At 45.1% G+C, this 110069-nt stretch carries 126 protein-coding genes and 3 tRNA genes (2 of these 129 only partly in view); 88 read left to right on the top strand and 41 right to left on the bottom strand.

The window, feature by feature from the left end; all coding sequences use genetic code 11:
• The 4 genes in view from NF865_RS01605 to NF865_RS01590 are tightly spaced (at most 37 nt apart) and all read left to right on the top strand, a layout consistent with a single transcriptional unit that may run on beyond the window.
• Window positions 1-828 carry the 3' portion of an ArsA family ATPase gene (locus NF865_RS01605; protein WP_253304883.1) on the top strand. The gene continues 165 nt to the left of window position 1, outside the view, so the window shows 828 of its 993 coding nt (coding positions 166-993); the start codon falls outside the window, past its left edge; its stop codon occupies window positions 826-828.
• Window positions 818-1108, top strand: a complete 291-nt coding sequence (locus NF865_RS01600) for an iron-sulfur cluster assembly protein (protein WP_253304882.1) — start codon at window positions 818-820, stop codon at window positions 1106-1108. Before NF865_RS01605 ends, NF865_RS01600 begins: the two co-directional genes overlap by 11 nt.
• A gap of 2 nt (window positions 1109-1110) precedes the next feature.
• Window positions 1111-1767 (top strand): hypothetical protein, encoded by a 657-nt coding sequence (locus NF865_RS01595; RefSeq protein ID WP_253304881.1) that lies wholly within the window; start codon window positions 1111-1113, stop codon window positions 1765-1767.
• 37 nt (window positions 1768-1804) lie between these two features.
• Window positions 1805-2737 (top strand): NOL1/NOP2/sun family putative RNA methylase, encoded by a 933-nt coding sequence (locus NF865_RS01590; protein ID WP_253304880.1) that lies wholly within the window; start codon window positions 1805-1807, stop codon window positions 2735-2737.
• A 3-nt stretch (window positions 2738-2740) separates the two neighbouring features.
• On the opposite strand, the gene NF865_RS01585 is transcribed toward NF865_RS01590, so the two are convergent.
• Together NF865_RS01585 and NF865_RS01580 are read right to left on the bottom strand one after the other, a co-directional pair.
• Entirely contained in the window at window positions 2741-3733 is a 993-nt protein-coding gene (locus NF865_RS01585) for a hypothetical protein (RefSeq protein ID WP_253304879.1), read from the bottom strand.
• Entirely contained in the window at window positions 3733-4323 is a 591-nt protein-coding gene (locus NF865_RS01580) for a metallophosphoesterase family protein (RefSeq protein WP_253304878.1), read from the bottom strand. Before NF865_RS01580 ends, NF865_RS01585 begins: the two co-directional genes overlap by 1 nt.
• A 67-nt stretch (window positions 4324-4390) precedes the next feature.
• Here NF865_RS01580 and NF865_RS01575 point away from each other — a divergent pair, with 67 nt between their 5' ends.
• The 4 genes from NF865_RS01575 (at window position 4391) to speB (ending at window position 7618) form a co-directional block, all read left to right on the top strand.
• Window positions 4391-5479 carry a saccharopine dehydrogenase family protein gene (locus NF865_RS01575; RefSeq protein ID WP_253304877.1) on the top strand — a complete coding sequence of 363 codons (1089 nt, stop codon included), beginning with the start codon at window positions 4391-4393 and terminating at the stop codon, window positions 5477-5479.
• The gene (locus tag NF865_RS01570; RefSeq protein ID WP_253304876.1) at window positions 5457-6119 is read left to right on the top strand and encodes a 16S rRNA methyltransferase; all 663 of its coding nucleotides are present in this window, start codon (window positions 5457-5459) and stop codon (window positions 6117-6119) included. The genes NF865_RS01575 and NF865_RS01570 overlap by 23 nt, the downstream gene beginning before the upstream one ends.
• Window positions 6120-6189: 70 nt before the next feature.
• Window positions 6190-6606: a translation initiation factor IF-5A gene (locus tag NF865_RS01565; RefSeq protein WP_253304875.1), complete on the top strand. Its 417-nt coding sequence runs from the start codon at window positions 6190-6192 to the stop codon at window positions 6604-6606.
• A 154-nt stretch (window positions 6607-6760) separates the two neighbouring features.
• Window positions 6761-7618: an agmatinase gene (speB, locus tag NF865_RS01560; protein WP_253304874.1), complete on the top strand. Its 858-nt coding sequence runs from the start codon at window positions 6761-6763 to the stop codon at window positions 7616-7618.
• Here speB and NF865_RS01555 read toward each other — a convergent pair whose 3' ends face one another.
• The 5 genes from NF865_RS01555 to mpgS all read right to left on the bottom strand — a co-directional run bounded on the left by NF865_RS01555 (window position 7619) and on the right by mpgS (window position 14087).
• The gene (locus tag NF865_RS01555) at window positions 7619-9337 is read right to left on the bottom strand and encodes a chloride channel protein (protein WP_253304873.1); all 1719 of its coding nucleotides are present in this window, start codon (window positions 9335-9337) and stop codon (window positions 7619-7621) included. It abuts the gene before it with no gap.
• A gap of 70 nt (window positions 9338-9407) precedes the next feature.
• On the bottom strand, window positions 9408-10781 hold the full coding sequence (gene glmM, locus NF865_RS01550; RefSeq protein ID WP_253304872.1) for a phosphoglucosamine mutase: 1374 nt from the start codon (window positions 10779-10781) through the stop codon (window positions 9408-9410).
• Window positions 10782-10795: 14 nt separating this feature from the next.
• Window positions 10796-12178 carry a mannose-1-phosphate guanylyltransferase/mannose-6-phosphate isomerase gene (locus NF865_RS01545; RefSeq protein ID WP_253304871.1) on the bottom strand — a complete coding sequence of 461 codons (1383 nt, stop codon included), beginning with the start codon at window positions 12176-12178 and terminating at the stop codon, window positions 10796-10798.
• Window positions 12178-12906, bottom strand: a complete 729-nt coding sequence (gene mpgP, locus NF865_RS01540) for a mannosyl-3-phosphoglycerate phosphatase (RefSeq protein ID WP_253304870.1) — start codon at window positions 12904-12906, stop codon at window positions 12178-12180. The genes NF865_RS01545 and mpgP overlap by 1 nt, the downstream gene beginning before the upstream one ends.
• Window positions 12903-14087, bottom strand: coding sequence for a mannosyl-3-phosphoglycerate synthase (gene mpgS, locus NF865_RS01535; RefSeq protein ID WP_253304869.1), 1185 nt, complete (start codon window positions 14085-14087; stop codon window positions 12903-12905). The genes mpgP and mpgS overlap by 4 nt, the downstream gene beginning before the upstream one ends.
• Before the next feature lie 288 nt (window positions 14088-14375).
• On the opposite strand from mpgS, the gene NF865_RS01530 reads away from it, so the two are divergent.
• Window positions 14376-15140, top strand: a complete 765-nt coding sequence (locus NF865_RS01530; RefSeq protein ID WP_253304868.1) for a DUF169 domain-containing protein — start codon at window positions 14376-14378, stop codon at window positions 15138-15140.
• Window positions 15141-15350: 210 nt separating this feature from the next.
• Here NF865_RS01530 and NF865_RS01525 read toward each other — a convergent pair whose 3' ends face one another.
• A complete protein-coding gene (locus NF865_RS01525; RefSeq protein WP_436317662.1) occupies window positions 15351-16754 on the bottom strand; it encodes an ADP-specific glucokinase in 1404 nt (467 codons plus the stop codon).
• A gap of 90 nt (window positions 16755-16844) precedes the next feature.
• Between NF865_RS01525 and NF865_RS01520 the strand changes: the two genes are divergently transcribed.
• Window positions 16845-17708: an MBL fold metallo-hydrolase gene (locus tag NF865_RS01520; RefSeq protein WP_253304867.1), complete on the top strand. Its 864-nt coding sequence runs from the start codon at window positions 16845-16847 to the stop codon at window positions 17706-17708.
• Window positions 17709-17723: 15 nt separating this feature from the next.
• Here the strand turns inward: NF865_RS01520 and gcvH are convergent, their stop codons facing one another.
• The gene (gene gcvH, locus NF865_RS01515; protein WP_253305703.1) at window positions 17724-18128 is read right to left on the bottom strand and encodes a glycine cleavage system protein GcvH; all 405 of its coding nucleotides are present in this window, start codon (window positions 18126-18128) and stop codon (window positions 17724-17726) included.
• 346 nt (window positions 18129-18474) lie between these two features.
• On the opposite strand from gcvH, the gene leuS reads away from it, so the two are divergent.
• Window positions 18475-21363 (top strand): leucine--tRNA ligase, encoded by a 2889-nt coding sequence (gene leuS / locus NF865_RS01510; protein ID WP_253304866.1) that lies wholly within the window; start codon window positions 18475-18477, stop codon window positions 21361-21363.
• Here leuS and NF865_RS01505 read toward each other — a convergent pair.
• The 3 genes from NF865_RS01505 to NF865_RS01495 all read right to left on the bottom strand — a co-directional run bounded on the left by NF865_RS01505 (window position 21351) and on the right by NF865_RS01495 (window position 24807).
• Entirely contained in the window at window positions 21351-22907 is a 1557-nt protein-coding gene (locus NF865_RS01505) for a hypothetical protein (protein ID WP_253304865.1), read from the bottom strand. The genes leuS and NF865_RS01505 overlap by 13 nt on opposite strands.
• 81 nt (window positions 22908-22988) lie before the next feature.
• Window positions 22989-23537 carry a hypothetical protein gene (locus tag NF865_RS01500; RefSeq protein ID WP_253304864.1) on the bottom strand — a complete coding sequence of 183 codons (549 nt, stop codon included), beginning with the start codon at window positions 23535-23537 and terminating at the stop codon, window positions 22989-22991.
• Between the two features lie 4 nt (window positions 23538-23541).
• Complete coding sequence (locus NF865_RS01495; protein ID WP_253304863.1) at window positions 23542-24807, bottom strand: hypothetical protein; 1266 nt, start codon at window positions 24805-24807, stop codon at window positions 23542-23544.
• 291 nt (window positions 24808-25098) lie between these two features.
• On the opposite strand from NF865_RS01495, the gene NF865_RS01490 reads away from it, so the two are divergent.
• Window positions 25099-26352: an ATP-binding protein gene (locus NF865_RS01490; protein WP_253304862.1), complete on the top strand. Its 1254-nt coding sequence runs from the start codon at window positions 25099-25101 to the stop codon at window positions 26350-26352.
• A 48-nt stretch (window positions 26353-26400) separates the two neighbouring features.
• On the opposite strand, the gene NF865_RS01485 is transcribed toward NF865_RS01490, so the two are convergent.
• The 7 genes from NF865_RS01485 to NF865_RS01455 form a co-directional block, all read right to left on the bottom strand.
• Window positions 26401-26955, bottom strand: coding sequence for a DUF998 domain-containing protein (locus NF865_RS01485; RefSeq protein WP_253304861.1), 555 nt, complete (start codon window positions 26953-26955; stop codon window positions 26401-26403).
• A gap of 73 nt (window positions 26956-27028) precedes the next feature.
• A complete protein-coding gene (gene cdr, locus NF865_RS01480) occupies window positions 27029-28357 on the bottom strand; it encodes a CoA-disulfide reductase (protein ID WP_253305702.1) in 1329 nt (442 codons plus the stop codon).
• Window positions 28358-28403: 46 nt separating this feature from the next.
• Complete coding sequence (locus NF865_RS01475) at window positions 28404-29471, bottom strand: DUF1464 family protein (protein WP_253304860.1); 1068 nt, start codon at window positions 29469-29471, stop codon at window positions 28404-28406.
• A gap of 41 nt (window positions 29472-29512) precedes the next feature.
• A complete protein-coding gene (locus NF865_RS01470) occupies window positions 29513-30670 on the bottom strand; it encodes a 60S ribosomal export protein NMD3 (protein ID WP_253304859.1) in 1158 nt (385 codons plus the stop codon).
• An 82-nt stretch (window positions 30671-30752) separates the two neighbouring features.
• On the bottom strand, window positions 30753-31052 hold the full coding sequence (locus NF865_RS01465; protein ID WP_253305701.1) for a DUF424 domain-containing protein: 300 nt from the start codon (window positions 31050-31052) through the stop codon (window positions 30753-30755).
• Window positions 31053-31112: 60 nt separating this feature from the next.
• Window positions 31113-35342 (bottom strand): S8 family peptidase, encoded by a 4230-nt coding sequence (locus NF865_RS01460; RefSeq protein ID WP_253304858.1) that lies wholly within the window; start codon window positions 35340-35342, stop codon window positions 31113-31115.
• A gap of 244 nt (window positions 35343-35586) precedes the next feature.
• Window positions 35587-36729, bottom strand: coding sequence for a M20 metallopeptidase family protein (locus NF865_RS01455; protein WP_253304857.1), 1143 nt, complete (start codon window positions 36727-36729; stop codon window positions 35587-35589).
• Window positions 36730-36944: 215 nt separating this feature from the next.
• Between NF865_RS01455 and NF865_RS01450 the strand changes: the two genes are divergently transcribed.
• The 10 genes from NF865_RS01450 (at window position 36945) to lipS2 (ending at window position 49444) form a co-directional block, all read left to right on the top strand.
• On the top strand, window positions 36945-37610 hold the full coding sequence (locus tag NF865_RS01450; protein WP_253304856.1) for a phospholipase D-like domain-containing protein: 666 nt from the start codon (window positions 36945-36947) through the stop codon (window positions 37608-37610).
• The gene (locus NF865_RS01445; RefSeq protein WP_253304855.1) at window positions 37607-38599 is read left to right on the top strand and encodes an oligosaccharide repeat unit polymerase family protein; all 993 of its coding nucleotides are present in this window, start codon (window positions 37607-37609) and stop codon (window positions 38597-38599) included. Before NF865_RS01450 ends, NF865_RS01445 begins: the two co-directional genes overlap by 4 nt.
• Window positions 38589-39686 carry an oligosaccharide repeat unit polymerase family protein gene (locus NF865_RS01440; protein WP_253304854.1) on the top strand — a complete coding sequence of 366 codons (1098 nt, stop codon included), beginning with the start codon at window positions 38589-38591 and terminating at the stop codon, window positions 39684-39686. Before NF865_RS01445 ends, NF865_RS01440 begins: the two co-directional genes overlap by 11 nt.
• A gap of 344 nt (window positions 39687-40030) precedes the next feature.
• Complete coding sequence (ppsA, locus tag NF865_RS01435) at window positions 40031-42400, top strand: phosphoenolpyruvate synthase (RefSeq protein ID WP_253304853.1); 2370 nt, start codon at window positions 40031-40033, stop codon at window positions 42398-42400.
• A gap of 199 nt (window positions 42401-42599) precedes the next feature.
• The gene (locus NF865_RS01430; protein WP_253304852.1) at window positions 42600-43970 is read left to right on the top strand and encodes an MATE family efflux transporter; all 1371 of its coding nucleotides are present in this window, start codon (window positions 42600-42602) and stop codon (window positions 43968-43970) included.
• A gap of 34 nt (window positions 43971-44004) precedes the next feature.
• A complete protein-coding gene (locus NF865_RS01425; RefSeq protein ID WP_253304851.1) occupies window positions 44005-45372 on the top strand; it encodes an MATE family efflux transporter in 1368 nt (455 codons plus the stop codon).
• A gap of 54 nt (window positions 45373-45426) precedes the next feature.
• Window positions 45427-46341, top strand: coding sequence for a phosphate signaling complex PhoU family protein (locus NF865_RS01420; RefSeq protein ID WP_253304850.1), 915 nt, complete (start codon window positions 45427-45429; stop codon window positions 46339-46341).
• Between the two features lie 58 nt (window positions 46342-46399).
• Window positions 46400-47317 carry an isoaspartyl peptidase/L-asparaginase family protein gene (locus NF865_RS01415; RefSeq protein WP_253305700.1) on the top strand — a complete coding sequence of 306 codons (918 nt, stop codon included), beginning with the start codon at window positions 46400-46402 and terminating at the stop codon, window positions 47315-47317.
• Window positions 47318-47327: 10 nt separating this feature from the next.
• Window positions 47328-48497: an MFS transporter gene (locus NF865_RS01410; protein WP_253304849.1), complete on the top strand. Its 1170-nt coding sequence runs from the start codon at window positions 47328-47330 to the stop codon at window positions 48495-48497.
• Complete coding sequence (lipS2, locus tag NF865_RS01405; RefSeq protein ID WP_253304848.1) at window positions 48494-49444, top strand: LipS2 family lipoyl synthase; 951 nt, start codon at window positions 48494-48496, stop codon at window positions 49442-49444. The genes NF865_RS01410 and lipS2 overlap by 4 nt, the downstream gene beginning before the upstream one ends.
• Before the next feature lie 92 nt (window positions 49445-49536).
• On the opposite strand, the gene NF865_RS01400 is transcribed toward lipS2, so the two are convergent.
• A complete protein-coding gene (locus NF865_RS01400) occupies window positions 49537-49917 on the bottom strand; it encodes a hypothetical protein (RefSeq protein ID WP_253304847.1) in 381 nt (126 codons plus the stop codon).
• Between the two features lie 3 nt (window positions 49918-49920).
• Window positions 49921-50844 (bottom strand): serine/threonine-protein kinase RIO2, encoded by a 924-nt coding sequence (locus NF865_RS01395; RefSeq protein WP_253305699.1) that lies wholly within the window; start codon window positions 50842-50844, stop codon window positions 49921-49923.
• Window positions 50845-50947: 103 nt separating this feature from the next.
• Between NF865_RS01395 and NF865_RS01390 the strand changes: the two genes are divergently transcribed.
• The gene (locus tag NF865_RS01390; protein ID WP_253304846.1) at window positions 50948-52066 is read left to right on the top strand and encodes an MFS transporter; all 1119 of its coding nucleotides are present in this window, start codon (window positions 50948-50950) and stop codon (window positions 52064-52066) included.
• Here the strand turns inward: NF865_RS01390 and NF865_RS01385 are convergent.
• From NF865_RS01385 to NF865_RS01295, 19 genes are read right to left on the bottom strand one after another with little or no spacing between them, the layout of a single operon-like run.
• Entirely contained in the window at window positions 52063-52566 is a 504-nt protein-coding gene (locus NF865_RS01385; protein ID WP_253304845.1) for a 4Fe-4S dicluster domain-containing protein, read from the bottom strand. The genes NF865_RS01390 and NF865_RS01385 overlap by 4 nt on opposite strands.
• Entirely contained in the window at window positions 52563-53618 is a 1056-nt protein-coding gene (locus tag NF865_RS01380) for an FAD-dependent oxidoreductase (RefSeq protein WP_253304844.1), read from the bottom strand. The genes NF865_RS01385 and NF865_RS01380 overlap by 4 nt, the downstream gene beginning before the upstream one ends.
• Complete coding sequence (locus tag NF865_RS01375; RefSeq protein WP_253304843.1) at window positions 53615-53968, bottom strand: hypothetical protein; 354 nt, start codon at window positions 53966-53968, stop codon at window positions 53615-53617. The genes NF865_RS01380 and NF865_RS01375 overlap by 4 nt, the downstream gene beginning before the upstream one ends.
• Before the next feature lies 1 nt (window position 53969).
• Entirely contained in the window at window positions 53970-55511 is a 1542-nt protein-coding gene (locus tag NF865_RS01370; RefSeq protein WP_253304842.1) for a proton-conducting transporter transmembrane domain-containing protein, read from the bottom strand.
• A 5-nt stretch (window positions 55512-55516) separates the two neighbouring features.
• Window positions 55517-56002 carry a Na+/H+ antiporter subunit E gene (locus NF865_RS01365; RefSeq protein WP_253304841.1) on the bottom strand — a complete coding sequence of 162 codons (486 nt, stop codon included), beginning with the start codon at window positions 56000-56002 and terminating at the stop codon, window positions 55517-55519.
• The gene (locus NF865_RS01360) at window positions 55999-56376 is read right to left on the bottom strand and encodes a sodium:proton antiporter (protein ID WP_253304840.1); all 378 of its coding nucleotides are present in this window, start codon (window positions 56374-56376) and stop codon (window positions 55999-56001) included. The genes NF865_RS01365 and NF865_RS01360 overlap by 4 nt, the downstream gene beginning before the upstream one ends.
• Window positions 56373-57095: an MnhB domain-containing protein gene (locus NF865_RS01355; RefSeq protein WP_253304839.1), complete on the bottom strand. Its 723-nt coding sequence runs from the start codon at window positions 57093-57095 to the stop codon at window positions 56373-56375. The genes NF865_RS01360 and NF865_RS01355 overlap by 4 nt, the downstream gene beginning before the upstream one ends.
• 1 nt (window position 57096) lies before the next feature.
• The gene (locus tag NF865_RS01350; RefSeq protein ID WP_050003566.1) at window positions 57097-57339 is read right to left on the bottom strand and encodes a Na(+)/H(+) antiporter subunit B; all 243 of its coding nucleotides are present in this window, start codon (window positions 57337-57339) and stop codon (window positions 57097-57099) included.
• Window positions 57332-57664, bottom strand: a complete 333-nt coding sequence (gene mnhG, locus NF865_RS01345; RefSeq protein WP_253304838.1) for a monovalent cation/H(+) antiporter subunit G — start codon at window positions 57662-57664, stop codon at window positions 57332-57334. Before mnhG ends, NF865_RS01350 begins: the two co-directional genes overlap by 8 nt.
• Window positions 57661-57930, bottom strand: a complete 270-nt coding sequence (locus NF865_RS01340; RefSeq protein ID WP_253304837.1) for a monovalent cation/H+ antiporter complex subunit F — start codon at window positions 57928-57930, stop codon at window positions 57661-57663. Before NF865_RS01340 ends, mnhG begins: the two co-directional genes overlap by 4 nt.
• On the bottom strand, window positions 57927-58178 hold the full coding sequence (locus NF865_RS01335) for a hypothetical protein (protein ID WP_253304836.1): 252 nt from the start codon (window positions 58176-58178) through the stop codon (window positions 57927-57929). The genes NF865_RS01340 and NF865_RS01335 overlap by 4 nt, the downstream gene beginning before the upstream one ends.
• The gene (locus tag NF865_RS01330) at window positions 58129-58899 is read right to left on the bottom strand and encodes an NADH-quinone oxidoreductase subunit B family protein (RefSeq protein ID WP_253304835.1); all 771 of its coding nucleotides are present in this window, start codon (window positions 58897-58899) and stop codon (window positions 58129-58131) included. The genes NF865_RS01335 and NF865_RS01330 overlap by 50 nt, the downstream gene beginning before the upstream one ends.
• Window positions 58896-59393, bottom strand: a complete 498-nt coding sequence (locus tag NF865_RS01325) for a 4Fe-4S dicluster domain-containing protein (RefSeq protein WP_253304834.1) — start codon at window positions 59391-59393, stop codon at window positions 58896-58898. Before NF865_RS01325 ends, NF865_RS01330 begins: the two co-directional genes overlap by 4 nt.
• Window positions 59384-61024: a hydrogenase large subunit gene (locus NF865_RS01320; protein ID WP_253304833.1), complete on the bottom strand. Its 1641-nt coding sequence runs from the start codon at window positions 61022-61024 to the stop codon at window positions 59384-59386. Before NF865_RS01320 ends, NF865_RS01325 begins: the two co-directional genes overlap by 10 nt.
• A 4-nt stretch (window positions 61025-61028) precedes the next feature.
• The gene (locus tag NF865_RS01315) at window positions 61029-61901 is read right to left on the bottom strand and encodes a respiratory chain complex I subunit 1 family protein (protein WP_253304832.1); all 873 of its coding nucleotides are present in this window, start codon (window positions 61899-61901) and stop codon (window positions 61029-61031) included.
• Between the two features lies 1 nt (window position 61902).
• Window positions 61903-63714, bottom strand: coding sequence for a proton-conducting transporter transmembrane domain-containing protein (locus tag NF865_RS01310; RefSeq protein WP_253304831.1), 1812 nt, complete (start codon window positions 63712-63714; stop codon window positions 61903-61905).
• Entirely contained in the window at window positions 63715-65139 is a 1425-nt protein-coding gene (locus tag NF865_RS01305; RefSeq protein WP_253304830.1) for a hydrogenase 4 subunit D, read from the bottom strand.
• A complete protein-coding gene (locus tag NF865_RS01300) occupies window positions 65136-65633 on the bottom strand; it encodes a 4Fe-4S dicluster domain-containing protein (RefSeq protein WP_253304829.1) in 498 nt (165 codons plus the stop codon). The genes NF865_RS01305 and NF865_RS01300 overlap by 4 nt, the downstream gene beginning before the upstream one ends.
• A gap of 1 nt (window position 65634) precedes the next feature.
• Complete coding sequence (locus NF865_RS01295; RefSeq protein ID WP_253304828.1) at window positions 65635-67548, bottom strand: molybdopterin oxidoreductase family protein; 1914 nt, start codon at window positions 67546-67548, stop codon at window positions 65635-65637.
• 236 nt (window positions 67549-67784) lie between these two features.
• Here NF865_RS01295 and hydB point away from each other — a divergent pair, with 236 nt between their 5' ends.
• The 58 genes from hydB (at window position 67785) to NF865_RS01005 (ending at window position 101039) form a co-directional block, all read left to right on the top strand.
• Window positions 67785-68888: an NADPH-dependent hydrogenase/sulfhydrogenase 1 subunit beta gene (gene hydB, locus NF865_RS01290; protein WP_253304827.1), complete on the top strand. Its 1104-nt coding sequence runs from the start codon at window positions 67785-67787 to the stop codon at window positions 68886-68888.
• The gene (hydG, locus tag NF865_RS01285; RefSeq protein WP_253304826.1) at window positions 68885-69775 is read left to right on the top strand and encodes an NADPH-dependent hydrogenase/sulfhydrogenase 1 subunit gamma; all 891 of its coding nucleotides are present in this window, start codon (window positions 68885-68887) and stop codon (window positions 69773-69775) included. The genes hydB and hydG overlap by 4 nt, the downstream gene beginning before the upstream one ends.
• 11 nt (window positions 69776-69786) lie before the next feature.
• Complete coding sequence (gene hydD, locus NF865_RS01280; RefSeq protein WP_253304825.1) at window positions 69787-70575, top strand: NADPH-dependent hydrogenase/sulfhydrogenase 1 subunit delta; 789 nt, start codon at window positions 69787-69789, stop codon at window positions 70573-70575.
• Entirely contained in the window at window positions 70575-71855 is a 1281-nt protein-coding gene (gene hydA / locus NF865_RS01275) for an NADPH-dependent hydrogenase/sulfhydrogenase 1 subunit alpha (RefSeq protein WP_253304824.1), read from the top strand. The genes hydD and hydA overlap by 1 nt, the downstream gene beginning before the upstream one ends.
• Before the next feature lie 41 nt (window positions 71856-71896).
• Complete coding sequence (locus NF865_RS01270; RefSeq protein ID WP_253304823.1) at window positions 71897-72343, top strand: hydrogenase maturation protease; 447 nt, start codon at window positions 71897-71899, stop codon at window positions 72341-72343.
• Window positions 72344-72465: 122 nt separating this feature from the next.
• On the top strand, window positions 72466-73242 hold the full coding sequence (locus NF865_RS01265; protein ID WP_253304822.1) for a putative RNA uridine N3 methyltransferase: 777 nt from the start codon (window positions 72466-72468) through the stop codon (window positions 73240-73242).
• Window position 73243: 1 nt separating this feature from the next.
• Window positions 73244-74329: a 50S ribosomal protein L3 gene (locus NF865_RS01260; protein WP_253304821.1), complete on the top strand. Its 1086-nt coding sequence runs from the start codon at window positions 73244-73246 to the stop codon at window positions 74327-74329.
• Between the two features lie 11 nt (window positions 74330-74340).
• Window positions 74341-75108: a 50S ribosomal protein L4 gene (rpl4p, locus tag NF865_RS01255; protein ID WP_253304820.1), complete on the top strand. Its 768-nt coding sequence runs from the start codon at window positions 74341-74343 to the stop codon at window positions 75106-75108.
• A 6-nt stretch (window positions 75109-75114) separates the two neighbouring features.
• Window positions 75115-75375 carry a 50S ribosomal protein L23 gene (locus NF865_RS01250; RefSeq protein WP_252743204.1) on the top strand — a complete coding sequence of 87 codons (261 nt, stop codon included), beginning with the start codon at window positions 75115-75117 and terminating at the stop codon, window positions 75373-75375.
• An 11-nt stretch (window positions 75376-75386) separates the two neighbouring features.
• Complete coding sequence (locus NF865_RS01245; protein ID WP_253304819.1) at window positions 75387-76106, top strand: 50S ribosomal protein L2; 720 nt, start codon at window positions 75387-75389, stop codon at window positions 76104-76106.
• Window positions 76107-76116: 10 nt separating this feature from the next.
• Complete coding sequence (locus NF865_RS01240; protein ID WP_253304818.1) at window positions 76117-76515, top strand: 30S ribosomal protein S19; 399 nt, start codon at window positions 76117-76119, stop codon at window positions 76513-76515.
• A gap of 5 nt (window positions 76516-76520) precedes the next feature.
• Window positions 76521-76991, top strand: a complete 471-nt coding sequence (gene rplV / locus NF865_RS01235) for a 50S ribosomal protein L22 (protein WP_253304817.1) — start codon at window positions 76521-76523, stop codon at window positions 76989-76991.
• A gap of 4 nt (window positions 76992-76995) precedes the next feature.
• Window positions 76996-77619: a 30S ribosomal protein S3 gene (locus NF865_RS01230; protein WP_253304816.1), complete on the top strand. Its 624-nt coding sequence runs from the start codon at window positions 76996-76998 to the stop codon at window positions 77617-77619.
• Window positions 77616-77816, top strand: coding sequence for a 50S ribosomal protein L29 (gene rpmC, locus NF865_RS01225; RefSeq protein WP_253304815.1), 201 nt, complete (start codon window positions 77616-77618; stop codon window positions 77814-77816). Before NF865_RS01230 ends, rpmC begins: the two co-directional genes overlap by 4 nt.
• Window positions 77817-77852: 36 nt before the next feature.
• A complete protein-coding gene (yciH, locus tag NF865_RS01220) occupies window positions 77853-78119 on the top strand; it encodes a stress response translation initiation inhibitor YciH (protein WP_253305698.1) in 267 nt (88 codons plus the stop codon).
• On the top strand, window positions 78005-78373 hold the full coding sequence (locus tag NF865_RS01215; RefSeq protein ID WP_253304814.1) for a ribonuclease P protein component 1: 369 nt from the start codon (window positions 78005-78007) through the stop codon (window positions 78371-78373). The genes yciH and NF865_RS01215 overlap by 115 nt, the downstream gene beginning before the upstream one ends.
• A gap of 5 nt (window positions 78374-78378) precedes the next feature.
• The gene (locus NF865_RS01210) at window positions 78379-78714 is read left to right on the top strand and encodes a 30S ribosomal protein S17 (protein WP_253304813.1); all 336 of its coding nucleotides are present in this window, start codon (window positions 78379-78381) and stop codon (window positions 78712-78714) included.
• Window positions 78715-78719: 5 nt separating this feature from the next.
• Window positions 78720-79145, top strand: a complete 426-nt coding sequence (locus NF865_RS01205) for a 50S ribosomal protein L14 (RefSeq protein WP_253304812.1) — start codon at window positions 78720-78722, stop codon at window positions 79143-79145.
• 10 nt (window positions 79146-79155) lie between these two features.
• Complete coding sequence (gene rplX / locus NF865_RS01200) at window positions 79156-79518, top strand: 50S ribosomal protein L24 (RefSeq protein WP_253304811.1); 363 nt, start codon at window positions 79156-79158, stop codon at window positions 79516-79518.
• Between the two features lie 2 nt (window positions 79519-79520).
• On the top strand, window positions 79521-80267 hold the full coding sequence (locus NF865_RS01195; RefSeq protein ID WP_253304810.1) for a 30S ribosomal protein S4e: 747 nt from the start codon (window positions 79521-79523) through the stop codon (window positions 80265-80267).
• Between the two features lie 11 nt (window positions 80268-80278).
• Entirely contained in the window at window positions 80279-80830 is a 552-nt protein-coding gene (locus NF865_RS01190) for a 50S ribosomal protein L5 (protein WP_253304809.1), read from the top strand.
• 2 nt (window positions 80831-80832) lie between these two features.
• Entirely contained in the window at window positions 80833-81003 is a 171-nt protein-coding gene (locus NF865_RS01185; RefSeq protein ID WP_004068318.1) for a 30S ribosomal protein S14, read from the top strand.
• An 11-nt stretch (window positions 81004-81014) separates the two neighbouring features.
• Window positions 81015-81407: a 30S ribosomal protein S8 gene (locus tag NF865_RS01180; RefSeq protein ID WP_004068317.1), complete on the top strand. Its 393-nt coding sequence runs from the start codon at window positions 81015-81017 to the stop codon at window positions 81405-81407.
• A gap of 10 nt (window positions 81408-81417) precedes the next feature.
• Entirely contained in the window at window positions 81418-81972 is a 555-nt protein-coding gene (locus NF865_RS01175) for a 50S ribosomal protein L6 (RefSeq protein ID WP_253304808.1), read from the top strand.
• Between the two features lie 10 nt (window positions 81973-81982).
• The gene (locus NF865_RS01170) at window positions 81983-82363 is read left to right on the top strand and encodes a 50S ribosomal protein L32e (protein WP_253304807.1); all 381 of its coding nucleotides are present in this window, start codon (window positions 81983-81985) and stop codon (window positions 82361-82363) included.
• 5 nt (window positions 82364-82368) lie between these two features.
• Complete coding sequence (locus NF865_RS01165; protein ID WP_253304806.1) at window positions 82369-82815, top strand: 50S ribosomal protein L19e; 447 nt, start codon at window positions 82369-82371, stop codon at window positions 82813-82815.
• 5 nt (window positions 82816-82820) lie between these two features.
• Window positions 82821-83426, top strand: a complete 606-nt coding sequence (locus tag NF865_RS01160) for a 50S ribosomal protein L18 (RefSeq protein ID WP_253304805.1) — start codon at window positions 82821-82823, stop codon at window positions 83424-83426.
• Window positions 83423-84130, top strand: coding sequence for a 30S ribosomal protein S5 (gene rpsE / locus NF865_RS01155; protein WP_253304804.1), 708 nt, complete (start codon window positions 83423-83425; stop codon window positions 84128-84130). Before NF865_RS01160 ends, rpsE begins: the two co-directional genes overlap by 4 nt.
• Before the next feature lie 11 nt (window positions 84131-84141).
• On the top strand, window positions 84142-84606 hold the full coding sequence (locus tag NF865_RS01150; RefSeq protein WP_253304803.1) for a 50S ribosomal protein L30: 465 nt from the start codon (window positions 84142-84144) through the stop codon (window positions 84604-84606).
• Between the two features lie 10 nt (window positions 84607-84616).
• Window positions 84617-85060: an uL15m family ribosomal protein gene (locus NF865_RS01145; RefSeq protein WP_253304802.1), complete on the top strand. Its 444-nt coding sequence runs from the start codon at window positions 84617-84619 to the stop codon at window positions 85058-85060.
• A gap of 38 nt (window positions 85061-85098) precedes the next feature.
• Window positions 85099-86484, top strand: a complete 1386-nt coding sequence (gene secY / locus NF865_RS01140; RefSeq protein ID WP_253304801.1) for a preprotein translocase subunit SecY — start codon at window positions 85099-85101, stop codon at window positions 86482-86484.
• Window positions 86485-86577: 93 nt separating this feature from the next.
• Entirely contained in the window at window positions 86578-87168 is a 591-nt protein-coding gene (locus NF865_RS01135; RefSeq protein ID WP_253304800.1) for an adenylate kinase, read from the top strand.
• Window positions 87161-87688, top strand: a complete 528-nt coding sequence (locus NF865_RS01130; RefSeq protein ID WP_253304799.1) for a DUF106 domain-containing protein — start codon at window positions 87161-87163, stop codon at window positions 87686-87688. The genes NF865_RS01135 and NF865_RS01130 overlap by 8 nt, the downstream gene beginning before the upstream one ends.
• Before the next feature lie 46 nt (window positions 87689-87734).
• A complete protein-coding gene (locus tag NF865_RS01125) occupies window positions 87735-88001 on the top strand; it encodes a 50S ribosomal protein L34e (protein ID WP_253304798.1) in 267 nt (88 codons plus the stop codon).
• A gap of 22 nt (window positions 88002-88023) precedes the next feature.
• Window positions 88024-88581, top strand: coding sequence for a (d)CMP kinase (cmk, locus tag NF865_RS01120; RefSeq protein ID WP_253304797.1), 558 nt, complete (start codon window positions 88024-88026; stop codon window positions 88579-88581).
• A gap of 20 nt (window positions 88582-88601) precedes the next feature.
• A complete protein-coding gene (locus tag NF865_RS01115; RefSeq protein WP_175058925.1) occupies window positions 88602-88853 on the top strand; it encodes a 50S ribosomal protein L14e in 252 nt (83 codons plus the stop codon).
• 186 nt (window positions 88854-89039) lie between these two features.
• Window positions 89040-90050: an RNA-guided pseudouridylation complex pseudouridine synthase subunit Cbf5 gene (locus NF865_RS01110; RefSeq protein WP_253304796.1), complete on the top strand. Its 1011-nt coding sequence runs from the start codon at window positions 89040-89042 to the stop codon at window positions 90048-90050.
• A 263-nt stretch (window positions 90051-90313) separates the two neighbouring features.
• Window positions 90314-90901: a class I SAM-dependent methyltransferase gene (locus tag NF865_RS01105; protein ID WP_253304795.1), complete on the top strand. Its 588-nt coding sequence runs from the start codon at window positions 90314-90316 to the stop codon at window positions 90899-90901.
• Window positions 90887-90973 (top strand) — tRNA-Ser (locus NF865_RS01100). The genes NF865_RS01105 and NF865_RS01100 overlap by 15 nt, the downstream gene beginning before the upstream one ends.
• Window positions 90974-91014: 41 nt before the next feature.
• Window positions 91015-91461, top strand: coding sequence for a 30S ribosomal protein S13 (locus NF865_RS01095; protein ID WP_253304794.1), 447 nt, complete (start codon window positions 91015-91017; stop codon window positions 91459-91461).
• A gap of 10 nt (window positions 91462-91471) precedes the next feature.
• Window positions 91472-92014: a 30S ribosomal protein S4 gene (locus tag NF865_RS01090; protein WP_253304793.1), complete on the top strand. Its 543-nt coding sequence runs from the start codon at window positions 91472-91474 to the stop codon at window positions 92012-92014.
• A complete protein-coding gene (locus tag NF865_RS01085; RefSeq protein WP_058945933.1) occupies window positions 92011-92421 on the top strand; it encodes a 30S ribosomal protein S11 in 411 nt (136 codons plus the stop codon). The genes NF865_RS01090 and NF865_RS01085 overlap by 4 nt, the downstream gene beginning before the upstream one ends.
• Window positions 92422-92445: 24 nt before the next feature.
• A complete protein-coding gene (locus NF865_RS01080) occupies window positions 92446-93231 on the top strand; it encodes a DNA-directed RNA polymerase subunit D (protein ID WP_253304792.1) in 786 nt (261 codons plus the stop codon).
• 1 nt (window position 93232) lies between these two features.
• Window positions 93233-93320, top strand: a tRNA-Leu gene (locus NF865_RS01075).
• A gap of 49 nt (window positions 93321-93369) precedes the next feature.
• Window positions 93370-93732, top strand: a complete 363-nt coding sequence (locus NF865_RS01070) for a 50S ribosomal protein L18e (RefSeq protein ID WP_253304791.1) — start codon at window positions 93370-93372, stop codon at window positions 93730-93732.
• A 6-nt stretch (window positions 93733-93738) separates the two neighbouring features.
• A complete protein-coding gene (gene rplM, locus NF865_RS01065) occupies window positions 93739-94167 on the top strand; it encodes a 50S ribosomal protein L13 (protein WP_253304790.1) in 429 nt (142 codons plus the stop codon).
• A gap of 10 nt (window positions 94168-94177) precedes the next feature.
• Entirely contained in the window at window positions 94178-94585 is a 408-nt protein-coding gene (locus NF865_RS01060; protein WP_004068747.1) for a 30S ribosomal protein S9, read from the top strand.
• Between the two features lie 48 nt (window positions 94586-94633).
• Window positions 94634-94831 carry a DNA-directed RNA polymerase subunit N gene (locus tag NF865_RS01055; protein ID WP_055282415.1) on the top strand — a complete coding sequence of 66 codons (198 nt, stop codon included), beginning with the start codon at window positions 94634-94636 and terminating at the stop codon, window positions 94829-94831.
• Window positions 94832-94851: 20 nt separating this feature from the next.
• Window positions 94852-94929, top strand: a tRNA-Pro gene (locus NF865_RS01050).
• A gap of 21 nt (window positions 94930-94950) precedes the next feature.
• Entirely contained in the window at window positions 94951-95124 is a 174-nt protein-coding gene (locus NF865_RS01045; RefSeq protein ID WP_253304789.1) for a DNA-directed RNA polymerase subunit K, read from the top strand.
• A 6-nt stretch (window positions 95125-95130) separates the two neighbouring features.
• Entirely contained in the window at window positions 95131-96156 is a 1026-nt protein-coding gene (locus tag NF865_RS01040) for a hypothetical protein (RefSeq protein ID WP_253304788.1), read from the top strand.
• Window positions 96157-96163: 7 nt separating this feature from the next.
• Complete coding sequence (rpsB, locus tag NF865_RS01035; protein ID WP_253304787.1) at window positions 96164-96769, top strand: 30S ribosomal protein S2; 606 nt, start codon at window positions 96164-96166, stop codon at window positions 96767-96769.
• Between the two features lie 79 nt (window positions 96770-96848).
• Complete coding sequence (locus NF865_RS01030; protein WP_253304786.1) at window positions 96849-97457, top strand: nitroreductase family protein; 609 nt, start codon at window positions 96849-96851, stop codon at window positions 97455-97457.
• Window positions 97458-97472: 15 nt separating this feature from the next.
• Window positions 97473-98621, top strand: a complete 1149-nt coding sequence (gene thiI, locus NF865_RS01025; RefSeq protein WP_253305697.1) for a tRNA uracil 4-sulfurtransferase ThiI — start codon at window positions 97473-97475, stop codon at window positions 98619-98621.
• The gene (locus NF865_RS01020; protein ID WP_253304785.1) at window positions 98618-99148 is read left to right on the top strand and encodes a DUF998 domain-containing protein; all 531 of its coding nucleotides are present in this window, start codon (window positions 98618-98620) and stop codon (window positions 99146-99148) included. The genes thiI and NF865_RS01020 overlap by 4 nt, the downstream gene beginning before the upstream one ends.
• Window positions 99145-99738 carry an adenine nucleotide alpha hydrolase family protein gene (locus NF865_RS01015; RefSeq protein WP_253304784.1) on the top strand — a complete coding sequence of 198 codons (594 nt, stop codon included), beginning with the start codon at window positions 99145-99147 and terminating at the stop codon, window positions 99736-99738. The genes NF865_RS01020 and NF865_RS01015 overlap by 4 nt, the downstream gene beginning before the upstream one ends.
• A gap of 165 nt (window positions 99739-99903) precedes the next feature.
• Window positions 99904-100725, top strand: coding sequence for a cysteine synthase family protein (locus NF865_RS01010; protein ID WP_253304783.1), 822 nt, complete (start codon window positions 99904-99906; stop codon window positions 100723-100725).
• Window positions 100722-101039, top strand: a complete 318-nt coding sequence (locus tag NF865_RS01005) for a hypothetical protein (protein WP_253304782.1) — start codon at window positions 100722-100724, stop codon at window positions 101037-101039. The genes NF865_RS01010 and NF865_RS01005 overlap by 4 nt, the downstream gene beginning before the upstream one ends.
• On the opposite strand, the gene NF865_RS01000 is transcribed toward NF865_RS01005, so the two are convergent.
• Window positions 101023-101961 (bottom strand): carbohydrate kinase family protein, encoded by a 939-nt coding sequence (locus NF865_RS01000; protein ID WP_253304781.1) that lies wholly within the window; start codon window positions 101959-101961, stop codon window positions 101023-101025. The two genes, NF865_RS01005 and NF865_RS01000, sit on opposite strands and share 17 nt — an antisense overlap.
• A gap of 232 nt (window positions 101962-102193) precedes the next feature.
• On the opposite strand from NF865_RS01000, the gene NF865_RS00995 reads away from it, so the two are divergent.
• The 7 genes from NF865_RS00995 to NF865_RS00965 all read left to right on the top strand — a co-directional run.
• Window positions 102194-103471, top strand: coding sequence for an ABC transporter substrate-binding protein (locus NF865_RS00995; protein ID WP_253304780.1), 1278 nt, complete (start codon window positions 102194-102196; stop codon window positions 103469-103471).
• 12 nt (window positions 103472-103483) lie between these two features.
• Window positions 103484-104365, top strand: a complete 882-nt coding sequence (locus NF865_RS00990) for a carbohydrate ABC transporter permease (RefSeq protein ID WP_253304779.1) — start codon at window positions 103484-103486, stop codon at window positions 104363-104365.
• Between the two features lie 2 nt (window positions 104366-104367).
• Window positions 104368-105213 carry a carbohydrate ABC transporter permease gene (locus NF865_RS00985; protein ID WP_253305696.1) on the top strand — a complete coding sequence of 282 codons (846 nt, stop codon included), beginning with the start codon at window positions 104368-104370 and terminating at the stop codon, window positions 105211-105213.
• A gap of 14 nt (window positions 105214-105227) precedes the next feature.
• A complete protein-coding gene (gene treT, locus NF865_RS00980; protein ID WP_253304778.1) occupies window positions 105228-106466 on the top strand; it encodes a trehalose synthase in 1239 nt (412 codons plus the stop codon).
• Window positions 106467-106498: 32 nt separating this feature from the next.
• Window positions 106499-107515, top strand: coding sequence for an HTH-type sugar-sensing transcriptional regulator TrmB (trmB, locus tag NF865_RS00975; RefSeq protein ID WP_253304777.1), 1017 nt, complete (start codon window positions 106499-106501; stop codon window positions 107513-107515).
• A gap of 5 nt (window positions 107516-107520) precedes the next feature.
• Window positions 107521-108639: an ABC transporter ATP-binding protein gene (locus tag NF865_RS00970; RefSeq protein WP_253304776.1), complete on the top strand. Its 1119-nt coding sequence runs from the start codon at window positions 107521-107523 to the stop codon at window positions 108637-108639.
• Between the two features lie 63 nt (window positions 108640-108702).
• Window positions 108703-110069 carry the 5' portion of an L-fucose/L-arabinose isomerase family protein gene (locus tag NF865_RS00965; RefSeq protein ID WP_253304775.1) on the top strand. It continues 118 nt past the right edge of the window, so only the first 1367 of its 1485 coding nucleotides appear in the window; its start codon is at window positions 108703-108705; its stop codon lies off the right edge, out of view.

Genomic DNA, 110069 nt, shown 5'->3' with positions numbered 1-110069 from the left:
GTGTTTGAAGTTAAGCTAAGTGATAAGCCGAAACAGATAGCCAAGAACCTCTATGCAATGGAACTTGATATGGAAAAGCTCATTAAAGCTTATTTGAAGCATCTTGAGGAAAATCTAAAACATATGTACCGATACTTGACGGTGATAAACCTCGAGAAGTACTTTGAAGTGCTCAGCTTTTCTCCAGGTATAGAGGAATACGCCACCCTTGAGGCAATCAGGGATATACTGCAAAGGGGAGATGAATGGGACGTCATAGTCTTTGATACTCCTCCCACCGGTCTGACATTAAGGGTACTAGCCCTTCCTGAAATTGCCCTTATTTGGACGGAGAAGCTTATAGAAATAAGAAAAAAGATTTTAGAAAAGAGACAGGCAATTGAAAATATACAGGGAGAGAGGAAATTTGTAATCGAGGGTGAAGAGTACAAGCTCCCCAGTAAGGAAGAAGAGGATCCCGTAATGAGGGAACTCAAGCAGTATAAAACTGAAATTGCTTTTGTCCGAGAAGTAATTACAAATCCAAACAAGACCAGCGTTATAGCGGTTATGAACCCGGAAATGTTGCCACTGTATGAGACTGAGAGAGCATACGAGACTCTAAGAAAGTTCAAAATTCCCTTTAATCTGGTGGTTGTCAACAAAGTTATCGAACTTGAGGAGGAAGTTCCAAGCATAAGAGTAAAAATGGAAGCTCAAAGGAAAGTGCTTGAAGAGATAGGGAAAAAATTCAAGGGGATAGAGATTGTCAAAGTACCCATGTTTGAAGAAGAGCCAAGAGGATTAAAATGGCTTGAGAAAGTTGGGGGCTTAATAGTTGGAGATTGAGGAAATTTACGAGGAGCTAAAAAAGGTTAAAGAGCCTATAAGCGGAGAAGATATCGTCAGTCTGGGAATTGTAAGTCTGGTTAGAAAAGAAGACAACAAAGTAATAATTTTCCTTGGATTGGCGAGAAGGACGCCGAGACGTCCATTTGAAATGGCAGTTAATTGGATAATTCATGTCAGAATAGTTAAAGATATAGTAAAGGTTTTAGAAGGAAAAGTTAACTTCGAGATAATTGATGACATGACATTCCAAAGATATTATCCAAGAGAGGAGGTTTAATCATGAAGGTCACACCAGAATTGTTGCTCTTGATAATGGTTTTGGGCGCCATCGCTACTTTGCAATTTTACAAAGGAAGGAAGCTTAATCTAACCATAATGGACTACTACCTTAGAACTATAGAGAAGGTTGTAAAACCCAAGGACAAGGACTACGTATGGATAGGAGGGTACGTTGGCTTTAGGGCATTCTATAAGGTGAACGAAAGCAACATTGACAAGTTCGAATACACGTTAACCCTTTTACCAAGGCAGAGTGTTCTTTATTTCCCTATCTCAAAGTTGATAAACAGGCATGACAAAATATACTTTGTTGTGAAGCCTTATGCAAGGATCAAACGTGAGGTGCATCTAATACAAAAAGGCTATTATCGCCTTAAGCCAAAAATCGAAGATGAGGAGCTCTTGCAAAGGGAAATAATAGAGGTAAACGGCAAACAGTACGAAGCCTTTTTCGAGAAGAAGCGCGACGTTGAAATGCTGAAGGAATTCCTACAGGGATTCTCAAAAATCGAAAACGTCAAGCACATATCACTAACTCCAAAGACGAACGTGCTCTATGTTTTTATGAAGCCGGAGGTAGAGACAATAGAGCAGGATGTAAAGCACATAGTACGTTTTGTTAATGAGAAGATAAAAGAGAACCCCTTTGAAAGGTAGGGAAAACATAATAAATCCCTCCTTTAAATTTCTCCTCATGATGGAGAGACTTTTTAGCCTTGGATATTCAAAACAGTTCGCGGAGAGATATTTTGAGCTGTGGGGGGAGAGGGCTTTAAAGATAGCTGAGGCTATGGAGAGGCCTTTACCTAGGTGTTTTAGGGTTAATACCCTCCGCATTGAGATTCCAAAGCTTACTAAACTTCTGAACAAAAAGGGTTTTCAGTTTAAACGCGTTCCTTGGGCAAGAGAGGGCTTTTGTCTGACGAGAGAACCATTTTCTATAACCTCTACTCCGGAGTACCTCGGTGGTTTGCTGTATATTCAAGAAGCGTCATCAATGTATCCTCCTATAGCATTGGATCCAAAGCCGGGAGAAATTGTAGCGGATATGGCGGCAGCTCCCGGGGGAAAAACTTCTCACCTTGCCCAGCTTATGGAAAATAAGGGGATTATATATGCATTCGACGTTGGGGAGGAAAGGCTTAAGGAAACAAGATTGAACTTATCTCGACTTGGAGTCACGAACACAATCCTCTTCCATAAAAGCTCCCTTTACATGGGGGAACTGGGAATTAAGTTTGACAAAATCCTCCTTGATGCTCCCTGCACGGGTTCTGGAACTATTCACAAAAATCCAGAAAGAAAGGCAAACAGAACATTGGAAGACATAAAGTTCTGTCAAAACCTCCAGAAGGAGATGATAAAAGTTGCTCTAGAAAATCTCAAGGAAGGAGGAATTTTGGTCTATTCGACATGCTCTTTAGAGCCTGAGGAGAACGAGTTTGTTATTCAGTGGGTTTTGGATAACTTTGATGTGGAGCTGCTTCCTCTTAAGTATGGTGAACCCGCTTTAACGAAGCCTTTCGGAATCGAGCTTAGTGAGGAGATCAGCAAGGCGAGGAGGTTTTATCCAGATAAACACAAAACAAGCGGATTTTTTGTTGCGAAGATACGACGGAAATCTTAGACGTTACTCTGAGGGCTCTGCTCCGCCTAAGAGCTTTGCTTCAATCTTCTGCAGCCGTTTTTTCGTTTCCTCACTCAGCAGACTTTCCAGCTCTTCTCTCGCCGCTTTTGCGAGTTCAAATTTAGAAGAATACTCTTTGGCCACTTCTACCCACGGAATTTTTTTGTTTTCAACAAACACATCTATATCCGCAAACCTTTGGTAGCCTTTGTACTCTAATCCTTTGAGAAGGAATTTTATTCTAAGGGGATCTTCCCACGTTATCAGTTTTATTTTGTAGACCCTGATTCTCATAAACGGTCTTGGGTAATCCCAATCCCATCCTTCGCTTACAACGTACCCGAGGTCGAGATCTTCAAGCACGAGAAGTACTCTTTCTATATTTTCATCATATCTCTTTTCTGTGTCGTAGATCCTTATGGTAATCTCTTTCCATCCTTCGGGAAGCAGTTTGAAGAGCAGAATAGGCAAGTCAATCCTAAGAGCTCTGTAAACGTCTATGAAATTCTTTCTAATCAAAAACACTTCTTTTATATCCTTTATACTTAGGGGTTCACTTAACTTCTTGTCTGTCACCAAAAGAAGGGTGTCCCGCTCTTCTCCTTCGTTAATCCCTCTGGCAAAACTTGTCTCAACTCCTCCATAGCGTTCAGGTATTATTTCAGATGTTTTTTGTGCCTCTTTTGGAACCCTTAGGAGGATTATTTGGGGTCCGAGATTAGCCCTATCAAAAGGACATTTTGCATTTAAAAGCTCCTTTAAAACACTGTCGCTCCGCATTCTGACCAAAAAAGCGCCTCTTTTTAAGTTCAACACGGTTTTCCAGTCTTCTGATGGAGTTACAAAGATTATAGTGTCCAGCTCTCCGCTTTGGTTCCAGGCTTCATCAACTGAGAGCTCTTTTATGCCAAAAAGATTTTTCAAAAAGTTTTCACCATTTTCAACGTCTGATGTCCTTAAAAACAACATTGAAGGGCCAAAACGCATTAGCCTCATCACAATCCCCTCATAAGTTTGTATCCCCTTTCGAAATTTGTCCCATCGGGATATCTGACCTTGATAACCTTTTTACTTCCTAAAAGAATGAAGTTCACATTCAAAAGCCCGTTTAGTCCTCGCGGCAGGGTTCTGAAGCTATGCCCATGGAGAATAAAATCAACGTCTTTAGGGGGATTTAGTTGAATTGGATCATGTGCTAAGGCAAGCTTTAGGTTGTTTATCCTAATGATTTTCCCAGGTTCTACTATTCGGGATTTTCTGACAAGTTTTTTGAGTACCTCTTCGCTATCTTCATTTCCCGGGACAATATAAACCTCGGCTCCGGAGTTCTCAAGAATATCCAAAAGCTCTCTTACCTTCTTTGCGTATCGTTCTTTTAATTCGGGTCTTCTCTCAAGTTTTATGTTGTCCACGAGGTCTCCGGTATGGATGATATAATCTGGCCTGCTTTTCTCTATCAGGTTCAGGATAAACGGGTATATATTGTCTGGAGTGTCACTTATGTGCATTATCTTGGCTTCCCCGCTTTCCAGCAATTCCTTTGGGAGGCTTCTTTTTCTTAAAAAGCTCGGTAAGTCTAGTCTCATCACAATAATTCCGGAGCAATCTTTTATATATGTTTGGCTTTACTCTTATGTAGCAAGGTGAAAAGATATGAAAGTCTTGGTATTGGGAGCCGGTAACGTTGGAAGGGCTATCGTATATGACCTGAGCAAGGACTTTGAAGTGTGGGCAGGAGATATAGACCGAAACCGATTGGAAGAAGTAAAAGCTTATGCGCATCCAATAAAGATAGATGCTTCGGACTTTGGTTCCTTGGTAGAGACGATAAAAGGCTTTGATCTTGTTGTAGGCGCTCTCCCGGGGAGGTTCGGATTCAAAACTCTAAAAGCCGCTATAGAAGCTGGCGTGGACATTGTGGATGTTTCTTTTATGCCCGAGAATCCACTATCGCTTAGAGAGGAGGCTGAAAAAGCAAATATAACGGCCATAGTTGATGCGGGTTTTGCTCCGGGGCTTAGCAATATTTTCCTTGGGAAAATATACCAAGAGTTGAGGCCTCTCGAAGAGGGGATAATTCGTGTAGGCGGGCTTCCAAAGATTCCAAAACCACCTCTTTACTACAAAATAACCTGGTCTCCATATGACCTGATCGAGGAATACACAAGAAAGGCCAGAATTGTGGAGGATGGCGAAGTTAAGGAAGTAGACCCACTTGAAAAAATATGGAAAGTAAGGATCAAAGATTTCGAATTTGAAGAGTTCATAAGCGACGGGCTGAGGACTCTCATAGAGACAATAAACGCAAATCGACTTGAAGAAAGAACCCTCAGGTGGCCGGGACATCTGGAGAAAATGAAAGTTCTGAAGGAACTGGGATTCTTCGAAAAAGATAACGTTGAGTTCACGCTTAAAGTAATCTCTCCGCTAATGAGCTATGAGAGTGAGGACTTCTCAATAATGGAAGTCTACGGCAGAGGGCTCAAGAACGGAAAAGAAGTTGAGACAAGGTGCTTCCTATATGATGAAGCAAAGGGTGGCTTTACTTCTATGGCAAGGGTAACTGGATTTACAGCGGCTATAGTTTCTAGAATCGTCTTGGAAGGTGAATGTGCCTATGGAGTACTTCCCCCAGAAATCTTGGGAATGAGGGAAGACACGTATTCAAAGATAATTAAAGAATTGAAAAATAGGGATATCCAAGTGGAGGTGGTGGAAAATGCTCCATCTAATAATAGCTGACAGTGAGCTTGAGCTTGTTCCAGAAAAAATAAGAGACCATCCTTCAGTTGTCAACTATGCAAAAAGGAGAGGAAAGAAGCCTGATGAAGTGCTCCTTGATTCCACTTACCACCATTCGGCCCTTAGGTTGTTGGAGGATGGAGAAAGAAGGGGCAGGCCAGATATAGTCCATCTGTGCCTCCTAAACGCCCTTGAAAGCATACTAAACAAAGAAGGAAAGCTTAGAGTCTACGTGCATACAAGAAACAATGAGATCATTTATATTAAACCCGAAACCCGGCTTCCTCGAAACTACAATCGCTTCGTAGGGCTAATGGAGAGTCTATTCAAAAAGAAAGCCGTTCCTGAAGATCTTGAACTTCTGAAAATGGAGGAAGGAACACTCTCAGAGCTCCTTGAGGAGATAGGCCCAGATGGAGTTTTCATAATGCATGAAAATGGAACCCCAGTAACCCCGAAAAAGTTCGGAGAAAGGTTGGTTGGTTATAACTCTCCAGCGGTTATTGTTGGCGGATTTCCCCATGGAGACTTTTTGAGCGTGGTGGAAGGAGAGAAAATCAGCATTTACAAGGAGCCTTTGATGGCGTGGACTATTGTCAACGAAGTTTTGGTAAACTATGAGGCGAGTTTACTTTGGTAGAATGCTCTTCAAAAATTTTTTAAATGCTTAAAATAAACCACATCAAGAACGTTTATAGGAGGTAATGAAAATGGGAGATAAGACCAGAGTTCAGGTTAGTAAGCTCAAGCCCGGAAGATACATCATTATTGATGACGAACCATGCAGAATAGTCAACATTACAGTTTCATCCCCCGGAAAGCACGGTTCAGCAAAGGCAAGAATTGAGGCTGTTGGGATATTTGACGGTAAGGTCAGGAGCATCGTGAAGCCAACAAGCGCTGAAGTTGAGGTTCCCATTATCGATAAAAGGACAGGCCAGATTATCGCCCTTACACCAGACACGGTCCAGCTCATGGACATGGAGACCTATGAACTCTATGATGTTCCAATAGAAACGGGCGTTGAGGGTGAAATCAAGGACAAGCTCAAAGAGGGCATTAACGTTGAATACTGGGAAACCCTCGGAAGAATAAAGATAATGAAAATCAAGGGAGAAGGCGAGTGACTCCCTTCTTTAAAATTTTTACTTTAACCTTGGTGTTTGTAACTATTGCTTGTAATCTTTCTACGATCTAATGAGCGGATTGCCGTTTCTCTTTAGCCTTCAATTTTGCAAAGCTTTTTAACCCCTGTCCTAAACCTTCTCCGGGTGAAGGGCGATGGAACTCCTCTACACCTATGAGACGCTAAAACTTGAGTTCCCGATGAGCGATATTGATAAAGCTGATTTCGTGATCCTTGGCATACCTTTTGATGGAACGACATCTTACAAGCCCGGAACGAGGTTTGGGCCTACCCTAATAAGACAGGCCACGCTCAACTTGGAAAGCTACATCTTAGACTATGATGTTGACATTGCGGATGTTAAAATAGCTGATGTTGGAGATTTAGCGATAGTTGCAGGCAATCCACTTGAAACCATAAAGAGGGGCATAGAAACTGTAGAAGAAATCAAGAAAATTAACCCCTCTGCAATCCCTGTGGTATTAGGCGGTGAGCATTCGATGACTTTTGCCCCGGTGAAGGCACTAACGCCGAAAAGCTATGTTGTCTTTGATGCCCACCTTGATTTAAGAGAGAGCTACGAAGACAATCCTTGGAACCATGCGTGCGTTGCCAGAAGGATATCAGAACTTGGTATAAAGGTGGCCGAGTTTGGAATAAGAAGCGGCACGAAAGAAGAAGTAGAATATGCGAAAAATGCTGGTATTCCATGGGTTCATGCAAGGGATTACACCGTTGAGAAGCTCAAAAAAATCGTGAAAGAGCTTCCAGAGCCCGTGTATGTCTCAATTGACATAGATGTCTTTGATCTCTCGATGGTTCCATCAACGGGAACTCCTGAGGCCGGTGGGCTGAGGTTTTGGGAAGTTATAGAGGCACTGGAATGGTTGGTTGAGAACAAGAAAATCGTTGGTTTCGATATAATGGAAGTTGCAGGTACAGAACTTGGAGATATTACAGCCCTAACCGCTGCGAAACTTCTCTTTTACCTGATTGGGATGCTCTCAAAATGATTATTCTTCTATGTACATTTCTCTTATTGCCCGATAGTAGGCTTTATAGATGTCTCTCTTTGTTATAACGCCAATAAGCTTTTTGTTTTCGGGACTTTCAACAATTGGAAGAAGATTCTGGTTGTATTTCATAAGCTTTTCAAAGGCATCGTGGGCGGTTTCGTTTAGATATCCAACACCGTATTCTCCATGCAGAAATCTCTCTATTGGTAGGGTCTTTATTCTTTGGGAAAGATTTAGGATATCTTTTACACCAACGACACCAAGAACTTCCATATTTTCATCAACAACTGGAAAGCAATCGTGTCCGGTCTTTGCAACGAGCTCTTCGACATCTCTTAAAGTATTCCATTTATAGACAAAGACGGGTTTTGCAGTCATAATCTCTCTAACCGGGATTGTCTCCAAAACTATGGGACGCCCGGTTTTTATACGAATTCTTCTCCGCTCGAGCTTTAGAGTATAGATCGAAGAACCCTTGAGAATAAACCGAGCTGTCAAAAAGCTCGTGGTTGCGGAAGTTATAACTCCTGGAAGGAGAGCGTACCCTCTAGTGAGCTCTGCCACCATAAGTATCTGATTTATTGGGGCCTGGGTTAATCCGCTGAAGAATGCAGCCATTCCGGCTAGAGCATAAACCGCTGGATTAATTCCGAGGGCAGGAAAGAGAATTTCTAAAGTCTTCCCGTATGCAGCCCCAAGTAGGGCTCCGATATAAAGACTTGGAGCAAAGATGCCACCGCTGTGGCCAGAGGATATCATTAGGGACGTCGCAATCATTTTTCCAATCCCCAAAAGAATAAGAACTGCAAGCGGAAGCAACCCTGCAATAGCAAGTTCCATCCCCTCATAACCGACTCCGAGGATTCCATATTGGGGAAAGAACATTCCGATAAAACCAACGCTCAATCCTCCAATAAAAAGCTTTGTCCATAACGGTGCTTTAATGTTTTCGAATCTATCTGTGAGCCAGAATAGAAACTTTGCCCAGTAAGCACTTAGAACCCCAAACAATACCCCCATAACGAACAGGAAGAAAAGCTCGATGTGTTCGTGGGCAATTTGGAGAGGAACATTGACCTCAAACGCCTCTCCCAAAAGTAGCAACGTTACAGTATTACCTATCACAGCAGAGAGAAATATCGGAACAAGGTTTATGGAAAATATCCCCATATAGACAACTTCAAGGGCAAACATTGCTCCAGCGAAGGGGGTATTAAAAGTTCCCGCAATTCCCGCGGCCAGACCGCAGGTGGTTAAGAGTTTTTTCATTTCGGAGGGGAGTTTGAAAGCTTGGGTTAAGGCTGAGGCTAGTGAAGCTCCAATGAAGCCTATAGGGCCTTCTCTACCAACGCTTCCACCGCTTCCAATGGTAATTGAAGTTGCTAGTGCCTTAAAAACTGCTAATACTCCTTTTATTTCTCCTCTTTTGAATACAACTCCCTCTATAACCTCGGGTATGCCGTTTCCTTTTAATTCCGGATATTTTTTGATTATCGGTGCGATTGCGAGACTACCTATTGCTGGAAGTAAGATGTACCCGAGGTTGTATCCGTGGTAGTAGAAGGAGATATGAGGGAGTAAAACATCAAAAAACAGCAGTCTTGTGAAACATATTAGTTTTCTAAAGATAACGGCTCCCAATCCACCAACTATTCCCGTAATTATGGAGAGAACCAGAATAGTTGCCCACTTCTTTGTATATTCTTCTCTTCTCATCGGTTTAGGGTAATTTGAAAAGTATTTAAAGATTAAAGAAACCAAAAGTGGTAATATTAAAGTTAAAAAGCTAGAGCTTCAGAGCTTTCTCCAGCAGCTCCAAACCTAAGTTGAGATACTCCTTTGCCTTTTCTTCACTTCTTGCCTCTGCAAAGATTCTTATTATCGGCTCGGTTCCGCTTGCCCTTACTAGCACCCATCCATCTTCGAGAAGAATCTTTGTACCATCGGTTGTGTCAATTTTCAAGCCTTCTTTCTCCGCAATCTCGGCAACTTTTGCAACTATCGCTTTTCTGTCTCCTCCTATGTGTCTCTTGGTTTTTACTTGGTAAAACTTTGGAAGCTCGTCTATTAGCTCACTGAACTTCTTGCCTCTTTTTGCAAAAATCTCGACTATCTTTGCGGCTGTCATAGCGCCATCTCTGCCCAAAACGTGGTCTGGGAAGATAACTCCTCCGTTTTCTTCTCCTCCTATAAGTCCGTTGTGTTCAAGCAATGCCCTTGAGACTATAAGGTCTCCAACTTTCGTCTTCAGAACTTTTCCTCCGTACATCTTGGCAAGCTCGTCTATTACGTGGGAAGTAGCTACTGTCGTTACAACTAGGCCGCCTTTGTTCTCCTCTAACATAGCTTTTACAACTAGGGCGAAGGTCTTGTCTCCCTGTATGAAGTTTCCATTCTCATCTATAAAAACAGCGCGATCGGCGTCGCCATCTTGGGCAATTCCAAAGTCTGCTCCAAGGGCTTTCACGATCTTCATAAATCCTTGAAGGTTCTCCTCGTTCGGCTCGGGGTTTCTTGCGGGGAAGTGGCCATCTGGATGGGCGTTTACACTGACAACTTTGCAGCCAAGCTCCCTCAAGAGATACGGAAGCACCAGAGAACCCGCACCGTTTGAAGTATCCACGACAACGAAGGGCTTTCTCTTTCTTATTGCTTCAACATCCACCCTGGCCTTTATTGTGTCTATGTAGGGCCTTATTATGTCTCTCTCCACTAACTGGCCTATTTCATCCCATCTGGCTCTTTGAAAGTCTTCTTTAAGGAACAGCTCTTCTACAATGGCTTCTCTTTCTTTCTTAAGACCTAGACCATTTGGCTCAAGAAGCTTTATTCCGTTGTATTCTGGTGGATTGTGACTTGCAGTTATTACGGCCCCTCCATCGACCTTGAAATATTTACACGCAAACTGGATCGCTGGAGTTGGAGATATCCCGACATCTATAACGTTAATTCCAACGCTTAAGAGGCCGCTTATCAGTGCGTTTTTGAGCATCTCACCGCTGACTCTTGTGTCTCTTCCAACGACAACCCAGAGCTCTTTGTCTGGTTGCTCTCTTTTTAAGAGTGTTCCAAATGCCATTCCCATTTTGAGTGCAAATTCGGGGGTTATCTGTTCATTTGCGATTCCTCTAACGCCGAATGTTCCGAATATCTTGCCCATTTTACCCCCTCCCATTAATCTCTTCCAAAGTCATCTTGAAATCTTTCGATGTCGTCTTCACCGAGGTACTCACCGATTTGAGTCTCTATAACTTCAAGAACAACTTTTCCGGGGTTCTCAAGCCTGTGGATGACCCCTGCGGGAATAAAAGTGCTCTCTCCCGGCCTTAGCAAGAGTTCTTTGTCTCCGATTTTGACTTTTGCAGTCCCCTTGACAACAACCCAGTGCTCCGAACGATGGTAATGCCTCTGGAGGGATAGCCTTTTACCGGGCAAGACTGTTAAGCGCTTTATTTTGTATCTTTCTCCCTCTTCAAGAACCGTATAAGATCCCCAAGGTCTGTATGCAGTTCTATGCACTATAGCTCTTTCGTCTCCTTTTTCTACTAACTTTTTGTAGGCCTCTTTGACTTTTTGAGTTTCGCCTTTTTTAGCCACCAGTAGGGCATCCCCAGTGTCTATTATCACGAGGTCTTCTACCCCTACTGTTGCTGTTAATCTCTCTGTTATTACCAAGTTATTCCTTGAATCAACGTTTATGTAATCTCCTTTGAATCCGCTTATTCTGGTGGCGTTTCCATTTTCATCTTTTTCAAAGGCTTCATATATTGCATCAAAACTTCCTAAGTCGTTCCAGTAGGTGTTTAAAGGCACTACGGCTGCTTTGTCAGTTTTCTCCATTACTCCATAATCAACAGAAATTTCTGGCACTTTTTCGTAAGCTTCTTCTATGCTCTTTGCCTCTTTAAAGGCGTTATACACTTCGGGAGCGACATTTTTCACTTCCTCAATAAACAGTGAACTATCAAAGAGAAACATCCCGCTGTTCCAGTAGTAACCTTCTTCCACATAACGCTTTGCGGTCTCGTAATCCGGTTTTTCTTTGAATTCCTCAACTTTGTATCCGCCTTCGAGTTTTTCTCCAGGTTTTATGTAGCCATATCCAGTGTGGGGTCTTGTGGGTTTGATACCAAAGGTCACGAAATACTTATCCGCAAGTTTCTCGGCGTTTTTAAAGGCTCTTATGTAGTCATCATTAACCCTTATCAAGTGGTCTGAGGGGAGAACAGCTACTTTTGACCTCCCATAACTCTCTTCTATGACTTTCACTCCCCAGAAAATAGCAGGCAAAGTGTTTTTTCCAACGGGCTCAGGCAGTATGTTCTCCTCTGGAACTTCTATACCAAGTTCATTTAGATCGTCTAAAACTCTAAACTTGTACTCCTTGTTTGTAACGATGAATATCTCTTTGGGCTTTGAAAATTTTAATGCTCTTTCAACGGTCTTTTGGAAAAGAGATGTGCTGTCAAAGATCCTTATAAACTGCTTTGGCATTAACTCTCTACTTAATGGCCACAATCTCGTGCCCTTCCCCCCAGCGAGAATAATCGTCTTCATTATATCACCCCCATAAGTTCTTTTATTGTCTTTATATTCTTAGCCCTTTTGCATGGAAGATTTATGGCAAAGGGATGATCGACAACTTCAAGCATCGGGATATCATTCTCTCCGTCTCCTACGGCGTAACTCTCCACTTTTTCGATCTTTGAATACAGGTCTATTAACATTTTTGCGGCTTTTCCTTTGTCAGTGTTTCCGGTAACAGTGTAAAATCTACTGCCCTTCGTGATCTTGAGATTTCTCTGCTCTATGTACTTTTGGAATCCATTTCTTTCCCATTTGAAGATTGTTTCTGAGTACTCTCTCTTCATAGCAAGTTCTGCAAGCTCTTTTGGGAGGCCCGTAAATTCGATAATTTCTTCAGTGGTAGAATTTCCGTAGTATTTCAGCCCAAACTGTGTCCCTATTTCATCCAGAACTTTTCTTATGATTTCGTACTTTGTGCCCAGCTCGATAACATAGTAATCTCTCTCTTCTCTGCTGTATGGAAAATCAAAGTTGAAATAGCCCTTTGGAATGTAAATTGCACTCCCATTTTCGACTATAAAGGGATCTGCAACGTTAAGAGCTCTTCGGTAATACTCCTGCTCCACCCTTGTCTTTGAGGAGTTAAAGATTATCTTGAAGCCTTTCTCTTTCAGGAAGCTTACGATATCCTTTGCGGGCTCTGGGGAGTAATCATCCCCGATTAGAGTTTTGTCTAAATCTAGGAAGATTACCTTCATAGATCGAACCTCAAGAGAGTCTCTTGGTTCGACTCAAGTGTATTCATCCACTTGTTAATGTCTATGTTCTTTATTGGTCTCATTACCATTGGTTTTGGCGGCTCTTCGTTTTCTTTCATAATCCCGTGCATTTTTAGGTCTTCCAAAATCCTTCTCTTTAGCCTTTCTGATGCAAGCTTCGAGTGATATATTGTGGTTAGAGACAGCAGTACCATCTCCTTTACGTGTTCCTGCCCTTTGTCCTCGTGGAAATGTGGATTTAGCGTTTCTATCTGGAAGATTTCTATTCCTTGGTCAAAAACTTCTTGGAACTCTTCTACGTTTTCCCAGGTGCCAAACCGTTCGAGGAGGTACACTATCTCATAAGGCTCTATTGAATAACCCGTTGAAAACGGCAGAATTTCTGCAAGTTTCATTGTCATCGCGTGCTCTCCTGCATTGCCAGTTACCATTATCGTGGTTTCAAATGCAGTCTTTTCGCTTATCAGCTGGTTTAGATAGTGGTTTGTTATCTCACTTACTCTTCCCCATTTTCTGAAATAAAGTGTTCCTCTGCTGATTTTAGGTTTGTGTCTCCAGTGAAGCCTCACCATTGTGTATTCGCTTTCGCTCATCAAAAAGCCGGCGGCATAATCCTTGACGTACTCGTTAACGGCTCCGGGTATGTAGTTGTCCGCATCCACGAATCCAACGTATTTTGCGCCTATCGCTTTTGCAAGCATTATTCCTACAAGCATGCCCTCTCCTTTTCCGCTTCTCACAAGCCCGTTTTCGTCTAAAATATCAGTATAGCCAACTTCTTTAAACGCCTCTGCCAGCCCAGGGTCCTTCTGGTGAACCATAATAACCTTTGAGTGCGTCAGATTGCAGAAGTGTTTTACCAAATCTACCTCTTGCCTAAACCTATTGGGTCCCTTTCTTTTACTGTTGGAGACGATTATAATTGGCGACTTGTGCGGAATTGCTTTAAGAACTCCATCAACCAAATGCAGCTTTTCGTTTTTCATTGGTACAATTACTGCCATTTCTCCAATTGTTTTGTAAATGTCTTCCCTTGGAATGTTTTGAACGGTAAACATGGGAACATCTTCAGTTTCAGTGTCCAGTTTAATGACCTTTTGCAGTTCATAAATTTTCACGGCTCCAAAGATTTCCTTATAAACTGGGGCCTCCAAAAGCATGTTTTCACCTCCTAAGTGAATTGAAACAAGCAGAATAATAGAAATATCCCCCGAATACTTTTCGTTTTTTCCATATATAAGTTTTATCGTAAATGCTGATTGTTAAAATACATTTGATGTCTTTCCAAAATAATAAGTTTGTAAAAAGGGTTTAAATTCTCAGCTTTAACTCCTACCACTGTTGTTCTAAATAACTGCATAAAATGTGCCTTATTTGTACCTTGACAGTTTCTGTATTAAGCAAATTTTTTATACACTTAACCTGTTATATACCTATTGGTGGTGCCAATGGCCAGTATGAAAACCTTACACGAAAAAGTTTGTGAGATTATAAAGCCAAAAGGAGCTCCCGTAGGGATAAAAATGCTAAAAGACCAGGATCTTGAAGAACTGCGCATAAGAAAACTTGAAAAGAACCTAGCATTATGCCAGCTCCTCAAGTATGTTGCACTCTATAAAAAAGCGAGAATAGTTTCACTTGAGAATATTGACGCTTGCGTTGTAGGGAGCTACGTTCTCGGTTTTGGCATGCCCCCAGAGGACTTAAAAGAGAGATGGATTAAGGGATGGAAGTACAACGAAGAGCTCTTCAATGCCCTTGTTGCTCAGGTTCACGCTCTTCCCCAGGGAGAGTACAAAGCGGCACTCTTTGCTCCATTAGAAGCTTTTGACAAGTATAACTTAACCCCTGATGCTGTAATACTGCTCGTAAACTCAACACAAGCATATCTTCTCTCTGTAGGATACTTTGACGCGACTGGGAAGAAGATCCATTCTGACTTCAATGGCCATGCTGCATGTGAAATTGTTGCCACAGTTATTCAAGGAAAATCTCCATGGCTTACAATACCTTGTGGAGGAGCTAGAGGTCTTGCGGGCTCTCAAGACGATGAACTCTGGATGGGAATGACTCCAGAAGAACTTAAAACTGCCGTTGATCGCTTAGAATCTGTTGGATTAGAATACCCACCCGCAATTTACCAAAGTGCCCTCGCAGATCTAGTCCAAGATCATCCACTAACATATCTAATTGCAAGGACAGTAAAGAAGTGATTATCAATTCTCTTCTCTCTTCAATTCTCTTATTTTCATTATTCCAAACTTTCACATGCAAATAACTAGCCTAAACTGTTTGGTTGATTTCTGGGATTCCTACCTTGCCTGTAGCTGGGACCTTACAAGTTTTCTTTTCGGAAATGTTGTTAGTGACTTAATTCCGACGCCTTACTGCTTATTCTGGTGGTTAAAAAAGTAAAAAGAAGGCTACTTCTTTCTCATTCCAAACTCACTCACAAAGGCTGAGCTTGAGATGGTGTCCCCTATTCCTACTGTGCTCTTAGGAGATGCTACAATCTTTGTTGGCACGAAGGTTAGCTGTCTGTCAGTCATATCGATAATACCGTTCTCAAACTCCGTGAACTCCTTCTCAAGTTCTTCCTCAAGGATCATTGCCCTTTCATTTGTTGGAACACTTAATGCATCTCTGATCTGCTCTATTCTTTCGAGATTTCCTCTCATGGCTTTGGTAGCTGCTGCGAGGGATGCGAAGAGTAATGCGTCTCTTACTTCCTCTCCCATGTACTGGGTTAGGGCGAGGTAGTATCCATAAGTGTGGAAGTGAATTCTCTCAATTCCTGTTTCGTCCATTAAGATGTTCATTGCATCTATGACTGAGAAAACGTGTCCTTCCAGAACTTCTTTTGCGAGTTCCTCATCTCCTATTATCTCTATTATTGAGGCGAGCTCAACTTCATTAAGACCAACGCTTGTGAACTTGGGTAAAAGCTCTATGAGTGCCTCTCTAACCCTTCTGTTGGCTGTGTAAGCGAATTCAAAGTGAGTCTTCACATTGTAGCGGTTAAGGATGTTCAGGTGATTCTCAACCCTGTCGAGAACATCTCTGTATGTCATTCCATCTGGGTAATGCTCCTTTAGAACCTGCAACCCGCTTATTATTGCCAGCTCGACTTTTTTGGCTATTTCCTCAAAGCCTTCTCTGAATTCTTTCCTCATGTAGACCCTTGCATTGTAGTCATCAGCGTTGGCAATGAACCTGTTTTCTCTTGGTGCTTGAATATCAAAAACTTGGAAACCTTTGGGGAATTCATATATGTAATGGATTAGCTCCTCTTCATCGGCAACAGCCTCTTTAGGATGGACAAGCTTTAGTTCGTCCCCTTCGAAGACAGGAACGTAAATCGGCCCATCTGCAAATAATTCTGCTTGGAGTTTTGGATTTTGAGGGATATGAACAATCGTCGGAATCCCATACACTCCCCCAAGAAGATTTGCCATTATTCCCGCTTGTCCTCCTATCCTAAGCTCGTCCCATTCCCACTCTCTCAAGTATTTTCTCACTTCCTCGCTCTCCACGAACCACTCCATTGCCTTACCAAGTTTTATGCTCCTTAATATCCCACCAAAAAGGTCCTCAAGAGATGAAATCTTTTCGGAGGGGTTTTCAATAACTTTAAAAACTTTATCTTTTCCTATCTCCTCTATCCTCTTTTCTAAATCGTCCTTGTCTAAGTACTTTATGGCGTCAATGTTGGTGTTGTATCCCAGAAGAACACCTTCAATATTTGGGATCGCGTTTAGGGCATTTTCAAGGGCGTTTACATACAGCCTCTTCCAGAGCCTTATCCTCTCTTTGAGGCTTTCCTTCATGGCTTATCACCTCCACTGTTAGTTATGCATTCAAAATTAATAAACGTTAGCCACGATAAACTTCAAAAATCCTCTCGTAAATTATTGATGATGATAATCAAAGGAATTGGATTAGATTCGTCATCAAAAGTTGCTTTTCAAAGCCATGCTCACACTGATCATTTTGTTACTGGAGACTTCATAGTATCCACAAAGCCCACGAAGTTCCTCAGTCATCTTAAAAAGGGCGGATTTTATAAGACCTACCGCTTTGGAGAGAGCTTTTATATAGGTGACTACAAGGCAAAGCTCTATCCAGCCGGTCACATGCTGGGTTCTGCTCAAATCTACATTAAATTTGATGAGTTTTCACTCCTTTACACAGGAGATGTAAAGCTTTTCAAGCTCAGAACGGCCGAAAAGAGCAAATTCAGAAAAGCGGATGTTCTGATTATTGAGGCCACTTATGGTCTTCCAATGTATAATTTTCCGACTCCAAAAGAGGCAGAAAAGAAGCTCATAGCCTTTGTGGAAGATGCCTTAGACAGGAGAAAAATCCCAGTACTCTACGCAAATCAAATGGGGAAGGCTCAAGAACTGCTCAAGATCCTTGATGTCCATGGATACTCTGCGAGGGTTTCAAGCGATGTAAGAAAAGTTGCCAAAATTTATGAAAAGTTCGGGGTTAAATTTAACAACATATCAAAGGACGGTGAAGTAGTTATCAGAGGTTTTAAGACTCAAAAGCCCCTTAACGGTGCTCATCCCTCTGAGCTATTCGTTTCTGGATTTGGAAATCTAAAGCTCAGTAACCATGCAGACTTCTGGGAGCTTGTAAGGATAATCGAGAAAGTTAAGCCCGAGAAAATCTATACGCGCTATGGCCATGCTAGAGAATTCGCGAGGATTTTAAGAGGCTTGGGATATGGTGCAAGACCCATAGAAGATGTCTTGATTTCAGGAAAATTAATTTAAAAAGAGGAAACCAGATCAGAGTGATTTCAAGTATTCAGCATAAGCGTTTACGTCCATAAGCTCCTTTAACTCCTCTTCGAGATTGCTTGGCTTTATTTTGGCAATCCATGCTCCATATGGATCTTCGTTTATCTTTTCTGGAGCATCTTCAAGCTCCTCGTTAACCTCAATTACCTCTCCGCTAACAGGCGCATAGACTTCGCTTACGGCTTTTACGCTTTCTAATTCACAGAGAACGTCGCCCTTTGTTACTTTTTTTCCGACCTCTGGAAGCTCCACATAGGCAAGATCGCCAAGCTCTTTTTGGGCATAGTCGGTTATTCCCACTAAAACTGTACCATCCTCCAACACTTGGGCCCATTCGTGGTCCTTTGTGTAGTACAGCCCTTCTTTAATTTTGTATTCTCCGACCTCAATCATAACAATCACCATAGCGTTTTACGGTTGAGAAACATTTAAAGTTTTTCCTGACTCTGACTTCCTCACCGTTTACAATGGTGAGGCTTTCAGTTCACAATGATGGTAATTACATGATTTTGAATTCTGACCTTGGGCTGGATATCTTTATTATCCATATCCAAAAGATTTAAATATCCCAATGTCAAGATAAAGGGCGATGCTTATGAGGGGGGATCGAGTTCTCCACAGCTTGGCATTCCTTGTATTGTGATCAATTTAGTTTTCTCCCTAGCTCTGAATCCAAACTGTTTTCCTGGGTGCGAACTCTTTTAAGAAGTGTCTTTAACAACTTCAAGGAGGTTAGCCCATGGTAGATTTCAAAGCGATTGAAGAAAAATGGCAGAGTAAATGGAGGGAAGAGAAAATATTTGAGCCCCAAATAGATGAACAGAAGCCCAAATTCTACATAACAGTTGCGTTTCCATACTTATCGGGGCATTTGCACGTTGGGCACGCCAGAACCTACACGATACCAGATGTTATTGCAAGGTTCAAGAGAATGCAGGGTTACAACGTTTTGTTCCCAATGGCTTGGCACATAACGGGGTCTCCAATTGTGGGAATAGCAGAAAGGATAAAGCAGAGAGATCCTCAGACAATTTACGTTTACAGAGACGTCTATAAAGTTCCGGAGGATATTCTATGGACATTTGAAGATCCAGTAAACATAGTAAAGTACTTTATGAAAGCCGCAAAGGAAACCTTTATCAGAGCCGGTTTTAGTGTTGATTGGAGCAGAGAATTCCATACTACTAGTCTCTTCCCGCCATTCAGCAAGTTTGTTGAGTGGCAGTTCTGGAAGTTAAAGGAAAAGGGATTGATTGTCAAGGGAACTCACTATGTTAGGTGGGATCCCGTCGTTGGAACTCCTTTGGGAGACCACGACTTAATTGAGGGAGAAGACGTCCAGATACTGGAGTACATTTTGATAAAGTTCATTCTCGAAGAGAATGGTGATATCTACTACCTGCCAGCGGCAACTCTAAGACCTGAAACCGTCTATGGCGTAACGAACATGTGGTTGAACCCAGAAGCTACTTATGTGAAAGCCAAGGTTAAAAGTGGAGACAAGGAGGAGAAGTGGATAATAAGCAAGGAAGCAGCCTATAAGCTGAGCTTCCAAGACAAGGAGATTGAAATTCTGGAAGAGTTCAAGGGAGAAAAGCTAATTGGAAAGTGGGTTAGGAATCCTGTAACGGGAGACGATATAATCATTCTGCCTGCCGAGTTCGTTGATCCAGACAACGCTACTGGAGTTGTAATGAGCGTTCCCGCCCATGCGCCCTTCGATCACATTGCCTTGGAAGACATAAAGAAGGACACCGAAATCTTGCTGAAGTACGACATTGATCCAAGAATCGTTGAGGAAATAAGCTACATCTCCCTTATTGAGCTGGAAGGCTATGGAGAGTTCCCAGCAGTTGAAGAAAGCGAGAAGCTTGGTGTAAAGAGTCAAAAAGATGTAGAAAAGCTTGAACAGGCTACAAAAAACATCTACAAAGCTGAGTACCACAAAGGTGTTTTCAAAATTGAGCCATACAAAGGAAAGCCGGTCAGCGAGGTAAAAGAACTGGTAGCCAAGGAAATGCTAGAAAAAGGAATAGCAGATAAGATGTATGAATTCTCAGACAAAAACGTAATTTCAAGGTTTGGAAACAGGGCCGTGATAAAAATAATCCACGATCAGTGGTTCATCGATTATGGAAATCCAGAATGGAAAGCAAAGGCGAGAGAGGCTTTGGCAAACATGAAAATCTTGCCAGAATCAAGGAGAGCACAGTTTGAGGCCGTAATTGAGTGGCTTGACAAGAAGGCATGTGCGAGAAAAGTAGGTCTTGGGACTCCACTGCCGTGGGATCCTGAGTGGGTTATTGAGAGCCTGAGCGACTCGACCATCTACATGGCCTACTACACCATAAGCAGGCACATCAATAAGCTAAGAGAAGAGGGCAAACTTGATCCGGAGAAGCTGACGCCTGAGTTCTTCGACTACATCTTCCTTGAGGACTTCAACGAAGAAAAAGAGAAAGAACTAAGCGAAAAGACAGGAATCCCCGCTGAAGTTGTCCATGAAATGAAAGAGGAGTTCGAGTATTGGTATCCACTCGACTGGAGATGCTCTGCCAAAGACCTCATACCAAACCACTTAACGTTCTTCATATTCAACCACGTGGCGATATTCAGAAGGGAGCACTGGCCAAAGGGCATAGCGGTTAACGGCTTTGGAACTCTCGAAGGACAGAAAATGAGCAAGAGCAAAGGAAACGTCCTCAACTTCATAGACGCAATAGAAGAGAACGGAGCCGATGTAGTCAGGCTTTACATCATGAGCCTTGCCGAGCACGACAGCGACTTTGATTGGAAGAGAAGTGAGGTTGGAAAGCTGAGAAAACAAATCGAGAGATTTTACGAGCTGATAACAGAGTTCGCCCAGTACGAAGAAAAAGACGTTGAGCTAATGGACATCGATAAGTGGCTGCTCCACAGAGTCAACAAAGCCATAAAAGGTGCTACCGAGGCTTTGGAAGAATTTAGAACTAGAACAGCAGTCCAATGGGCCTTCTACAGCATATTAAACGACCTGAGATGGTACATGAGGAGGACAGAGGGAAGGGACGATGAAGCAAAGCGCTCAACACTAAGGAAGCTGGCCAATATATGGGTTAAGCTGATGGCACCGTTCACACCGCACATATGTGAAGAGCTATGGGAGAAGCTTGGAGGAGAGGGCTTCGTAAGCTTAGCTAAGTGGCCAGAGCCCGTTGAAGAGTGGTGGAACGAAACGATAGAGCTTGAGGAGGAGTACATCAAGACACTCATCGAGGACATAAAAGAGATCGTCAGCGTTGCAAAGCTTGAGAACGCAAAGAGGGCTTACATTTACACTGCAGAGGACTGGAAGTGGAAAGTTGCCCAAGTGGTTGCAGAGAAGAAGGACTTCAAGGCTGCAATGAGCGAAGTTATGAAGGATCCCGAGGTGAGGAAGCGCGGCAAGGAAGTTTCAAAGCTAATTCAGAAGCTCGTCAAGGAGAGGGCTTTTGACCTCAAGCGCATTGATGAGGAGAAAGCCCTAAGACAGGCAAAGGACTTCATAGAACGCGAAACCGGCCTTGAGATTATTATAAACCCTGAAGAAGACAAAGGCGGAAAGAAGAAACAAGCAATGCCAATGAAGCCTGCGGTTTATATTGAGTGAGCTTTTGTTTTACTTTTTCTGCCGTAAATCCTTACTATTTTTTCGAAAATGTTTCTCACGATTCTTAAGTGATGCACAAATCCGAGATACTCAATTGTTGAACCGTACGGAGGGAAATCAACTAAGATTGGTCTGTGCACAGCTTCGTTTAGTTTTCCATACTCATTTTTGGCAAGGGATGCATTGAGTATAAATTTAGATTTTTTCTTTTCATTTGAGGACAGATTAGGTGAATTATTAGACGATAGTTTGCTTAAGAGTTGGACGTCAGTTATGACATCTGAAAATACTCTTTGGCTATTAATAACCCAGTCAATTAGATCCACTAGCGCAGAATCTCGCAATTTAATTCTTCTGAGATTTTGTATATCTTCACGAATTCCCCCATTTTTGTACCTATTTGCAAGATGTTCTAACCGACTAATTTCTTTATATTCCAACTCCGGCATAGTGCAACCATTGAAAATTTTTAAGTGTGGAATGCCAACATTATCAACTGCTAATGACTGAATCCAACGAGAATTAAAATTATCAAGATACTCTTCGAGTTCCCAGATAGACTGTTCAAAGTTGTGTTCTATAATTTCACGTCGTTTCTCAAAGTCATCCGGATAGAGGGGAGGTAACACCTCTTTTGAAAGTGAACTTAAAAAATCTATAAGTAAAACATTCCCAAGGTCTATCAGCAGATGTCTCAGTGCAAAATATCCACTGAGAAAGTGACCCCCATATTCTAAAATTCTAATTTCATTCAACGTCTCGTGCATGTCATTCAAAATTGCACTTATTTCTGGTTGGAGGAACAAGTCATAGACAGTAGTTTCGTTGACTATACTAAATATATTAGCCAACTTAGTTACAAGCTTTTTCAATTTCTCGACTTCCATAATAATGCTAATACCATTTTCACTTAATAACCTGAATATATTGGGCTGTACTGCCGTAGTGTCTCCAAGAGGATATTCGACACTCATATCCCCTGCCATTTTGTAAATAGCCATTGGATTATCATTACCAGATTCCAAGCACGAGATAAAACTCAATATTTTCTTAGGCCAAATCTGCTTGTAATAACGATTTGCGTTGAGTTTAATAAAGGGCCTCTTATCCCACGATCTAAAATGTATTGACCAAGTTATCCCCAATTTTTCTAAATACGTTGTGTATTGATATATAGTATTTAGTGGATGATCTGTCTTTTTTTCATTTTTGATATGTTGCACTATCCAGTTTAATTTTCTTCGTGAGTTTTCTTTATCATCTGCACTCTCAAGATTATTAAGTTGAAGTTTATCTTCTTCAGAGAACCATTGAGATGCAATAAAATTACAATATCTGTGAAGTTCATTGTATATAATCCATGCAACTCTAGGAAAATCTGTGTAGACATTCCGAGTCCCAAATCTGACAAGGGCTCTGGGAGGATTACGTAGAGTTAGAGAATTTAAAACGAAATATTTATGGGGCGTCCTAACTGATTGAAGCCAAGGTATAGTCTTCTTTTGAATAATCTCTCCAAGACTTTTGTCAACCATGATGACCACAATGTAAGCTTAATCTTAAATTAGTTTTAACCCTTCTCCGTATAAAACCTTTTCTTTAAAAGGTCTTTTCTCTCCCTATTTTTACGTTCCGTTTTTCGTCTGAAGCAACCTCTGGCATTCTTCGTTCATATCGCTCAATCCCTGGACGACGTTTTCATATGTTGGGGGGTAAACATGAGTGAAGTTTATTATTGCATCGAGGCCTTTGGCTGCAAGAAGGACGTCCTTATGAGTTGCGTTCTCGCTTTGGACTTTGTAGTAGACTATTTCAAGAAGCTCTACACATTTTCCGCCGGAGGGATAAAGGCTGTCGTCTTCATACCCCAACCGAGCACCCAAGTGATCAGCATCTCTTTCCAGCCTGAAAAGTGAATATTTCGTGTTGTTAAGCTCAATGAGCAGGGCAAGTTTGAATTCAGGGTCAGTAAGGTTGCTCATAAGGGTCTTTGTGAGTTTTGCGTGATGCCTTACCTCGAAAATTTCGTGTATAAGCAGGGAATCCACGAGACTCTCAGTCACACCTCTTTTTTCTTCCTGCAAACGCTCGTTTTCACGTGAAACTGACCAAAGCTGGGTAATCAAAAGAAAAATAATGAAAAGATACACAGCATCTCTTGCTCCAAACCTCATAGTATCACCAGTGTGTTACGTATATTGGTATATCGGTGTTTATAGTAGTTATCTTTGTGCTGTAAACATATTCCCAGTAAACTGGAACCTTATAAAATGCATAAATTGGCTCCGTACCGCCGTCACCTTCTTGATACTCTATTATTATGCCCTCAACGCTCATTCTGTTCCCTGCATCATGCAATTCGACTTTGTCAAATATAAACCTGAATGAGTTAGACTCTTCTCCAGGGTATATTTCGAACGTCAAAGGAAGAGGTGCTTCAGAATCTGGGATAATTGACAAAGGATTGGGGATGCCCATGTACCAAGTCAATAAGTCGAATCCCCACTTTAGCAAACTAGAGTAACTTGACTGAGGCACATATATCTTATCATCGATCCGATATATCCTGTCATGCACTGCAGAAGTCCATGGCGCGGTAATACCAATTTCTATTGGGTCATTGTAACTCCCGAGTGTAAGCGGAGTCCCCATGCTAACAAGTGCAAAGGAAGTTCCTCTGTCAATGTATTTCCCTTCATCTACAATTTCGATTCCCACTTTGTAGTCACCATAATATTCCATGTTAGTGGGTCCTTCAAATACACACCTCACCTGAATATACCACTGCTCCTCATAGGGTTCTAGCCACTGATATGTAACGAGAATGAATTCGTCATCACTGCGAATCACACTGTTAGTGCCACCTAACACGGTAACTTCAGAATCTCTTGGTTTCAAGACTTTGATTTTGGGAGGGACAACAAGAGGCAACCAGTAGTTTTTGTCGATATTTGCAGTAGGCAAGTTCATTGAGTTAAGTGTTTTTACAAGTTTCATGTTAGTGGTTTTTAATACATATGCTCCACCATTCGAATCTTTAAGGAAAAGTTCTATTGTACCATTTTTGTATACGTTCCCCTGCAAGGCAAAGAGAGTATCTTTTTCAGAGTTATTAAAAAGGATGACATAGCCGTCAAAATATTTTGACTTTAGTATTGAGACATTCTTTCTGGCAAAAATTTTATTTTTTCCATTAAATATCAAAATGTCCATCTTGTGAAGATCTAATTTAAACGTTCCTACCACGTTTTTTGTTATCTTCTTGGGAGTCTTTGTCACGATAGTGGGATCAGGGTCGTAAAATCCCTTAAGGGTTCCAAAAGAGAGACTTGTATCGTTTATAGGGGATTTTATTGCACTTGCACTCCCAGCAGTCACTCCGACCATCAGCAGTCCCAGCAGGACTGCGAAGAGGGGTTTCCACTTCAGGGGAGTTACCTCCATTAGGTTTTTGCAGTATTGAATATGCAATCAATATTTATAAGTTTTTCCTTTTACTCTTAGTAAATATTCTCTCTTTATTTTTATTTTTGAGTATAAATTTATTCCAATGTGAGTTCTCCTCTTAGAACCATCCAAAAGAAACCTGAGTAGAAGAGTCGCGTGGGAGCGTAATCGACCGAAAGTACGTTGAAACTAATGTAGGCAAAGAACAGAAAGACTTTATTCTTTTAAGCATGAAGGGCAAGAATTTCAGATAGTAACATTTATATGTCACTAACCATAATTAGCATAATGGTGATTAGCATAATGAAGATTATTGAACGTCGCGAACTTAGGGATGTTCTGGATGCAAAATGGTTGTTGGTGTATGGGAGAAGAAAAACCGGAAAGACATTCTACATTAGAGAGAGGGCAAAGTATTCCCACTACTTTATCGTAACGAGCGGCAGGGAAATATTTGAAGTAAGGAGAGGCGAAATATATTCATTCTCGGAGTTCATGAAAGTATTTCCACTTCTTCTGAAGCAGGGAAAAATTGTCATCGATGAGTTTCACAGGCTTGGTGAGCCCTTTTTCTCAGTCCTTCAGGGATTGTCAGGGATTGGTGAGCTCATCCTTATAACTTCAACAAGACACTATTTCAAAAGGTTTATCGGGAGCAACAGCCCATTGCTATGTCTTTTCTATCTAAGGGAGCTAGGTTTGGTTGACCCCCGAGATGCTATTAATTTTGTTCATGAGTTGGGTTATAGCGGAAAAACCCTGATAGAGCTCGCCGTTCTCCTTCAAGAACCCTGGTTAGCTCCAGCCATTGAAAGTCTTGGCGAGAGAGTTTTTTCAACCTTTGGAGCGACTTTGAAGGGGAACGTTCCCAGCTTAATTGGTGAAATCTTCACAGAAGAAGAGAGGGAATTAACAATGAGGTATTCCGCAATACTTGAGGCTGTTGCAGATGGAAAGTCAAGCTCGGGAGAAATAGCTAATGAGCTTTATTCAAGAGGGCTCGTAGAAAAGGAAACCCACAGTGCAGTTGCCCCTTACCTTGAGACACTTGTCAACATGGGGATCCTTGAGAGAATTCCACTCTTCGGGAAGAGGAAGAAGATATTCAAGTACAGACATTTGTCCCCTGTGGTGGATTTCGCATATTATTTGAATGCCAAATATGGTTTCTTTGAAACCGAGGTTCCAGACGAAGTTGTGGAAAGAATCCTTAGGGAGAGAATGCCGCATTACGTTGAGAGATTCTTTGAAAGATTGCTGGCAAAACACTACTCTCTCCAGCCCGTCAGGATTGAGATGCCTGATTTAGAAGTAGATGTGGCATTACTAAGAAATAAAAAACTGTACCTAGTTGCGGAAGTTAAATGGAAAGGGAGGATTAAAGAGAGGGACATCAGAAAGGCTGAAGAGAAATTTGAAGATCTTAATGCCAAGAAAAAGCTCCTTATAGTTCCGGACAAGAAAGTATTGCCGAGAGCTCCAGAAAATGCCGAAGTTCTTGACTGCAGGGATGTTACAAAGCTTTGCAAAGCTCAACCTTAGTTACACCTTGTCCAACAACTAAAATTGGAAAAGAGAAGAAAGCATTTCTCATCCTTCTTTACCTTGAAATCTCCTTACTGCATCGAGGTAAAACGGGATCGTTGCAAATATTGAAATGAGTTCTGGAATTGCTGCCCCCTTCGGGACATCGTAGGTGAAATGAAGAACCCACACAACCACTGCAATCCCCAAGGCGGGAAGTGGGAGGTAGCTTTTGAAACATATTCCATAGGCAATTAGGAACACTGCAAGAGACAGGAAGAACGCCACGGAAACTGCAAAATGAAGTCTCCCGTAAACTTCATCAAAGACTGCTACCAGAATTAGGGTAAATCCAACTAGGAATCCCACCACGGAAAAAGCTTTGTTTGCCCTATACATGCACAAGGCTGAGAGATATACAATAAGGGCTCCTCCAAGGCTCAAGCCAAAGTTAAATATCGGTGCAACTGGGCTTTTTGTGGCATGCCCAAGGTCGCTTAGGGCGTTGTTTGTGATGCTGAACCAATCTGAGAGAAGTATTGCTATGGCGATTGAGATTAACGGTACAGCTATTGAGAGATACGCCAAAGACCGGCAGGGCGTTTTATTTATCCCCTTCATGGTTTTTAGTTTGTCGCTCAACTTATATAAGGCTTTTTCAAGAGAAGTTAAAAATTAGAGAAAAATGTAATGTCTAAAACTTCAAAACCCTTGCTAGGACAATTAGTGGATCCCATACTGGTGCAAATGGCGGAGCATAAGCTAAGTCTGCAAGGAACAAGTCCTTGGTCGTAAAACCTGCCTGCAGAGCAACTGCAAATGCGTCTATTCTTGGAAGTATCTCTGCTCCCGCCGCTTGCAGACCCAGAAGTCTTCCTGTTTCTTTATCTGCCACAGCTTTAAGCCATATCTTCTTTGCTCCTGGATAGTAGTGGGGCTTTGTCCTTGCTTCTATGAAGGCCGTTTTGACGTCGTAGCTCTCTTTTAGTGCTTCTCCTTCTGTTAATCCCGTTTTTCCAATCTCCAGATCCATGAATTTAGTGATAGATGTTCCAAGAACACCCGGAAAGCTTATTTCAACTCCGGCTATGTTGCTTCCCGCCACATATCCCATTTTGTTGCCCGGTGGAGCTAACGGTATCCATACCCTTTTACCCGTTATGAGGTGTTTTGTCTCCGCAACGTCCCCAGCCGCATAGACGTTCTCAACACTTGTCTGCATTCTGTCGTTCGTCCATATTGCTCCGGTCTCTCCAATCTTGACTCCTAGCTGTTCTGCAAGCTCGGTGTTTGGCTTGATTCCTGTAGCTATTATTACCAAATCGGCTTTGTATTCTCCTCCATCGGTGATTACTTTCTCCACTTTGTCCTTTCCTTCTATCCTTAGTGTAGATTCATTTAGGCGGAGGTTGAGGTGTTCTCTGAGTTTTGTTTCTACTATGTTGGTGATTTCTTTGTCAAAGGTTTTCCTCAAAACGCGCTCGCTCCTTCCAATGAGTGTTATGTTCCTCCCTTGAACCACAAAAGCTTCGGCCATCTCAAGTGCTATATAGCCCGTTCCAATAACCACAACGTCCCTTACATCGTTCTTTTCCATGTACTCCCTTATTGCAACTGCATCTGGCGGCAAATCTGCTGTGAAAACTCCCTTCAAGTCAATGCCCTCTATATTCGGAATTTGAGGAGAAGCTCCGTTTGCGAAAACTAAGTAGTCCCACTCATAGGTGTGCTCTCCATCCTTTTCCCTTACTCTCACGCTGCCCTGTTCAACTTCTATGACCTCTGCGTTCAGGTGTAAATCAATCCCTCTCTTTTTGATGAAAAATTCCGGTGGATAATGCATGAGCTTCTCCTTTGGAGAAATCCCTTCAACGACATATGGCACTCCACACGGGGCATGGCTAACCCACTCAGTCGCTTCAAACACTTTAACGTCCCATTCGGGCTTCAGCTTCTTTACCCTTGACGCGGCACTCATTCCAGCCGCTCCGCCACCTATGACCACTACTTTTTTCATAAGCATCACCAAAGAAAGGTTGTAAACTTAAGGTTAAAAAGTTAATGAAAAGTCAAACATTCAAAGGAAGCTTCACGTAATCAAGAACGCTTCCATAGCTCTTCTTTATCTCAACGTGCTCAACAAGCTCCTTGAATTCTCCTCCAGCCAAGCCATCGCCAATTATTGCGCTTCCTTGGGCAGCTTCTTTTGCCTTTCCTTCCAGCTCTCTAAGCTTGACCACTGGAAGGTCGAATTTATCCTCGAAGAGGTCTTTAACGTCTTTTCTAAGCTCTTCGATGCGTATAAGCCTACCCGAGAGTATTATCTCTTTGGCATCTCCCACAACGGCAAGTTCACTCGCAATGGCTTTGAGGAAGCCGTCTTTCATAGCTTCCCAGGCTTTTGCAAAAGGCTCCTCATCCAAACGCTTTGCAAACTCTTCCGGTGGCAGTATTTCTCCAGCCGCTATTACGGAAGCTCCTCCCCAGAAGAGGTGCTGTTTTTTGACGTTCCCCATTAGGTAAGCAACTTCCCCATCTAGCGCTCCGCTGTTAACGTAACCTACTCCGGGAAATATTGTGCCCCCGATCCCGTCTACTATCTTTCCGTTCTTGACTGCTCCAGCGTAGTTGTATCCAAAGCCAACCTCCAGCAGGACAAAAGAAACTTCGTCGTATTCTATTCCAAGTCTCTTAGCCTGATCGTAGATGCCAAGAACCGTTATGGCCATTTTATCTGCGGTTCCCATGTCAATTTTGTTGTACTTTCTCCACTCGGGAACCGTGGGGAGGTGAATAACACCGGGGATGAACCATACATTCATGTTCTTTTCGGCCATCTCGTCTATCATTTTTTGAAGTCCAATGAGAACAGGGATTTCTTTCATTTCTTCTTCTCTGACAAGCGTCATCTCAAAGCGGTCTCTCTCAGTAAGCTCTTTTATGTGCTTGAGAGGAACACCGTATCCTGAGGGACCAATGATAATGTCTGCGTTGAAGTCTTCTATTGCCTTGACGATTTTGCTCGGCTCTTCTGCAACTACCTCGCTCGGGAAGCTGAGGTCAAGCTTTATCTTTCCATTTTCAAGGCCGATAACATCAAAACTCCTTGTACCCGGATCGACGCCTATAACTCTCATTTTATCACCAAAAGAAAAGAGGTAAGAGGTTTAAAAAATGCTCACTTTTTCTCTTCAATGTAATATCTCCCCTTGACCTTAATGAGCTTGTAAATCTCTCCCTCTTTTATTTCAAACCTCGGTTTTTCGAGTTCAAATGTCTCGTAGCTTTTCATGTCCATGAACTGGACTTCCCTTGGAGTTGAGCTCGTTGCCATTGCCTCAAGTCTTTCGTGCTCTATTGTGTCTATCTCATCCCGTTTTGCACTCTTCCAGTCTTTGTGCTCGTTCTCATGTGTTGATAGGTTCTTTAAGAGCAGACCCTTCCCATTGACCTCCTCAACCCGGTACACGTTGCCTTTTTTGTCGCCGACTATGTCTCCTTTTCTGAACTTTGGAATTCTAATCCTAACACTAGTGCGGTAGACCTCTTTGCTCGTCATTCTGTCTTGTCCAACCAGCTGATAGGCTTCGCTTATGCTTCCCCCGTATTTGTCTCTTATCGCCTGGGCGAGTTTTCTGGCTGCTGAGGTAGATCCCATATAGAAGTCGAGACCTTCCTCTTTTTCCACAGTCTCTTGAATGAACCCCATTCTATCGCGCTTCATTATTTCGTCAACTTTCTCCTCGACAAGCTTTGAGATTTCGTCTTTTTCCTCTTTTGTTAGCACCCTGCCCTCGGCCCTAACCTGCAAAATTGCCTCGAAGTATCCTCCAAGGAACTTCTGGCATCTTGGACAAACCGTCTGCCTTACGTAGACCGTTACTTTCTTCTTTTCGTGGTGAAGTTCCTTCTGCATTTCATGAATTCTCGCCTTAGTTTCCACCTCATAGTTAATTATTGCCGGGAAGTATTCTATGTGCCATTCTACGGGTTCAAAGCTCACATATGCCGTTCCAACTGGTACTTCTTCAATTTCCTCTAATTCCTCTTTTGGGACGATCTTTACTTCTTTAACTCTCTCATCAAGAAGAAGGTTTTCAATAAGAGCATTGTCGGCAACCTCGAAGATAATCTCCTCGAGTTCGTAAGTCTTTGGATCTACCCACGTGCCCCTAACCTTATAGCTTCCACAGTTTTGACAGAGCTCAGTGTTTATTTCATCCTCTATAAGAAGCACGGGATTTTCTTTCCTAAAGCATACCTGACAGAGACCCTCTACTAACGGCCCTCCTTCACTCTCGCTGATTCCACACCTATAGCAAAATCTCTCGCTCATTCTTCTCACCACTACCGAGTGAGGTTAGATGATTAAAAACTTAACCTTTCGGCAGAGAGGTACCATGAAAATTGCTCATTTTTCATAACAGCTTTGCCATCTGGGCGTGGGGAACTCCCTGAATCCTTAAAACCCTCTTTGGGTCAACATAGCCCAGCTCAATGGCCTTTGAAACACAGCGCTCGCCGGTGAGGTTTGCTATCGTCGCTTCCTCCAGCAAGGACTTGAGATCTTCGACTTCTCTAAGTTCGCCTTTGTAGAATCTCTCCTTTACCTCTAGCTTGAGCTCTCCTTCTCTGAATGTTTTTCCTAAGAGCTCTTCATCACATGCCGCTACTAGAACTTCTCCCTGAACCCGATAAACTTTGACATATATCTTCATTGGTCTCACGGGATAAAAAGAAGAAGGAGGGTTTAAAAATTTAAGGGAAATATCGAAACACTATGAACTTTCAAGTTCTTCAATTATTTCCTCTAGGATGGTGCATGCTTGCTTGATATGTAGGTATGCCCTTCTTATGTATGGAATTCCTTGGATTCTGGGCTGTAATGGTACGCCGTACTTCTCCATTATTATGCTGTAATTCTCTTCTGCAAGCTCCTTGTGCATGAGGGCTTCCTCTAATGTTTCGTTGTCGGCTCCCAGTTCAATGGCCTTTTCATAGAGCTCGTCAAACTTTCTAGAATAGCTGTTGTATAGTAGATACCAAGTTGTGTACATTGTTCTCATTATGTCATAGCTTGTCTTGTAAGTAACTTCAATAGTGGCTTCAGATGCAAACCTTACTGTAACAAAGAGGTATTGGGCATATTGGCCTTTTACTATGTAATAACTCACAACGTGGTCTCCAGAGACTTCAATGTAGTATGCATCCGCTGGTAGCGTTATCTTAACAATGGATGTAGTACCACTCTCTCCGCTTACAGTTACTGAGACCTTTCCGTGGACTGCTTGGAAGTTTGTAATCTCTCCAGGTCCACTAAGTACTGTTGCGCTTACATCGTTTTCACTTGCAAATTCTGCAAACGGTTCTTTGACGGGAACTTTGAATTGTCCTTCGAAGTCTTTGTAGTCGTCACTGATTACTCTGACGTTAAACACTGCATCGTCTAAGGACGTTGCCGTGTATGTGAATTTAAGCTTGCCATCTACTGCATAGTATTCTTCTCCGTTTATTATTACCTTGACTTCTTCCTGAATTGGCTCGAGTGTCGCCATGTCAAGTATTTGGAGAGTTAGGGTTGAGGGCTCTCCAATTGTAGCTGTTCCCATTAATGCCACGTACATTTCAGGCTGTCCGACTTGAAGTATCATTGGAGCGTAAGTGAGAGTCTCGTCGGTGTCGGAATCAATAAGACCAATTACTCCAAGATAAGTTCCGTTGTCGTTAAGTTCAACGTTAGCCTCAATAGTCTTACTAGTACCATACGCGAATGTAAACGGAGTGTCATCAACGTTGACGTTGCCATAATCACCAAGTGTCTGGTAGTAGAATATGTAGTTAATTGGGTTGTAACCAACGGTGTCATAGCCATATACTGCCACGAGGTAGTAACCGGGCTCTGGCATAAACTTCTCAAAGACTTCCTCGGAGGTTGGGCCTATCTGATCCACGTACTCGACATAGTTGGTAAAGTTAAGCAGATCCTCATAGGTTGGGAAGTAGTACACGTACAGGTCGAGGTCAGCGTTCGGGTCTTCTGACTGAGTGATTCCGAACTTGATGAAGTATGTGGTGGGATCAACTTCGAAGGTACCAATAACGTCCCACTCGTCCTGGCTGACATTCCTGACCATTGCATAGCTCTGGTCCATTTTGCCAACACCGTAGCCGGTTACACTGGCGTTGAAGTCGCCGTAGTTGTTGCTCACAGTTGCTTGGACAGTGATGTTTGAGGGCTGTGCAGAGTCTTCACGTATGAGCTCGGGCTCTATGGAGATCGAAGCTAGACTGACTTCAACCTCGTAGTGAGAGGTGTCGTATCCACTCCAGTACTTGGTAAAGGTACTTGAATATGCAGTTATCTCCCAGGTGCCCTCAATGGGGTTCTCAACCACCCAGGTGTATTCGTAGAGATAGCCCGCGGGATTTGCTCCGACGTAGTAGTAGCCTGGCACTCCATCGTAAACTACTCCACCAAGCGGCCTGGCTATGACAAGCTTGGTTCTGCCCATCGGAACGCCGTTAGCATCCGCCGGAACACGAAGGGTAACGCGGAGCTCTTTAGTTCCACGCGGGATCTTGATGAAGTAGTGCTTGGCTTCTCCAGGCTTCTCCGTGTCAGAGAACTTAACGTGGGTTTCACCGTTCTTGTTCAGCGGAATGTCAACAGTTACCGCGACATAACCATCTATGTAGCTTGTCTCAGGATCGTCAATGTAAATGAGTCCAACATAGGTTCTGCTCTCCTGGAGCTTGGAGTAGTCGATATTTATGAAGAATTTTCCTGGAGTTAGACTACCCGCAACGACCTCGGTGGTGTTGGGTATTATCCAGTTCACGCTGGTGCTTATCTTGTAAACCTTCTCAGTAGCGGTGTAGTTGAGACCGTAGCCCTCGACGTAGTTCATCGGGTAGAAATACACCGGAACGCTTCTCGGGTACTCGTTCCTTATGTAGACTCCTCTGTAAAGGTAGGGGAATCCAAACATGTTCTGGAAGTAACCATTGAAGTCAACATACGCCGGAGAAATCGGAATTAGTGGTTCTTCAATCGGATTCTTAAAGCTGGTAAAGGTGGTACCAGCGAAAATGTAGGTAGTCGGTTCTTGACTGAGCTCTTCGAGTTTGGCTATGGCTTTGTCTACCTGTATGAGACCAAATCCCTGGTCTATGGGGGTTCCGCTGACCGGCTTGGCGCTCATCTCAAGGGCACGCTTTATCATTATCGGGTTGTAGTTAAGGCTATGGGCTTTTGCGTAGCTTATCATCAGAGCAACCGCACCGCTAACGTGTGGGGTGGCCATTGAGGTACCGCTCCAGATTCCGTAGTAGTAATAAGGATTGCCTTCTAGAACGGTGTACCACATCGGCAGGCTGGAGAAGATGTCAGTACCTGGAGCCATAACGTCTGGGTCAAGGAGACCATCGTCCCTCGGACCCCTGCTTGAACTCATTGATGGGCCAGCAATTACACCTAGGTCTACACCGTACCAGTAGGATTCCCTCTCATTGTCAACGTAGTTGCCGACGGTTATAGCAAGGTCACTGTCGCCTGGGGAGTGGACGCTGTTGGTGGTCGGCCCTTCGTTTCCTGCGGCTATCGCAAAGGTGACACCGAACTGGTCGGTGAGCAAGTTAACGTAGAATATCTCTGGGTTCTCAAGTCCGTCGTTTATCTCGCCACCGCCACCGAGGGACATGCTGATGACGTCCGCACCGTTGAGGGTGGCGTATATCATTCCGTTGATTATCCAGCTGCTTCTTCCGAATCCCTCTTCACCTGGAAGAACCTTGACTTCCATAAGCTGTGCATTGGGGGCAACGCCGTAAACGCCATAGAACACAGGGTCGTCCGGAAGGCCAACACCGGCAATGGTACCGCTGACGTGGGTACCGTGGCCGTGGGCATCCCACATGAACATGGCGTATCCATCACCGTCACCGTAGGGAACATAAAACTCCATGTTTTCGGGGTTGTTCATGTCTCCAATGTGAACTCTGGCGAGGGCAACGGTCACGAGGGTCTCGTTAAAGACTGCATAGTCTCCAGTGTCGTCAAAGAGCCCCATGGGTGTTTCGTCAGTGAAGTCGTTGTCCATATCAGTGTCAAGGTAAGCGGTGTACGTACCGTTGTTCTCCACAACGAGTACGGGGTAAACGTCGTCCTTATCGCCGTCAAAGTTCATGTCGAAGTACCTCTCTGGAAGGGCACCTAGGTAGTAGGCATCGCCAGTTATATTTCCAACTGTGTAGCTGGTGAGAGTGTAGTTCTTGTATTTAGAGGGATGACCATAGTACAGATCAGAATAATAGCCCATATATAGCGTTACGTTCTTGTTCACGGTTATTACTCCACTGACTGGAGCCGTAACATTGAATAACTGGGCGATACCCTCATCGCTTGCATCGTAAATGTCTATAATCTTCCTTCTCCCGTCCAAGGTTACTTGGAGGAACGGGTGGGCAACGTCTACACCTGTATCGAGGACGGCAACAGTAACATTATCTCCATAGACGCCGTAATCCTCCCAAGCGTCATAGGCATTGATGGTGAGTATGCTCATGAACATCTCGGGCTGTACAGGAATATCTTTGGAAGGTGCTTCAATACCTTCTTCTAGCAGAACAGGCTCTTCAAGTTTGACTGTCCTGTCCTTCCAGACGTGAAGAATGCCCGGAATGTCCTGAAGCGCTTCTACCTTGGAAACTGGCATCTCCACAACTATGAATTGGTATTCTGGCTTACTTATGGGGTCGACTTTGCCAAGTTTTTTGAGAACGTTGTAAACGTCCATGGCATGCTCTTTGTCGGGGGCTACTATGAGCCTAACAGTCTTGTCGCTACTCTCCAGGATTTTTTGTATTTCCTTCTGTAGTACATCGCCGGGTATGAAGTTGCTGGCAGTATTTACAGTGTCACTGGATTCAATCGAGTTGTAAGTTGGAGCTGCTGCAACCGGCGTCGCTGAAAACGCCATCGGAATTGCAGAAAGCAACATCACTACCATAACTAAAGTGCTTAAAACTTTTTTATTCATTTTGACGCCTCCTCGTAGTAGTGTTCACTTATCCAATATGAAAGACAAAGATATAAGCCTTTCGGCATTGTTGTCCTAACATGTGCTATATAATGCCACTAATTTTTGTGACGTCAAGAAATTTTTCATCTATGATGCGTTACGCTAAGTGCTAGAATAATTTGGACAACAATGGAATTGAGTTTAAAAAAGATTAAATGTACGAAATGGGGATTTAAACGTCTCTAAAAGCCAACCCGACTTCTAGAGCAGTTCCCAGTGGAAGAACGTCTTCATCAACGTTGAACTTTGGATGATGGTGCGGGTAGATTATTCCCTTCTCTTCATTTTTGATGCCCAAAGCTATAAACGCTCCCGGCACTTTTTGGAGGTAGAATGCAAAGTCTTCAGCTCCCATGGTTTTTGGAACTTCTTCTACTTTCAATCCAAGACTCTGGGCAACTTCCCTAGCTAGAGATGCCATTTTGGGGTCGTTTACCGTAGGAGGTCCAACTTCTTCTATTTTCAGTTTGTATGATACGTTATTGGCCAGTGTTATACCCTTTAGAATTTCCTCGATTCTTCTTTCAATGAGATTTTTTGTTTCTCCTGTGAAAAACCTGTAAGTGCCGTTCATGTAAACTCTCTCTGGAATGACGTTAAACGCATCTCCAGCTTTTATTGAGCCGATACTCACGACTCCGCTTTCCAAGGGATTTAGGTTCCTGCTTATGATCGTCTGAAATGCAAGGATTGCTTGAGCCGCTATGGGAACTGGGTCTATTGTTTCATGCGGCGAGGCTCCATGACCACCTTTGCCTTCTATCTCTACATCGAACCTTCCGACTCCCGCCATGAAGGGGCCGTCTCTAATTCCAACAACGCCACTTGGCAGCTCCATCCATACGTGGAGACCAAAGATGGCATTAACTCCTTCTAAGGCTCCGCCTTCGATCATTTTTAGTGCTCCATTGCCACCTTCTTCAGCAGGCTGGAAGATTAATCTTACTTTGTTGGGGAGCTCCTCCTTGTGTTCTGCAATTATCTTTGCGGCTCCGAGAAGCATTGCGGTGTGGGCGTCATGGCCACAAGCGTGCATTTTTCCCGGAATTTTAGACTTGTATGGGACGTCATTTTCTTCTTGGACAGGCAAAGCATCCATATCCGCCCTTAAAGCTACAGTTTTTCCTTCTTTTCCAATATCTGCTATTATTCCTGTACCAACGCGCTTGATCCGGTATCCCCACTCTTTTAAGTGTTCTTCAACGATTTTTGAGGTTCTTTCTTCTTCATAACCGAGCTCTGGGTGCATGTGAAAGTCTCTGCGCCAGGCAACTATCTGGTCTTTAATCTTAAGAGCTTCTTCAAGGGGGTTCATAGGTATTCACCACCTTGGTATTCACCACCTTACCTAGCTCAAATTTTTATTTTAACCTTTCGATGCATACTTGGGCAATGTGTCACCGGAACAACAAAAATGTTGAAGTGTCTTGTTGCTGTCTTTATTTTGTGAAGGGAGTAAGTAATATATATTAAGGAGCTCATCCTCTCGTAAAGGATAAAGAAAAATGTAAAAAGTGAGGGGTGATAATTGTGGACAGCAAAAAATTCTTTGCTCTAATAGTTGCTATTGCTTCTCTTGGCTTTGTGATTAACTATAGCATTGACCATTACCAAGGTGGAGAAATTTACGAAGCCGCGAATAGGGGGTTTGATTTGCTCAGACAGGGATTTAATGTCACGGTACTGGTGGAAACAGTAGATGGGAAAACTTTAGAAGGTGAACTTTTTTCGGTTAGCGGTTCAACAATTTACATCGTCAAGGATGGGGAGACGCTTACCGTAGGAGGACCATCCGCCACAAAAGAGGACATAAGGGCAAAGCGTATTGAGATTAAAGCGAGGGGAAAAGTTTACGTCTACGAGCTCCCTCCAAAGAGCGGTAAGTGTAGTGAGATCGTTAAACAGCTCAGGGTAGATGCTTACTCCGAGCGCTTTTCGGGGCTAATATTCGTAAAGGACTTTACTGACCCTATAGAGATAGGAAGACTCAAATATAACGTTGATTACCTCACGTATGGTTCCATAGACGTAAAGCAGTCGTTCCCAGATGGCGTGATTCTGGCAGCTGGAATGGTGCCAATTGAGCTTCTGGAGAAGTACATTGGAGACAGGGAAGTTTACATGTATGGAACGCTCTACGTAAACTCGGAGGAGCGCAATTTGCCCTTCAAAGTACTGGAGGTGAAGACTCTATGAAACTAAAGCTTCCTCTTGTAATTCCTATTCTCTTTATGACATTTATAGCTCTGGGTGTCGCTTCTTATAAAACACTTCTGATAGGCACCCTTTTCGCGATGGCTTTTTCATACGGAGTTTTTAGAGGTGAGAAAATACCTTGGAAAGAAAAGGAATTCAAATTCATAAAGGAAGAATACATTGGTTGGGCTTTTTTAGTATCGCTGTTTCTGATTTTATTTCAGATCTTCATGATTAGAAAGATTCCCCTCTTGGATTCCTCAGCTAGGCATCTGTTAAGTCCTCGTATAACAGCTTTAACGTACTTTTTAGGCGTTCCGTCAAGCGTATACCTTTTCTCGAAAGGGAAGAAATATTCGCTTGTTTACCCCCTCCTTGTGGCATTGTATGGGTACAGAACTCCCGTTTTGATTAGCTTATTGGCTTTTGGGGCCGCTTATTTTGAAAAGTTTGACTTCAAGTTAAAGCACTTAGTAGGCTTCTTTATCTTAATCCTGGCAGGGCTTGTGGGAATTGCCCTTATGAGAGGAGAAACATTAAGCATGCAGCTCGTTAGAATCCAGGCGACGACTTCTGTTTTAGATATCATAATCGATAGAACTCCTTGGCATGGCTTCTATCATGGTTATCTCCAGTGGGCGGGAATTAGGTCGTACATCTTGGGTGGTTATTCACCAAGAGTTTTAGTGGCACGCTTTTTGTATGTGAAGACGGGAGTTTCAATAACTCCGACGCTTTTAGGGGGTATGTATCTGGATTTTGGAGTTTTCTCGATTGTAGAAGGCTTTCTGTTCGGAATGTATTATGGTATGATAAGCAAGGCCAAAAATCTTCTTTTGAAGGTGATTTACTACACCACCCTTGCCTATGGTATCGTGGGCGTTGAGACGGGAATTTTGGACTTACCGGTTTACCTATTTTTCTTTGCGGGCATCTACGCTCTGATAAGGGGTAAGTACACCATAAAGGTGGTGAAAATTGAGGAGTGACAAAATCTTTGCGCTCTTTTTAGCCTCTTACATTTCCCTTGCACTGCTTGGAAAGTTTGCTTTTAGAGATTATCTCGGTGGGCTCAGCTGGGGCGCGCTGCTTTATGCGCTGATGTTTTCTTTGATGTTGCTCTTAGGATACAACGTTGAAAGGAAGTTTAACCTTCCCCGCCAGCGGACTTACATTTACTTGATACTTGGCATTTTGGTAAGCTCAGCGGCTGGAATTTTGGGAGTTGCGCTTGCTTTGGTCGTTCTCCTGATTGGGACGCTAATTCTAAGAGGAAGGACTTGGATCAGACAGGAACATTCCAAATATGCTTACTACGCTGGAATAGCTCTGGTAATTGCTCTTCCCCTCTTGGCGATGCTAAAAGGGGTAATTCCTATTCTAAACCCTCAAACGAGGTACAGTAAGTTGAAAGACTTATATTTGGCATCTGCTGTTTTTGCTTCTCTCCTCCTTGCATATAAACCGAACCCGATTATTTTTCTTCTGGGAGAAGCTTTTGCAGTAGTTTCAACTTTTAGGACCAACGCACTCATAATTTTTTTAACTTACCTGTTTAGGGCTGAAAAAAAGGAGTTGAAACGGCTTCTAATAATCGGCGTTCCTTTGATTGGATTGGCGTTCTTAGCCCGTTTCTACGCAACTAAGAGCGTGTATCCCATCTGGAAGCTTGGCTTCCTTCAGAGTCTGGTATATAGGGCTGGATTTTCTTACATGGTCTATGAGAAGCTTTTTTCATTGGGAATGCCATTTGGGAATTTTGAACTTCTCCTCAACCCGAATGCAAGGGAATACGTCGCGGCCCTTTTCGGGAAGGTGCAGAACTACACCTACACAATTTTCGGGCAGCCTGCCTATGATCTGGGCATTTTTGGGCTTTTTGAAGCCTTCATCGTGGGAATGGCATTGAGCGATTCGGAGAAGTCACCAATGTTCAAAGCCCTCAGCCTGGCTTTTTTAGTCCCGGCAATTGAGACTGGCTTTGATGCTTTAAACTTCGGAATTTTGATGGGTTCCGCTTACTTTGCTTTGCTTTTTGGCAAAAACACTAATGCCGTTGGAAGAAATGGAAAATGAATGTTACTAAGGCGGAGAGAGTCGTTTGGAGAAATATGATTTTATCTTGCATAATCGTCTTTCTGAGAAGGATAATGCAGTTTTTCTCCGTTCCTAACTGCGTGTTAGTGTTTCTTTGCAGTAGAGCTTTTTAGGGCTTTATGATTATGCATATGGGGTAAAATGCTGTCGAAATCTTGCAATATTGCTTTGGCATTGTAAAATTTCTAATTTTTTGGTTTTATTTTTTGTATTTGGTGTGTAAGCGAAATTATTTTACAAACACAAAAGCCATTTTTGAACAGTTAATTTTAAATAGCTTCTCTCGATACCACTCACGGTTATTCTAAAAAGGAGGGATCGAGATGGCATACAAATTCATAAAATGGTTTGAGGAATTGAGCAAAGAAGACGTCCCACTTGTTGGAGGAAAAGGTGCAAACCTTGGAGAACTGACAAGAGCTGGAATTCCAGTTCCACCGGGATTCTGTGTTACAGCTGAGGCATACAAGTATTTTGTTGAAAACGTTAGAGTTGAAGACGGAAGAACTCTTCAAGAGTGGATTATGGATATTATAAGCAAGACCAACGTCGATGACAGCAAACAGCTCCAAGAGAATACAGCCAAGATTAGAGAGAAGATAATTTCAATGGAAATGCCCGAGGAGATCGCTAAGGAAATTGAGCAAGCTTATAAGGAACTCAGCCAAAGATTTGGTAAAGATGAGGTTTATGTTGCTGTTAGAAGCTCAGCTACAGCAGAAGACCTTCCAGAAGCTTCATTCGCTGGACAGCAAGAGACCTACTTGGACGTTTTAGGTGCAGACGATGTTAAGGATAAAGTAAAGAGATGCTGGGCTTCACTCTGGACTGCAAGAGCCACCTTCTACAGAGCAAAGCAAGGATTTGACCACTCAAAGGTTTACCTAAGTGCTGTTGTCCAAAAGATGGTTAACAGCGAGACTAGCGGTGTTATGTTCACTGCAAATCCAGTTACCAACGACAGGAGCGAGATAATGATTAACGCCGCTTGGGGCCTTGGTGAGGCCGTTGTTAGCGGTGCTGTCACACCAGATGAGTACATTGTCGAGAAGGGTACATGGAAGATTAAGGAGAAAGTTATTGCCAAGAAGGAAATAATGATTGTTAGGAACCCAGAAACAGGTAAGGGAACAGTTAAAGTTCCAGTCGCTGAGTACCTTGGCCCAGAATACGTTGAAAAGCAAGTTCTTACTGATGAGCAGATAATTGAAGTTGCAAAGATGGGTGCCAAGATTGAGGAGCACTACGGATGGCCACAGGACATTGAGTGGGCTTACGACAAGGACGACGGTAAGCTCTACATCGTTCAGTCCAGACCAATTACAACCCTCAAAGAAGAAGTTAAGACAGAAGAAGCCGAGATGACCGAAGAAATGAAGGTTCTCCTCAAGGGTCTCGGTGCTTCACCAGGCGTTGGTGCTGGTAGAGTCGTCGTTATCTTCGATGCTAGCGAGATCGACAAGGTCAAAGAGGGTGACGTCCTCGTTACTACCATGACCAACCCAGACATGGTTCCGGCCATGAAGAGGGCTTCCGCTATAGTCACCGACGAGGGTGGAAGGACCTGCCACGCCGCCATCGTCAGCAGAGAGCTTGGAATCCCATGTGTTGTTGGTACCAAAGAGGCCACCAAGATCCTCAAGGACGGCATGCTTGTTACCGTTGATGGAACGAGAGGTGTTGTCTACGAGGGTATAGTTAAGAGCCTCGTCAAGAAGGAGGAGGAAGAGAAGGCCGCCGCTGGCGGACAGGTCATCGTTGCTGGTGCTCCACTCATCACTGCCACCGAGATCAAGGTCAACGTTTCAATGCCAGAGGTAGCTGAGCGTGCTGCAGCCACTGGCGCCGACGGTGTCGGCCTCCTCAGGGCTGAGCACATGATCCTCGGCATAGGCGCCCACCCGATCAAGTTCATTAGGGAGGGCAAGGAGGAAGAGCTCGTTGACAGGCTCGTCGAAGGCATCAGGAAGGTTGTTGAGGCCTTCTACCCGAGGCGTGTCTGGTACAGGACCCTCGATGCTCCGACCAACGAGTTCCGCGAGCTTCCTGGCGGCGAGGACGAGCCGGAAGAGAGGAACCCGATGCTCGGCTGGAGAGGAATCAGGCGCGGTCTTGACCAGCCCGAGCTCCTCAGGGCCGAGTTCAAGGCCATCAAGAGGCTCGTTGACGAGGGCTACGACAACATCGGCGTCATGCTCCCGCTCGTCAGCCACCCTGAGCAGATCAGGAAGGCTAAGGAGATTGCCCTTGAGGTTGGCCTCATTCCGCACAAGGACGTCGAGTGGGGCGTCATGATTGAGACCCCGGCCAGCGCCCTCATCATCGAGGACCTCATCAAGGAGGGCATCGACTTCGTCAGCTTCGGTACCAACGACCTCACCCAGTACACCCTCGCCATCGACAGGGACAACGAGCGCGTCTTCAAGCTCTACGACGAGAAGCACCCAGCTGTCCTCAAGCTCATCAAGCACGTCATCAAGGTCTGCAAGAAGTACGGCGTCGAGACCAGCATCTGTGGACAAGCTGGAAGTGATCCAAAGATGGCAAGGCTCCTTGTTAGACTTGGCATCGACAGCATTTCAGCTAACCCAGACGCTGTCGAGTTAATCAGAAAGACCGTTGCTCAGGAAGAGAAAAAGCTCATGCTAGAAGCCGCTAGGAAGAAGCTCTTTGAAGAAGAAGACGAGCTTTGAGCTCTTTAACTTCTTTTCTTCTTAATTAGTTTTTATTTCTGAAGGTTTTCTCGTTGGAAATGGTAGACTACCTTAAGGATAATTTATCCACAATAAGCTTTTTATAATAACGTTTCGATTCTTGTTTGATACCCTAAGTGATCAATTTTGAGCAAAAGAACTATTGTAAGTGAACACCAACCCCCAATAGGTGAAGGACTTGGATGGAGAGAAAATTCAAGCAATGCGACAGGAGATTGTGGAAGGCCATATAGAAAAAACAATGCTCAAGTTAGCTTACCCCTTAATAATCAACAATATGGTTCAAGTTCTTTACAACCTTACAGATACGTTTTGGTTGGGAAAACTGGGCACAGAAGAGCTCTCTGCCCCGGGAACAGCGTGGCCTCTTGTGTGGTTTTTCATGAGCATTGGAATGGGGTTTGCAACCGCGGGATTTGCATTTGTGAGTCAATATGTCGGGGCGAAAGACTATGAAAAAGCCAATCGTGCTGCTGGTGCACTGTATTCCCTCATGATGATTTTTTCAGTTTTTGTTGCGATATTTGGTTTGATAATAGCTCCCTTCGCACTTAATTTCATGAAAGTTACACCCGAAGTTTATCCCTATGCTCTTAATTATGTTAGAGTGATATTTGTTGGAATTCCGTTCTCATTTACCTTATTTGCATTCAACTTTCTCCTTAGAGCAGTTGGGGACACTAGAACTCCCGTAAAAATCAACATGTTCACGGTTTTCCTTAATATTATCCTTGATCCTCTCTTAATTTTTGGATGGTTTGGTTTTCCGGAATTTGGAGTTATAGGTGCTGCTGTAGCAACCATGTTATCTAACAGTGTTGGCTCATTGATTGGAGGTTATCTACTTTTTAAGGGAAAGGTAGGAATACATTTGACTCTCGAGAATCTTAAGCCTGATTGGGACTTTTATAAGCGTATTTTCAGAGTAGGATTGCCCGCGAGTGTAGGCTCTTCCACGGATGCTTTTGGCTTTGTCGTGCTTACGAGGATAATCTATGCCTACGGAACTGTTGCCTTTGCGACCTACACCATAGGGAATCGTCTCACCAACTTCATGTTTGCCATAGCGGATGGAATAAGCATGGCCATGGGGACCATGGTAGGGCAGAACGTTGGTGCTGAGAATTACGAGAGGGCAAAGAAGATTGCTGAGAGAGCCATGCTTACCAATTTAGTCGTACTGGGGATTGGAACGATAATGGTAGTTGTGTTTAGAGCTCAGATATTTGGATTTTTTATTAAAGATGAGAGAGTTTTAGCCGAGAGCGTTAAGTTTGTTAGATATTTTGCATTTTCTTTACCATTCTTTGGTATTTTTTCTGCTGTAATCAACGTTTTCCAGAGCTCGGGTCACACAAAGAAAAGCATGATACTTGGCATGATAAGATTGTGGATGCTTAGAATTCCTCTTGCGTATTACCTTGGTAAACTACTAGCAGATACAATAGGCGTATGGTTTGGAATGGGTCTAAGTAACTTTTTAGCAGCATTAATAGGTTTTGCGTGGTTCCTAAAGGGTTCATGGATGAAGCGGATAATAGACCATTAATTTTATATATTAACGTTTCGACAACTATTTTACTATGGTTCGAGTAGACAAAATGAGAGAAGAAATCCTAGAGGGGGACATAGAAAAGACTCTTTTCAGGTTAGCTTGGCCTTTAATCCTTAATAATCTTGTGCAAGTGCTGTACAATATAACTGATACATTTTGGCTTGGAAAAATTGGGAGAGAGGCTTTATCAGCTCCAGGAGTTTCTTGGCCCTTAATTGGAACTCTTATGAACTTGGGTCAAGGATTCGCTGTTGCAGGATTTGCATTTGTAGGTCAATATGTGGGGGCAAAGCTTTATGAGAAGGCTAATCGGGCTGCTGGGGCTTTGTACTCTCTGCTCTTGCTTTTTGCATCCATTACTGCAGTTATTGGCTTCATTATAACTCCTAAAGCTTTGGAGTTTATGAAGGTTACACCGAATGTATATCCTTATGCCCTCACATATGTAAGAATAATTTTTGTAGGTATCCCCTTCTCTTTTATTGGGTTCGCGTTCAGTGCCCTTATGAGAGCCGCGGGAGATACTAGGACTCCAGTAAAGATTAATATGTTTACAGTCTTTCTGAATGTTATTCTGGACCCAATTTTGATATTTGGACTTTTTGGACTTCCCAAACTTGGTGTTGCAGGTGCAGCGATAGCAACTGTTCTTTCGAATACCTTGGGTTCAATAATTGGAACTTACCTCCTCTTCACGGGGAGAACCCCCGTACAATTATCACTAAGAGACCTTAAACCGGATTTTGACTTTTACAAGCGTATATTTAAAGTGGGCCTGCCTGCTGGAGTAGGTCAATCTGCAAACAGCTTTGGTTTTGTTATCTTAACTCGTATAATATTCGGCTTTGGTGATGTTACATATGCTGCTTATACAATCACAACTCGCCTTGTGAACTTTCTCACGAGCATTTCCAGAGGGATAAGTATGGCGATGGGAACTATGATTGCCCAAAACGTAGGGGCTGAGAATTATGAGAGAGCAAAGAAGATTGCCGAGAGAACAATGATAGTCAATGTGATTATAGCAACCACTGCAGTTGTGGTAATAGGTGTTTTAAGGGTTCCGATATTTAGGATTTTTCTTGATGATGACGCAGTGATAAAAGAAAGTGCCATTGTTTGGAAGTATTTTCTCACATCTGTTCCTTTCTTCAATGGTATTTTTGTTGTTGTGAATAACGTTTTCAGAGCCTCAGGGCATACAAAGAAGAGCATGATGCTTGGAATTCTGAGGCTCTGGGGGTTGAGGATTCCCTTTAGCTATATCTTGGGCTACTTGATTTTTGGGTCTTCGATAGGAGTTTTTCTTGGGATGGGCCTTAGTAATGCGATTGCCGGGCTCTTTGCTCTTGCTTGGTTTTTGAGGGGTACGTGGATGAGGAGGATAATAGATTAAACTTCCAAAATATTTATATCTTGAGCAAGTTTCTATATAGATCGGGTGTTTGGTATGGAGTTCAGGAAGATACAGTTCACTGGAAGAAGCTCATACATAATTTCACTTCCAAAGAAGTGGGTTAAGAAAAATAATCTGAAGCAGGGGGATGCTGTCCCAATAGTTATTAATCCCGACGGATCCCTGCTAATACTACCCAAAGAGCCCAAAGAGATTAGCGAAAGTAAAGAACTCATAATTTCCAAAGATATTTCGCCGGATATGGCAGTAAGGTTGCTGATTTCCGCATACATACAAGGATATGACATCATCGATGTGAAGTTTATGGAGGATATGCCCCTCTATAAGGTAAAGATAAGGGGAACGATTCAAACTCTTCCAGGATTGGAAATAATTTTAGAAGAACCTCTTAGAATTACAAGCAAAAGCCTATTGGCAGATGAGGAAGTCAACTTAAGGGAGATAATAGAAAGGTTAACGTCCATCCTGATTTCGATGATAGAGGATCTAATGCTTATAAGGGAGTTTGAGAAGAAAGAAGTCCTTAAGGATATCAATGGGCTTGAAAACGAGCTGGATCGCTTTTATTTCTTAACCCTGAGGGCAGTAAACAAAATCCTCTCGGGGGGCAGCATAGTAAAGGATGGTGGATTGATTAAGAGGAACTTCGATCTTCTGGGAATTCTGTTTATAGTGCGTAACATTGAAAGAATAGGGGATCATATGGTTAGAATTGCCGAAAACTTCGATCCGGATTTGGATATTGCGTACTTAAAGGAGATAGTGCAGAAAGTCATGGTTCAAATAACCCAGAAAGACCTAAAGAAGATTGATAAGATAATGCTTGAGCTAAAAGCACACATAAAGTCCATCGATTACAGAAAATCCATTGCCATGGATAGCTATCGTAGAATACTTGAATACCTTGAAAACATAGGAGAGACTATAATAAACATGAGCCTAAGCTAGTCTTTTCGTTTCCACAATGCTTTTAACCTTTCGAAGGCATTAAGTGGTGGTGGTTCTAATGGTCGCAATTATTGTCCATGGTGGTGCGGGCACAATAAAAAATGAGGACAGGATCCCCAAAGTTCTTGAAGGTGTCAGAGAGGCCGTCTTGGCTGGGTGGAAAGAGCTAAAACGAGGCTCCGCCTTAGATGCTGTTGAAGAGGCCGTTAAAGTGTTAGAGGATAACCCAATATTTAATGCCGGGACGGGCAGTGTTTTTACTTTGGATGGGAGAGTTGAAATGGACGCTGCTATTATGCGCTCTAACCTTGAAGCAGGTGCCGTTGCTAGTATATGGGGGGTTAAAAACCCCATAAGCGTTGCAAGAAAAGTCATGGAGAAAACTGATCACGTTCTCCTTGTTGGAGAGGGAGCCATGAAGTTTGCCCGTTTGATGGGATTTGAAGAATACAATCCAGTGACTGAGGAAAGAATTGAACAATGGAAGAAACTTAAACAAAAACTCCTTGGAGAGGGAAGCATTCCACACTGGAAAAAGATTAGTGAGCTGATAAAGGAATACCCCGAAGTCTTAAGGAGTACCGTTGGAGCAGTTGCTTTTGATGGAGAAGAGATAGTAGCTGGAACCTCCACAGGCGGAGTCTTTTTGAAAATGTTTGGAAGGGTTGGCGATACTCCAATAATTGGAGCGGGAACTTATGCAAACGAATTCGCAGGAGCTTCGTGCACTGGGCTTGGCGAAGTTGCTATAAAGCTCTCTCTTGCAAAAACTGCCACAGATTTTGTTAGATTTGGGCTAAATGCACAAAAAGCCAGTGAAGCTGCCATAGAGCTTGCGACAAAATATTTTGGAAAGGACAACATGGGAATAATTATGGTTGATAGGGATGGTAATGTAGGATTTGCCAAAAACACCAAGCACATGAGCGTTGCCTATATGAAAGATGGCATGGAGGACCCGAGAGTAGAGATCTAGGGGGCCAAGAATGAAAAGAAAGGACTTGTGGCTTCTTCATTTTTCAGCACTTTTCTTTTTCTTAGGCTACATCCTAGTGGCACCTCTAATCTCTCCCCTTGCAATAGCTTTTGGTGCTAGTCCATTTTTGGTCGGCATTATAGCTTCTGTGTCATCAATATTTGCCTTCGTACTGAAACCCGTAGGGGGCATCTTGGGGGATAAAGGAAAAAGTTTCGAAGCGATGATGATAGGCACAATTCTTGGGGCTCTTGCAGGCGGGTTCTACCTTCTCTCATTTTTCATGCGAAGCTTGGTTATCTTTGCCGTGGGAAGGGTAGTACATGGGATAGCATCGGCATTTTTCTTCCCATCTTCCCTCTCGACAGCAATAAACTTAGCACCTAAGGGGAGAGTTGGGGAGACTTTAGGATGGAGAGGAACAATGTTTTCCCTAAGCCAGCTTATTGGCCCGGCTATGGGGGGATTAGTTGCGGATTATTTTGGATTTCATTCTGCGTTTATCCTAGCAATTCTATTTTCGTTGGTCGGCTTTTCATTTGTTTCAACCGCATATAAAGAAGTTAGAACAAAGGTGAAGTTCAAAGAAAGTGAAGAAAAGAGTAGCTCTTACAAGGATATACTTAACTTGTATTTCGTAGGGGCTTCGATTTCGCTCTTTTTCATGGCCTTTGCATATAGTGGAATGTACACGTTTCTTCCGGCATATTACAAAATTGTGGGATTAGGCACAAGTGTTTTTGGAATATACGCAAGCATTATGGGCGGCTTTAGCCTTCTCACGAGGGTTTTTGGTGGGAGAGAAGCGGATAAAAGGGGGCCAATACCAGTTGCCTCTTTGGGATTGCTGCTAATAACCTCTGCATACCTTCTCTTAGTTTTATATCTCCTTCCTCCGAAAGCATACCTAAGTGCGGCTATTTTGGGAATGGGGTTTGGTTTAACTGTGCCTTCCCTTCAAATGCTCGCTTTAGCAAGTCTTCCCAAGAACATAAGGGGGATGGGCTCAAGCCTATACACGATGTTCTATGATTTAGGTTACCTCTCTGGACCTTTAGCCCTTGGGTATCTGGCTGAGATTGAAGGCTATGAATCTGTGTTTCCATACCTGCCGATGCTAACGTTTTTATCTCTACTTAACCTCATATTAGTCAGGGTATTCAGGAGGAAAAAAAGATGAAGATTAGGGTTTCATATGGAACCGCGGTTGTCTTGGGGCTTAAAAAAGGGAAAATGCTTGCAAAACCAACAACGGCTTATCTTATGGCATATTATGAAGGGAGATGTTTGAACAATTGTGCTTTTTGTGTCCAAGCTAGGGAGAGCAAATCGAATCTGGAAAAGCTCTCAAGGATAACTTGGCCTGCATTTGACTTGAAAGAAGTTTTAGAACGGTTAAAGACTTCAAGATTCGCAAGAATATGTCTGCAGACCGTGGATTATCCAGACCTAAAAGAAGATGTCATGAAGATTCTAAGGGCGTTTTACTCTCTGGGTTTTCCTATTTCCCTTTCGATAACTCCAGTGGACAAAAAGTCTCTCAAGGAGTTTCAAAGATGGGGAGTGGATTATATTGGTGTTGGAATAGATGCGGCATCTGAAAGGGTGTATAACCAAGTAAAGGACTCCATGTACTCATGGGAGGAAATGTGGAAGTTCGTTGATGAAGTCATTAATGTCTTTGGTGAAGGAAAAGCGTTTGTTCACTTTATCTTCGGGTTGGGGGAGAGCGAAGAAGAATTTTTGCAGGCGGTTCAAAGGGCATATGATTCAAAAGCCAAAGTTTCGATTTTTGCATTTACTCCGGTTAAAGGGACTAGATTAGAAAACAAAACCCCTCCAGATCCTAAAAGGTACAGGCTGATGCAGATTGGAGTTTATTTGATTGAAAACAAAATAGCAAGGGTGGAAGAGTTTAAGTTTGATAACGGAAAACTTGTAGACTTCGGCCTTTCTAGAGAGGAGCTTTTGAAAGTTCTTGACGAGAGCGTCTTCATGACTCACGGTTGCCCTGGATGCAATCGGCCTTATTACAATGAGAAGCCCAGCAAAGAACCATACAATTTTCCAGTAAGACCTGAAAAAAGACAGTTTGAGAAGATATTAGGGGAGTTATTCCAAGAGTGACCCTACAATTTCTTTGAGCTCCTTTGATCTTATATTCTTGCTTAGAAGCTGTGCTTCTGTTAAATTACCCCTTGCAAAGCTATCTAGTGCCATCACAAACATTTGGAGGTCTTTATTGGAGAGTGATTGCGGAATCGAAATATCCAGCTAGTCTTGAGCGAGTCAATTTTATCATTCTTCTTGATTATTGCGAAGACATTTTTTAGTCTTTCAACCCCAAGCGAAAACATCTCCTCATCTGAGGCATTTAGAAGTGCCCTAATTGCGCATTTTATAGCACCGCTGTAGTTACCCTCTTCTATAAACGCCTCTACCAGACCAAAACAGGCTTCAAAATAAATCCAGGGATAAAAGCCTTTTGAGAGGTGCATTACCTCTTCGAATTTCTTTTTTGCGACATCAATTTTTTGTTTGTTTAATGCTATGTAGGCCTCTTTGAAGAGAGATGCTATAACGTCTTCTCTTTTTGCCATGTTTTACTCCTCTTTTAAACTCTTTTTAAAAGCCTCTTCAAATTCTTTCCACACTTCGTTCCAGTCTTTTTCTACCCGCCACTTTCGTTTAAACGAATTCAGGAGCACTCTGAGGTCTCTCTCCAAGTAGTATTTGGCGTCTGGAAAGGCAGTTGTGAGATATTGGGGCCAATCTATTATTAGTATGTCCCCATCCTTTTTAAGGACTATGTTATAGAGGCTCATATCGGAGTGTATTATTCCAAACTCGACTATCTTCTTGTACTCCTCTAGAACTTTGTCCAATATCTCTGCTGCTTCTTCTTTTGTTAAATCAGTGTCTGTAAGCTCTACCAGCTCAACTCCTTCTATAAATTCCATAACGATCGCATGTCTGTTCCATGCAATAGGCTTTGGAACCTTGGCTATTGGGCTCAAAAGTTGCAGTGCTTCGTACTCTCTTTGGGCAACAAGCCTTGAAATATAAAGCCACGATATGTGCCTTTTATCGACAAAATCGGGTCTGTAAAGTTTTATTCTCGTAAAGCTTGTTCTCCCTATTCGATTAAACTTGACTGCCACTTTCTCTTCATTTGGGGTTATCCCGACGTACACATCAGCCTCTTTCCCTACTCCAATCTGGGTTTGGCTTATTGCCTTAATTACTTCTTTTTGGGCAAATGCCCTTATTGCCAAGGCATCATATCCGTGTATCGTGAGCTGGTAGCCTATGTAGCCTATGTCGCTCCTTCTCCTAACGAGTCCCCAGTTATCGAGCTTTCCTAGACGATAGGATGCTGTTTCAATATCCACTCGGGCAAACTTGGCCACTACTTCAAGGGGTACCCATTCGTAATGACGCATATTAAGCTCTACCCCTCTGAGTACCCTGAAATCGAGATCTTTGAGGTTTGGATAGACCTCAAGTGCAAGAAGTTTGCTTACCATGGCTCTCACTCTGCTCTATGTTCTCTCCTTTTTATATTTAACTCTCCGATAATCTGGTAAATTTTCAATAAATTTTTAAACATTTGGTTCCTCACTTCAAAATATGCAGAAAAAACTCCTCTTATTGCTCTCCCTTGGCTGGATATTCAACTATGCCCACAGGATGGCTATTCCTCCTCTTATTCCGATAATCAAGGAGGAGTTTGCTATAACAAATGCACAAGCAGGACTGCTTATGACCTCTCTTCTTCTTCCTTACGCAATAATTCAGGTGCCTGCCGGTTATTTTGGAGATAAATTTGGAAGAAAAAAGCTCGTGGTTATCAGTATTCTTGGTTATTCCTTAGCAAGCTCATTAGCTATTTTTGCTCGGGAGTACTGGCATCTCGTAGGGATTAGGGCCCTATACGGTGTCTTCGCTGGCTTATACTATGCTCCTGCAACCGCTCTTATAAGTGAGATATACAGAGAAAGAAAGGGATCTGCGCTGGGTGTTTTCATGGTTGGGCCACCGATAGGAAGTGCCATTGCTCCGGCAATTGTTGTTCCGATAGCTTTGGCCTTAGAATGGAGGTACTCGTTTTTAGCCCTTTCACTTATGAGTCTGACTATTGGAATAGCACTTATGTTAGCAATCAAAGGGGAAGTAAAGCAAGTTGAACAACCAAAGTTCACAATACCTAAGAAGGTATTAGGTCTGAGCATCATGAACTTCATCGCTTTGGCAGCTTTCTTTGGAATATTAACTTTCCTTCCAGATTTCTTTGTAAACAAAGGCAGAAGTGTAGAAGAGGCTTCTTTTTATTTCTCCCTTCTCTCAATAGTAGGGATTTTTGGTTCTATCGGTGGGGGGAGAATATATGATAAGGTTGGAAAAGCTAGCCTTTTGTCTGTTCTTGCGTTTAATGCCCTTCTGTCTTTTCTGTTGGTGAAAACAGCTTATCCTTTTCTGGTTTTGTTATTGGGGTTGTTCTTTTACTCCGTTGGCCCTATAGTAACTGCTTACACAAGTGAGCACGCAAGCGAAGAAAATCTTGGCACAGTTATGGGTTTTGTAAACATGATGGGCTTTTTTGGAGCAACTGCTGGCCCATATTTCATTGGCATTTTAATAGATAGGATAGGTTATGAAGTGGCATTTTATTCAATTTCTGGGATGTATCTTTTGAGTTTATTAATATTGGCGCAAGAGCAGAGATCAGAAAATAAAAAGAGAGGTTAAAGCATCTGTCCAAAGCTCTCGAAGGACTCTGACGAAATTCTCTCCCTCGCTATCTTTTCTGCAGTTCTTCTCCTGACCCTGTCCTCGACTTCCTCTGGCTTTCCGAAGAATATTGCCTCTGCTGGACACATCTCCTTACATGCCGGCTCCATTCCAAGCTCGCGCCTGTCTGCACACATATCACACTTTGTAATGGCCCTCACTTCCACGTTGAAGCTAGGAACACCAAAGGGACACACCGCAAGGCACATGAAACATCCAATGCACCTCTGGGGGTCCACGATAACAGCGCCGTCGTTGTCTCTCGAAATGGCGCCGACGGGGCATATCTCCATACACGGGGCCTTTTCACAGTGGCGACAGTTTATCGGGATTGGGAGACCGCTCATTGTGTAGTATATCCTTATGTTTGGCTTTCCGTGGTGGAGGAACTCACAGACCCCCTGGCAGGTCTCACACCCTATACAGAGGCTGTAGTCAACGTGGAGTATCCTCCTCATTTTCTCACCTCCATAAGCCAGTGGTGCATGCTTTCGGCCGCCAAAAGGCCGTCCAAAACGGCCCTCCCAACCTTCGAGGGGCCGGTGGCAACGTCGCCGGCGGCAAAAACTCCCTCTATGCTCGTCATGTGCCTTGAGTCCACTATTATCCTGCCCTTCTTGTCAACGGCAATTTCAGCCCCCTTGGGTGGGGTCGGCCTCTGGCCCACGGCGAAGATTACGTAGTCAACGTCTATCTGGAAGTTCGAACCCTCTATGGGTATGGGCCTCCTCCTGCCGGTCTCGTCGGGTTCGCTCAGTTTGCACTTCTGGAGCTCAATGGCCTTCACCTTACCGTTCTCGCCGATTATGCGAACCGGGACGGTCAGCTCAAGCCACTTGACGCCCCTCTTCTGGAGGAGGTTAATCTCGTATGCTCCGGCAGGGGCCTCCCTTATTGTCCTCCTGTAGCTCATGTAGACCTTTTCAGCGCCGAGGAGCAGGCTCTCCATTGCGGCATCAACTGCAGTGTGGCCAGCTCCAATCACCATAACCCGCTTTCCTTCAATGGGAACGACCTCGCTCCAGTCCAGGTGGCCGAGTTTGGCGCTCTTTATCCTGAACAGGTAACCCAGCGCCGGGTAAACGCCCTCAAGCTCGACGCCTTCTATGTCGGGGATGAATGACTTCCACGTTCCCGTTGCGATTAGAACCGCGTCGTAGTTTTGGACGAGCTCGTTGAAGTCCACGACGTTCTTGACGAAGTCGTCTCCCTCTTCTTCCTCGTCCCCAAAGCTTACCTTGGTGTTTGGGTAGAACTTGACTTCAAAGACGTTCTCGAGCTCCTTGTAGCCCTCTCTGACGCGGTAGATGGGGATTCTGAACTCGGGGATTCCGAAGAGCATCAGTCCTCCAGGCTCTGGGAGCTTGTCGTAAACGTGGACATCGTGGCCGTGGCAGACGAGATAGCCCGCGGCGCTGAGGCCAGCCGGCCCCGCACCGATGATGGCGACCTTCTTTCCAGTAGGATTTGGCTTTTCTCTACACAGGAATGCAAATCTCATTCCGCTCATCTTACCACCTCCTTAACCAGCATCTTGTCAAGGTTTTTGACCGTTGGAAGGGCTCCTTTCATCTCCAATAACTTCGGAAGATGGTGTGAGAGGAAGTCCTCAGGGTCATACAAAATACGAAAGTCGTCCATACCACCAAACACTTCAGGGTGGAGGGTGTCAATCGAGTCCGAAAGCCACAGCATTACGTCGTAGCCCTTCTCGGCAAGGGGTTCGAAGACGTTTTCAGCCGCATCGGCCAGCAGTTCGACCTTGTCTCCCTCCCTGAGTATTACCAGCAGGGTGTCCCTTACCTGTGCAACTGCAAGCAGGTTGTCCCCGTAGTGCCTTTTAAGAAGTTCAAGGGGCATTTCACTTCCCTCCAAGGACGTTTATGGCCGCCTGTATGTACCCTTCGACGTCGAGGGCCTGCACTGTAGCGGGGTCAATTACTTTTTCGAGTATCAGCGGCGAGAGGATTCCAATCGCAAGGCACAGCACGGCCAGCAACAGCAGCACTGCCACCATGCTCTTGGGCTCTTTTGCGGCAATGTTGTTCTCGGCCTTTTTAATCCAGAGCCAGTAGAGCATCTTCATGTAACTTACCAGTGCAAAGACGCTTGAGAGCACCAGGACAACTACAAGGGCCACGCTCTTCTCCAGGTAGGCGTAGTAGAGCACGAGCTTGCTGAAGAACACGTTGGTCGGAGGAAGGCCGACGAGGGATATTGTCGCTATGGCGAGGCTTGCAGTGGTGAGGGGCATCTTCTTGCCGAGTCCCGCGAGATCCTGGAGTTTTCTGCTTCCGGCCTCGTGGATGAAGACACCAACGGCAAGGAATAGGAGCGCCTTACCCAGCGAGTGGTTGAGCATGTGGAAGGTCATCGCCTTGGTTCCGAGTTCAGTCCGCAGACCTACCGCCATTGCGAGGTACCCCATGTGGAGGATCGTGGAGTAGGCGACAATCCTCTTAACGTCGTCGTGTGCGGTCATTGCCAGGGAAGCCAGCAGGGCGGATACTGCACCCAGCCCTATCAGCACCGTCGAGACGACTCTCACGGCATTTTCGAATTCTGGAACTCCCGTGAACAGCCAGATGAACCTTGCCAGACCGTAAATTCCTGCGTTGACCACAAGGCCACTCAGGACTGCCGATATCGGGGACGGTGCTGAGGAGTGTGCCCCCGGAAGCCAGAAATGGTTGGGCATAATTGCTGCCTTTATTGTGAAGGCCCAAGTTATGAGCGCCATTGCAAGGGCGAAGGCCATCAGGAGGTTGCCAGAAGCTTCTGACACCGGGAACGGGTAGCCCCTGGCTTTCGCCGCGAGGTCTGCGAAGTTCACAGTGCCGAAGCCGTAGTAGAGCACGCCGAGCGCCAGGAAGTAGAAGGTCGTTCCGATGGAGCTTATGATGGCGTACCTGACACCGGAGTAGGCAGGGTAGCCTTCCTCCGTGTAGAACATAACAAGTCCGTAGGCAGCGACTGCGGTAACTTCGAGCATTACGAAGAGGTTGAACGCGTCTCCGGTGAGGAAGATTCCCAGCAGTCCCGCCTCCAGCCCAAGGTAGAGGGTGTAGTACCACTCGACACCGGTCTCGCGCTCAAGGTACCTGACCGAGTAGAACGTTATTATGAACATGAGGAACGACGTCGTGAGTGCCAGGAGTGCCCCGAACTTGTCCACCTCGTATATTATGCCTATCGGGGCCTTCCACCCGCCGAAGGTGTAAATCAGCGGCTTTTCTGAGGAGTACGCCGCCCTGAAGATGTCCAAGCTTAATATGAACGTTAGACCCGTGACTATCATGGCGTAGGCGTTGACGAACTTCCTGTTGCCCTTAAGTATCTGGGATAAGACGGGGAGCGCGAACGCAAACGCCATTGGAATCGTGGGGAGTATCAGTGCGTTCATCTGGATCACCCCTCAAAAATCCTCTTCGCGTGTTTTTCGAACTCCTCAAGGATTTCCTTCCTGGCCTCGTCTGGCTCTCTCGTCTTCACGTCTATCCAGTTGACGTAGGCGTATTCCTCGTCCATGTACACCGTTACGGTGCCTGGGGTGTTCGTTATCGAGTTGGCGACCAGGAACTTGGCGTACTCGTCCTTCACGGTGATGGGGACCTTGATGATGCCCGGGTTCGTCTCGCCGGATATTATGCGCTTTATGACGTCCAGGTGGGCCTTGAGCTCGATCACCGTGATGTACTTGATGAAGTAGGCCACCATGGCAACCCATCTTGCCGGGTTGAGGGCTTTCTTGGGGTTTTTCACGAGGTATTTACCGAAGAGCAGGCCCGCAATGACCGCTGTTACTGCCCCCGTTGCGATGTCGTACAGAGTGGCCGAGCCGGTTATTATGATGTACAGTATGAACGCGAGCAGGGTCACCGGCAGGAACCTCATTCCTCCCACCTCGCGAGCTTTCTAACGTCCACGGTGCCGTACTTCCTCTGGATATGGATAGCACCGTAGGCCATGAGCACGGTTATTGCCAGGCCAATGACTATCGCGGTGATGGTGAGGGCCTGCGGAAGCGGGTCAACGGCCCCCCTAACGAGCTCCTCAACGCCCTTCTGCGAGTAGTCTGTGAGCACCGGAGGGAGGGGCCTCTCGACGGCGCGGTAGCCGAGCAGTATGACGGCCACGTTGATGATGTCGGAGAATATGCCGAGGCAGATTATCTTCTTCACGAGGTTTGGCCTCACGGCTACGCCGTAGAGTGAGATTACGATGATCGCGGCTATGCTGCTCACTATCAGCGCGAGGGCAAACGTCATGCTTCGCTCCCCCCCTCAGGGTTTGAAAGGAGCAGGAATATTATCGTGAACCCTGCTCCAACCGCCAGGAACTCCGCCATGTTGAAGAGGGACAGGCTTCCGCTGACGAGCATTCCGTGGAGCTCCTTCGGGTACACCGGCAGGTTCTGCATGAAGTAGCCTCCCGCGAGGAGGGGGTAGAACGCGACGATGGCTATTGTGAGGAGGCCTATCGTCCTAATGACGAGGGCCCTCTCCTTGGTGAGCCCAGCCTTCTCAAGGGCCTTCTTGGAGAACGCAACTATCACCAGCAGGGGCACCACGGCGAGCATTGAACCGCCCTGGAAGCCACCTCCGGGCGTTATGTGTCCGTGGAACGCGGTCGTGGCGGCCGCTACGAAGGTAATGAGTCCGACTATCTTCACTCCGGTTCTGGTGATGTCGGTGAAGCCGCGCGGGTGGAAGCTCACGCTGGGCATGTTCCTGAAGATTGAGACCGCGCCGATTATTGCCATGAACAGGACGGCGGTCTCAAAGTACGTGTCAAGGCCCCTGTAGTCCCAGAGGATTGCAGTTATGACTTCGGGCGAACCGGCGGAGTGCTCCCCGAAGTAGCTGTTTCTGATGTAAAACTCACCAAGCGCGTTCAGCTCCGTCTTGGGGACCAGGTGTGGGGAGAGGTAGTACGCCCCCGCTATGACCGCCAGCATGATGAGGGAGAGCGTGATGACCTTCCTCACTTCAGACCACCTCGTGTCTCGTCGTTTTGCTTACCACGAACACCATAAGGCCGGTGGATAGTCCCACGGATATCGCAACGTACGCGAGGATTACGTCAGGGGCCATCAGAACGTACAGCGTCAGCAGTATGAGTCCCCCGAAGACGCCAGAATATGCGACTGCCTTCAGCAGGTCTGTCTCGGTGACTATGAGGTAGCTGAGGGCCACTGCGCACAGGAGGAAAACCGCCGCCAGCTCAAACATCTTCCTCCCCCCTAAATTCGTCGAGCTTAATCTCCACTATCCTGGCCTTGCTCGCGGCGTAGGCGAGTGCGTGGCTTCCCACGGGGGTCGTGACCAGGACGAGGAGCGCCGCAAGTACCGAGATTCCGACCACGGGCCACAGGCCCTGCTCCGCCGCTATAAACGCCACTCCGAGGAGCGGGTAGAACTTTCCTCCAACGGTGCCGACGGTCGCGGCGTGCAGTCTGAGGTAGAACGTGTTAAACCGGTGCATTCCTATCGCACCGAGGAGGTCGCAGACTGCGCCTATGGCGAGGAGTATAAGCCCGATGACCGTGAGTATCAAGTTCCCACCTCCCCTCTCGTGAGGTATTTGGCCGCGAACACGTCCAGGATGAACGCCCAGAGCACCAGGAACAGTGCTCCGACCGCCAGGAACGAGTTCCTGTAGTAGATTGACAGGAGCAGCGCTATCAGCGCGACATCGAGGGACACACAGTCCGCGGCAAGGATTGAGTCCACCACGGTTGGCCCCCTGAGTAGCCTGATGAAGTAGAGCAGGCCTGAGAGCCCGTAAACCGCAAACAGTATGTAAATTGCCGTCTCAATCATCTAAAGACCCTCCTCACTGCTATGAGGCCCCTCTCTATCTCGGGAAGCAGTCTGGCTATCGTCTTCCTATCCTCTTCCGGGTAGGCGTCTATATCCGTCACACCCTTCTCGACCAGCTCCGCACTCCTCTCGCCGACCTCTCCAACGATTTCCTCGGTTGAAAAGTTGGACTCGAAGTGATCGAGCACCCGTGCAACGTCATTTTTGAACTCTAAGTACCCTCCTTTTCTGACTAAGTATATCCTCATACGTCCTCACCACCTCTAGGTAGTACTCATAGAGCTTATCCAGTCCGTACCTGAGCCGGCTGTCCTTTTCTTTGAGTTTCTCTTCTTCGACAAGCCTCTTGAGGGCTTCCGGCGTCTCTGCAACGTCCACGAGCTCCATGAACCTCTCAAGGAGCTTGTAACCGTCGAAGTAGCCGAGCTCCTTCCTGATCCTCGCCTTGAGGATTACCTCAACCCATGCCTTGAACTGGGTGCGCGGGAGGACGAACTCTTCCTCCCTGTAGTGGCGCGGTGACAGCTTCTTCTCGGCAATCCCGAGCAGGAGCGCAAGCCCGTAGAGTATCTCCTCTGGCCTTGGCGGGCACCCTGGAATATACACGTCCACCGGCAGGAACTCAGAAGTTCCCCCGGCCCTCGGGTACTCCAGTCCAAGCCTTTCTGACTCCCGCCTTACGGCGTAGCTGTTGTAGAAGATTCCGCCGCTGCAGGCACAGGTGCCTATGGCGATGACTATCCTTGGCTTGGGGGGCATTGCCTCGTAGGCCCTCTTGGCGGCATAGTAGGACTGCCTTGTTAGAGGCCCGGTGACCAGTAAGGCGTGAGCGTGTCTGGGAGTTGAGACGAGCTTGACACCAAGCCTTTCGACGTCGTAGTAGGGGGTGAGGACGTCGAGTATCTCTATGTCACAGCCGTTGCACGCCCCTGTGTTGAGGTGAAAGACCCAAACGGACCTGAGCTTCATTCCCTCATCTCCTCCTCGAACTTTGTGGCGTTAACAACCGTCAGGAGCCTCTTACATTTCCTGCAGAGCGGGAGCTTCTCTCTCACCCTGTCGAACTCAACGATGCCGGGAGGTATCACTGAGAGGACTTTCTGGAGCTGTCTCTCGGTGTAGTCGGTGTACTCTCCACAGTTCCTGCACCTTGCGAGTCTCAGCTCCACTACCTCCACGTGAGAGCTTCTGTCGTCGCTCGCCGCCTCGAATTCCTGCGTTAACCTTATCGCTCCGGTCGGACAGACCTCCTCGCACCTCGCACACCTTATGCACCTGCCGATGTCGAGGACTATCTTTCTCGTCCCCTTCTCGTAGTCATCTATCTTGATCAGCGCGTCAGGTGGGCAGGCGTTCACACATGCACCGCATCCCACGCACAGGCGCGGGTCTATCTCCGGGATCCCCCTGTATTCCGGCGGCGCCTGCTCCGGCTCGAAGGGATAGTACTTTGTCACGGGCATGCCCCTATCCCCCCGCCCAGTGAGATTACCTTCGCCTTTCCTGACTCCACGTCGACGACCTGAACCCTCTCGGTACACGAGTAGCAGGGGTCTATCGAGGCCACTATCAGCGGGGCATCGGCTATTGTGTAGCCTCTCAGCATGTCCGGAACTGCCTGGAGGTTGTTGTACGTCGGCGCCTTCACCCTCCACCTGTAGATTCTGTTTACCTCCCCTGTCATCACGTAGTGGGTGTTCTCTCCCCTCGGGGCTTCAACGGCCGATATGCCCTCTCTCCAGCTTGGGACTTCGTTGAACTCCGCCATCACGGGGCCGCCGGGAATAGCGTCAACCGCCTGCTCCAGCAGGGAGATGCTCTCCCTCACTTCGTCAATCCTCACGAGGGCCCTTGCCAGGACGTCTCCCTCCTTGTAGACGGGGACGTCAAAGCTCAGCTCATCGTATGCCGCGTAGGGGAGGCCCTTTCTCGTGTCATAGTCAATTCCAGAAGCCCTTGCCAGGGGGCCGGCGGTGTCCCACTCCCTCGCTTTCTCCTTCGGGAGCACACCGACGCCCTCGCACCTCTTTACGAAGCTCTTCGTTGATACGAGCATGTCAACGAGCTCGTCGAACTCTCTCCTCAGGTTCTTGAGAGTCTCAAGAATCAGGGACTTTCTGTAGTCTAGGAGGTCTCTCCTGACTCCGCCAACGAGAACAAGGCCGTACGTTTTCCTGTTGCCGGTGAGCCTCTCGGCGAGCTCCATGACCTGCTCCCTAATCTCCCACGAGCGCATAAAGGCCGTGTCAAAGCCTGTCAGGTGGGCCGCGACGCCCAGCCAGAGGAGGTGGGAGTGCAGCCTCTCAATCTCAAGGAGTATCGTCCTGATGTACCTCGCCCTGTCCGGCACTTCAATTCCAGCTGCCTCCTCAACGGCCTGGGCGTACGCTACGGAGTGGGAGAATCCGCATATACCACATATCCTCTCCGCGATAAATATGATCTGGTTGTAGTTCAGCCTTCCCCTTGCGAGCTTTTCTATGCCCCTGTGGGAGTAGAAGCCGCGGTAGTCCACGTCAACTATTTCCTCACCCTTAACGAAGAGCCTGAAGTGCGCCGGCTCGTCCAGCGCGACGTGGTACGGCCCCATCGGGTGCACCGTAGAGTCTTCGGGCGGCTCCTTGTAGGGGTAGTTCCTCGTTCCGGCTGGGGAGTGGCAGTACTGGAAGTCCTCCCTCAGCGGGTAAACTCCCTCTGGCCAGTCGTCAGGGAGTATAAGCCTTCTTGGGTCTGGAAGCCCCTCCGCCTTCAGGCCCAGCAAGTCCTGGACCTCTCTCTCGAACCATATTGCCCCCTTGTGGAAAGCACCGACGCTGGGGAAGTAGGGCTCATCTTCCGGAACGTAGAGCCTTACTCCGATGACTTCCTGATCCTTCCAGTCAAGGAACCAGTAGGTCACGCTGAAGGCCTCTTCGGTGTTCCTCTCGTCCATTCCGACCATCGTGAAGAGCCTAGTGTTCGGCCTGCTGAGGATGTAGTTGATTATGTCGGTGAAGTCCTCTCTTCTCACCATCAGCGTGTAAAGCACTTTGTTCTTTGCGATGACCTTTTTCTCAAGCGTCGAGCCAAATTTTTCTTCAAACTCCCTTATCATAGTCTCACCATCCCAGCCATGCGATTATCATGAGTATCACTCCGATAACGATGCCCTTAACTCCCTGCTTCGTTGCCTGGTCGAGCCTGTAGCGGGCGTTCAGGGACTCGTAGGTCACCATCAGCAGGTAAGTGAGCAGAAATACCAGCAACTGGAGGACGAAGGCGATGGCCCCTTCCGCCACCGGGAGGGCCACAAAAGATGCGAACAGCCATATCATCGCGAACCTCTTTATCTGGAGTGCCCACTTGAGCAGGCCGAGAAGCCTGCCACTGTACTCTGTGAGGGGTCCTTCCAGGATTTCCGTCTCCGCCTCGGCAATGTCGTAGGGTATGAACCCAGACTCCACGTAGGTAACGTAGAGGAGCAGCAGGTAGGCCCCGATGATTGAGATGCTCGGGGATACCGAGTGGGCGATCTCGGTTATGCTCAGCGAGCCCGTCTTGAGGGCGAATATGCCTATCGTAATCGCGAAGAGTGGCTTGAATACCAGCGAGAGCGTTAGCTCTCTGTTGGCACCCGCGTGTGAGTACGAGTTGTCCACGCTCAGGGCTCCAAACACCAGGGCCGCGGAAAACAGTGTGAAGACGTATATGAACGCTATCAGGTCTCCCCCGAAGTTTATTATCGCGTCTGACCCGTAGGGCAGCATGAGGGCCATGCAGAGGGCACTCGCGAGCGCGAGGTAGGGGGCCAGCCTGAAAGCGAGCGATGACGTTGGGAGTATTGAGTCCATTGAGAGGAGCGTTATTATGTCGTACCACGTCTGGAAAATCGAGGGCCCTACCCTGTTCTGTATCATGGCCCTCACTTTCCTCGCAATCCCATCTAATAATGGAGGTAAAAATGGCGCGATGATTGCTCCGATGAGTTCCATCTCAGATCACCCCCACAAGTACGGCCATAGTTAGGATTATCGTGAACAGCACCAGGAACGTCACCGCGAGCAGGGCGTTCAGGTTCTTGGACAGCTCCCTTATCACGTAGGAAGTCCCTGCCATCAGCCTGATTACAGGCATGAACACCATCTCGTCGAGGTATCCCATGTCCCTGGAGGAGTACCACCTTTCGAAGGCCGAGAGCTTCTCCTCGATCTTTCTGCCGAGTAAGCCGAGTTTCTCACCCCACCTTGCGATTGGAGCGAACATGTGCTCGGGCCTCTGCTCGAACTTCTCAGCTGGCTCGCCCGTGGTCCATGGGGCGTCCAGGTTCTTCTTTGTGGGCAGGGCTATTGCTACCGCGATTATGATTGAGAACAACACTCCCGCAAAGAGCAGTGCGTTGAAAGTCGTCCCACCAAGCGAAATCAGCCACGGGTTTCCGACGTCAATCCCTGTCAGCCCGGCTATCGCGCCGGGGAATATTCCAGCGGCCACACACAGGATTGCAAGGAGGGCCTCCCCCGCGAGCATGAGCGGGGTTGCCTCGTGGGCCTCAACGTTGGGCTCTTCCCTGAAGATGCGGTATATCTTGATGTAGGCGGCCAGAGTTAATGCGCTCGCGAACAGGCTTACAACTCCTCCCCCTACCAGCAGGGGGTCCTTTGACAGGAACGTTGCCTGGTATATCAGCCACTTGCTTATGAAGCCGTTTAACGGGGGAACCGCGGACACCGAGAGGATCCCCACAACCATCATCGCCGCGGTGAAGGGCATTTTCTTTCCAAGGCCCCTCAGCTCAAGGTCTTTCCTGCCCGTTGCGTGGAGCACGTTGCCCGAAAGCATGAAGAGCAGGTTCTTAAAGACGAGGTGGTTGAAGGCGTGGAGCAGTAGGGCAAGGAAAGCGATTTTCTTGAGGGTTCCGTCCAGCATTATGTAGGCTCCGAGCGCCAGGAACAGGTAGCCCATGTTGTCCACACTCGAATATGCCATGAGCCTCTTTATGTCCTTCTGGACAAGAGCCATTATTGCTCCAATTGCTATCGTGAGTATTGCGAGCACGACCATCGTCCTAGCGATTGCCTCGCTTCCCGGGAACAGCTCGACGACCCTTATCATACCGTAGATGGCCATCTTCAGCATCGTACCGCTCAGGAGTGCGGACACGTTGCTTGGAGCGACGGGGTGTGCCTCCGGGAGCCAGAAGTGTATGGGGAATATGCCCGCCTTTGACATGAAGCCAATCAGGAACGCCCAGAGTACCCAGGTCGGCACGTAGGCCCCCTGCAGGGCGGAGAAGCTGAGGGTTCCGAAATTGCTGTAGATGGCACCTATCGCGAGGAGGAGCGGTGCCGTGTTGAAGGCGTGCATTGCAACGAGGTAGATGAGGCTCGCCCTCTTGGTCTCTGGGTTGTCGTAGTACGTGACTATCAGCACGTAGGAGGCTATTGTCATGAGCTCCCAGAATATTATGAACCCAAGGAAGTCCCTGCTGAGCACTATGAGCGCCATTGAGAGTATGAAAGCCGGGTAAGCGGCGAGGTTCAGGTGCCTCGGCTCCATGTATTCAGTGGTGTAGAGTGAAACCGCGAAACCCGAGATTCCCACGAGTATGCAGAAGAACCTCGACAGGGTGTCGGTCATGAAGGTGAACTCAAGCCCGAAAATGGAGTAAGTAGCACTGATGCCGTTGAACGCCTCGACTATCAGGGCCAAAGAGGCCAGGGCGGACAGTAACCCAACTGCTTTGACCTGTTCCCGCCTGACAAGTCCGATTATGATCGCGATGGTGAAGAGGACTGCGAACAGCATTCACATCACCCCCAGGGCGAAGTACCCGATGTATGCCGAGACCAGGGAGAGGAGTATCAGCCCGGCCAGTGCGCCCTTTACGATGCCGTCAACTTTCTTTCCTTCTCCATCGCTGAACACCATCATGTTGATGCTCCTAAGGCCGACCGCCAGCAGTACGACTGAGTCCGCAAGGATTAGGATCAGCAGCAGTGCACCGAGCGGGGAGCTGTACAGGGGGCCGGCGTTAAGGAAGAGGTAGAGCTTGCTGAAGAAAATGCCGAACGGCGGCAGTCCCGCGAGCCCGAGGAGCCCTATGGCCCAGCCGTATGCAAGTATCGGGGTCTCCTTGAGGCCCCTTATCTTCGTCATGTCCAGGGTGCCGTAGTAGTATGTGAAGGCTCCCGCGGTGAGGAACGCGAGGCCCTTGAGGTAGGCGTGGTTCATGAGCTGGAACAGCGCGATTTTAATCCCGACGGGGTGACCGAGGACGGCAGCCGCAACTCCTGTATACATTATGGCACACTCGGCTATCGTTGAGTAGGCGAGCAGCCTCTTGGCGTCGGTCTGCTTGGGATACGCGAGGATTGCTATCACCAGCGTCAGGGACAGGATCGCCGCCATCGGGTAGAATGCCTCTCTGGGCGGGTTCATGAACTGGACGACCCTTACCAGAAGGTAGACACCCATCTCGACCATCGCCGCTCCGTGAAGGAAGGCACTCGCAGGAGTTGGGGCCACCATAGCATCAGGAATCCACGAGTAGAACGGGAACTGGGCGCTCTTTGTAAAGGCCGCAATCATAAGGCAGACGAACAGAATCAGCTTCTCGTTTCCGGGCAGGCTGCCGAGGAACTTCAGGCTGAGGTCACCGTACTTGAACCCGAACGCCACCGCGGTGTAGAAACCCACAACTGCACCGAAGTTCGGTATCAGGAGGGCCTTGAGGGCAGACCTTTCCGATTTCTTGCTTCCGTAGAACCCAACGACACCCCAACACGCTAGGCTCATCAGCTCGAAGAATATCAGCATCTGCAGTATCGTGGATGAGTATATGAACGTGAGCGTTGAGCCGAGGAATATCATCATCCACCCGTAGAACCTTCCCTTCTGGCCCCTGTGGGGGTGACCAATGTTTTTGTCGTCCATATACCTGACCGCGTACGTCAGGAATATTGCACCCGCAGAGGAAACCACCAGGGCCGTGAACACGCTCGTCGGGTCAATTATGAAGCCATATATCTCTCCAAAGCTCTCTAACACCATCAGTTTCACATGAATCGTCGAGGGGGACGAGTAGAACAGGACGCCAGCGGCCACCTGGAGGGCCGTCGAGGCCCAGAGGAGGGGGAGCATTACGGCGTCTGCCTTTTTGTCATCTAGGGCGAAGCAGACTGCACCGGCATACGCGAGGATTATTGAAAGCGCGATGAGCTCGAATATCATACGGTTCCCCCCATTATCTTTTCAACCTTCTTGGCGAGCTCCTCAACCTTGGCAAGGTTCTGTTTGACCTTTATCTGGAATATCTCCTCCTCGCTGGCGAAAATCAGTGCATCGGTCGGGCAGGTCGTCACACATGCGGGGAGCTTCCCCTCATCCCTGCGGTGACTGCAGAGGTCGCACTTGACCATAATTTTCAGCTCGGGGACGAACTCCGGCATGCCGAAGGGACATGCAATAGAACAGAACATACAGCCTATGCAGTCCTGGGCCTTAACGCGCACGGCCCCGTCTTCGTCCCGGTAGAGCGCCCTGGCTGGGCAGACCAGCATACAGGGGGCGTTTTCACAGTGCCTGCAGTTAAAGGACATCATGAGCAGTTCCGATGTCTCGATGAGAGTGATGTTGGCCTTCCCGTGGTGCTCCCTGGCGCAGGCAATCTCGCAGGCCCTGCACCCTATGCAGTTCCTAAAGTCGATAAAGACCCTCTTCCCCATATCACTCCACCCTCTCAAGTTTGCATGAACATGCTTTCATCTGGGGCAGACCTGTTTCCTCATCAATCTCCAGGCCCATTATGCGGTTGGCACCCTCGTGCCAGGGGGCTTTGATTGTGCCGGGAATGACCGTCTTGGACACCTTCACTGTTCCTATGTACTCCCCGTTCTCTGAGACGAGCCTGACCCTGTCGCCATCTTTTATCCCCCACTTCTGGGCGTCTTCCTCGCTTACCAGGATGGGCAGGTCTTGCCACATGACGTTCAGTGAGGGGCTTCTCTTGGTCATAGTTCCCGTCTGGAACTGGCCCACGTATCTGACGGTAATCATGACCGGGGGCTCAAGGGTGGGCATTCTCTCGGAAGTGTACGTCCTAACGGGCCCGGAGTGCGGTTCCATGCTCCATCTAACTCCCTCTGGCGTTCTTATCAAAGTGCGCGGGCTGGCGTTTGCATACTGGGGGACGAGAGTGCTTATTTCGCGGAGAATCTCCTCGGCGAAGTAGAAGTCAAACCCCTCAAGTTCAAGCACATTTCCCAGTTCTCTTAAGATGGCCCAGTCCGGCTTGGCGTCCTTCGGGGGCCACTTTACCCTGGAGCCCCACTGGATTCTCCTCTCGGCGTTCGTTGTAGAACCGTCGCTCTCAAGGAACGCCGCCGCAGGGAGAACGATATCGGCAAGTTCCGTTGTCTGCGTCGGGAATATGTCCTGGGCAACGACAAACTCTGCCCGTTTTAGGGCCTTTTCGGCCTCCGGAAAGCTCACCGCGATGTTTGCTCCCATGATATAAAACGCCGAAACGTTGTACTTTTGGGCCTCTTTGATTGATTTTGGAATGTCGAGCCCGGCTTCAGTTGGAAGTCCCTCGTTCTTCCATGCTTCCCTGAAGAAGTCTACCTCGTCGTACCTCCTGTACCCGGGCAGTAAGTCGGGCACCACGCCCATGTCCATGACTCCCTGGGAGTTGTTCTGTCCAGCAAGCGGCAGGACTTTGAAGTCAACCATTGAGGCGAGCGTTATGATACTCCTGATAACGTCATAGCCGTTGGAGTGGAGGGCGATGCCTGAGCCCCACAAAATAACGCCCTCTCCTGCAAGAGCAATTTCTCTGGCTATTTTCTCGATGTCTCTCGCGGGCACCCCGGTTATTTTTTCGGCGCGCTCCGGCGTGTACTTGCTGATTATTTTGAGATCGGATGCCGTGAAGTGTGCGCTCCTTGCGTTTCTCCTTTCCATCAGGAGATTGATGAGTGCGTTTATCAGCGCAATGTCAGTGCCCGGAAACGGGCGGACGTGGATACCGGCAAACTTTGTGGTCTTGGTTTTCCTCGGGTCTATGACTATGATTTTGGCGCCCCCCTTCTTGGCCTTTAGAACCCTGCGGAAAATAAGTGGGGCGGTCTCGGCCAGGTTAGTCCCCCATACGATTACTACATTGCTCTTTTCGATATCATCGTACATCGCCCAGTTCCTTTCGAAGTTTGCGTCCAGTATGGCCTTCACGGATACGCCGTGGCAGAGGTGGCTGGTATTATCAACGTTGTTCGTCCCGATGCTCCTCGCGAGTTTCTGGAAAAGATAGGCGGACTCGTTGCTGACCTTTCCTCCCGCGATGAACATAAGCTTGTTAGGGTCGTCCTTCATGTGATCCCGAATAAAAGATGCGATTTCATTTATTGCCTCCTTCCAGCTTATCTTTACGAATTTTCCCTCTTCAACGGCCTTCAACGGGACTTTTAGCCTTTCTTTGCTGAGTATATGTTCGAGCATGGCATTTCCTTTCGGGCAGAGCTTTCCTTGGTCATTGGGAACATTTATATCGGTGACGTACTCTATCATGAACGGGCGAGATAGCTCTTTCTTCACATATGCCCTGCACCCGGCTCCGCAGTATGGGCAGGTGATGAGCCGCATATCTTTCCCTCCAGTTATGTACACATGTACATTTATGTTCACATGATCATAAGTGTCCCTTGACCTAGATATATGTAAAGTTTTTAAGAATTTTCTAAACCTTTGGTTGGAAAACTAAGGGTTTAGAAAGCTTTTTTATAGACGCTTTTTTATAGACTTTGAAGTACTATATTTGGTGTTTAATGTACAAGATAAACCGTTAGTGTTCATGGACTTATAAAAACGAGGTGATGGAATTGAGGTATGTTAAGCTACCGAAGGAGAATACTTATGAGTTTTTAGAGCGATTAAAAGACTGGGGAACACTCTATGCTCCCGTAAAAATCTCTGAAAAATTCTATGATTTTAGAGAAATAGAAAACGTCAGAGATGTAGAGTTTCATTACAACAGAACTATAATGCCACCAAAAAAGTTCTTCTTCCTGCCAAGGGAAAAAATGTTTGAATTTAATCTATCAAAGGTAGAGTACAAGGAAGCTATTGAAGATGTTGAGCCGTTTGTTGTTTTTGGGGTGCACGCATGTGACATCTTCGGGCTTAAAATAATGGATACCATATACTTGGACGAGCTTCCAGACAAATATTACAAGGTTAGGAGGGAAAAAGGCATTATCATAGGCATTAGCTGTGTTCCAGATGAATATTGTTTCTGTAACTTAAGGGAGACGGATTTTGCAGACGATGGCTTCGACTTATTCTTTCATGAACTTCCCGATGGGTGGCTTGTCCGTGTTGCGACTCCCACTGGTCACAGGATAGTTGATAAGAACTTACTTCTCTTTGAGGAAGTAACATCTCAGGATGTGTGCAACTTTAGAGATTTTGAAAATAAAAAGCAGCAGATGTTTAGGTATCATGAGGACTGGGCGGACTTAAGGTACTTGCTTGAACTTGAGACTGAACACCCAATGTGGGATGAGCAGAGTGAACTCTGTTTGGGATGTGGTAACTGCAATACCACCTGCCCGACTTGCAGGTGCTTTGACGTTCAAGATATCCCAAATATCGATGGCGTTACTGGGGCAAGAGTTAGGAGATGGGATTCTTGTCAGCTGGTAAGGCATGGAATGGTGACAGGTGGACACAACTTTAGGCCGACAAAGAAATCCAGGTTTATGAATAGGTATATGTGCAAAAATTCCTATGTTGAAAAACTTGGTCTCAGCTATTGTGTTGGATGTGGTAGGTGTTCGTACTTCTGCCCTGCGGAGATAAGCTTTGTAAGGAATTTGAGAACCATTTTGGGTCTTGAGGAAAGCTCATGTCCACCGAGAATCTCGGAAGAGATTCCAAAGAGAGGATTTGCACATGGTTCATCTGTTGGAGGTGGTGAACAATGACCGTCCCAAGACCCGTTCCTCGGAGCAATACTTTTGCAGAGGACAATCCCTATGCCCTAGAAAGAGTTAGGGTTCTTAGGGTGTATCAACTCACCGAGTTAGAAAAGCTGTTCCTATTTAGGTTTGAAGACCCAACTATTGCAGAGAACTGGAAATTTAAGCCGGGCCAGTTTGTCCAGCTTACAATACCAGGAATAGGGGAAGTGCCGATTAGTGTATGTTCCTCCCCCATGAGACAAGGTTTCTTTGAACTCTGTATCAGAAAAGCTGGAAGAGTTACTACTGCAGTCCACAAGCTTAAGCCTGGTGATACCGTACTCGTGAGGGGCCCATATGGAAACGGTTTCCCTGTTGACAAATGGGAAGGCATGGATCTGCTCTTAATAGCGGCGGGCCTTGGAACTGCGCCCCTTAGGAGTGTCTTCCTCTACGCGATGGACAACCGCTGGAAGTACGGTAACATAACTTTCATAAACACTGCCCGCTATGGGAAGGACCTTCTCTTCTACAAGGAGCTTGAGGCTATGAAGGATATAGCGGAGGCTGAAAACGTTAAGATAATTCAGAGTGTCACAAGAGATCCCGATTGGCCGGGACCAAAAGGCAGGCCGCAGAACTTCATAGTAGAAGCAAATACAAACCCCAAGAACACAGCAGTGGCAATCTGCGGTCCTCCAAGAATGTACAAAGATGTTTTTGAGGCTCTCATAAACTATGGCTACAGACCGGAGAACATCTACGTTACGCTTGAGAGAATGATGAAGTGTGGAATAGGAAAGTGCGGCCACTGTAACGTGGGAACAAGCACCTCATGGAAGTACGTCTGTAAAGACGGCCCCGTCTTCACGTACTTTGATATCGTATCAACACCCGGAATGCTCGACTGAGGTGACAAAAGATGAGCGAGAAAATTAAGATTGGGTTTTATGCTCTCACTTCATGCTATGGCTGCCAACTCCAGTTTGCTATGATGGATGAAATATTGCAGCTCCTTGATAAAGCCGACATCGAGTGCTGGTTTATGGTCGAACGCAATAGCGATGAGGATAAGGAAGTTGACATTGCATTTATCGAAGGGAGTGTTTCAACTCAAGAGGAAGTCGAGCTCGTAAGAAAAATTAGGGAAAACTCCAAAATAGTCATAGCGGTGGGTTCATGTGCCATTCACGGTGGAGTGCAGAGCTGGGATAAAGATAAGGGGCTTAGTGAACTCTGGAAAACTGTTTATGGAGACGCTCACGTCAAATTTGAACCAAAGATGGCTGAGCCACTGGAAAAATACATTAAAGTTGATTACAAGCTTTATGGTTGTCCGCCGGAGAAAAAGGACTTCCTCTACGCTTTGGGTGCCTTATTGGTAGGTTCATGGCCTGAAGACATAGACTATCCGGTATGTGTTGAATGCAGAATTAGAGGAAACCCATGTATCCTCATAGAAAAAGGAGAGCCATGCCTTGGCCCTGTGACAGTTGCCGGTTGCGATGCTCGGTGCCCAGCATTTAACGTCGCTTGTATTGGGTGTAGAGGTGCTGTAGGTTACGACGTTGCTTGGTTCGATGCACTCGCATTGGAGTTCAAGAAGAAGGGCCTTACAAAAGAGGAAATACTTGAGAGAATGAAAATTTTCAATGCTCACAATCCAAAGCTGGAAGAAATGGTTAACAAGGTATTTGAGGAGGGAGAGTAATGTATATTCCGATTACAGTTGATCACATAGCGCGCGTTGAGGGCAAGGGTGGAGTAGAGATAGTTGTCGGCGATGAGGGCGTCAAGGAGGTAAAGCTCAACATCATAGAGGGGCCTCGTTTCTTTGAGGCCATAACAATCGGTAAAAAGCTTGAAGAAGCCTTGGCGGTCTACCCGAGGATTTGTTCATTCTGTTCAGCGGCCCATAAGCTTACGGCACTGGAAGCGGCTGAAAAGGCTGTGGGCTTTACTCCAAGACCTGAAATTCAAGACCTGAGAGATTTGCTCTATATAGGTGATATGATAGAGAGTCATGCCCTGCATCTCTACCTGCTTGTCTTGCCCGATTATCTCGGCTACTCAAATCCGTTGGCAATGGTGGACAAATACAAGAAAGAAATTGAATATGCGATGGCTCTTAAGAACATCGGCTCAAAAATAATGGACTATCTCGGTTCAAGGGCAATTCACCAAGAGAATGCCATACTTGGAGGTTTTGGAAAACTCCCAACAAAAGCCCAGTTTGAGGAAATGAAGAGAGAACTTAAAGAAGCCCTGCCTTTGGCTGAATACACAGTGGAGCTCTTCTCAAAGCTCGAACAGTACGAAGAGGTAAACGATGATGAAATAGTTCATATGGCAGTAAAGCCGAGAAATGACGTCTATGGAATCTATGGAGATTATATTAAAGTTAGCGATGGCTTCGAATTCCCTGTGGAAGAGTACAAAAAGCATATAGTCGAAAAAGTCGTGGAGCACAGCTTTGCAAAGCACTCATTCTACAAAGGAAAGCCCTTTATGGTAGGTGCACTTTCAAGAATAGTGAACAATGCTGACCTTCTCTATGGAAAGGCAAAGGAACTCTACAACCAGTACAAAGATCTCTTTAGGTACAACAACTGCTTTGCAAACAACTTTGCCCAAGCACTTGAGCTTGTCTACTTTGTGGAAAGAGCAATAGACATCATTGAGGAGGCCCTCGCAAAGTGGCCAATAAAAGAAAGAGACGAGGTTGAGATAAGGGACGGATTTGGCGTAAGCATAACTGAAGCTCCAAGAGGATTGGTCGTTTATGCTCTTGAAGTCAAAGACGGAAGAGTCAGCTATGCGGATATAATAACACCAACAGCAATGAACCTTGCAATCATGGAACGCCATGTTAGGATGATGGCAGAAAAGCACTGGCAGGACGATCCAGAAAGGCTTAAACTTCTTGCCGAAATGACTACAAGAGCATATGATCCTTGTATCTCTTGCTCAGTCCACGTTGTTAGGATTTAATCTTTTTAACATCTCTTCTCAATATTTTTGCTGGTGGGAAGATGAGAACTTTGATTTTAGCTCTTGGCAATGAACTAATGAAGGATGATGGCGTTGGGTTGAAGGTTGGTAGAATCCTAGCAAAAAAAGGTTACAATGTTCTTGAAGTCGGGACGGATATATTCAAGCTTCACCGCTATTACAATGGAGAGGAGAAGATAATACTAATCGATGCAATACTAACGGACAAGTACAAACCTGGAGAAATTATTCATCTAAAAGGAGACGAAGTTTTTGAAAAACTTAAGGCGGAAATAAGAAGTGCGCATTTTATGGGGGCTATTGATGGACTCAAGCTTTTGATGGCCATTGACAAGCGACTTCCTGAGGCAGAAATTCATTTTATTGGGGTTGTTGCCAAGGATATTGATCTTGGTACAGAGATTAGTGATGATGTAAACCATAGTATTCCTAATATTATTAATATGGTAGAGTCAATTGCAAAATAGTTTGCAAAAATTTTTCACATTTCTGAGGATGCAAAAGGGTGGAAGGGTTCGAAAGCCTTTTAAATACTTTCTTTTTACCCCACTACAGCTTTAGGGTATAGAAACGTAAAAGGATGGCTGAAATGGCGTGGCATATATTCATTCCAGATTCACTCCTTGAAGAGACATCCGATCCAAAAATACGGACTTATAAAGTCGGACAAATTGGCAGAGCTGCAGCGATCTTCGGTGTTGAGCACATATGGATTTACAAAGCAGGCGGAAAAGACGGGAAATTCATTAAATTTGTGTTGGAATACATGGAAACCCCGCAGTATCTGAGAAAGGCCTTGATACCCCTTAGGAAGGAACTCAAACACGTGGGTGTCTTACCACCCCTAAGAACCCCCCACCACAAGCTCAAGGGGAAACCCAAGATTGGCGAAATCAGAGAGGGCATTGTAATCAGAAAGGGCAGAAGGCTGTACGCAGACATTGGCCTTGACGAGCTCGCCATTGTAGAGGGAAGTGGAGAAGGGAGAATGACGTTCAAAATAGTGTCCTTGAAGCCACTAAAGGTAGTGCCCTCAGAACCAGAGGAATATTGGGGATACCGGGTACATCTTACCAGAAAGTCATTAGCAAAAACACTTAAAAAGGCAAACCTCAACCTTGCAATCGCGACCTCCCGAAAGGGTGAGGATGTGAGAAAAGTGAACCTTCCCCCTCTGGAGGGGGAAGTGGGATTCGTGTTTGGATCCCCCCGAAAGGGGATAATGGAAATCCTGAGAGACTTTAATGAGGATTATCCCTTTGATCTAATCCTCAATACGATTCCAAATCAAAAGACAAAGACCGTTAGAACGGAGGAAGCCGTGTTGGCGACATTGGCGATATTTAATTTCATAAGGAGGGATTGAAATGGGAAAAATTAGCAAACCAAGAAGAGGTTCATTGGCGTATTCCCCAAGAAAAAGAGCCAAGAGCATAGTTCCGAGAATTAGAAAGTGGCCACAAGAACAAGAAGTTAGAATGCTCGGGTTTGCGGGATACAAAGCAGGAATGACCCACATACTTATGATAGACGATACTCCAGGGCTTACAAAAGGCAAAGAAATATTCATGCCAGTGACAATAGTTGAAGCCCCACCCTTGATAGTCTATGGAGTCAGGGCTTACAGGCAGGGTTACCTTGGACTCGAAACTGCAACCGAGGTTATGGTTCCAGACTTCAAGCTTGAAAATTACCCATCAAAGAAAGCAAAGAACGTTACATTCTACCAACTCCTTGAGAGAAGAATCAAAACCCTTCCAAAGGACTACAATGAGGAAACATTCCAGCAAAAGCTTGGAGAGCTTGAAGACCTCGTTAAGTCTGGGGAAATCGTTGAAGTTAGAGCCCTTGTAGCAACCCAACCATGGCTCGCAAGAATAAAGAAGAAGCCCGAGGTCATGGAGTACGCTGTCGGTGGAACAAGCGTTGAAGAGAAATTCGCTTACATCAAGGAGAAGCTTGGAAAAGAGCTTAGGGTAAGTGAAGTTCTCAAGGAAGGAGAGCTTCTTGACGTTATAGCAGTCACAAAGGGTAAGGGTACCCAAGGTCCAGTTAAGAGATGGGGTATCAAGATTCAGTTCCACAAGGCTCAGAGAGCTGGAAAGGGAAGACACGTTGGTAACCTTGGTCCATGGCACCCTGCGAGAGTTATGTGGACTGTTCCACAGGCTGGACAAATGGGCTTCCACCACAGGACTGAATTCAACAAGAGGCTCTTAAGAATAGGAGAAAATGGAAAATTGAAGCTCGATGGAGAAGAGATCGAGATTACTCCAAAGGGAGGATTCCCACACTACGGAGTAGTCAGAAACGACTTCCTAATGATTGCTGGAAGCATTCCTGGTGCTATAAAGAGAATAATCAGAGTAAGACCAGCAATAAGACCTCCAGCAAAGAGACCTCCTGTTGAGGCTCCACAAATCACATACGTTAGTAGAGAATCAAAACAATGAGGTGAGGGTTTATGAAAGTTAAGGTATTTTCACTCGATGGCGAGCCAATTGAAGAAATTGAACTCCCAAAAGTATTCCAAACACCTTTCAGACCAGATCTCATTAGAAGGGCTGTCATCGCCTCATGGACACACCGCATACAACCCCAAGGGAGAGATCCCTTGGCAGGTAAGAGGAGAGTTACTGAGAACATTGGAAAAGGTCACGGCATGGCAAGAGTTGAAAGAATAAAGACTTCCCCAAGGTTTGCAGCGTTCGTTCCCTTCGCCAGAGGTGGAAGAAGAACACACCCACCAAAGGTTGAGAAGATAATATGGGAAGACATAAACAAGAAGGAAAGAAGGCTTGCACTAATGAGCGCTATAGCTGCCACTGCAAACTATGATTTGGTTAAAGCAAGGGGCCACATAATTGATAACATACCTCAGGTTCCTCTTGTGGTGGAGGACGAATTGGAGAAGGTCTACAAGACAGCAAAGACAAGAGAAATCTTCAAGAAGCTCGGTGTTTGGGACGATATCGAGAGGGCAAAGAAGAACACCAAAGTAAGAGCTGGAAAGGGTAAGATGAGGGGCAGGAGATACAAGAAAGCAAAAGGCCCACTTATCGTAGTTGCCAAAAATGAGGGAATAGTTCAGGGTGCAAGGAACCACCCAGGTGTTGACGTTGTTTTAGTGGACAACTTGGGTGTAGAGCTTTTAGCTCCAGGTGCACACCCCGGAAGACTTACGATATGGACAAAGGGAGCAATAGAGAGATTAAGGGAAATTTATGGGTGATGAGTGATGGATCCATATAAGGTTATTATAAGGCCTGTAGTTACAGAAAAGGCAATATCCATGGTTGAGAGAGAAAACAAGCTTACCTTCATAGTTGATAGGAGAGCCACAAAGCAGGACATAAAGAGAGCTGTCGAGGAAATATACAACGTCAAGGTCGAGAAAGTTAACACACTTATAACAATGAAGGGTGAAAAGAAAGCTTATGTGAAGTTGAAGCCCGAATACAGCGCAAGTGAGGTTGCTGCTAGAATAGGATTGTTCTGAGGTGGGTGAGAATGGGTAAGAGTTTAATCCAACAGAGGAGAGGAAAAGGGACAACAACCTTCAGGGCACCGTCTCACAGATATAGGGGAGCGGTTAAATACATTCCTCTAAACTTCACTCAAAAAAAGACCATCGCCGGTAAGGTAATTGAGATACTTCACGACCCAGGAAGGACTGCACCAGTTGCTAAGGTTAAGTTTGAAAACGGTCTTGAGAAGCTCATCCTTGCTCCAGAAGGTCTGTTGGTTGGTCAGGAAATTTATATTGGCCCCGAAGCTCCAGTAGCAGTTGGAAACACACTTCCACTTGCAAACATCCCAGAGGGTACATACGTTTACAATATCGAAGGTTCTCCGGGTGATGGTGGAAAGTACGTGAGGGCTGGAGGAAGCTATGCTCTAGTTGTTTCAAAAGAGAAAAACAGAGTAATTGTTCAGTTACCAAGTGGTGAGCTTAAGGCGTTCCACCCAATGTGCAGAGCAACAATTGGTGTGGTTGCTGGTGGAGGAAGACTTGAAAAGCCAATAGTCAAGGCAGGTAAGGCATACTACATAATGAAGGCAAGAAACAGGTTCTGGCCCAAGCCAAGAGGTGTGAAGATGAACGCAGTTAACCACCCACACGGTGGTAAAGAGCACCACATTGGTAAGCCAAGTACAGTCTCAAGGAGAGCTCCACCTGGAAGAAAAGTTGGTCATATAGCTGCGAGAAGGACTGGAAGGAGAAAGTGAGGTGGTGTAAATGGCAAAAAAAGAATTTAGATATCGCGGTTACACTCTTGAGGAACTCATGAACATGTCTCTTGAAGATTTGGCTAAGCTTCTCCCTGCAAGGCAAAGGAGGAGCCTCAAACGTGGTTTAACACCCGAACAGAAGAAGCTTCTTAGAAAGATCAGGCTAGCTAAGAGAGGCAAATACAAGAAGCCCATAAGAACTCACAGCAGGGATATGATTGTCCTTCCAGAAATGGTTGGAATGACAATCTACGTCCACAACGGTAAGGAGTTTGTCCCAATAGAAATTAAAGAAGAAATGATTGGTCACTACCTTGGAGAGTTCGCCTTAACAAGAAAGAGGGTCCAACACGGATCACCTGGTGTTGGTGCTACAAGGTCATCAATGTTCGTTGCAATCAAGTGAGGTGATTGGGAATGGCAAGGTTTTCCTACTCTTTCCAAAATTTTGACCCAGAGAGAATGGCAAGGGCAAGTGGGAGAGACTTGAGAATATCTCCAAAGTTTTCGGTAGAAGTCTGCAGGGAAATTAAGGGAATGATGCTCAACGATGCTATAAAGTTCCTTGATGATGTAATAGCCAAGAGAAGGCCTGTGCCCCTTAGGAGATTCAACGACTCTCAAGGACACAAGAGAGGAAAAGGCTTCGGTCCAGGAAGGTATCCGGTAAAAGTTGCCAAAGAAATCAAAAAGATACTCCTCAATGCCAAGAACAACGCAGAACAGAAGGGTCTTGACCCAGATAGATTGAAGATAATACACGCTGCAGCTCACAGAGGTCCAGTGCTTAGGGGATACATTCCAAGGGCTTTTGGAAGAGCTACCCCATTCAACGAGCAGACAACACACATCGAGATAGTTGTTGAGGAAATTAGGAGGTGAGCTCATGGCAATCGAGAGATATTTCATAAAAGAAGGTATCAAAGAGATGCTCATCGACGAATATCTTGAAAAAGAACTTAGAAGAGCGGGTTATGGTGGACTTGACATCAAAAAGACCCCTCTTGGAACAAAGGTAATTATCTTTGCCGAGAGACCAGGTTTCGTTATTGGAAGGGGCGGAAGGAAAATAAGGGAACTGACAAGAATACTGGAGAGACAATTTGGCTTGGAAAACCCCCAGATAGAAGTTGAAGAAATTAAGAACCCCTACTTTAACGCTAAGGTTCAAGCAACAAGACTTGCTCAGGCGTTGGAGAGAGGAGTTCACTTTAGAAGAGCCGCATACGCTGCAATAAGAGCAATTATGAACAACGGTGCGAGAGGAGTTGAGATCAGAATAAGCGGTAAGCTCACAGGAGAAAGAGCTAAAAGTGTTAGATTCTACCAAGGATATATTGCAAAAGTTGGAAACCCTGCTGAAACTTTAGTCTCAAGGGGCTATGCACAAGCACTGCTCAAACTTGGTGTCATTGGAGTTAAGGTCTCAATTATGCCACCAGATGCAAGACTTCCAGATGAGATTGAAATTATAGAAAAACCAGTTGAAGAAGAGGTGAGCGAACAATGAAACCAAGCGAGATTAGAGAGATGAGCTTGGAAGAGATTGAGGCCAAGATTAGAGAGTTAAGGCTTGAGCTTGCAAAAGAAAGAGGAATGCTCACAATGGGTACTTCCCTAGAGAACCCGATGGTTATCAGGAACCTTAAAAGGGATATTGCCCGTCTCTTAACAATAAGAAATGAAAAGTTGAGGAGTAAAAGGTGATGGTTAGTGCCTAGGATTGTGAACCCCCTGGATGAGATGTTATTTAAAGAGGTGTTGAAAGAGCAGCAAAGGATTAAAGTCTACATTGAAAAGGCTCGTTATGGAAAGCTCAAGACCATAATAGAGGGAATCGATGAAAAAGAGTTCAACCTTGAAGAAATTGCAAAAAAGCTTAAGGCGAAACTGGCATGCGGAGGAACAGCAAAAAACGGAAGGATAGAGCTTCAGGGAGACCACAGAGAAAAGGTGAAGCGCTTATTGGCAGAACTTGGATTTTCAGAGGACTTGATAGAGGTCGAGTGATCAGAAAAACACTACCAATGCACGAGCTCATAGGCTTAAAAGTTAGGGTCGTCAAAAGCTCTCATCCGGGGTTAGTAGGGATTGAGGGATACGTGATTGACGAGACGAGAAATACTCTCACAATCCTTGGAGAAAAGGTATGGATAGTTCCCAAGAATGTTGCCGAATTTGAGTTTGAAATTGACGATAAAAAAATACGAATAAAGGGAGAAGAGCTAATTGGAAGGCCTGAGATGAGATTGAAAAAGAGGTGAAAAAGATGAGAGACATCGGATTGAGGATACAACCTCCCGCGGAGAAGTGTGATGATCCAAAGTGCCCATGGCACGGACACATTAAAGTACACGGTAGAGTGTTTGAGGGAGTTGTTGTTAGCGACAAGCCAAGACACACGGTTACCGTGGAGAGGCAGTACTATCACTACCTAAGAAAATACGAGCGTTACGAGCTTAGAAGAAGCAAGATACATGCCCACAACCCACCATGCATAAACGCAAAAGTTGGAGACAAAGTTATCATAGCCGAGACCAGACCACTTAGCAAGACAAAGAGCTTTGTAGTTGTTGCAGTTACTCAAAGAGCTGGGGAGAGGTGAAGAAAATGGCAAAGAAAGGTGCTGGTGCTACAAGGGGTATCTCCCCCGTTAGGCCCACTAGAGCATTGCCAATCGGTGCTTACCTTCACGTGGCAGACAACTCAGGAGCAAAGATAATCCAGATAATTGGAGTGGTAGGCTACAAAGGCGTTAGGAGAAGACTTGCTTCAGCGGGTGTTGGTGACATGGTAGTTGCAACGGTAAAGAAGGGAAGGCCAGACATGAGGCACCAAGTTGTTAGGGCAGTTATAGTAAGGCAGAGGAAAGAGTACAAGAGGCTCGATGGGATGAGAGTAAAATTTGAAGACAACGCAGCAGTCATTACGACACCTGAAGGTGTTCCGAGAGGGACTGAGGTTAGAGGACCCGTTGCGAGAGAAGCCGCTGAAAAATGGGTTAGAGTAGGAAGTATTGCGAGCATGGTATTGTGAGGTGAGAGAAATGAGATTAAAGAGCAAACAACCAAGAAAGCAAAGGAAGTTTTTGTACAATGCTCCTCTTCATCTCAGACACAAGATAGTCAGCGCTACCCTTTCAAAAGAGCTCAGACAGAAGTATGGCATTAGAGCTCTTCCAATTAGGGCTGGAGACAAAGTGAAAATAATGAGAGGGGACTTTAAGGGACATGAAGGGAAAGTTGTGGAAGTTGATCTCAAAAGATACAGAATTCACGTTGAGGGAGCAACCCTTAAGAAGGTTAACGGTACTGAGGCGTTTTACCCAATACACCCATCAAACGTTATGATTGTTGAGCTGAATCTTGAGGATGAGAGAAGGAAAAAGATAATTGAGAGGAGGGCTTGAAGATGGCGAGGAAAGGTGCTAAGAGACACTTGAAAAGGCTTGCTGCTCCAACTCAGTGGTACATTGAGAGAAAAACATACAAGTGGGCTGTAAGGCCCTCTCCGGGCCCACACAACATGAAAACATCAATTCCCCTTATCTACATAATTAGGGATTACCTTGGATACGCAAAGACAGGCAGAGAAGCAAGAAAAATCCTCAACGAAGGAAAGGTATTGGTGGATGGAAAAGTCAGAAAAGACTACAAGTTCCCGGTTGGTATTATGGATGTCGTCTCAATTCCGGAAACTGAGGAGCACTATAGAGTCTTTCCAAATAGAATTGGAAAGCTTATTCTCCACCCAATAAGCGAAGAAGAGGCAAAAATAAAGCCTCTGAGGATAAACAATAAGAGAATGGTAAAGGGAGGAAACCTGCAGCTTAACTTCCATGACGGAACAAACCACCTAGTCAAGCTCAGCTCACTCACAGATGAGACCAAAGACAAGTTCAAGACTTCAGACACCGTCTTAATGAAAGTTCCGGAGAGAGAAATAATTGAAGTGCTCCCATTTGAAATTGGAGCTTATGTGTTCGTTGTTCAGGGTAAGAACGTTGCAAGAGTAGGAAAAATCGTTGAAGTCAGGCAATTCCCAGGCGGATGGCCGGACGTGGTTACCATTGAGGACAAGGAAGGGGAGCTCTTTGATACCTTAAAGGATTACGCGTTTGTGTTGGGTAAAGAAGAACCAAAGATCTCATTACCGTGAGGTGAAAAGGAATGATAGCTAACAGAGAGGCAATCCTGGCTGATTGGGAAGCTCATCCTATGAGAAGACCCAGGATAGCTAAGGTCACCATAAACATTGGTGTCGGCGAGAGTGGTGAGAGACTTACAAAGGCTGAGACAATGCTAGAATCACTTGTTGGTCAAAAGCCAATAAGAAGGAAGGCAAAGAAAACAAACAGGGACTTTGGAATCAGAAGGGGCGAGCCGATAGCGGTTAAAGTAACCCTAAGGGGACAAAAAGCTTATGAGATGCTTAAGAGGCTATTGGCCGCTGTTGACAACAGGCTTAAGGAATCCAGCTTTGACGAACATGGAAACGTTTGCTTTGGTATTGATGAACACATTAACATCCCAGGAGTGGAATATGATCCAGAGATCGGTATATTTGGTATGGACGTTTGTGTAACGCTTGAAAGGCCTGGATACAGAATTGCAAGAAGAAAGAGAAGAAGGCACCACATCCCTACAAGGCACAAGCTTACAAAGGAAGAGGGTATGGTTTTCATGGAGGAAGAGTTTGGAGTCCAGATTGTGGAGGGATGATTATGGCGAAGGCTGATTACAACAAGAGAAAGCCAAGAAAGTTTGGTAAGGGCGCGAGAAGATGCATTAGGTGTGGACAATTTGGACCAATCGTTAGGATACACGGACTAATGCTCTGCAGGCACTGCTTTAGAGAGGTAGCTCCAAAATTAGGATTTAAGAAATACGACTGAGGTGAGATGAGATGACTCTGTTGGATCCTTTGGCAAATGCTTTATCTCACATTACAAACAGCGAGAGAGTTGGAAAGAAAGAGGTTTACATAAAACCAGCCTCAAAGCTTATTGGAGAGGTACTTAGGGTTATGCAAGAGAACGGATACATAGGTGAGTTTGAGTTTATCGATGATGGAAGGGCAGGCATATACAGGGTTCAACTCTTAGGGAAGATAAACAAAGCCGGGGCAATAAAGCCGAGATTTTCAGTAAAAGCCAAGGAATATGAGAAGTGGGAAAAGAGATTCCTTCCAGCATTCGAGTTTGGTATTCTAATAGTTTCCACATCCCAAGGAGTTATGACACACAAAGAGGCCCTTGAGAAGGGCATTGGTGGAAGGTTAATAGCCTACGTCTACTGAGGTGAGAGAAATGCCAATTGATGCATGGGTGAGGGAAGAGGTTGAAATTCCAGAGGGGGTCACTGTTGAAGTTAATGGCAACCTCGTCAAGGTGAAGGGACCAAAAGGAGAAGTTGAGAGAGAGCTCAACTATCCGGGGGTCAAGATATTCACTGAAGACGGCAAGGTAGTTATCTACAAGGACTTTCCAAGGAGGAAGGACATAGCCATTGCAAGAACTTTCAAGTCTCACATAGCAAACATGATCAAGGGCGTTACGGAAGGGTTCACTTACAAGCTTAAGGTCGTTTACAGCCACTTCCCAATAACAGTCAAGGTTCAAGGAGACAAGGTTTACATAGAGAACTTCCTCGGTGAAAAAGCACCTAGAATAGCTGAGATACTCCCGGGGGTTACAGTAAAGGTCATGGGCAGCGAAATAATAGTGGAGGGAATCGACAAAGAAAAAGTCGGACAGACTGCAGCAAACATCGAGCAGGCGACAAGAATTACCGGTAGAGATAGGAGAGTCTTCCAAGATGGTATTTACATTGTTGAAAAGGCGGGTAAACCTATAAAGTTCTGAGGTGAGACTGATGGAAAAAGCGAGACTCTTAAGAATAAGGGCCAGACTCAAAAAGAAAAAACCTAAGTTTCTTAGACAGGAATGGTGGAGGTTCCCCAAGTTTAAGAATGATCCCAAGTGGAGAAGACCAAAGGGAACTGACAGCAAAATGAGACTAAAGCTTAAAGGGAAAGCTAGATCACCCAGCATTGGATGGAGCTCACCCAAAGCTGTCCGCGGTCTCCACCCAAGCGGTTACGAAGAAGTTCTTGTACACAACGTTAAGGAGCTAGAAGCGATAGACCCAACAAGACAAGCCGCTAGGATAGCCAGAACAGTCGGAAAGAGAAAGAGACTCATGATAATTGAGAGAGCTAAGGAATTGGGTATTAAGGTGCTCAACGCGAGGTGAAGGTTATGCTCAAGATGCAGAGAAGGATTGCCGCTGAACTTTTGAAATGTGGCGAGAATAGGGTTTGGATAGACCCCGAAAGAATTGATGATGTTAGGTCTGCTATCACTAGGGAGGACATTAAAAGACTGATAAACGAAGGCGTCATCAAGAAAAAGCCAATTAAAGGACAAAGCAGATACAGGGCAAAGCTTAGGCAAGAAGCAAGGAAGAAAGGAAGGCACAGGGGACATGGAAGCAGAAAGGGCAAAAAGACGGCAAGAATGGGCAAGAAGGAGAGATGGATGATGACAATTAGGGCCCTTAGAAAGGAGCTTAGAAAGCTCAAGGCAGAGAAGAAGATTGACGAACACACCTACCGCAACCTTTACATAAGAGCTAAGGGTGGGCAATTCAAGAGCAAACACCAGCTTTACCTGTTCATGGAAGAAAAAGGCATATTGAAGAGGTGATATATATGGCACATGGACCAAGATATAGGGTTCCATTCAGAAGGAGAAGAGAGGGCAAAACTAACTATCACAAGAGGCTTGCTCTCCTCAAATCAGGCAAGCCAAGGCTAGTTGTGAGAAAAACTCTCAACCATCATATAGCCCAGATAGTGCTTTACGATCCAAAAGGAGATAAGACAGTTGTTTCAGCTCACACAAGAGAACTCATGAGAGACTTTGGATGGAAAGGACACGGCGGAAATACGCCGAGCGCTTATCTCCTTGGACTGCTCATTGGATACAAAGCTCTTAAAAAGGGTATAGAGGAGGCTATCCTTGACATTGGTCTGCATCCACCCACTAGAGGATCAAGTATCTTTGCAGTCCTCAAGGGAGCTGTAGATGCAGGTTTAGACGTTCCACACAGCGAGGAAATCTATCCGGGAGAAGACAGAATTAAAGGAGAACACATTGCCGAGTATGCAAAGATGCTTAAAGAGGAAGACGAGGAGAAGTACAGAAGACAGTTTGGAGGATATCTTGTGAGAGGACTTGAACCTGAAAGGCTTCCCGAGCACTTTGAAGAGGTTAAGGCGAGAATCATTGAGAAATTTGAGAAGGTGAGAGCATGAGCCAGGATTGGAAGGAATACGCTCAAAGAGTATTAGAAGAGTGGCAGCCCAAGACAAAGCTTGGTATGCTCGTTAAGGAAGGACAGATAACTGATATTCACGAGATCTTTAGAAGGGGTTACCAGATAAAAGAACCAGAAATAGTTGATGTACTCCTTCCTGAGGTCAACTCAAGAGAAAACCAAGAAGTGCTTGACATAGCCTTGACAGTGAGAATGACAGACAGTGGTAGGAGAGTTAGGTTCAGAGTACTTGCAGCAGTAGGAAACAGAGACGGCTATGTGGGGCTTGGCATTGGTCACGGAAGGGAAGTCGGAACAGCCATTAGAAAGGCAATCAACTATGCAAAGATGAACATAATTGAGATCAAAAGAGGCTGTGGTTCATGGGAGTGTAGGTGTAGGAGACCGCACTCAATCCCATTCGCCGTTGAAGGTAAAAGCGGTAGCGTGAAAGTAAAACTCATGCCAGGGCCTAGAGGACTTGGCCTTGTTATTGGTGACGTTGGTAAAAAGATACTCAGCTTGGCAGGAGTTAAGGACGTGTGGTCACAAACATTAGGTGAAACAAGAACTACAGTTAACTTTGCGAAGGCAGTTTTTGGGGCACTCTACAACACCAACAGTGTCGCTGTAAAGCCCGAGATGATCGAGCGCTATGGTATAGTGGTTGGTAGAGAAATGCCACAGAACTTTGAACTGTGAGGTGAGCGAGGATGGCAAAACTTGCTTTGATTAGGATAAGGGGCAGGGTAAATGTTAAGAGGCCCGTAAAGGACACCCTCGCAATGCTGAGACTTCACAAGGTAAATCACCTTGTGATCGTTGATGATACTCCGACTTACAAGGGCATGATACAGAAGGTGAAGGATTACATCACTTGGGGAGAGATAAACGCTGAAACCCTAGCAAAGCTCATAGAGAAGAGAGGAAGACTTCAAGGAAACAAGAGGGTTACAGAGGAGTACGTTCAAGAAAAACTTGGTATGGGTATTAAAGAATTCGCCGAAAAGGTCATCAACGGAGAAATGAAGCTCAGCGACTTACCAGGGCTTAAGCCTGTTTTTAGACTTCACCCGGCAAGAGGTGGCATTAGGAGCAAGAAGAGGACCTTCAAAGAGGGCGGAGCTTTGGGATATAGAGGAGAGGCGATTAATGAGCTTATAGAGAGAATGCTGTGAGGTGCGAGAAATGATTAGAAGGAAAAAGAAGGTGAGAAAACTTCGCGGTTCCCACACTCATGGATGGGGATGCAAAAAGAAGCACCGTGGTGGAGGGCACAAGGGCGGTAGAGGTATGGCTGGAACAGGAAAAAGGAAGAAGACAAAATGGACATGGGTCATCAAATATGCTCCCGACCACTTGGGCAAAAGAGGTTTCAAGAGGCCCATAGAAGCTCAAAGAGAGATAACTGCAGTAAACCTCAAATTCATTGATGAACACCTTGATGAACTTATGCAGCTCGGCATTGCCTATGAGGAAGAGGGAAGAATCATTGTTGATACCACTCAATTTGCCGATAAGGTGCTTGGAACCGGGAAACTCACAAAGCCACTCGTAATTAAGGCTAGAGCATTCTCCCCCAAAGCTGAAGAAAAAATAATTAAGGCTGGGGGAGAAGCCCTCCTTGCCTGATTTTTCTTTTTGAATAAATTATCTTTGAGGTGTAATCTATGGGAGCAAGGGAAATAATTTACAGGATAGAGCACGCGTTCCCAGAAATTGAAAGACCAAAGAGACACGTGCCTCTAAAGGAAAAATTCGCATGGACAGGAGTTGCGTTGCTGTTGTATTTTATCATGGCACAGATACCTCTTTTTGGAATTCCCGGCCAAATACAGGACTATTTCCAGACTTTAAGAGTAGTCCTTGCTGGTAGAAACGGTAGTCTATTAACCTTGGGAATAGGTCCCATAGTTACCGCTGGAATTATCATGCAGCTCTTAGTGGGATCAGAAATAATAAAGCTTGATCTCTCAAACCATGAGGACAGAAGGTTTTATCAAGCTCTGCAGAAGGTGTTTGCAGTATTTATGTGCTTCTTCGAGGCAGCTGTTTACGTATTTGCAGGTGCATTTGGAAATCCCACATTAACAATCAAGGTACTTCTTATGCTCCAGCTTGCTTTTGGTGGAATAATGGTAATGATTATGGATGAGCTTGTAAGCAAGTGGGGAATTGGTAGCGGTATAAGTCTTTTCATCGCTGCGGGAGTTTCACAGACAATTGTTACGAGATCACTTAACCCATTAACAACAAATCAAGCTATAGATCCACTAACAGGTGGTCCTGCCATAATAGGTGCCATTCCGGCGTTTATTCAGCACATAATTAAAGGTGACGTTACAGGGGCTCTCTACAGAAGGGGACTTCCAGATATGTTAAGCGTTTTAGCAACGATAGTCATCTTCCTGATAGTTGTCTACTTAGAAAGCATGCGCGTGGAGATTCCCCTCAGTTATGGAAGGGTAACTGTTAGAGGGAGGTATCCAATAAGATTCATGTATGTCAGCAATATCCCGATCATTTTGACTTTTGCCCTCTATGCAAACATCCAGCTCTGGGCTAGGCTTTTACAAAGACTTGGTCACCCAATCCTTGGAACTTTTGACGAAACTGGGGCAGCAGTTTCTGGAGTTGTAAGATACGTTCTACCGCCTAGGGACATATTCAGCGTTACGGCCGACCCACTGAGGGCCTTGGTTTATGCCATACTCACCATAACGTTCTCCCTTATCTTTGGATTCCTCTGGGTTGAGCTTACTGGGCTTGACGCTAAGAGTATTGCAAGGCAACTGCAAAGAGCCGGACTGCAGATACCGGGCTTTAGAAGAGACCCAAGAATATTGGAGAGGGTCTTGCAGAGATACATCCCCTACGTTACATTCTGGGGAGCATTTACCTTGGCTGTTGTTGCAGTATTAGCGGACTTCCTTGGAGCGCTAGGAACTGGAACCGGAATACTGCTTACAGTGGGTATACTCTACAGGTTTTATGAAGAAATAGCAAGGGAACAAGCTACCGAGATGTTCCCAGCACTGCGCAGGTTCTTTAGTTGAGTTTCTCTTTTTGCCTTCATTTTCTAAAAAACCTTATAAACCAATTCTTCTTTGTACTCTCTGGAGTGCGAGTTTTAGTCAAGGTGATATAAGATGTCGTTTGTGGTAGTCATCACGGGGATTCCTGGGGTAGGAAAGAGCACAATCACAAAGCTGGCTTTAAAAAGGACTAAAGCAAAATTCAGGGTAGTTAACTTTGGAGATATAATGTTTGAAGAAGCCCTGAAGGCTAAACTGGTTACTCACAGGGACGAAATGAGAAAGCTGAGCTTAAATGTGCAGAGAGAATTACAGCTCAAAGCTGCTCAAAGGATTCTTGAGATATCAAGAAAAGAGCCAGTACTGCTTGATACCCATGCTACAATAAAAACGCCCTTGGGATACATGCTTGGCTTTCCTAAGGAGGTAATTGAGGTTATAAACCCACGATTTATTGTTATAATAGAGGCAACACCCAGTGAAATACTGGGAAGAAGGCTAAGAGACCTCAAGAGAGACAGGGACGTTGAGACTGAAGAGCAAATTCAGAGACATCAAGATTTAAATAGGGCTGCCGCAATAAGCTATGCAATGCATTCCAATGCACTTATAAAGATAATTGAAAATCATGAGGATAAAGGTTTAGAAGAGGCCGTTAATGAGCTGGTAAAAATACTTGATCTGGCGGTGAGTGAAGATGCTTGAAGGAGTATATCTTGCACTTGATAAAGTGTTTGGACCTTTGGTAACAAATGCTCACCCCATGTGGGTGGTAACAATTTCTGGAATTATACTTGGAGCCTTTTTCACACTAGTTAATCACCTGCTGATAGACCAGGAGAAAATGAAAAAACTGCAAAAAATGAGCAGAGAATTCCAGAAGGAGTGGAAAGAGGCTCAAAAGGCTAAAGACGAGAAAAAACTGAGAAAGCTTCAACAAAAACAATTGGAGCTTTTAAAGCTTCAAAATGAAGTTATGAAGGACTCAATGTTCAAACCGATGCTCTTTACAATGCCAATATTCATAATATTCTTTGGATGGATGAGAAGGTGGTATGTTGAAACGGCAATCGTGAAATCACCGTTTAACTTTTTCCTCTTTGACTGGTTCCACAGATTTTACCACTCTTCCCTCCAAGCCAACGAGCTAGGGTATATTGGATGGTACATCTTGACATCAATGATTGTCGGACAGGTTTTAAGAAAGCTCTTGGACTCATATTAGTTAAATTTAAAAACGCTTGACAAAAAAGCTAAGCGGGGTGAGAAATATGAAGCCAATGTACAGGTCAAGATCATGGAGAAGAAAGTACGTTAGAACTCCGGGTGGAAGGACTGTGATACACTTTGAAAGGAAGAAGCCGAAGATTGCCCACTGTGCAATGTGCGGGAGACCATTAAACGGAATCCCAAGAGGCAGGGCAAGTGAGTTAAGAAAGCTTCCCAAGACCAAGAAGAGGCCAGAAAGGCCTTATCCACATCTCTGCCCCAGCTGTATGAGAAGGGTTATGAAGGCTCAGGTAAGGGCTGCCATCTAATCTTGGACGAAAGGGATGCACCATGCCTAAAGGGTGCCTAGTGATAACAGTAAGCGGATTAGCGGGGAGCGGTACCACAACTCTCTGCAAGAATCTGGCTAGGTACTATGGGTTTAAGCACGTCTACGCTGGTTTGATATTTAGACAGATGGCAAAAGAGATGGGCATGTCTCTCCAGGAGTTTCAAGAATATGCGGAGATGCATCCAGAAATAGACAGGGAAGTTGATAGAAGGCAAGTAGAGGCGGCAAAAGAATGCAATGTGGTTATAGAAGGTCGTTTGGCCGGATGGATGGTAAAAGATGCTGATTTAAAGATATGGCTTGATGCGCCGATTCAGATAAGGGCTCAACGTGTAGCAAGGAGAGAGGGCATAAGTGTTGAAGAAGCATTTATGCAAATTGCCGAGAGAGAAATGCAGAATAGGAAAAGGTATTTAAATCTATATGGAATTGACATTAACGACCTTTCAGTTTATGATTTGGTTATTAACACTGCCAATTGGGGTCCCGATGGCGTCTTCGCGATTGTGAAGGCCGCCATCGACCACCTGTACCCCGATGGCGACACGGGGAAATAAAAAAGATGGAGGTGGGATGAATGCCAGCAATTGATGTTGGAAGGTTGGCTGTGGTTATTGCCGGAAGAAGAGCCGGACAAAAGGTAGTTGTTGTTGACATAATTGATAAGAACTTCGTCCTCGTTACTGGAGCAGGCTTGAACAAGGTGAAGAGGAGAAGGATGAACATAAAGCACCTTGAGCCCCTTCCGGAGAAGATTAACATCGAGCGCGGTGCCGATGACGAAGCCGTCAAGGCCGCTCTTGAACAGGCTGGAATAAGTCTTGAGTGATCTTGAGCGATTCGTCCATTATCTTTCCACTTTGCAAACTTTCTTTTCTTAACTCTCTCATTTTGATGGGGAAAGTCGTTTAATGCCTTTCTGGCATATTATATGTTGAGGCGTTTGTATGCTCAAGGCTGTTTGGAACTGTAAAGGTTTATAACCTCTTTTCTCAATTTTTTGTAGGTGGGCAGAATGGGTAGAAAAAAAGGAAAGCGAGAGGCAATACTTCCCGCTGATCTCAAAAGAGAAATCATTATCAAGGACGAGAAAGCTGAAACCAATCCGAAATGGGGATTTCCTCCAGATAAAAGGCCTATTGAAATGCATATGCGGTTTGGAGTTATAAACCTTGACAAGCCTCCCGGTCCTACAAGTCACGAGGTTGTTGCATGGGTTAAGAAGCTTTTAAACCTTCAGAAAGCCGGCCATGGGGGAACCTTAGATCCAAAAGTTACTGGGGTTTTGCCTGTAGCTTTGGAAAGGGCCACGAGGGTTGTTCAGGCACTTTTACCGGCAGGTAAGGAGTATGTGGCTTTGATGCATCTTCATGGTGAAGTGCCAGAGGATAAAATCTATGCCATTATGAAGGAGTTTGAAGGTGAGATAATCCAAAGGCCCCCCCTAAGGAGTGCCGTTAAGAGAAGACTTAGAACGAGAAAGGTTTACTATATCGAGATAATTGAGATAGAGGGGAAGGACGTTCTCTTTAGGGTAGGAGTTGAGGCGGGGACATATATCCGTTCGCTCATCCACCATATTGGTTTGGCTTTGGGAGTTGGAGCGCACATGGCCGAGCTGAGGAGAACAAGAAGCGGACCGTTTAAGGAAGATGAAACCCTTGTCACCTTGCATGATCTCATAGATGCCTACTATTTTTGGAAAGAAGATGGCATTGAAGAGTATTTTAGGAGAGCAATCCAGCCGATGGAAAAAGCTGTAGAGCATCTTCCGAAGGTGTGGATAAGGGATTCCGCAGTTGCTGCTGTTACTCATGGCGCTGATTTGGCAGTTCCCGGGATAGTAAAGCTCCATAAAGGCATAAAGCAGGGAGACCTTGTTGCAATAATGACCCTCAAGGATGAGCTCGTTGCTTTGGGCAAGGCAAAGATGAACACGCAGGAAATGCTCACCAAAACCAAGGGCATTGCAGTCGATGTTGAGAAAGTTTTTATGCCGAGGGACTGGTATCCTAAGATGTGGTAGAAACTTCGCCTGCGCGAAGTTTCATCAAGGTTTGTGATTCCTCTTAGTGTTTTCTCCTTGTCATGTTTGCCTTTTGGGGAGTTTGTCTTTGGAGCGCAGAGGAAAGTAAACCCTTTGCGCAAGGTTGTGGGCATGAATTCTCGGCTTCAATGGAACTCGTGGCAGAGTGCAAACACTTCTAACTGTGCCACTTGTTGGGCAATCACGAACTTTTGGTGAAGCACATCCCCCAAATTTATAAACCCCTTCTCCAACTTCCGACTATGAGCCACTACTATTCCCAAGATCCAAACGTTCCATTAAAGACCAAAATGATTGGGGTAGTCATTAGAGGGGAGCGTTTTAGATTCATGACCTCCAGCGGTGTTTTTTCCTTTGGAAAGCTTGATAGAGGAACTGAGCTACTTATAGAGAATATGATACTTAAAAAAGATTGGCGTGTTCTAGATTTAGGGTGCGGCTACGGGGCGATTGGAATAGTGGCTTCGCGCTTCGTGAATTATGTTGTAATGACCGATATAAACAAAAGGGCTGTGAGCATAGCAAAGAAAAACTTAAAAATCAACAACGTTAAGAATGCCGAGGTAAGATGGGGCCATCTCTATGAGCCCGTGAAGGGAGAGAGATTTCACAGCATAATAACGAATCCTCCAGTGCATGCTGGGAAGGATGTATTGAGGGAAATAGTTATAAATGCACCCCATCATCTCTACGATGGAGGATTACTTCAAATTGTCATCCGCACTAATCAAGGCGCAAAGTATATTAAGGGGCTCATGGAGGAGAATTTCAACGAAGTAAGAGAAATTGCGAAGGGATCGGGCTTTAGGGTGTATGCCGGGATCGCCTAGCCTGGGATGGCGCGGGCCTTGAGAGCCCGTGGGCGTTTGCCCGCCGGGGTTCAAATCCCCGTCCCGGCGCCAAAATCCTCTTTGAAGGATTAACTTGTGGAGGTGTGCTTATAATGGCTGACTTTAGGCATATCGTGCGTGTAGCAAATGTTGATATAGATGGGCACAAACAACTTAGATGGGCCCTCACTGGAATTAGGGGTATAGGAATAAACTTTGCAACAATGGTATGCAGGGTTGCAGGGTTAGATCCAAAAATGAAGGCAGGTTACCTTACCGATGAACAAGTAAAAGCCATTGAGGCTGTGCTTGAAGATCCAGTAAAACATGGTATTCCCTCATGGGCAGTTAACAGACCAAAGGACTACGAGAGTGGAAGGGACATGCATCTCACGGGAGCAAAGCTCGTTATGGCATGGCGTGAGGACGTTAACAGACTCAGGAGAATTAGAGCTTATAGGGGTATCAGACATGAGCTTGGCCTTCCAGTGAGAGGACAGAGAACAAGGTCAAACTTCAGAAGAGGAACAACAGTTGGTGTTAGCAGAAGGAAGAAGTGAGGTGATATAAATGGGAGACCCAAAAAGGCAAAGGAAAAGGTATGAGACTCCCTCTCATCCATGGATTAAGGAGAGACTTGATAGAGAGAGAGTTTTGATGCAGAAGTATGCTCTCAAGAACAAGAAAGAGCTTTGGAAGCACGAAACTCAACTTAAGAACTTTAGAAGAAGGGCAAGAAGATTGCTCGCTGCTAGAGGTAAGCAGGCCGAAATTGAGAGGGCTCAGCTTCTCCAAAGATTGGTCAGGTTGGGATTGCTCCAAGAAGGAGCCCACCTTGATGACGTTCTTTCCCTTACAATAGAGGACATCCTCGAGAGAAGACTTCAGACCATGGTATTTAAGAAGGGACTCTCAAGAACAATAAAGCAGGCTAGACAGCTAATTGTCCACGGACACATTGAAGTAAACGGACAGATAATAAGATCACCAAGCTATTTGGTACTCAAGGAAGAGGAAGACGGCATAACATACGCAAAGACTTCCCCGTTTGCGAACCCACAGCACCCTGAGAGGATGGTTATTGAGGAGGCCCAAAAAGGTGAGGCACAATGAGTGAAGAGGTTAACATTAAAAAGAAAGAAAAATGGGGAGTTGCCCACATCTATGCATCTTACAACAACACAATCATCCACATTACCGACCTCACTGGAGCCGAAACAATCTCAAGATGGAGCGGTGGAATGGTAGTTAAAGCAGATAGAGATGAGTCATCCCCATATGCTGCAATGATTGCTGCTAAGAGGGCAGCAGAAGAGGCCCTCGAAAAGGGCATTGTGGGTGTCCACATAAAGGTCAGAGCCCCTGGTGGAAGCAAAAGCAAAAACCCTGGACCTGGAGCCCAGGCAGCTATTAGAGCTCTCGCAAGAGCAGGGCTCAAAATAGGTAGAGTAGAAGACGTCACACCAATTCCACATGACGGTACAAGACCAAAGGGTGGCAGAAGGGGAAGGAGAGTTTGACTTCCCTTTACAACCTCTTTTTTGGTGAGAAAAATGCAAATAAAGATTCTTGAAAAAAGGGATGATGCAATCCGCTTCATTTTAGAGGGCGTTGATGTTGCATTTGCAAATGCGCTTAGGAGAACAATAATTGGGGAAGTTCCAACTTTTGCTGTTGATGAAGTAGAGTTCTATGAGAATGATTCCGCACTTTTTGATGAGATAATCGCCCACAGATTAGCACTAATTCCCCTGACGACACCCTCAGATAGATTTGAACTAGATGCTTTGGAGTTGGATGACTACACCGCTACATTGAGCTTGGAAGCGGAAGGTCCCGCCATAATCTACTCTGGGGATTTAAAAAGTGATGATCCGGATATAAGGCCCGTGACTCCAGATATTCCAATAGTCAAGCTAGCTGAGGGCCAGAGGCTTGTTTTTAACGCATATGCAAAACTTGGTAGGGGGAAAGACCATGCAAAATGGCAACCAGGGTTTGCTTACTACAAGTACCTTACAAAAGTGCATGTAAGCAAAGATGTTCCTAACTGGGAGAAAATTAAAGAGCTCGCAGCTAGAAAGAAGCTCCCCATTGAAGAAAACGAGAATGAACTTATTGTAACCACTGTAACGAGCTTCTATTTGCCAAGGGAATTTGATCAGTATTTAGGAGATAAAATCAAGGAAGAAGTAGTGCTAAATACATTCGTCTTTACAGTAGAAAGCAATGGAGAACTCCCCGTTGAGGAAATAGTAAGATTAGCACTTAAAATTTTAATGAGAAAGAGCGATAAATTTATAAACGAGCTCCATAAATTAGCCGAATAGCGCGGGGGTAGCCGAGCCTGGTCAAAGGCGCGGGATTTAGGGTCCCGTCCCGTAGGGGTTCCGGGGTTCAAATCCCCGCCCCCGCACCATAATGATCACCCCGTCCCTCGGTGCGAGAAGTAAAAAGGAGGAATGCTCATGAAGAGGACTGGTCCAACTGATATTAACCTGAGAAGGCTCATTCGCTACCTGAGAAAGAAGTCAAACGAGGAAAACGTTAAGATATGGAAGGACATAGCTTGGCGCTTAGAAAGACCAAGAAGACAGAGGGCTGAAGTAAACATTAGCAGGATAAACAGGTACACCAAGGAAGGAGATATGGTGGTAGTTCCAGGGAGCGTTCTTGGAGCTGGGAACTTAGATCATAAGGTTATAGTTGCTGCATGGAAGTTCAGCGAAAAGGCAAAAGAGAAGATCATCCAAGCAGGTGGAGAGGCAATAACGATCGAAGAACTTATAGAGAGAAACCCAAAGGGTAGTGGAGTAATCATAATGGAGTGATGGGCCATGAGGATTATTAATGCTGATGGTTTAATACTTGGAAGACTTGCCTCAAAAGTTGCCAAGATGCTCCTCGAAGGCGAGGAGGTAATTATCGTTAATGCTGAAAAGGCTATCATCACTGGGAACAGAGAGTTCATCTTCGAGAAGTATAAGCAGAGAACCGAGCTAAGAACGAGAACAAACCCAAGGAAAGGACCATTCTATCCAAAGAGAAGCGACGAAATAGTTAGAAGAACCATTAGAGGCATGCTCCCATGGAAAACCGACAGGGGAAGGAAGGCCTTTAAGAGGCTGAAAGTATATGCCGGAATTCCAAAAGAGTTTGAAGACAGAGAGTTGGAGACAATAGCTGAGGCTCACATGTCAAGGCTTAAAACTCCCAAATATGTAACTGTTGGAGAGGTTGCCAAATTCCTTGGTGGAAAGTTCTGAGGTGATGATAATGAGGATAATCCAAACTGCAGGAAAGAGAAAAACCGCTATCGCGAGGGCCACTATAAGAGAGGGCAAAGGGAGAGTTAGGATTAACAGCAAGCCTGTTGAGATCATTGAACCGGAAATAGCCCGTTTCACGATAATGGAGCCATTGGTTCTTGCAGGCGAGGAAATAGTTAGCAAAGTCGACATCGATGTCAAAGTCGAAGGCGGAGGCTTCATGGGGCAGGCCGAGGCTGCAAGGGTTGCAATAGCGAGGGCGTTGGTGGAATGGACTGGGGATATGAACCTTAAAGAAAAGTTTATGAAGTATGACAGAACTATGCTCGTTGGCGACTCAAGAAGAACAGAACCACACAAGCCCAACCGCTCTACAAAGGGTCCAAGAGCAAAGAGACAAAAGAGTTACCGTTGATCTCCTTCAAACTTTCCTTAAAATTTAAAAACCAAAAAGGTGATTCGCTTGATAGTTCCCGTGAGATGTTTCACCTGTGGAAAGGTGATTGGAGATAAATACTACATATTCAAAGAGCGTGTTGAAAAAGGGGAAGATCCCGAGAAGGTGCTCGATGATCTCGGGCTTGAAAGGTACTGCTGCAGGAGAATGCTCCTCAGCCATGTCGAATTGATAGATGAGATAATGCACTACAGGGTATATTAAAAAACCACACTTCTTTAGGAGGGGCCGTGGGGTAGCTTGGTCTATCCTCCCGGCTTGGGGTGCCGGAGACCCGGGTTCAAATCCCGGCGGCCCCACCAAAATTTGCATGGGTGAGAAAAATGTTTAGATACACGAGATTTGAGAAGGCTCGTATAATAGGGGCAAGGGCATTACAAATAGCTATGGGGGCTCCTGTACTAATTGACATACCTGAAGGGGCCACACCTTTAGAGGCCGCAATGATGGAGTTTGAAAAGGGTGTAATCCCAATAACCGTCATAAGACCGAGTTGATGTGGGATGACAATAATAGAGAACATAGTGGGCAGAATTTCAATACTCAAAGGCGGGAAGTATTCAATTGAGGTTGATGTTATAACGACTTCCGGCTTTGGTAGGTTTGCCGCCCCTGTGGATGAGAATCCTTCCCTTTACATAGTGGAAGCTCACAGAGCAGTTAGTGAAGTTGATGAAATAATAGGTCCGGAACTTATTGGATTCGATTCTCAAGAGCAAGAACTCATAGATAGTTACCTCTGGGAAATAGACGGAACTGAAAACCTAAGTCACATAGGGGCGAACACTGCCTTGGCTGTTTCAGTTGCTGTGGCAAAAGCGGCTTCAAATGCCAAAAACATTTCCCTGTACAGCTATATAGGCGGAACCTTCACTACAGAGCTTCCAGTCCCAATACTAAGGTTTGCAGAGGATGAAACCTTTGAGTACCTTGTCTTGGTTAAGGATTTAATGGAGATCTCTGATGTAGTAGATGCAATGACAAAGATAAAGGAACATGCAAAGAACATTACTCTCCAAGATCTCTCAAAAGCTTCCGAAATAGCCGGAGACGAACTTGGTCTTGAGGTGTCTCTTGGAATAGTACAAAAGAAAGAGATGGATATCGAGGAAGTCCTGCAAAAAGTCGAGGATCACAACATTTCCTACATCAAGCCCTTAGGCGAGGAAGAGCTTTTCCTTGAATTAATAGCGGGAACAGAGGGAGTATTTGTTGATGGAGAATATCTTTTCAGAACGAAGGACATCCTGGATAGGAGATATTACAATGCACTTTCGATTAAACCAATCAACTTGGGCACTCTCACAGATCTTTACAATCTGGTCAATGACGTCAAATCTGAAAGAATAACTCCAATTTTGGCAGAAGCAAAGTACGAATCCGCTGATGATGCTCTACCCCACCTGGCGGTGGGGCTTAAGTGTCCAGCTATAATGCTCCATAAGAGCTCCATTGTTAAAATAAATGAGCTTATTAGGATAGCGGAAGATTTGGGTGAAAGAGGAAGAATAATAACATTTGAGGGGTGAAGAAAAAATGGAAGAGTATTTGGTTCCACTCGACCAATATTTGGCTGCAGGTGTTCACATTGGAACGCAGCAGAAAACAAAGGATATGAAGCGCTTCATATATAGGGTTAGGCAAGATGGCTTGTATGTGCTCGACGTAAGAAAAACCGACGAAAGACTCAGGGCTGCTGGAAAGTTCCTAGCAAAGTTCGATCCGGACAGAATATTGGCGGTAAGCGTAAGGCTCTATGGTCAAAAGCCAGTCAAGAAGTTTGGAGAAGTTACTGGAGCTAGGGCAATACCGGGTAGATTTTTACCTGGAACAATGACAAATCCCCGGGTTAAGAACTTCTTTGAGCCTGATGTTCTCATAGTGACAGATCCAAGGGCGGATCATCAAGCAATGAAAGAGGCAATAGAAATTGGAATCCCCATAGTGGCCTTAGTTGACACAGAGAACCTTTTGAGCTATGTTGACTTGGCAATCCCAACAAACAACAAGGGAAGAAAGGCCTTGGCTTTAATTTACTGGGTACTTGCAAGGGAAGTCCTCTTTAACAGGGGAGACATCAACAGCAGGGAAGACTTCAAGGTCCCCGTAGAAGAGTTCGAAATGAAGATAATCAGGGGATGAAGCTGCTTCTTTAGATTTCTTCTCTTTTCTCCTTAAAGTATATTAACCCGAATAAACAAAGGACGTTTTGGTGATGCGGATGGAACTAGATGAGGTGATCTTTAACAGAATATCCGTGAGGTATTACGAAGAGAGAAGCATTGAAGAAGAAAAACTCAAAGAGCTAATAAATTCTGCTATAAGAGCACCTACTGCAAGTGGTCTTGAAAACTGGTTGTTTGTGGCTTATAGAGATGAGAATCTCAGAAGGCGGATTCACGAGATGATATATGAGGCTCATGCAGAGTATTACCGTGCATACGGTTTGCCTGAGGAAAAAATAGAAAAACTGAAAACGAAGATATTTGAAAAAGGAATGTACAAAGCTCCGATTTATATTGGGGTTTTCATTGATAAGGAAACGCGCTTCTTGAAAGGAGAGGGGTACAAGGAAATTGAATTTCTGTGGAGCGTTGAAAGTGCTGCAATGGCGATAGAGAACCTTATGCTGAAGGCAGTAGAGCTTGGGTTGGGAACATGCTACATAGGAGTTACCAGCTTGGAGAAATACCAAAGAGAGCTTAGGAAAATGGCTGGACTTGATGAGAATTGGTACCTCGTCGGGTTAATCCCCATGGGATATCCTGCCGAGAAGATAATCCCCCGACCAAGGAGAAAATCTCTGGAAAAAGTTCTTAAAATAGTTTGAACTCGGTGGATGATAATGCTAAATGCCATAATAGTCAGATACGGCGAGATAGGCACAAAGTCTCCAAAAACGAGAAGGTGGTTTGAAAGCATTTTACTCAACAACATAAAAGAAGCACTCTTAAGTGAGGGCATAGAATACAAGAACGTCTTTGCAAAGCATGGCAGGATTATTGTAAAGACTAACAAAGCGGAAAAAAGCGTGGAAGTTCTCAAACGGGTTTTTGGCATAGTATCGCTTTCACCTGCTGCTGAGGTAGATGGAGAGCTGGACAAAATATATAAAACCTCCCTAAAGCTGTTTAGAAGAAAAATGAGGGCACTTGGATTGGAAAGGCCAAGATTCAGAGTAACTGCAAGGAGAATAACCAAGGAATTTCCCCTTAAAAGCCAAGAGCTGGCCGCTAAAGTTGGCGAGTACATATTAAAAAACGAAGAATGCAGGGTAGATTTGAAAAACTATGATATTGAGGTAGGAATTGAGCTAATGGAAGGGAAGGCATACATCCATGTTGATAAATTCCAGGGATTTGGCGGTCTTCCAGTAGGAACTCAAGGGAAGATCGTGGCTCTTTTAAGCGGGGGCATAGATTCTCCGGTTGCGGCTTTTCTGATGATGAAGCGGGGATGTGAAGTAATCCCCGTCCATATTTATGTTGGAGAGAAGACCCTTGAGAAGGTTCGGAGAATCTGGAATCAGCTCAAAAAGTATCACTATGGAGGTAAGAGTGACCTAATAGTTATTAAGCCACAAGAAAGAGAGAGGATCGTTCAAACGCTAAAACAGCTTAAAAAAGAGAATTATACATGCGTTTTCTGCAAGTATATGATGGTTAAAAAAGCTGACAAGATTGCGAGGGAATTCGGAGCAAAGGGGATTGTTATGGGAGACTCTTTGGGTCAAGTAGCTTCTCAAACGCTGGAAAACATGTATATAATAAGTCAAGCAAGTGATCTGCCAATTTATAGGCCGTTAGTGGGGATGGATAAGGAAGAGATAGTGGCAATCGCAAAGACTATTGGAACTTTTGAACTTTCAACACTACCAGAGGATGAGGTACCGTTTATTCCAAAGCATCTGGTAATAAGGGGTTCCTGGGAGGAGTTCAAAAAGCTTTACAAAGCAGTCTTTGGTGAAGAGCCGGGGAAAAGGGGATGTCAATGAAAAAGTGGGTTAGAGGTTTGGGACTTTCCTTTCCGTTTCTTACTTTTGGTGGCATCTTTATCGCCATCCACTTGAATCCTTGGTTTTCTCTAACAGAAAATGCTCTCAGTGATATGGGTTCCATTAAAAATCCTATAGGATATGCTTTCAATTCCTTGCTGGTTTTTCTTGGCTTTCTCGGAATGGTATTTGGTATTGAAATGTTAAAGGAGAAAAGAGTCACTATCCTCTTTTCTCTTGGCATGTTCTCTTTGTTGCTTGTAGGAGTATTTCCCGAAGAATATAAGCCCCATTCATTTTTTGCACTCTCCTTTTACATCTTGCTCTTTGCAGATATCTTTGTCTATGGCTTGAGGGCAAGGAGAAAAAAGAGGTTTGCTATCGTATGGCTTCTTGGCAGCCCGATAGTATTCATGATGATGCTTTATCTTACTACAATATTTGACGGACTTGCCATCCCGGAACTTGTGGGGGCTCTCTTCATAAACGCCTGGATAGTTTATCTAACTCTGGAGGTGGAAGAGTGAAGGCTGTTGCACTCTTGAGCTCTGGGATAGATTCGCCTGTGGCGATACACCTCATGCTCAAAAAAGGTTTTACGGTTTATCCGATTCACTTCATGCAGAGCGAGATTAATTATCAAAAAGTTAGGAGAATCTGGCTGAGACTTAAGGAACTTTACCCCGATAGGCTAGAAGAGCTGATTGTTGTTGATGCCCTTGAATACCAAAAACCTATCTTTGATAGGCTGATAAAGATGAAAAAAGAAAAGTGGATATGCATTTTTTGCAAACTCAGCATGTTCATGAAAGCCACGGAGATAGCAAAAGAAAAAGGCGCCATGGCGATAATCACTGGAGACTCTCTTGGCCAAGTTGCCTCTCAAACCCTTGATAACCTTCTAATAATAAGCCTTGCAACTGATCTACCGATACTCAGACCGCTTATAGCAATGGACAAAATAGAGATCGAGAGAATTGCAAAAGGTATAGGCACGTTTGAGATAAGTATAGAGCCTGAAGAAAGCTGTAATTTCGTGCCGAGGCATCCCATAATAAGAGGAGCCCTCGGCGAGTTCAAAAAGATTTACAGGGAAGTCTTTGGAAAAGAGTGTTGAATACACATTTTTGTATAAGATTGCCGCAAAAGAAACACTTATAAGCGCCGATTAAAAGGCCAATACGGTGATCAAAAATGAACGTGTTCAACAATCCACTCGAGCTCTTTGAAAAATTCAAACCAACTCCCCTGCTCAGGCTTTCACTTTCAGATGAAAGGAGGGATGTATTTTGCCAAGCTGGAGTTCTTTAACCCCTTCAGCAGGAGCATAAAGGACAGGACAGTTTTCAATATGCTCATGAAAGCCCTTGAGCGTGGGGACATCAACGGTGTTCGAAAAATTTTTGAAGCAACTTCTGGAAACGTTGGGATTTCTCTCGCGGCTCTCAGCAACGTTCTGGGAATAGGGTTTAGAGCATATCTGCCAAAGCCGACACCAAAGGCTACCCAAATCCTGCTCAAAGTACTCGGCGCGGAGGTAGTTATGACCGATTTTGAGACTATAGATCCTAATATGGTTGAGCACGTCGTCGAAGAAGCAAGGAAAGCTAGGGCAGCCAACCTCAATCAGTTCGAGAATGAAGACAATTTCGAGGCCCACTATCGCTTTACTGCCAGAGAAATAGACGAACAACTGAAAAGTATAGGCAAAAAGCCCGACCTTATAGTAGCAGGAATAGGCACTTCGGGCCACATAGGGGGAATAGCGAAATATTTCAAGGAACGCTACAACACAAAAGTTATTGGAGTAGTACCGGCCAAAGGCAAAAAGATACCGGGCATAAAAAGGCTCGAAACAAAGCCAAAATGGTTCTTTAAGGTGGAGATTGACGAAGTAATCGAGATTACCCAAAGAGAAGCAATCGAAGGATCAATACAGATAGCCAGAGAAGAGGGCCTTTTAATAGGTCTGAGTTCGGGCGCGGTGGTTAAAGCTTTTGAGAAAATCCGTGATAAATACCCCGGGACTGCAGTTTTGGTATTTCCAGACGATGGGTTTAAATACGTTGATGCATTTGAGAGATACTTGAGTGATGGTCAATGAAAATTGCCGTGTATCTGTTATTTCTCCAATCACTTTTCCTTTTGTATTATTCAGCCGGTGCTTTTGGGAGCGAAAGGTATATGTTGCTTATTTTTGGTCTTTTGAACTTCCTCCTCGCTTGGGGGATAGTTAGAGGCGAAAGAAGGGCTATAAAAATAACCATTGCATACAAAGGAGTAGACTTTTTCTTTGCACTCTTAATGCTGATGGCGGGGAATCTTTTTCAATCATTGAACGCTGCCATAGATTTGGCAATACTCCACGATTTAATTGGGCTTTTTGGTAAAAAAGAAGAACCTATGGAAGGAAGCTGAATCTTCTATACTTCAAAATTTCATCTAAGTTTGGCACACTCCATGCTCCCCGTTTCGTAGTTGAGAGCGCAGCCACCAAGTTTGCAAAACTCCCAAGTTCCTCCAGTTGTTCTTTGGAGAACTCTAATTTGTTCAGCTTGCCCATATACGAGAGAGAAGCCAAGAGGGCTGCCATAAAGGCATCTCCAGCTCCGGTGGTATCTACAGGCTTAACCTTAAATGAGGGAACATTAACGCTTATATCCTTGTGGATAATTGTACTTCCTTTAGCGCCTTTTGTTATTGCCATGAGATCAAATCTGAAGTCTTCGAGTGTTATTCCGTTTTTGTCGAGGTAGCTTAATTCCTCATCTCCGATTTTTACTATATCTGCAAGCCTGAGAGCCTCTTCTATATCCCTGAGCATTTCTCCCTCTTTTTCTCTCCACAGGTCAAGCCTGATGTTGACATCATAGCTAAGAGGAATTTTTCCTTTAACTTTTCTAAGAACGTCAAAGACGGTTGATCTGCTTGGTTCCCTCGCAAAGAGAACGCTTCCAAAATGTAGAAGCTCAGCATCTTTTGTAAAATCCCATTCTATCTCTTCTTTCTTTAAGTTAAAGTATGCCACACCATCGTACAATATAAATTCGGGCTTTGCCCCTATAAGCTGGACAAAAACTATTCCCGTGTGTTTGTTTACGTCCTTTACTATGTATTTCGTTTCAACCCCTTCTTTTTTGAGTGCCTCTATGAGAAATTCACCAAAGGGATCGGCACCGACTTTGCTTATCAATCCGCTTTTTATCCCGAGCTTCCTCAAGCCAACAACAACATTCGCTGGAGCACCGCCAGGATGCTTTTCAAACTCTTTAACGTTTTTCAGTTTTCCTTCTTCTTTTGCAATAAAGTCTATTAGGACCTCTCCTATTGCGTAGATCATTGTGACCCCCTAGGGACTAGTGTAAGGAGAACTTAAAGTTTTGCTCTAAGGGTGTTTATACTTAAAGTAAACAGTTAACGTGGCTATAATTATACTGTAGGTTTTGAATTAAAATCGGCAATTAACATTCTGCTTAGGCTTGATAAAGTATTATAATTATTGAAAAATCTGATTTTTTCATCCGTAAAATATATATACTTTTAGTATATACAAGGGATTGAGGTGTCTCCATATGGATGTCAAGAAGGTACTGCTTGGTTTGTTTTTAGTTGGAGTTTTGGGCATTGCGGTAGTGGCGAGCGGATGCATTGGAGGTCAACAGACCGCTACTCCAACAACGGTTACGCAAAAAGAGACCGTTACAGAAACAAAGCCCGTAGAACAGGTTACTTTAAAAGTAATAGGCCCATGGTCCGGGGCAGAGCTCGATGCTTTTATGGAAGTTATCAAGGCCTTTGAGGCTCAACATCCAAACATAAAGGTGGAATACAAAACATACAGGGCTGAAGACCTTTCGACGATTCTGCCTCTTCAGTTTGAGTCGGGGGACACTCCAGCCGATGTCATAGCAATGTGGGGATGGTTCATAGCGGAGATGGGTCAGAAAGGTCATTTGATGGAGTTTAATGAGGTAATAAACCCCGACGAATACGTTCCTGGAATTCTAGACACAGTTACTGCGGATGGAAAAATTTATGGTGTTCCATTTACAGCAGCGGCCAAGCCAGGGTTCTGGTATAGAAAGTCATTCTTCGAGAAACATGGCCTAAAGCCCCCAGAAACCTGGGATGAGTTCGTGGCGTTGCTCGAAAAGATAAAGCAAATACCAGGGGTTAAAGCTCCAATCGTTAGCGGCGATAGCGTAGGATGGCCACTTTCTGATGTAACTGAACACTTCATTCTGACCTTCGGAGGAAAAGACCTTCAGCTCAAGCTTATAAACGGAGAGGTTAAGTGGGAAGATCCACAGGTGAGAAGCATATTTGAGCAAAGGCTTGTACCACTTCTAAAAGCTGGCTACTTCAGCGATCCAATAGAATGGACATCTGCGGTGGATCTATGGTGGAAGGGAGACTATGCATTGTACTTCATGGGTACCTGGATAACCGGAATGGTTGATGATCCCACAGATCTAGGCTTAATTTCACTACCGGGAGTCAAAGCAATGGTTCTTGCTCCAGATTACTTCATGGTGCCCAAGTACACAAGCCATCCAAAAGAAGCCATGGAGCTTGCCAAATTCTTGGCAACGGAAGGACAGAGAATTCACGTGGGTACCAAGTCAGGAAAGCTGGCAACATGGAAGAAGGTATCCATTGACGACTACTGGGAGCCCATGAAGGATGTTGCAAAGGTCGTGGCCAATGTGGAATCAGCACCGGATCTCGATGATAGTATTGGAGGAGAATGGCAGAAGACTTTCTGGGATCAACTAAAGCTCTTGTGGGTACAGCCAAATAGATTAGACGATGTTTTGAGTACACTGGACGCCAAGTTTCCAAAGAAGTGAAGGGGGGTCTTAATGAGGAGGCCTAAATCTTTAACTCCCCTTTTTTTCCTTTTACCGGCGCTTGTCTTAATGGTTCCCTTTGTAATATACCCGGTGTTCAAAACAATATACCTGAGCTTCTTCCTTGATGGAAAGTTTGTTGGTTTGGAGAACTACAAAGAGGTTCTGCTGAGCCCCGATATAGTAAACCTCGACAGATTTCCGACTAAATCTCCCCCATGGGGAGCTTTAATTCATAACATAGTATGGATAGCCATTCATCTTCCTGCTACTGTGTTTTTAGGCTTGGGAATCGCCCTTCTTTTAAGACGGGAGGAGGTTAAGGGGAGTTCTATAGTCAAGTCTATAATCTTCCTGGGTATGGTAATCCCGATGATCGTTGGAGGTTTGATAATTCGCTTTCTTTTTGAAGAAGGAGCAGGGGTAATCCCCGCAATTTTTAAGTTGCTTGGCATTGAGAGACTCGCAATTACTTGGACAGCGTATCCCGAAACTGCACTCTTTGCTGCAATTTTGGGATCAATTTGGATATGGACCGGCTTCAGCATGTTGATGTACTCGGCAGGCTTGGCTTCTATACCCAAGGACTATTACGAGGCCGCTTTGATAGACGGTGCCAACAAGTTTCAGATCTTCAAAAACGTGACCTGGCCCCTCTTGAAACCAATTACCGTTGTTGTAGTGGCAATGACTCTGCTCTGGGATCTCAAAATCTTCGATGTTGTATATGTAGCAACCGGCGGTGGTCCAGGAGGAGCTTCAATGGTTCTTGCGCTTCAAATGTGGGACTACTTTGCAAGAGCCCTCAACTACAACTATGCCGCTGTAGTGGCCGTGCTTTTGACTGCATTAACTCTCATACCTGCCCTATGGTTGATTAGGAGGAGGGAGTGATAATGGCTATACCAAGGTATAAACTTAGAAAGTACATCGTTTCGAACGCACTCGCGTGGATTATAGGAATAATATGGCTGATACCTTTTATAGGAGTCCTTATGGCCTCAATAAGACCGTATGAAGAGATCGTAAGTGGATGGTGGCATTTTCATCCCTTTACAATAACTTTGAAAAACTACATAAATGCCTTTAATCATCCCATGTTCCCCATAAGTCAGGGATTAAAGAACTCCTTAATAATTGCAATCCCCTCCACAATTGTTCCTTTGATAGTCGCCGCATTAGCTGCCTATGCCTTTGCCAGATACAGCTTCCCAATAAGGCACTATCTCTTTGCGTTTATAGTGTTCCTAATGGCTCTCCCACAGCAGATGACAGTAGTTCCTCTGTACTTTCTTTTGAGAAATCTTCATATGTTAAACACATTCAGGGGTCTAATAACGGTTCATTCGGCATGGGGTTTAGCGTGGATCATCTTCTTTATGCGGAACTATTTCTCAATGCTCCCAACGGACGTCGAGGAAGCCGCAAGAATAGACGGAGCCACTGATTTCCAGATATTTTACAAGATCGTCCTGCCAATGGCGCTACCGGGGTTAATCTCAGCTGCAATACTCCAGTTTACTTGGGTGTGGAGTGACTTCTTCCTAGCATTGGTATTTCTGCAAAATCCGGAGAAATACGTTGCTACCCAAAGACTTCCTTTGCTTAGGGGGCAGTATTTTGTTGATTGGGGCATACTAACTGCAGCTTCCATCATGGTAATGGTTGTTCCATTGCTTGTCTATGCTCTCTTCCAGAAGTACTATATAAGCGGTATGATAGGCTGGTCAACCGAGAAATAATGGGAGGTATGAAGATGTATGAGGTAACGAAGTTTGGTGGGGAAGGTAAAAAGCTTGAAGACTACAGAAAAATAATAGGGGAAGGAGCCTTGGAAACTATTAAAGAAAAGGCAGAGAATCTGAAAGGTAAGAGCTTTACCCATGTAAACTCCACCTCCTTTGGCGGAGGTGTTGCCGAAATTTTGCACAATCTTGTCCCTCTGATGAGGGATGTTGGAATAGACGCAAGATGGTTTGTGATTGAAGGAACAAATGAATTTTTCAATGTTACAAAGAGCTTCCACAATGCTCTTCAGGGAAACAAGGAGCTTAGGTTAACTGAAGAAATGAAAGAACTCTATTTGAAAACAAACAAGAAAAACGCTGAGGACTTTGATTTGAGCTCGTTCGATTACGTCTTGATACACGATCCTCAACCGGCACCCCTTATAGAGTTTTATGAGAAAAAGCAACCTTGGATTTGGAGATGTCACATCGACCTAAGCGATCCAAACCTGGAGTTCTGGAAGTTTCTGAGGCAGTTTGTCGAGAAGTATGATGGATATATTTTCCATATGGAGGAGTATGTGCAGAATGACCTTAATAAAAGCAAAGTGGTTATAATGCCCCCTTCCATTGATCCTCTTAGTGAAAAAAACAGAGAACTGAGTGAGAGCGAAATTTTAAAAATCTTAGAAAGGTTTGACGTGGATCCAGAGAGACCAATAATAACACAGGTGTCTCGTTTTGATCCATGGAAAGGAATTTTTGATGTTATAGATGTCTACAGAAAAGTCAAGGAGAGAATACCAGAGGTTCAACTCTTGCTAGTTGGTGTAATGGCCCATGATGATCCTGAAGGCTGGATATACTTCGAGAAAACCCTAAGAAAAATCGGAGAGGACTATGACGTTAAAGTGCTCACAAATCTCACCGGAGTTCATGCAAGAGAGGTAAATGCCTTCCAAAGGGCAAGTGACGTAGTTCTTCAGATGTCCATTAAGGAGGGGTTTGGATTAACCGTTACCGAAGCAATGTGGAAAGAAAAGCCGGTGGTAGGGAGAGCCGTAGGAGGAATAAGACTTCAGATAGTGGACGGAAAAACAGGATTCTTAGTGAAAGATGTCAGTGAGGCCGTTGAGAAAACACTCTATCTCCTTGAGCACAAAGACATGGCACAGAAAATGGGTAAAAATGCCAAAGAAAGGGTTAAAGAGAATTTCATAATAACAAAACATCTTGAGAGGTATCTCGATTTGCTGAATTCTTTTTAAATCCCTCTTCAATATATTTTTAGGTGACAATAATGGAGATTCCTCCGGAAATTTCACACGCTTTGAGTGAGATTGGGTTTACAAAGTATGAAATTCTTACTTACTGGACCCTCTTAGTTTACGGCCCCAGCACTGCTAAGGAGATCTCTACAAAAAGCGGAATTCCATACAACAGGGTCTATGATACAATATCCTCTTTAAAACTTAGAGGGTTTGTAACTGAAATTGACGGAACACCGAAGGTATACGCTGCTTACTCACCAAGGATAGCATTTTTCAGGTTCAAAAAAGAACTTGAGGACATAATGAACAAGCTCGAAATTGAGCTTAAGAATGTAAAAAAGGAAGAACAGAGACCTGCAATATGGAGAAGCAGAAGTTTTGATGAAGCCCTTGAGATGTTCAGGGAGTCGCTGTATTCCGCTAAAAACGAAGTGATAGTAGTTACTCCAAGCGAATTTTTCGAAACGATAAAGGAAGACTTAATAAAAACTCTTCAGAGAGGCGTGACAGTGTCTCTTTACATCGACAAAATATCGGATCTATCGGAGTTTAGAGGGAAAGGAAATTTCTTTGCCAGGCAGTTCTACAAGCTGAACCACTTAATAGGCATGACCGATGGAAAGGAGGTCGTTACAGTCCAGAATGTAAGCTTTAGGCAATCTTCTCCACCCAGTTTCAAAGCAACGTATCCTGAAATAATATTCTCACAATACAGTCTTATAATAGAGATATTCAAAGAATCTTCTTTGGAGGTGGAGGATATAACAAATCCACAGAACATCAGATTTTTTGCTATGTTTCATGCAGCGGACTTTGTAAAGAGACATATCAATAATGGGACACTCATAGCAGAGGTCGTTGGAAGGAACATCAAAACTGGTGAAATCGAGAAAATCCATGGCAATGTAGTGGGATATACTCTCTCATTTAAGGAAGCTGTTAATAATATTCATCTCGAAACGGAAAAGGGAGTTGTAAAGATTGGAGGTATGTTCGCGGTTATTGAGGATTACGAAAGTACTGACATAAAGTTTGTTATGGGGTGATTTGTATGGTTGGTGTTAGGCTTGTGGGTGTTTGGAAGGAGTTTGGTGGGGTTGTTGCGGTTAGGGATATGAGTTTGGAAGTTAAGGATGGGGAGTTTATGATTTTGCTTGGGCCTAGTGGTTGTGGTAAGACAACGACTCTCAGAATGATTGCTGGTCTTGAGGAGCCAACAAAAGGCCAGATTTACATTGGTGACAAACTCGTCGCTGACCCAGAGAAGGGAGTTTTCGCCCCACCAAAGGACAGGGATATTGCTATGGTTTTTCAGAGTTATGCATTGTACCCTCACATGACTGTTTATGATAACATTGCCTTCCCGTTGAAGCTGAGGAAAGTTCCGAAGCAGGAAATCGACCAGAGGGTCAGGGAGGTTGCGGAGTTACTTGGTTTGACGGAGTTGCTCAAGAGGAAACCCAGAGAGCTTTCTGGTGGGCAGAGGCAGCGTGTTGCTTTGGGTAGGGCGATTGTTAGGAAGCCTCAAGTGTTTCTGATGGATGAGCCGTTGAGTAATTTGGATGCTAAACTTAGGGTTAGGATGCGTGCTGAGCTTAAGAAACTGCAGAGGCAGTTGGGGGTTACTACGATTTATGTGACGCATGATCAGGTTGAGGCTATGACGATGGGTGATAGGGTTGCTGTGATTAATGCTGGTGTTCTCCAGCAGGTTGGTTCGCCGGATGAGGTTTATGATAGGCCGGCGAATGTGTTTGTTGCTGGTTTTATTGGTTCGCCGCCGATGAATTTTTTGGATGCGAGTGTTGGGGAGGATGGTTTTGTGGATTTTGGGGAGTTCAGGCTTAAGCTCCTGCCGGATCAGGTAGAGGTTCTTAGGGAGGAGAACTTGATTGGGGGGGAGGTGGTGTTTGGTATTAGGCCGGAGGATGTTTATGATGCGGTGTTTGCTCAGGTGAGGGTTCCTGGGGAGAATGTGGTTAGGGCTGTGGTGGATATTGTTGAGAATTTGGGGAGTGAGAGGATTGTGTATTTGAGGGTTGGTGGTGTTGGTTTTGTTGGGGCTTTTAAGGCTGAGTCGAGGGTTAGGGAGGGGCAGGAAGTTGAGGTTGTTTTTGATATGAAGAAAATCCACATCTTCGACAAAAACACCGGAAAAGCAATATTCTAACCCCCCTCCCTTCCTTAAATTTTAAAAGTAATTCATGCATAACGAAGGTTAAGGTGATGTAATGTGCTAGCTCTTATAACTTTCACAGATCCAAGAAAAACCGCCCTTTCAATAGAGAGGGAAAAAGCCCTTTTGGAAAAGCATAAAAGACTTCTACAGGAACTGGAATCATCTAAACTAAAAGTTTTTGACATCAATGGGGCCCTTGGAAAATACGAAGCCCTCGAAAAAGGGGGAAACTTTGGAGTGGATGATAAGGAGGAAGTTATCAAAGCATCCAGATTGATTGGATCCAGAGACGTAAGTGGGATCATTCTCGGCCTGTGGCACTGGACGGAGAGCAACTTAGTAACGCTATTGGCAAAAGAAACCAACAAACCTCTACTTCTTTACGCTGATGATGATCCGGCATGGGCAGGCAGTACATGTATAACTTCTGTTGGCGCTTCCCTTTGGGAAAGCTCTGTAAACTATCATGCCTTGCATCATGTGAGGCTTAAGGGAGACCTTGAGAAAGTAAAAGCATGGGCAAGGGCTGCAGAGGCAGTATCAAAGCTTTCCAAAAAATCCCTGCTCCTATGGGGAGCTCCCTATACGCTTGGAATGGAGCATTTGATGGATGATCTTCCGAGACTAAAGAGGTTTATAGGAGATTTCCTAATACTTGATCAGTATATCATAATAAAGAAAGCAGATTTCATGATTAGCGATGAAAAAGAGCGTATCCGGGTTGAAAAGTTCTTTGAGTGGTTGAATGAGAAGACTAAAATTAATTATGACAATAGCATGCTCACTCCGGAAGTTTTAAGGAGGCAGATTGCAATATACCTTGCTGCAAAGGATATCTGGAAGAAATATGAAAAAGAAACAGCGGCCGTTTCAATTAAATGCCAGCCGGAGCTTAGTGAAATCTATGGGGTAACAGCATGTCTAATTCCGGCTCTCTTTCCATTTAACGCCGATGCAAAAGGAGAAAAGCCCATTGTGCCAGCTACTTGTGAAGGAGACGTAAAGGGAACGATAAGCTCCGCCTTACTCTTTTATTTAAGCGGAAAACCCCCACTTTTTGGTGACATAAAATACGTTGACGATGAGCTTATCCTGATAGCAAACTGCGGTGCTTCCTCCCTTTACTACGCAAAACTCAGTGAAAATCCGGAGGAAAACCTCAAAGAAACAACCATCCAGGGGCAATGTCAAGGAAAGAGCGGAGGGGCGTTAACATATAGAACCCCAAAAACTGAGCTCACTGTTGCAAGGCTTATAAGAAGAGGAGGAGACTACTATCTCCTATATTTCCTTGCAGAGGGAGTTGAGATCACTGAAGATATTGAATTCAAGCTAAAATGGGGCAAACAATGGCCTCACACAGCAATAAAGAACCCTCTTGATAAGGAGAGGTTCCTTAATGTAATGGGAGCAAATCATCT

This window comes from Thermococcus aggregans, assembly GCF_024022995.1.
Classification (GTDB): domain Archaea; phylum Methanobacteriota_B; class Thermococci; order Thermococcales; family Thermococcaceae; genus Thermococcus_A; species Thermococcus_A aggregans.
This window is presented reverse-complemented; position numbering and strand designations above follow the sequence as displayed.

What these genes read in the sequence shown, in the direction of transcription:
- NF865_RS01595 (WP_253304881.1), top strand. Translation starts at nt 1,111, where the DNA reads ATGAAGGTCACACCAGAATTGTTGCTCTTGATAATGGTTTTGGGCGCC.
- NF865_RS01590 (WP_253304880.1), top strand. Translation starts at nt 1,805, where the DNA reads ATGATGGAGAGACTTTTTAGCCTTGGATATTCAAAACAGTTCGCGGAG.
- NF865_RS01585 (WP_253304879.1), bottom strand. Translation starts at nt 3,733, where the DNA reads ATGAGGCTAATGCGTTTTGGCCCTTCAATGTTGTTTTTAAGGACATCA.
- NF865_RS01580 (WP_253304878.1), bottom strand. Translation starts at nt 4,323, where the DNA reads ATGAGACTAGACTTACCGAGCTTTTTAAGAAAAAGAAGCCTCCCAAAG.
- NF865_RS01575 (WP_253304877.1), top strand. Translation starts at nt 4,391, where the DNA reads ATGAAAGTCTTGGTATTGGGAGCCGGTAACGTTGGAAGGGCTATCGTA.
- NF865_RS01570 (WP_253304876.1), top strand. Translation starts at nt 5,457, where the DNA reads ATGCTCCATCTAATAATAGCTGACAGTGAGCTTGAGCTTGTTCCAGAA.
- NF865_RS01565 (WP_253304875.1), top strand. Translation starts at nt 6,190, where the DNA reads ATGGGAGATAAGACCAGAGTTCAGGTTAGTAAGCTCAAGCCCGGAAGA.
- speB (WP_253304874.1), top strand. Translation starts at nt 6,761, where the DNA reads ATGGAACTCCTCTACACCTATGAGACGCTAAAACTTGAGTTCCCGATG.
- NF865_RS01555 (WP_253304873.1), bottom strand. Translation starts at nt 9,337, where the DNA reads ATGAGAAGAGAAGAATATACAAAGAAGTGGGCAACTATTCTGGTTCTC.
- glmM (WP_253304872.1), bottom strand. Translation starts at nt 10,781, where the DNA reads ATGGGCAAGATATTCGGAACATTCGGCGTTAGAGGAATCGCAAATGAA.
- NF865_RS01545 (WP_253304871.1), bottom strand. Translation starts at nt 12,178, where the DNA reads ATGAAGACGATTATTCTCGCTGGGGGGAAGGGCACGAGATTGTGGCCA.
- mpgP (WP_253304870.1), bottom strand. Translation starts at nt 12,906, where the DNA reads ATGAAGGTAATCTTCCTAGATTTAGACAAAACTCTAATCGGGGATGAT.
- mpgS (WP_253304869.1), bottom strand. Translation starts at nt 14,087, where the DNA reads ATGCTTTTGGAGGCCCCAGTTTATAAGGAAATCTTTGGAGCCGTGAAA.
- NF865_RS01530 (WP_253304868.1), top strand. Translation starts at nt 14,376, where the DNA reads ATGGCCAGTATGAAAACCTTACACGAAAAAGTTTGTGAGATTATAAAG.
- NF865_RS01525 (WP_436317662.1), bottom strand. Translation starts at nt 16,754, where the DNA reads ATGAAGGAAAGCCTCAAAGAGAGGATAAGGCTCTGGAAGAGGCTGTAT.
- NF865_RS01520 (WP_253304867.1), top strand. Translation starts at nt 16,845, where the DNA reads ATGATAATCAAAGGAATTGGATTAGATTCGTCATCAAAAGTTGCTTTT.
- gcvH (WP_253305703.1), bottom strand. Translation starts at nt 18,128, where the DNA reads ATGATTGAGGTCGGAGAATACAAAATTAAAGAAGGGCTGTACTACACA.
- leuS (WP_253304866.1), top strand. Translation starts at nt 18,475, where the DNA reads ATGGTAGATTTCAAAGCGATTGAAGAAAAATGGCAGAGTAAATGGAGG.
- NF865_RS01500 (WP_253304864.1), bottom strand. Translation starts at nt 23,537, where the DNA reads ATGAGGTTTGGAGCAAGAGATGCTGTGTATCTTTTCATTATTTTTCTT.
- NF865_RS01495 (WP_253304863.1), bottom strand. Translation starts at nt 24,807, where the DNA reads ATGGAGGTAACTCCCCTGAAGTGGAAACCCCTCTTCGCAGTCCTGCTG.
- NF865_RS01490 (WP_253304862.1), top strand. Translation starts at nt 25,099, where the DNA reads ATGGTGATTAGCATAATGAAGATTATTGAACGTCGCGAACTTAGGGAT.
- NF865_RS01485 (WP_253304861.1), bottom strand. Translation starts at nt 26,955, where the DNA reads ATGAAGGGGATAAATAAAACGCCCTGCCGGTCTTTGGCGTATCTCTCA.
- cdr (WP_253305702.1), bottom strand. Translation starts at nt 28,357, where the DNA reads ATGCTTATGAAAAAAGTAGTGGTCATAGGTGGCGGAGCGGCTGGAATG.
- NF865_RS01475 (WP_253304860.1), bottom strand. Translation starts at nt 29,471, where the DNA reads ATGAGAGTTATAGGCGTCGATCCGGGTACAAGGAGTTTTGATGTTATC.
- NF865_RS01470 (WP_253304859.1), bottom strand. Translation starts at nt 30,670, where the DNA reads ATGAGCGAGAGATTTTGCTATAGGTGTGGAATCAGCGAGAGTGAAGGA.
- NF865_RS01465 (WP_253305701.1), bottom strand. Translation starts at nt 31,052, where the DNA reads ATGAAGATATATGTCAAAGTTTATCGGGTTCAGGGAGAAGTTCTAGTA.
- NF865_RS01460 (WP_253304858.1), bottom strand. Translation starts at nt 35,342, where the DNA reads ATGGTAGTGATGTTGCTTTCTGCAATTCCGATGGCGTTTTCAGCGACG.
- NF865_RS01455 (WP_253304857.1), bottom strand. Translation starts at nt 36,729, where the DNA reads ATGAACCCCCTTGAAGAAGCTCTTAAGATTAAAGACCAGATAGTTGCC.
- NF865_RS01445 (WP_253304855.1), top strand. Translation starts at nt 37,607, where the DNA reads ATGAAACTAAAGCTTCCTCTTGTAATTCCTATTCTCTTTATGACATTT.
- ppsA (WP_253304853.1), top strand. Translation starts at nt 40,031, where the DNA reads ATGGCATACAAATTCATAAAATGGTTTGAGGAATTGAGCAAAGAAGAC.
- NF865_RS01425 (WP_253304851.1), top strand. Translation starts at nt 44,005, where the DNA reads ATGGTTCGAGTAGACAAAATGAGAGAAGAAATCCTAGAGGGGGACATA.
- NF865_RS01420 (WP_253304850.1), top strand. Translation starts at nt 45,427, where the DNA reads ATGGAGTTCAGGAAGATACAGTTCACTGGAAGAAGCTCATACATAATT.
- NF865_RS01415 (WP_253305700.1), top strand. Translation starts at nt 46,400, where the DNA reads ATGGTCGCAATTATTGTCCATGGTGGTGCGGGCACAATAAAAAATGAG.
- NF865_RS01410 (WP_253304849.1), top strand. Translation starts at nt 47,328, where the DNA reads ATGAAAAGAAAGGACTTGTGGCTTCTTCATTTTTCAGCACTTTTCTTT.
- lipS2 (WP_253304848.1), top strand. Translation starts at nt 48,494, where the DNA reads ATGAAGATTAGGGTTTCATATGGAACCGCGGTTGTCTTGGGGCTTAAA.
- NF865_RS01400 (WP_253304847.1), bottom strand. Translation starts at nt 49,917, where the DNA reads ATGGCAAAAAGAGAAGACGTTATAGCATCTCTCTTCAAAGAGGCCTAC.
- NF865_RS01395 (WP_253305699.1), bottom strand. Translation starts at nt 50,844, where the DNA reads ATGGTAAGCAAACTTCTTGCACTTGAGGTCTATCCAAACCTCAAAGAT.
- NF865_RS01390 (WP_253304846.1), top strand. Translation starts at nt 50,948, where the DNA reads ATGCAGAAAAAACTCCTCTTATTGCTCTCCCTTGGCTGGATATTCAAC.
- NF865_RS01385 (WP_253304845.1), bottom strand. Translation starts at nt 52,566, where the DNA reads ATGAGGAGGATACTCCACGTTGACTACAGCCTCTGTATAGGGTGTGAG.
- NF865_RS01380 (WP_253304844.1), bottom strand. Translation starts at nt 53,618, where the DNA reads ATGAGCGGAATGAGATTTGCATTCCTGTGTAGAGAAAAGCCAAATCCT.
- NF865_RS01375 (WP_253304843.1), bottom strand. Translation starts at nt 53,968, where the DNA reads ATGCCCCTTGAACTTCTTAAAAGGCACTACGGGGACAACCTGCTTGCA.
- NF865_RS01370 (WP_253304842.1), bottom strand. Translation starts at nt 55,511, where the DNA reads ATGAACGCACTGATACTCCCCACGATTCCAATGGCGTTTGCGTTCGCG.
- NF865_RS01365 (WP_253304841.1), bottom strand. Translation starts at nt 56,002, where the DNA reads ATGAGGTTCCTGCCGGTGACCCTGCTCGCGTTCATACTGTACATCATA.
- NF865_RS01360 (WP_253304840.1), bottom strand. Translation starts at nt 56,376, where the DNA reads ATGACGTTTGCCCTCGCGCTGATAGTGAGCAGCATAGCCGCGATCATC.
- NF865_RS01350 (WP_050003566.1), bottom strand. Translation starts at nt 57,339, where the DNA reads ATGTTTGAGCTGGCGGCGGTTTTCCTCCTGTGCGCAGTGGCCCTCAGC.
- NF865_RS01340 (WP_253304837.1), bottom strand. Translation starts at nt 57,930, where the DNA reads ATGATTGAGACGGCAATTTACATACTGTTTGCGGTTTACGGGCTCTCA.
- NF865_RS01335 (WP_253304836.1), bottom strand. Translation starts at nt 58,178, where the DNA reads ATGAGGATATACTTAGTCAGAAAAGGAGGGTACTTAGAGTTCAAAAAT.
- NF865_RS01330 (WP_253304835.1), bottom strand. Translation starts at nt 58,899, where the DNA reads ATGAAGCTCAGGTCCGTTTGGGTCTTTCACCTCAACACAGGGGCGTGC.
- NF865_RS01325 (WP_253304834.1), bottom strand. Translation starts at nt 59,393, where the DNA reads ATGCCCGTGACAAAGTACTATCCCTTCGAGCCGGAGCAGGCGCCGCCG.
- NF865_RS01320 (WP_253304833.1), bottom strand. Translation starts at nt 61,024, where the DNA reads ATGATAAGGGAGTTTGAAGAAAAATTTGGCTCGACGCTTGAGAAAAAG.
- NF865_RS01315 (WP_253304832.1), bottom strand. Translation starts at nt 61,901, where the DNA reads ATGGAACTCATCGGAGCAATCATCGCGCCATTTTTACCTCCATTATTA.
- NF865_RS01310 (WP_253304831.1), bottom strand. Translation starts at nt 63,714, where the DNA reads ATGCTGTTCGCAGTCCTCTTCACCATCGCGATCATAATCGGACTTGTC.
- NF865_RS01305 (WP_253304830.1), bottom strand. Translation starts at nt 65,139, where the DNA reads ATGATATTCGAGCTCATCGCGCTTTCAATAATCCTCGCGTATGCCGGT.
- NF865_RS01300 (WP_253304829.1), bottom strand. Translation starts at nt 65,633, where the DNA reads ATGGGGAAGAGGGTCTTTATCGACTTTAGGAACTGCATAGGGTGCAGG.
- NF865_RS01295 (WP_253304828.1), bottom strand. Translation starts at nt 67,548, where the DNA reads ATGCGGCTCATCACCTGCCCATACTGCGGAGCCGGGTGCAGGGCATAT.
- hydG (WP_253304826.1), top strand. Translation starts at nt 68,885, where the DNA reads ATGACCGTCCCAAGACCCGTTCCTCGGAGCAATACTTTTGCAGAGGAC.
- hydD (WP_253304825.1), top strand. Translation starts at nt 69,787, where the DNA reads ATGAGCGAGAAAATTAAGATTGGGTTTTATGCTCTCACTTCATGCTAT.
- hydA (WP_253304824.1), top strand. Translation starts at nt 70,575, where the DNA reads ATGTATATTCCGATTACAGTTGATCACATAGCGCGCGTTGAGGGCAAG.
- NF865_RS01270 (WP_253304823.1), top strand. Translation starts at nt 71,897, where the DNA reads ATGAGAACTTTGATTTTAGCTCTTGGCAATGAACTAATGAAGGATGAT.
- NF865_RS01265 (WP_253304822.1), top strand. Translation starts at nt 72,466, where the DNA reads ATGGCGTGGCATATATTCATTCCAGATTCACTCCTTGAAGAGACATCC.
- NF865_RS01260 (WP_253304821.1), top strand. Translation starts at nt 73,244, where the DNA reads ATGGGAAAAATTAGCAAACCAAGAAGAGGTTCATTGGCGTATTCCCCA.
- rpl4p (WP_253304820.1), top strand. Translation starts at nt 74,341, where the DNA reads ATGAAAGTTAAGGTATTTTCACTCGATGGCGAGCCAATTGAAGAAATT.
- NF865_RS01250 (WP_252743204.1), top strand. Translation starts at nt 75,115, where the DNA reads ATGGATCCATATAAGGTTATTATAAGGCCTGTAGTTACAGAAAAGGCA.
- NF865_RS01245 (WP_253304819.1), top strand. Translation starts at nt 75,387, where the DNA reads ATGGGTAAGAGTTTAATCCAACAGAGGAGAGGAAAAGGGACAACAACC.
- NF865_RS01240 (WP_253304818.1), top strand. Translation starts at nt 76,117, where the DNA reads ATGGCAAAAAAAGAATTTAGATATCGCGGTTACACTCTTGAGGAACTC.
- NF865_RS01230 (WP_253304816.1), top strand. Translation starts at nt 76,996, where the DNA reads ATGGCAATCGAGAGATATTTCATAAAAGAAGGTATCAAAGAGATGCTC.
- rpmC (WP_253304815.1), top strand. Translation starts at nt 77,616, where the DNA reads ATGAAACCAAGCGAGATTAGAGAGATGAGCTTGGAAGAGATTGAGGCC.
- yciH (WP_253305698.1), top strand. Translation starts at nt 77,853, where the DNA reads ATGTTATTTAAAGAGGTGTTGAAAGAGCAGCAAAGGATTAAAGTCTAC.
- NF865_RS01215 (WP_253304814.1), top strand. Translation starts at nt 78,005, where the DNA reads ATGCGGAGGAACAGCAAAAAACGGAAGGATAGAGCTTCAGGGAGACCA.
- NF865_RS01210 (WP_253304813.1), top strand. Translation starts at nt 78,379, where the DNA reads ATGAGAGACATCGGATTGAGGATACAACCTCCCGCGGAGAAGTGTGAT.
- NF865_RS01205 (WP_253304812.1), top strand. Translation starts at nt 78,720, where the DNA reads ATGGCAAAGAAAGGTGCTGGTGCTACAAGGGGTATCTCCCCCGTTAGG.
- rplX (WP_253304811.1), top strand. Translation starts at nt 79,156, where the DNA reads ATGAGATTAAAGAGCAAACAACCAAGAAAGCAAAGGAAGTTTTTGTAC.
- NF865_RS01195 (WP_253304810.1), top strand. Translation starts at nt 79,521, where the DNA reads ATGGCGAGGAAAGGTGCTAAGAGACACTTGAAAAGGCTTGCTGCTCCA.
- NF865_RS01190 (WP_253304809.1), top strand. Translation starts at nt 80,279, where the DNA reads ATGATAGCTAACAGAGAGGCAATCCTGGCTGATTGGGAAGCTCATCCT.
- NF865_RS01185 (WP_004068318.1), top strand. Translation starts at nt 80,833, where the DNA reads ATGGCGAAGGCTGATTACAACAAGAGAAAGCCAAGAAAGTTTGGTAAG.
- NF865_RS01180 (WP_004068317.1), top strand. Translation starts at nt 81,015, where the DNA reads ATGACTCTGTTGGATCCTTTGGCAAATGCTTTATCTCACATTACAAAC.
- NF865_RS01175 (WP_253304808.1), top strand. Translation starts at nt 81,418, where the DNA reads ATGCCAATTGATGCATGGGTGAGGGAAGAGGTTGAAATTCCAGAGGGG.
- NF865_RS01170 (WP_253304807.1), top strand. Translation starts at nt 81,983, where the DNA reads ATGGAAAAAGCGAGACTCTTAAGAATAAGGGCCAGACTCAAAAAGAAA.
- NF865_RS01165 (WP_253304806.1), top strand. Translation starts at nt 82,369, where the DNA reads ATGCTCAAGATGCAGAGAAGGATTGCCGCTGAACTTTTGAAATGTGGC.
- NF865_RS01160 (WP_253304805.1), top strand. Translation starts at nt 82,821, where the DNA reads ATGGCACATGGACCAAGATATAGGGTTCCATTCAGAAGGAGAAGAGAG.
- rpsE (WP_253304804.1), top strand. Translation starts at nt 83,423, where the DNA reads ATGAGCCAGGATTGGAAGGAATACGCTCAAAGAGTATTAGAAGAGTGG.
- NF865_RS01150 (WP_253304803.1), top strand. Translation starts at nt 84,142, where the DNA reads ATGGCAAAACTTGCTTTGATTAGGATAAGGGGCAGGGTAAATGTTAAG.
- NF865_RS01145 (WP_253304802.1), top strand. Translation starts at nt 84,617, where the DNA reads ATGATTAGAAGGAAAAAGAAGGTGAGAAAACTTCGCGGTTCCCACACT.
- secY (WP_253304801.1), top strand. Translation starts at nt 85,099, where the DNA reads ATGGGAGCAAGGGAAATAATTTACAGGATAGAGCACGCGTTCCCAGAA.
- NF865_RS01135 (WP_253304800.1), top strand. Translation starts at nt 86,578, where the DNA reads ATGTCGTTTGTGGTAGTCATCACGGGGATTCCTGGGGTAGGAAAGAGC.
- NF865_RS01130 (WP_253304799.1), top strand. Translation starts at nt 87,161, where the DNA reads ATGCTTGAAGGAGTATATCTTGCACTTGATAAAGTGTTTGGACCTTTG.
- NF865_RS01125 (WP_253304798.1), top strand. Translation starts at nt 87,735, where the DNA reads ATGAAGCCAATGTACAGGTCAAGATCATGGAGAAGAAAGTACGTTAGA.
- cmk (WP_253304797.1), top strand. Translation starts at nt 88,024, where the DNA reads ATGCCTAAAGGGTGCCTAGTGATAACAGTAAGCGGATTAGCGGGGAGC.
- NF865_RS01115 (WP_175058925.1), top strand. Translation starts at nt 88,602, where the DNA reads ATGCCAGCAATTGATGTTGGAAGGTTGGCTGTGGTTATTGCCGGAAGA.
- NF865_RS01110 (WP_253304796.1), top strand. Translation starts at nt 89,040, where the DNA reads ATGGGTAGAAAAAAAGGAAAGCGAGAGGCAATACTTCCCGCTGATCTC.
- NF865_RS01105 (WP_253304795.1), top strand. Translation starts at nt 90,314, where the DNA reads ATGAGCCACTACTATTCCCAAGATCCAAACGTTCCATTAAAGACCAAA.
- NF865_RS01095 (WP_253304794.1), top strand. Translation starts at nt 91,015, where the DNA reads ATGGCTGACTTTAGGCATATCGTGCGTGTAGCAAATGTTGATATAGAT.
- NF865_RS01090 (WP_253304793.1), top strand. Translation starts at nt 91,472, where the DNA reads ATGGGAGACCCAAAAAGGCAAAGGAAAAGGTATGAGACTCCCTCTCAT.
- NF865_RS01085 (WP_058945933.1), top strand. Translation starts at nt 92,011, where the DNA reads ATGAGTGAAGAGGTTAACATTAAAAAGAAAGAAAAATGGGGAGTTGCC.
- NF865_RS01070 (WP_253304791.1), top strand. Translation starts at nt 93,370, where the DNA reads ATGAAGAGGACTGGTCCAACTGATATTAACCTGAGAAGGCTCATTCGC.
- rplM (WP_253304790.1), top strand. Translation starts at nt 93,739, where the DNA reads ATGAGGATTATTAATGCTGATGGTTTAATACTTGGAAGACTTGCCTCA.
- NF865_RS01060 (WP_004068747.1), top strand. Translation starts at nt 94,178, where the DNA reads ATGAGGATAATCCAAACTGCAGGAAAGAGAAAAACCGCTATCGCGAGG.
- NF865_RS01045 (WP_253304789.1), top strand. Translation starts at nt 94,951, where the DNA reads ATGTTTAGATACACGAGATTTGAGAAGGCTCGTATAATAGGGGCAAGG.
- NF865_RS01040 (WP_253304788.1), top strand. Translation starts at nt 95,131, where the DNA reads ATGACAATAATAGAGAACATAGTGGGCAGAATTTCAATACTCAAAGGC.
- rpsB (WP_253304787.1), top strand. Translation starts at nt 96,164, where the DNA reads ATGGAAGAGTATTTGGTTCCACTCGACCAATATTTGGCTGCAGGTGTT.
- NF865_RS01030 (WP_253304786.1), top strand. Translation starts at nt 96,849, where the DNA reads ATGGAACTAGATGAGGTGATCTTTAACAGAATATCCGTGAGGTATTAC.
- thiI (WP_253305697.1), top strand. Translation starts at nt 97,473, where the DNA reads ATGCTAAATGCCATAATAGTCAGATACGGCGAGATAGGCACAAAGTCT.
- NF865_RS01020 (WP_253304785.1), top strand. Translation starts at nt 98,618, where the DNA reads ATGAAAAAGTGGGTTAGAGGTTTGGGACTTTCCTTTCCGTTTCTTACT.
- NF865_RS01010 (WP_253304783.1), top strand. Translation starts at nt 99,904, where the DNA reads ATGTATTTTGCCAAGCTGGAGTTCTTTAACCCCTTCAGCAGGAGCATA.
- NF865_RS01005 (WP_253304782.1), top strand. Translation starts at nt 100,722, where the DNA reads ATGAAAATTGCCGTGTATCTGTTATTTCTCCAATCACTTTTCCTTTTG.
- NF865_RS01000 (WP_253304781.1), bottom strand. Translation starts at nt 101,961, where the DNA reads ATGATCTACGCAATAGGAGAGGTCCTAATAGACTTTATTGCAAAAGAA.
- NF865_RS00995 (WP_253304780.1), top strand. Translation starts at nt 102,194, where the DNA reads ATGGATGTCAAGAAGGTACTGCTTGGTTTGTTTTTAGTTGGAGTTTTG.
- NF865_RS00990 (WP_253304779.1), top strand. Translation starts at nt 103,484, where the DNA reads ATGAGGAGGCCTAAATCTTTAACTCCCCTTTTTTTCCTTTTACCGGCG.
- NF865_RS00985 (WP_253305696.1), top strand. Translation starts at nt 104,368, where the DNA reads ATGGCTATACCAAGGTATAAACTTAGAAAGTACATCGTTTCGAACGCA.
- treT (WP_253304778.1), top strand. Translation starts at nt 105,228, where the DNA reads ATGTATGAGGTAACGAAGTTTGGTGGGGAAGGTAAAAAGCTTGAAGAC.
- trmB (WP_253304777.1), top strand. Translation starts at nt 106,499, where the DNA reads ATGGAGATTCCTCCGGAAATTTCACACGCTTTGAGTGAGATTGGGTTT.
- NF865_RS00970 (WP_253304776.1), top strand. Translation starts at nt 107,521, where the DNA reads ATGGTTGGTGTTAGGCTTGTGGGTGTTTGGAAGGAGTTTGGTGGGGTT.